This is a genomic window from Lactobacillus sp. IBH004, from assembly GCF_026185255.2.
GTDB lineage: Bacteria > Bacillota > Bacilli > Lactobacillales > Lactobacillaceae > Lactobacillus > Lactobacillus melliventris.
In genome coordinates this window covers 115,343-230,685 of the sequence record NZ_CP110217.2, presented here as the reverse complement: position 1 = coordinate 230,685, position 115,343 = coordinate 115,343, and the positions used below count along the sequence as shown (strand labels likewise).

Annotated in this window: 107 protein-coding genes, 3 tRNA genes, 3 rRNA genes, 1 riboswitch and 1 other annotated feature (2 of these 115 running past the window's edge); of the genes, 50 read left to right on the top strand and 63 right to left on the bottom strand. The window is 36.8% G+C overall.

The window, feature by feature from the left end; all coding sequences use genetic code 11:
* Together LDX54_RS01100 and LDX54_RS01095 are read right to left on the bottom strand one after the other, a co-directional pair.
* On the bottom strand, positions 1 to 298 hold the 5' end (the start) of the coding sequence (locus LDX54_RS01100; protein WP_265667127.1) for a PTS transporter subunit EIIC. 1,331 nt of this gene lie to the left of the window's left edge; 298 of the gene's 1,629 nt are visible here — the first part of the coding sequence; the start codon lies at positions 296 to 298; its stop codon lies beyond the left edge, outside the window.
* A 30-nt stretch (positions 299 to 328) separates the two neighbouring features.
* Entirely contained in the window at positions 329 to 1,114 is a 786-nt protein-coding gene (locus tag LDX54_RS01095; RefSeq protein ID WP_265667128.1) for a carbohydrate deacetylase, read from the bottom strand.
* Positions 1,115 to 1,254: 140 nt separating this feature from the next.
* Here LDX54_RS01095 and LDX54_RS01090 point away from each other — a divergent pair, with 140 nt between their 5' ends.
* Positions 1,255 to 1,968, top strand: a complete 714-nt coding sequence (locus LDX54_RS01090; RefSeq protein ID WP_198202258.1) for a MurR/RpiR family transcriptional regulator — start codon at positions 1,255 to 1,257, stop codon at positions 1,966 to 1,968.
* Between the two features lie 363 nt (positions 1,969 to 2,331).
* On the opposite strand, the gene LDX54_RS01085 is transcribed toward LDX54_RS01090, so the two are convergent.
* Complete coding sequence (locus LDX54_RS01085) at positions 2,332 to 4,863, bottom strand: M1 family metallopeptidase (protein ID WP_265667129.1); 2,532 nt, start codon at positions 4,861 to 4,863, stop codon at positions 2,332 to 2,334.
* Positions 4,864 to 5,100: 237 nt separating this feature from the next.
* Here LDX54_RS01085 and LDX54_RS01080 point away from each other — a divergent pair, with 237 nt between their 5' ends.
* On the top strand, positions 5,101 to 5,460 hold the full coding sequence (locus tag LDX54_RS01080) for an aggregation promoting factor surface protein (protein WP_265667632.1): 360 nt from the start codon (positions 5,101 to 5,103) through the stop codon (positions 5,458 to 5,460).
* 81 nt (positions 5,461 to 5,541) lie between these two features.
* Here the strand turns inward: LDX54_RS01080 and LDX54_RS01075 are convergent, their stop codons facing one another.
* From LDX54_RS01075 to LDX54_RS01025, 11 genes are all read right to left on the bottom strand, one after another.
* On the bottom strand, positions 5,542 to 6,195 hold the full coding sequence (locus tag LDX54_RS01075) for a nitroreductase family protein (RefSeq protein WP_265667130.1): 654 nt from the start codon (positions 6,193 to 6,195) through the stop codon (positions 5,542 to 5,544).
* 2 nt (positions 6,196 to 6,197) lie between these two features.
* The gene (locus LDX54_RS01070; RefSeq protein ID WP_265667131.1) at positions 6,198 to 7,085 is read right to left on the bottom strand and encodes an SDR family NAD(P)-dependent oxidoreductase; all 888 of its coding nucleotides are present in this window, start codon (positions 7,083 to 7,085) and stop codon (positions 6,198 to 6,200) included.
* A gap of 143 nt (positions 7,086 to 7,228) precedes the next feature.
* Complete coding sequence (locus LDX54_RS01065) at positions 7,229 to 7,513, bottom strand: TetR-like C-terminal domain-containing protein (protein WP_281214430.1); 285 nt, start codon at positions 7,511 to 7,513, stop codon at positions 7,229 to 7,231.
* 351 nt (positions 7,514 to 7,864) lie between these two features.
* Positions 7,865 to 8,395 (bottom strand): hypothetical protein, encoded by a 531-nt coding sequence (locus LDX54_RS01060; protein WP_265667133.1) that lies wholly within the window; start codon positions 8,393 to 8,395, stop codon positions 7,865 to 7,867.
* Positions 8,396 to 8,575: 180 nt separating this feature from the next.
* Positions 8,576 to 8,839 (bottom strand): hypothetical protein, encoded by a 264-nt coding sequence (locus LDX54_RS01055; protein ID WP_046324173.1) that lies wholly within the window; start codon positions 8,837 to 8,839, stop codon positions 8,576 to 8,578.
* A gap of 176 nt (positions 8,840 to 9,015) precedes the next feature.
* Positions 9,016 to 9,834, bottom strand: a complete 819-nt coding sequence (locus tag LDX54_RS01050; protein WP_265667134.1) for an alpha/beta hydrolase — start codon at positions 9,832 to 9,834, stop codon at positions 9,016 to 9,018.
* On the bottom strand, positions 9,821 to 10,591 hold the full coding sequence (locus tag LDX54_RS01045; RefSeq protein ID WP_265667135.1) for a YibE/F family protein: 771 nt from the start codon (positions 10,589 to 10,591) through the stop codon (positions 9,821 to 9,823). The genes LDX54_RS01050 and LDX54_RS01045 overlap by 14 nt, the downstream gene beginning before the upstream one ends.
* Positions 10,588 to 11,703 carry a YibE/F family protein gene (locus LDX54_RS01040; RefSeq protein WP_199726678.1) on the bottom strand — a complete coding sequence of 372 codons (1,116 nt, stop codon included), beginning with the start codon at positions 11,701 to 11,703 and terminating at the stop codon, positions 10,588 to 10,590. The genes LDX54_RS01045 and LDX54_RS01040 overlap by 4 nt, the downstream gene beginning before the upstream one ends.
* A gap of 133 nt (positions 11,704 to 11,836) precedes the next feature.
* Positions 11,837 to 12,610 carry a transcriptional regulator gene (locus tag LDX54_RS01035; RefSeq protein ID WP_265667136.1) on the bottom strand — a complete coding sequence of 258 codons (774 nt, stop codon included), beginning with the start codon at positions 12,608 to 12,610 and terminating at the stop codon, positions 11,837 to 11,839.
* Positions 12,611 to 12,635: 25 nt separating this feature from the next.
* On the bottom strand, positions 12,636 to 13,721 hold the full coding sequence (locus LDX54_RS01030) for a D-alanine--D-alanine ligase family protein (protein ID WP_187156884.1): 1,086 nt from the start codon (positions 13,719 to 13,721) through the stop codon (positions 12,636 to 12,638).
* Positions 13,722 to 13,888: 167 nt separating this feature from the next.
* The gene (locus LDX54_RS01025; protein WP_265667137.1) at positions 13,889 to 14,911 is read right to left on the bottom strand and encodes a helveticin J family class III bacteriocin; all 1,023 of its coding nucleotides are present in this window, start codon (positions 14,909 to 14,911) and stop codon (positions 13,889 to 13,891) included.
* 126 nt (positions 14,912 to 15,037) lie between these two features.
* Here LDX54_RS01025 and LDX54_RS01020 point away from each other — a divergent pair, with 126 nt between their 5' ends.
* Positions 15,038 to 16,042: a CAP domain-containing protein gene (locus tag LDX54_RS01020; RefSeq protein ID WP_265667138.1), complete on the top strand. Its 1,005-nt coding sequence runs from the start codon at positions 15,038 to 15,040 to the stop codon at positions 16,040 to 16,042.
* A gap of 61 nt (positions 16,043 to 16,103) precedes the next feature.
* On the opposite strand, the gene LDX54_RS01015 is transcribed toward LDX54_RS01020, so the two are convergent.
* The 6 genes from LDX54_RS01015 to LDX54_RS00990 form a co-directional block, all read right to left on the bottom strand.
* Positions 16,104 to 16,577 carry a nucleoside 2-deoxyribosyltransferase gene (locus tag LDX54_RS01015; RefSeq protein WP_265667139.1) on the bottom strand — a complete coding sequence of 158 codons (474 nt, stop codon included), beginning with the start codon at positions 16,575 to 16,577 and terminating at the stop codon, positions 16,104 to 16,106.
* 49 nt (positions 16,578 to 16,626) lie between these two features.
* The gene (locus LDX54_RS01010) at positions 16,627 to 17,457 is read right to left on the bottom strand and encodes a hypothetical protein (RefSeq protein WP_265667140.1); all 831 of its coding nucleotides are present in this window, start codon (positions 17,455 to 17,457) and stop codon (positions 16,627 to 16,629) included.
* Positions 17,458 to 17,468: 11 nt separating this feature from the next.
* Positions 17,469 to 18,152: a TetR/AcrR family transcriptional regulator gene (locus LDX54_RS01005; protein ID WP_122037172.1), complete on the bottom strand. Its 684-nt coding sequence runs from the start codon at positions 18,150 to 18,152 to the stop codon at positions 17,469 to 17,471.
* Positions 18,153 to 18,292: 140 nt separating this feature from the next.
* The gene (locus tag LDX54_RS01000; protein WP_046324161.1) at positions 18,293 to 19,273 is read right to left on the bottom strand and encodes a ribose-phosphate diphosphokinase; all 981 of its coding nucleotides are present in this window, start codon (positions 19,271 to 19,273) and stop codon (positions 18,293 to 18,295) included.
* A gap of 156 nt (positions 19,274 to 19,429) precedes the next feature.
* The gene (locus tag LDX54_RS00995; RefSeq protein ID WP_122037171.1) at positions 19,430 to 20,086 is read right to left on the bottom strand and encodes an alpha/beta hydrolase; all 657 of its coding nucleotides are present in this window, start codon (positions 20,084 to 20,086) and stop codon (positions 19,430 to 19,432) included.
* The gene (locus LDX54_RS00990; protein WP_110445462.1) at positions 20,083 to 20,928 is read right to left on the bottom strand and encodes a glycosyltransferase family A protein; all 846 of its coding nucleotides are present in this window, start codon (positions 20,926 to 20,928) and stop codon (positions 20,083 to 20,085) included. The genes LDX54_RS00995 and LDX54_RS00990 overlap by 4 nt, the downstream gene beginning before the upstream one ends.
* Before the next feature lie 174 nt (positions 20,929 to 21,102).
* Here LDX54_RS00990 and LDX54_RS00985 point away from each other — a divergent pair, with 174 nt between their 5' ends.
* Complete coding sequence (locus LDX54_RS00985) at positions 21,103 to 22,032, top strand: DUF1002 domain-containing protein (RefSeq protein WP_258327303.1); 930 nt, start codon at positions 21,103 to 21,105, stop codon at positions 22,030 to 22,032.
* Between the two features lie 4 nt (positions 22,033 to 22,036).
* Here the strand turns inward: LDX54_RS00985 and LDX54_RS00980 are convergent, their stop codons facing one another.
* Complete coding sequence (locus tag LDX54_RS00980) at positions 22,037 to 22,840, bottom strand: ribonuclease H family protein (protein ID WP_265667141.1); 804 nt, start codon at positions 22,838 to 22,840, stop codon at positions 22,037 to 22,039.
* 69 nt (positions 22,841 to 22,909) lie between these two features.
* Between LDX54_RS00980 and LDX54_RS00975 the strand changes: the two genes are divergently transcribed.
* Both LDX54_RS00975 and cls read left to right on the top strand, forming a co-directional pair.
* Positions 22,910 to 23,842 (top strand): alpha/beta hydrolase, encoded by a 933-nt coding sequence (locus LDX54_RS00975; RefSeq protein WP_046324156.1) that lies wholly within the window; start codon positions 22,910 to 22,912, stop codon positions 23,840 to 23,842.
* A gap of 23 nt (positions 23,843 to 23,865) precedes the next feature.
* Positions 23,866 to 25,323: a cardiolipin synthase gene (cls, locus tag LDX54_RS00970; RefSeq protein WP_187156891.1), complete on the top strand. Its 1,458-nt coding sequence runs from the start codon at positions 23,866 to 23,868 to the stop codon at positions 25,321 to 25,323.
* 51 nt (positions 25,324 to 25,374) lie between these two features.
* Here the strand turns inward: cls and LDX54_RS00965 are convergent, their stop codons facing one another.
* Positions 25,375 to 26,016: a nitroreductase family protein gene (locus LDX54_RS00965; protein WP_187156892.1), complete on the bottom strand. Its 642-nt coding sequence runs from the start codon at positions 26,014 to 26,016 to the stop codon at positions 25,375 to 25,377.
* Positions 26,017 to 26,152: 136 nt separating this feature from the next.
* Between LDX54_RS00965 and LDX54_RS00960 the strand changes: the two genes are divergently transcribed.
* The gene (locus LDX54_RS00960) at positions 26,153 to 26,455 is read left to right on the top strand and encodes a nucleoside triphosphate pyrophosphohydrolase (RefSeq protein WP_187156893.1); all 303 of its coding nucleotides are present in this window, start codon (positions 26,153 to 26,155) and stop codon (positions 26,453 to 26,455) included.
* Between the two features lie 28 nt (positions 26,456 to 26,483).
* On the opposite strand, the gene LDX54_RS00955 is transcribed toward LDX54_RS00960, so the two are convergent.
* A complete protein-coding gene (locus LDX54_RS00955; protein ID WP_046324153.1) occupies positions 26,484 to 26,960 on the bottom strand; it encodes a hypothetical protein in 477 nt (158 codons plus the stop codon).
* Between the two features lie 122 nt (positions 26,961 to 27,082).
* Positions 27,083 to 27,321, top strand: a binding site (T-box leader).
* A gap of 59 nt (positions 27,322 to 27,380) precedes the next feature.
* On the opposite strand from LDX54_RS00955, the gene asnA reads away from it, so the two are divergent.
* The 3 genes from asnA (at position 27,381) to LDX54_RS00940 (ending at position 30,116) form a co-directional block, all read left to right on the top strand.
* Positions 27,381 to 28,394, top strand: coding sequence for an aspartate--ammonia ligase (gene asnA, locus LDX54_RS00950; protein WP_265667145.1), 1,014 nt, complete (start codon positions 27,381 to 27,383; stop codon positions 28,392 to 28,394).
* Positions 28,395 to 28,515: 121 nt separating this feature from the next.
* A complete protein-coding gene (locus LDX54_RS00945) occupies positions 28,516 to 29,220 on the top strand; it encodes an NAD-dependent protein deacylase (protein ID WP_265667146.1) in 705 nt (234 codons plus the stop codon).
* A 116-nt stretch (positions 29,221 to 29,336) separates the two neighbouring features.
* Positions 29,337 to 30,116: a TerC family protein gene (locus LDX54_RS00940; protein WP_265667147.1), complete on the top strand. Its 780-nt coding sequence runs from the start codon at positions 29,337 to 29,339 to the stop codon at positions 30,114 to 30,116.
* On the opposite strand, the gene LDX54_RS00935 is transcribed toward LDX54_RS00940, so the two are convergent.
* Entirely contained in the window at positions 30,111 to 30,470 is a 360-nt protein-coding gene (locus tag LDX54_RS00935) for a DUF488 family protein (protein ID WP_046324150.1), read from the bottom strand. The genes LDX54_RS00940 and LDX54_RS00935 overlap by 6 nt on opposite strands.
* Before the next feature lie 44 nt (positions 30,471 to 30,514).
* Between LDX54_RS00935 and LDX54_RS00930 the strand changes: the two genes are divergently transcribed.
* The 3 genes from LDX54_RS00930 (at position 30,515) to LDX54_RS00920 (ending at position 33,937) form a co-directional block, all read left to right on the top strand.
* Complete coding sequence (locus LDX54_RS00930; protein ID WP_265667148.1) at positions 30,515 to 31,147, top strand: DNA-3-methyladenine glycosylase; 633 nt, start codon at positions 30,515 to 30,517, stop codon at positions 31,145 to 31,147.
* A gap of 415 nt (positions 31,148 to 31,562) precedes the next feature.
* Complete coding sequence (locus tag LDX54_RS00925; RefSeq protein ID WP_265667149.1) at positions 31,563 to 33,188, top strand: ABC transporter substrate-binding protein/permease; 1,626 nt, start codon at positions 31,563 to 31,565, stop codon at positions 33,186 to 33,188.
* Complete coding sequence (locus tag LDX54_RS00920) at positions 33,188 to 33,937, top strand: amino acid ABC transporter ATP-binding protein (protein WP_265667150.1); 750 nt, start codon at positions 33,188 to 33,190, stop codon at positions 33,935 to 33,937. Before LDX54_RS00925 ends, LDX54_RS00920 begins: the two co-directional genes overlap by 1 nt.
* 65 nt (positions 33,938 to 34,002) lie before the next feature.
* Here the strand turns inward: LDX54_RS00920 and LDX54_RS00915 are convergent, their stop codons facing one another.
* Positions 34,003 to 34,905, bottom strand: coding sequence for an alpha/beta hydrolase (locus tag LDX54_RS00915; RefSeq protein ID WP_265667151.1), 903 nt, complete (start codon positions 34,903 to 34,905; stop codon positions 34,003 to 34,005).
* A 215-nt stretch (positions 34,906 to 35,120) separates the two neighbouring features.
* Between LDX54_RS00915 and LDX54_RS00910 the strand changes: the two genes are divergently transcribed.
* On the top strand, positions 35,121 to 35,522 hold the full coding sequence (locus LDX54_RS00910) for a hypothetical protein (RefSeq protein ID WP_122025529.1): 402 nt from the start codon (positions 35,121 to 35,123) through the stop codon (positions 35,520 to 35,522).
* A gap of 69 nt (positions 35,523 to 35,591) precedes the next feature.
* Here the strand turns inward: LDX54_RS00910 and LDX54_RS00905 are convergent, their stop codons facing one another.
* Positions 35,592 to 35,963: a hypothetical protein gene (locus LDX54_RS00905; protein WP_122025528.1), complete on the bottom strand. Its 372-nt coding sequence runs from the start codon at positions 35,961 to 35,963 to the stop codon at positions 35,592 to 35,594.
* A gap of 173 nt (positions 35,964 to 36,136) precedes the next feature.
* On the opposite strand from LDX54_RS00905, the gene LDX54_RS00900 reads away from it, so the two are divergent.
* Together LDX54_RS00900 and LDX54_RS00895 are read left to right on the top strand one after the other, a co-directional pair.
* Positions 36,137 to 37,732 (top strand): sensor histidine kinase, encoded by a 1,596-nt coding sequence (locus tag LDX54_RS00900; protein WP_265667152.1) that lies wholly within the window; start codon positions 36,137 to 36,139, stop codon positions 37,730 to 37,732.
* A gap of 1 nt (position 37,733) precedes the next feature.
* On the top strand, positions 37,734 to 38,420 hold the full coding sequence (locus LDX54_RS00895) for a response regulator (protein ID WP_110445447.1): 687 nt from the start codon (positions 37,734 to 37,736) through the stop codon (positions 38,418 to 38,420).
* 43 nt (positions 38,421 to 38,463) lie between these two features.
* Here the strand turns inward: LDX54_RS00895 and LDX54_RS00890 are convergent, their stop codons facing one another.
* The 3 genes from LDX54_RS00890 to LDX54_RS00880 form a co-directional block, all read right to left on the bottom strand.
* Positions 38,464 to 39,462, bottom strand: a complete 999-nt coding sequence (locus LDX54_RS00890) for an NAD(P)-dependent oxidoreductase (protein ID WP_046324142.1) — start codon at positions 39,460 to 39,462, stop codon at positions 38,464 to 38,466.
* Positions 39,463 to 39,481: 19 nt separating this feature from the next.
* A complete protein-coding gene (locus tag LDX54_RS00885; RefSeq protein ID WP_046324141.1) occupies positions 39,482 to 40,561 on the bottom strand; it encodes an AEC family transporter in 1,080 nt (359 codons plus the stop codon).
* Between the two features lie 320 nt (positions 40,562 to 40,881).
* Entirely contained in the window at positions 40,882 to 42,204 is a 1,323-nt protein-coding gene (locus tag LDX54_RS00880; RefSeq protein ID WP_265667633.1) for a replication-associated recombination protein A, read from the bottom strand.
* A 162-nt stretch (positions 42,205 to 42,366) separates the two neighbouring features.
* On the opposite strand from LDX54_RS00880, the gene LDX54_RS00875 reads away from it, so the two are divergent.
* The 3 genes from LDX54_RS00875 to LDX54_RS00865 all read left to right on the top strand — a co-directional run bounded on the left by LDX54_RS00875 (position 42,367) and on the right by LDX54_RS00865 (position 46,663).
* Entirely contained in the window at positions 42,367 to 43,890 is a 1,524-nt protein-coding gene (locus LDX54_RS00875) for an SLAP domain-containing protein (protein ID WP_265667153.1), read from the top strand.
* A gap of 194 nt (positions 43,891 to 44,084) precedes the next feature.
* Positions 44,085 to 45,608 carry an SLAP domain-containing protein gene (locus LDX54_RS00870; protein WP_187156905.1) on the top strand — a complete coding sequence of 508 codons (1,524 nt, stop codon included), beginning with the start codon at positions 44,085 to 44,087 and terminating at the stop codon, positions 45,606 to 45,608.
* A gap of 209 nt (positions 45,609 to 45,817) precedes the next feature.
* Positions 45,818 to 46,663, top strand: coding sequence for a hypothetical protein (locus LDX54_RS00865; protein ID WP_265667154.1), 846 nt, complete (start codon positions 45,818 to 45,820; stop codon positions 46,661 to 46,663).
* A 67-nt stretch (positions 46,664 to 46,730) separates the two neighbouring features.
* Here LDX54_RS00865 and LDX54_RS00860 read toward each other — a convergent pair whose 3' ends face one another.
* Positions 46,731 to 48,569 (bottom strand): BspA family leucine-rich repeat surface protein, encoded by a 1,839-nt coding sequence (locus LDX54_RS00860; RefSeq protein WP_265667155.1) that lies wholly within the window; start codon positions 48,567 to 48,569, stop codon positions 46,731 to 46,733.
* A 178-nt stretch (positions 48,570 to 48,747) separates the two neighbouring features.
* On the opposite strand from LDX54_RS00860, the gene LDX54_RS00855 reads away from it, so the two are divergent.
* Positions 48,748 to 50,271: an SLAP domain-containing protein gene (locus LDX54_RS00855; protein ID WP_265667156.1), complete on the top strand. Its 1,524-nt coding sequence runs from the start codon at positions 48,748 to 48,750 to the stop codon at positions 50,269 to 50,271.
* A gap of 69 nt (positions 50,272 to 50,340) precedes the next feature.
* Here the strand turns inward: LDX54_RS00855 and LDX54_RS00850 are convergent, their stop codons facing one another.
* The 4 genes from LDX54_RS00850 to LDX54_RS00835 all read right to left on the bottom strand — a co-directional run bounded on the left by LDX54_RS00850 (position 50,341) and on the right by LDX54_RS00835 (position 54,061).
* Complete coding sequence (locus LDX54_RS00850) at positions 50,341 to 52,299, bottom strand: BspA family leucine-rich repeat surface protein (protein WP_265667157.1); 1,959 nt, start codon at positions 52,297 to 52,299, stop codon at positions 50,341 to 50,343.
* A 47-nt stretch (positions 52,300 to 52,346) separates the two neighbouring features.
* The gene (locus LDX54_RS00845) at positions 52,347 to 53,264 is read right to left on the bottom strand and encodes an HNH endonuclease (RefSeq protein ID WP_265667158.1); all 918 of its coding nucleotides are present in this window, start codon (positions 53,262 to 53,264) and stop codon (positions 52,347 to 52,349) included.
* 119 nt (positions 53,265 to 53,383) lie between these two features.
* A complete protein-coding gene (locus tag LDX54_RS00840) occupies positions 53,384 to 53,524 on the bottom strand; it encodes a hypothetical protein (protein WP_090094091.1) in 141 nt (46 codons plus the stop codon).
* Between the two features lie 177 nt (positions 53,525 to 53,701).
* Entirely contained in the window at positions 53,702 to 54,061 is a 360-nt protein-coding gene (locus tag LDX54_RS00835; RefSeq protein ID WP_265667161.1) for an iron-sulfur cluster biosynthesis family protein, read from the bottom strand.
* A 188-nt stretch (positions 54,062 to 54,249) separates the two neighbouring features.
* On the opposite strand from LDX54_RS00835, the gene LDX54_RS00830 reads away from it, so the two are divergent.
* From LDX54_RS00830 to htpX, 3 genes are all read left to right on the top strand, one after another.
* A complete protein-coding gene (locus tag LDX54_RS00830; protein WP_046324133.1) occupies positions 54,250 to 55,350 on the top strand; it encodes an SLC13 family permease in 1,101 nt (366 codons plus the stop codon).
* Positions 55,351 to 55,457: 107 nt separating this feature from the next.
* Positions 55,458 to 56,018 carry a LemA family protein gene (locus LDX54_RS00825; RefSeq protein WP_110445437.1) on the top strand — a complete coding sequence of 187 codons (561 nt, stop codon included), beginning with the start codon at positions 55,458 to 55,460 and terminating at the stop codon, positions 56,016 to 56,018.
* 16 nt (positions 56,019 to 56,034) lie between these two features.
* Positions 56,035 to 56,931 (top strand): zinc metalloprotease HtpX, encoded by an 897-nt coding sequence (gene htpX / locus LDX54_RS00820; protein ID WP_265667162.1) that lies wholly within the window; start codon positions 56,035 to 56,037, stop codon positions 56,929 to 56,931.
* A gap of 30 nt (positions 56,932 to 56,961) precedes the next feature.
* Here the strand turns inward: htpX and LDX54_RS00815 are convergent, their stop codons facing one another.
* Entirely contained in the window at positions 56,962 to 57,900 is a 939-nt protein-coding gene (locus tag LDX54_RS00815) for an AraC family transcriptional regulator (protein WP_265667163.1), read from the bottom strand.
* 160 nt (positions 57,901 to 58,060) lie between these two features.
* A riboswitch (TPP riboswitch) is annotated at positions 58,061 to 58,152 on the top strand.
* Between the two features lie 40 nt (positions 58,153 to 58,192).
* Between LDX54_RS00815 and LDX54_RS00810 the strand changes: the two genes are divergently transcribed.
* Both LDX54_RS00810 and LDX54_RS00805 read left to right on the top strand, forming a co-directional pair.
* Positions 58,193 to 59,551, top strand: a complete 1,359-nt coding sequence (locus tag LDX54_RS00810) for an ABC transporter ATP-binding protein (RefSeq protein WP_265667164.1) — start codon at positions 58,193 to 58,195, stop codon at positions 59,549 to 59,551.
* Positions 59,552 to 59,560: 9 nt separating this feature from the next.
* Complete coding sequence (locus tag LDX54_RS00805) at positions 59,561 to 60,214, top strand: energy-coupling factor transporter transmembrane component T (RefSeq protein ID WP_174794760.1); 654 nt, start codon at positions 59,561 to 59,563, stop codon at positions 60,212 to 60,214.
* 41 nt (positions 60,215 to 60,255) lie between these two features.
* Here the strand turns inward: LDX54_RS00805 and LDX54_RS00800 are convergent, their stop codons facing one another.
* The 8 genes from LDX54_RS00800 to yycF all read right to left on the bottom strand — a co-directional run bounded on the left by LDX54_RS00800 (position 60,256) and on the right by yycF (position 69,547).
* Entirely contained in the window at positions 60,256 to 61,671 is a 1,416-nt protein-coding gene (locus LDX54_RS00800; RefSeq protein ID WP_265667165.1) for a sucrose-6-phosphate hydrolase, read from the bottom strand.
* Positions 61,672 to 61,704: 33 nt separating this feature from the next.
* Positions 61,705 to 62,184: a 23S rRNA (pseudouridine(1915)-N(3))-methyltransferase RlmH gene (rlmH, locus tag LDX54_RS00795; protein ID WP_265667166.1), complete on the bottom strand. Its 480-nt coding sequence runs from the start codon at positions 62,182 to 62,184 to the stop codon at positions 61,705 to 61,707.
* A gap of 491 nt (positions 62,185 to 62,675) precedes the next feature.
* Positions 62,676 to 63,881, bottom strand: a complete 1,206-nt coding sequence (locus LDX54_RS00790) for a trypsin-like peptidase domain-containing protein (RefSeq protein ID WP_174794937.1) — start codon at positions 63,879 to 63,881, stop codon at positions 62,676 to 62,678.
* A 67-nt stretch (positions 63,882 to 63,948) separates the two neighbouring features.
* Entirely contained in the window at positions 63,949 to 64,746 is a 798-nt protein-coding gene (locus LDX54_RS00785; protein ID WP_122025503.1) for an MBL fold metallo-hydrolase, read from the bottom strand.
* Between the two features lie 15 nt (positions 64,747 to 64,761).
* Positions 64,762 to 65,589: a two-component system regulatory protein YycI gene (locus tag LDX54_RS00780; RefSeq protein WP_265667168.1), complete on the bottom strand. Its 828-nt coding sequence runs from the start codon at positions 65,587 to 65,589 to the stop codon at positions 64,762 to 64,764.
* A 2-nt stretch (positions 65,590 to 65,591) separates the two neighbouring features.
* A complete protein-coding gene (locus LDX54_RS00775) occupies positions 65,592 to 66,926 on the bottom strand; it encodes a hypothetical protein (protein WP_046324124.1) in 1,335 nt (444 codons plus the stop codon).
* The gene (gene walK, locus LDX54_RS00770; RefSeq protein WP_122037136.1) at positions 66,916 to 68,769 is read right to left on the bottom strand and encodes a cell wall metabolism sensor histidine kinase WalK; all 1,854 of its coding nucleotides are present in this window, start codon (positions 68,767 to 68,769) and stop codon (positions 66,916 to 66,918) included. The genes LDX54_RS00775 and walK overlap by 11 nt, the downstream gene beginning before the upstream one ends.
* 61 nt (positions 68,770 to 68,830) lie before the next feature.
* Positions 68,831 to 69,547 (bottom strand): response regulator YycF, encoded by a 717-nt coding sequence (gene yycF, locus LDX54_RS00765; protein ID WP_046324122.1) that lies wholly within the window; start codon positions 69,545 to 69,547, stop codon positions 68,831 to 68,833.
* A gap of 140 nt (positions 69,548 to 69,687) precedes the next feature.
* On the opposite strand from yycF, the gene LDX54_RS00760 reads away from it, so the two are divergent.
* Positions 69,688 to 69,760: transfer RNA gene (locus LDX54_RS00760), tRNA-Lys, on the top strand.
* Positions 69,761 to 69,981: 221 nt separating this feature from the next.
* Positions 69,982 to 70,057, top strand: a tRNA-Lys gene (locus LDX54_RS00755).
* A 63-nt stretch (positions 70,058 to 70,120) separates the two neighbouring features.
* Here the strand turns inward: LDX54_RS00755 and LDX54_RS00750 are convergent.
* Entirely contained in the window at positions 70,121 to 70,642 is a 522-nt protein-coding gene (locus LDX54_RS00750) for a zeta toxin family protein (protein WP_046324121.1), read from the bottom strand.
* A 128-nt stretch (positions 70,643 to 70,770) separates the two neighbouring features.
* Here LDX54_RS00750 and LDX54_RS00745 point away from each other — a divergent pair, with 128 nt between their 5' ends.
* From LDX54_RS00745 to LDX54_RS00710, 8 genes are all read left to right on the top strand, one after another.
* Complete coding sequence (locus tag LDX54_RS00745) at positions 70,771 to 71,646, top strand: alpha/beta hydrolase (protein WP_265667170.1); 876 nt, start codon at positions 70,771 to 70,773, stop codon at positions 71,644 to 71,646.
* 90 nt (positions 71,647 to 71,736) lie between these two features.
* A complete protein-coding gene (locus LDX54_RS00740; protein WP_265667171.1) occupies positions 71,737 to 72,822 on the top strand; it encodes a DUF4097 family beta strand repeat-containing protein in 1,086 nt (361 codons plus the stop codon).
* A 536-nt stretch (positions 72,823 to 73,358) separates the two neighbouring features.
* Positions 73,359 to 73,685 (top strand): PadR family transcriptional regulator, encoded by a 327-nt coding sequence (locus LDX54_RS00735; protein ID WP_046324117.1) that lies wholly within the window; start codon positions 73,359 to 73,361, stop codon positions 73,683 to 73,685.
* Entirely contained in the window at positions 73,666 to 74,310 is a 645-nt protein-coding gene (locus tag LDX54_RS00730) for a DUF1700 domain-containing protein (protein WP_265667173.1), read from the top strand. The genes LDX54_RS00735 and LDX54_RS00730 overlap by 20 nt, the downstream gene beginning before the upstream one ends.
* 2 nt (positions 74,311 to 74,312) lie before the next feature.
* Positions 74,313 to 75,110 (top strand): DUF4097 family beta strand repeat-containing protein, encoded by a 798-nt coding sequence (locus LDX54_RS00725; protein ID WP_174794747.1) that lies wholly within the window; start codon positions 74,313 to 74,315, stop codon positions 75,108 to 75,110.
* Positions 75,111 to 75,190: 80 nt separating this feature from the next.
* Positions 75,191 to 76,081 carry a DUF4097 family beta strand repeat-containing protein gene (locus LDX54_RS00720; RefSeq protein WP_265667174.1) on the top strand — a complete coding sequence of 297 codons (891 nt, stop codon included), beginning with the start codon at positions 75,191 to 75,193 and terminating at the stop codon, positions 76,079 to 76,081.
* Between the two features lie 203 nt (positions 76,082 to 76,284).
* Positions 76,285 to 77,019 carry a DUF4097 family beta strand repeat-containing protein gene (locus tag LDX54_RS00715; RefSeq protein ID WP_265667175.1) on the top strand — a complete coding sequence of 245 codons (735 nt, stop codon included), beginning with the start codon at positions 76,285 to 76,287 and terminating at the stop codon, positions 77,017 to 77,019.
* 359 nt (positions 77,020 to 77,378) lie between these two features.
* Positions 77,379 to 78,119: a DUF4097 family beta strand repeat-containing protein gene (locus tag LDX54_RS00710; RefSeq protein WP_265667176.1), complete on the top strand. Its 741-nt coding sequence runs from the start codon at positions 77,379 to 77,381 to the stop codon at positions 78,117 to 78,119.
* 55 nt (positions 78,120 to 78,174) lie between these two features.
* Here LDX54_RS00710 and LDX54_RS00705 read toward each other — a convergent pair whose 3' ends face one another.
* Positions 78,175 to 78,894, bottom strand: a complete 720-nt coding sequence (locus tag LDX54_RS00705) for a GntR family transcriptional regulator (protein ID WP_046324112.1) — start codon at positions 78,892 to 78,894, stop codon at positions 78,175 to 78,177.
* A 109-nt stretch (positions 78,895 to 79,003) separates the two neighbouring features.
* Positions 79,004 to 79,711: a deoxyribose-phosphate aldolase gene (gene deoC, locus LDX54_RS00700; RefSeq protein ID WP_198202215.1), complete on the bottom strand. Its 708-nt coding sequence runs from the start codon at positions 79,709 to 79,711 to the stop codon at positions 79,004 to 79,006.
* Between the two features lie 161 nt (positions 79,712 to 79,872).
* Between deoC and LDX54_RS00695 the strand changes: the two genes are divergently transcribed.
* From LDX54_RS00695 to LDX54_RS00655, 9 genes are all read left to right on the top strand, one after another.
* Positions 79,873 to 80,286: a PTS mannose/fructose/sorbose family IIA subunit gene (locus LDX54_RS00695; protein ID WP_187156928.1), complete on the top strand. Its 414-nt coding sequence runs from the start codon at positions 79,873 to 79,875 to the stop codon at positions 80,284 to 80,286.
* A 23-nt stretch (positions 80,287 to 80,309) separates the two neighbouring features.
* A complete protein-coding gene (locus tag LDX54_RS00690; protein WP_110445413.1) occupies positions 80,310 to 80,804 on the top strand; it encodes a PTS sugar transporter subunit IIB in 495 nt (164 codons plus the stop codon).
* Between the two features lie 18 nt (positions 80,805 to 80,822).
* Complete coding sequence (locus LDX54_RS00685; protein WP_265667177.1) at positions 80,823 to 81,668, top strand: PTS sugar transporter subunit IIC; 846 nt, start codon at positions 80,823 to 80,825, stop codon at positions 81,666 to 81,668.
* A 15-nt stretch (positions 81,669 to 81,683) separates the two neighbouring features.
* Entirely contained in the window at positions 81,684 to 82,520 is an 837-nt protein-coding gene (locus tag LDX54_RS00680; protein ID WP_187156930.1) for a PTS system mannose/fructose/sorbose family transporter subunit IID, read from the top strand.
* Between the two features lie 281 nt (positions 82,521 to 82,801).
* Positions 82,802 to 83,566 carry a 1-acyl-sn-glycerol-3-phosphate acyltransferase gene (locus tag LDX54_RS00675; protein WP_187156931.1) on the top strand — a complete coding sequence of 255 codons (765 nt, stop codon included), beginning with the start codon at positions 82,802 to 82,804 and terminating at the stop codon, positions 83,564 to 83,566.
* A gap of 10 nt (positions 83,567 to 83,576) precedes the next feature.
* Positions 83,577 to 84,416 carry a glycosyltransferase gene (locus LDX54_RS00670; protein WP_046324106.1) on the top strand — a complete coding sequence of 280 codons (840 nt, stop codon included), beginning with the start codon at positions 83,577 to 83,579 and terminating at the stop codon, positions 84,414 to 84,416.
* 20 nt (positions 84,417 to 84,436) lie between these two features.
* Positions 84,437 to 85,384 carry a glycosyltransferase family 8 protein gene (locus LDX54_RS00665; protein ID WP_265667179.1) on the top strand — a complete coding sequence of 316 codons (948 nt, stop codon included), beginning with the start codon at positions 84,437 to 84,439 and terminating at the stop codon, positions 85,382 to 85,384.
* Complete coding sequence (locus LDX54_RS00660) at positions 85,381 to 86,268, top strand: lysophospholipid acyltransferase family protein (RefSeq protein WP_265667180.1); 888 nt, start codon at positions 85,381 to 85,383, stop codon at positions 86,266 to 86,268. The genes LDX54_RS00665 and LDX54_RS00660 overlap by 4 nt, the downstream gene beginning before the upstream one ends.
* A gap of 70 nt (positions 86,269 to 86,338) precedes the next feature.
* Positions 86,339 to 86,569 carry a cytochrome b5 domain-containing protein gene (locus LDX54_RS00655; RefSeq protein WP_110445406.1) on the top strand — a complete coding sequence of 77 codons (231 nt, stop codon included), beginning with the start codon at positions 86,339 to 86,341 and terminating at the stop codon, positions 86,567 to 86,569.
* Positions 86,570 to 86,631: 62 nt separating this feature from the next.
* On the opposite strand, the gene LDX54_RS00650 is transcribed toward LDX54_RS00655, so the two are convergent.
* The 4 genes from LDX54_RS00650 to LDX54_RS00635 are packed head-to-tail and all read right to left on the bottom strand — an operon-like array spanning position 86,632 to position 91,787.
* Positions 86,632 to 88,095 carry a glycoside hydrolase family 1 protein gene (locus tag LDX54_RS00650; RefSeq protein WP_265667181.1) on the bottom strand — a complete coding sequence of 488 codons (1,464 nt, stop codon included), beginning with the start codon at positions 88,093 to 88,095 and terminating at the stop codon, positions 86,632 to 86,634.
* Positions 88,085 to 88,999, bottom strand: a complete 915-nt coding sequence (locus tag LDX54_RS00645) for an ROK family protein (RefSeq protein ID WP_265667183.1) — start codon at positions 88,997 to 88,999, stop codon at positions 88,085 to 88,087. Before LDX54_RS00645 ends, LDX54_RS00650 begins: the two co-directional genes overlap by 11 nt.
* A gap of 22 nt (positions 89,000 to 89,021) precedes the next feature.
* The gene (locus LDX54_RS00640) at positions 89,022 to 90,590 is read right to left on the bottom strand and encodes an alpha-rhamnosidase (protein ID WP_265667185.1); all 1,569 of its coding nucleotides are present in this window, start codon (positions 90,588 to 90,590) and stop codon (positions 89,022 to 89,024) included.
* An 18-nt stretch (positions 90,591 to 90,608) separates the two neighbouring features.
* Positions 90,609 to 91,787, bottom strand: coding sequence for an MFS transporter (locus LDX54_RS00635; protein ID WP_265667186.1), 1,179 nt, complete (start codon positions 91,785 to 91,787; stop codon positions 90,609 to 90,611).
* Between the two features lie 147 nt (positions 91,788 to 91,934).
* On the opposite strand from LDX54_RS00635, the gene LDX54_RS00630 reads away from it, so the two are divergent.
* The gene (locus LDX54_RS00630; RefSeq protein WP_265667187.1) at positions 91,935 to 93,062 is read left to right on the top strand and encodes a helix-turn-helix domain-containing protein; all 1,128 of its coding nucleotides are present in this window, start codon (positions 91,935 to 91,937) and stop codon (positions 93,060 to 93,062) included.
* 145 nt (positions 93,063 to 93,207) lie between these two features.
* Positions 93,208 to 93,471: a type II toxin-antitoxin system prevent-host-death family antitoxin gene (locus LDX54_RS00625; protein ID WP_233557691.1), complete on the top strand. Its 264-nt coding sequence runs from the start codon at positions 93,208 to 93,210 to the stop codon at positions 93,469 to 93,471.
* Between the two features lie 226 nt (positions 93,472 to 93,697).
* On the opposite strand, the gene LDX54_RS00620 is transcribed toward LDX54_RS00625, so the two are convergent.
* The 4 genes from LDX54_RS00620 to LDX54_RS00605 form a co-directional block, all read right to left on the bottom strand.
* Complete coding sequence (locus LDX54_RS00620; protein ID WP_265667188.1) at positions 93,698 to 94,723, bottom strand: alpha-L-fucosidase; 1,026 nt, start codon at positions 94,721 to 94,723, stop codon at positions 93,698 to 93,700.
* 9 nt (positions 94,724 to 94,732) lie between these two features.
* Positions 94,733 to 96,709 (bottom strand): beta-galactosidase trimerization domain-containing protein, encoded by a 1,977-nt coding sequence (locus LDX54_RS00615; protein ID WP_265667189.1) that lies wholly within the window; start codon positions 96,707 to 96,709, stop codon positions 94,733 to 94,735.
* Positions 96,702 to 97,913, bottom strand: coding sequence for an MFS transporter (locus LDX54_RS00610; protein WP_265667190.1), 1,212 nt, complete (start codon positions 97,911 to 97,913; stop codon positions 96,702 to 96,704). The genes LDX54_RS00615 and LDX54_RS00610 overlap by 8 nt, the downstream gene beginning before the upstream one ends.
* Before the next feature lie 203 nt (positions 97,914 to 98,116).
* Positions 98,117 to 99,118 carry a LacI family DNA-binding transcriptional regulator gene (locus tag LDX54_RS00605; RefSeq protein ID WP_265667191.1) on the bottom strand — a complete coding sequence of 334 codons (1,002 nt, stop codon included), beginning with the start codon at positions 99,116 to 99,118 and terminating at the stop codon, positions 98,117 to 98,119.
* 467 nt (positions 99,119 to 99,585) lie between these two features.
* Here LDX54_RS00605 and LDX54_RS00600 point away from each other — a divergent pair, with 467 nt between their 5' ends.
* Positions 99,586 to 100,860: an ISL3 family transposase gene (locus LDX54_RS00600; RefSeq protein ID WP_265667192.1), complete on the top strand. Its 1,275-nt coding sequence runs from the start codon at positions 99,586 to 99,588 to the stop codon at positions 100,858 to 100,860.
* 47 nt (positions 100,861 to 100,907) lie between these two features.
* Here the strand turns inward: LDX54_RS00600 and aroD are convergent, their stop codons facing one another.
* From aroD to LDX54_RS00580, 4 genes are read right to left on the bottom strand one after another with little or no spacing between them, the layout of a single operon-like run.
* Positions 100,908 to 101,666, bottom strand: a complete 759-nt coding sequence (gene aroD, locus LDX54_RS00595) for a type I 3-dehydroquinate dehydratase (RefSeq protein ID WP_265667193.1) — start codon at positions 101,664 to 101,666, stop codon at positions 100,908 to 100,910.
* A 15-nt stretch (positions 101,667 to 101,681) separates the two neighbouring features.
* Complete coding sequence (locus LDX54_RS00590) at positions 101,682 to 102,596, bottom strand: shikimate dehydrogenase (protein ID WP_265667194.1); 915 nt, start codon at positions 102,594 to 102,596, stop codon at positions 101,682 to 101,684.
* Positions 102,597 to 102,636: 40 nt separating this feature from the next.
* A complete protein-coding gene (locus LDX54_RS00585) occupies positions 102,637 to 104,406 on the bottom strand; it encodes an FAD-dependent oxidoreductase (RefSeq protein ID WP_265667195.1) in 1,770 nt (589 codons plus the stop codon).
* A 21-nt stretch (positions 104,407 to 104,427) separates the two neighbouring features.
* Entirely contained in the window at positions 104,428 to 105,627 is a 1,200-nt protein-coding gene (locus LDX54_RS00580) for an MFS transporter (protein WP_265667196.1), read from the bottom strand.
* 516 nt (positions 105,628 to 106,143) lie between these two features.
* Here LDX54_RS00580 and LDX54_RS00575 point away from each other — a divergent pair.
* Together LDX54_RS00575 and LDX54_RS00570 are read left to right on the top strand one after the other, a co-directional pair.
* Positions 106,144 to 107,058, top strand: a complete 915-nt coding sequence (locus LDX54_RS00575) for a LysR family transcriptional regulator (protein ID WP_046324094.1) — start codon at positions 106,144 to 106,146, stop codon at positions 107,056 to 107,058.
* A 149-nt stretch (positions 107,059 to 107,207) separates the two neighbouring features.
* Positions 107,208 to 108,047, top strand: a complete 840-nt coding sequence (locus tag LDX54_RS00570) for a triphosphoribosyl-dephospho-CoA synthase (RefSeq protein WP_265667197.1) — start codon at positions 107,208 to 107,210, stop codon at positions 108,045 to 108,047.
* Between the two features lie 42 nt (positions 108,048 to 108,089).
* Here the strand turns inward: LDX54_RS00570 and LDX54_RS00565 are convergent, their stop codons facing one another.
* On the bottom strand, positions 108,090 to 109,970 hold the full coding sequence (locus LDX54_RS00565; protein ID WP_265667634.1) for a flavocytochrome c: 1,881 nt from the start codon (positions 109,968 to 109,970) through the stop codon (positions 108,090 to 108,092).
* 118 nt (positions 109,971 to 110,088) lie between these two features.
* Here LDX54_RS00565 and LDX54_RS00560 point away from each other — a divergent pair, with 118 nt between their 5' ends.
* Positions 110,089 to 111,015, top strand: a complete 927-nt coding sequence (locus LDX54_RS00560) for a LysR family transcriptional regulator (protein WP_265667198.1) — start codon at positions 110,089 to 110,091, stop codon at positions 111,013 to 111,015.
* A gap of 78 nt (positions 111,016 to 111,093) precedes the next feature.
* Here LDX54_RS00560 and LDX54_RS00555 read toward each other — a convergent pair.
* The 4 genes from LDX54_RS00555 to LDX54_RS00540 form a co-directional block, all read right to left on the bottom strand.
* Positions 111,094 to 111,166: transfer RNA gene (locus tag LDX54_RS00555), tRNA-Asn, on the bottom strand.
* Between the two features lie 10 nt (positions 111,167 to 111,176).
* Positions 111,177 to 111,293: ribosomal RNA gene (gene rrf, locus LDX54_RS00550) — 5S ribosomal RNA — on the bottom strand.
* 72 nt (positions 111,294 to 111,365) lie between these two features.
* A 23S ribosomal RNA gene (locus LDX54_RS00545) occupies positions 111,366 to 114,269 on the bottom strand.
* 206 nt (positions 114,270 to 114,475) lie between these two features.
* Positions 114,476 to 115,343: ribosomal RNA gene (locus tag LDX54_RS00540) — 16S ribosomal RNA — on the bottom strand (it continues 690 nt past the right edge of the window).
* Together the 16S, 23S and 5S rRNA genes with 1 tRNA gene alongside form the textbook arrangement of a ribosomal RNA operon.

The window sequence follows — 115,343 nt, the reverse complement described above, 5'->3', positions numbered from 1 at the left end:
TGGCGAACAAAAATATTAAATAAGTAACGATACCTAAAATTGCGGCATCAGTTTTATATTTAGGTTTAGCCAAAGCTGTAGCTATACCTACACAGAAAATACAACTTAATTGCCCGATCATACCGCTTGATAGGATATTGTAAATAAAATTACCAGTATCTTTCAAAATGGTCGGCATTAAGTCTAGCTTCAAAATGGCACAGACTGATAAGATAATACCAGTTACGGCCATAAACATAACGGGTTGAATTATTGCCCGTGAAAAAACATTCGCGGACTTCATAAACTTGCCCTTCATAATTTTGCCTCCTTACATTACATTTTTTATTTAAGATTTGGGATAAGGAATTACTTCTACTTGATTTTCCTGCAACTTCTTTTTAAAAGCCGAATCACAGAGAATTGTTACTTCTTTGATTCGCGGCACATTAAATGAAGAATTGAAGTAAAGTGTTTCATCTACAAATGCAGGGTGGACCATAAACTCAGTTATTTGGTTATCCTGCAGACGGTCAAGAACAGCTTGTATTTCTGTTAAACATTGTTCTTGATCCGCATGATAAGATTTATCCAAACTGCGAATATGCGCGTAATTCATCAGATCATCAAAACCAACAATTCCTCTTTGATAAGACAACTTAACTTGATTTTCAATACCGTAACAATTTCTAACCGGTAACTGATACTTATCAGAAATGCGCTGGGTAAGAGTCAAATTCTCAGAAAAAGAATGAACATGATGGTGACTATCTAAATGAGTTAGCTTTACTCCCTTACTTAACAAGAAATCAACTTGCACGCACCACTCATGGTAAATTTCTTCGGGATCCATTTCACTACGATGCTCTTTATAACCGGCCAAATGGTAAAATTCGCCATTCTCATCAACCAGTGTTTTGGCATCCGTCATGGGTTTACCCGTTGTGATGTTAAGGTGACAGCCAACTCCTAAGTCTTTGTTTTCATTTGCTAACTTGATTGCTTCTAAACACCCTGGCATATTTGCCATAAGAGTTGTAGAAGAAACCATCCCATCTTTATACGCTTTAATAACTCCTCGATTTACGGCCAGTGAATAGCCAAAATCATCGGCATTAATAACAACTTGCTTCATTCACACACACCTTTCAAATTATTTAAAACGCTTTCTTTGAACAAATTTAATATAGTATAATGAAAGAGCAATAACAACAAAACACACGTATTATGGTGTGGTTTTCAAAATGGGAAAATATTTTCAAGGTAGTGTGTTAAATGACTAAAATCTTTCAAATTGACCGTTTGTTCCCTAATAATCATTTGCGTCATCAAGATATTAAAGTGATTGAGTCGATTGTTGACTCAATCATCACCAACGATAGTTTAGACATTCGCTATATAGCTAAGAAAAATTATCTGTCAACTGCTTCAGTCAGCAGATTAGTCAGGCGCGCTGGTTTTGCTAACTTTAAAGAATTTATCTTTTTCCTTTCTTCTCGTTACAAAACTCAGCCGCTAAAGACCTTTGCCAACTTGCCGTTTGTTCACTGTAATTTAAGCACTAAGGTAGTTGCGGATTTCTTTCATAAAATTAAGCTGGAAAAAAGAACCTATTTATTTGGTGAGGGCTTTTGCAAGATTCTAGTAAATTACACTTACCGCAAACTATTACTTAAAAAAATTTATGGTGTAGACCTGGATGGCGTTGAAATTTCAATTGCATCTGACCAATTGCCTCATACTTTGATTACGTTCTCACAATCTGGAGAAAATAAAAATGGTTTGATCAAAATTGCAGGTTGTAAGAAAGATGGCGGCGATATTATTACGATCACTGCTACACCGCACAGCACTTATGCTAACATTGGCGACCTTGCCTTTGTCGTAGATAGTGGCAGCGGTGTGCCTGATCCTGAAAATACCAACCTCAACTATTTTTACGGTAATACTATTAATTTAATTGAAAATATAGTTAACCAGTATTTATAATTAATTACAATAATTAATAAATTTATGCATAATATTTATTTTGGCTTTTAGTACCAGTGGATTTAACTTAGTCTTCTCAAATTAAACTGATTTTTCACAAAGATCAATTATAATTCGACTGGTAAAGAATATATTTTGTATAAAGCCGTAGAAAAAAATGCTCCAATAATTAGATTACCTATCTAACTATTCTGGAGCACTTCACTTACTCTAAATTGGCAGCGCCATATTGCAAAGCTCTTTTTAGAAATTTGCATATTAATACTTAGCATAAAAAAGCTGATAAATTATGTTTCTACACATTGATTTATCAGCTTCTTTTTAATACTTATTAATATGACATTAAAAATTAAACAATTTTAGTTACAAAGTTTCCTTAACAGCTTGATTGACAGCATCCTTTTCAGCATTAATCACGTCAACCTTGGACTCGATATTCTTGGTATCCATTCTGATCTCACGACCAAGACCCGGCTGATCAACCTTTGGCTCAAAGAATTCTTTAAATTCTTGCAGTCTCTTTTCAGTATGGAAAATGTTTGAAGCCACAGTAATATAAGTGGTAAATTCCATATCACCACCGACTGTTTTTTCCAGCCATGACCATTGGTCCCGTAACCAGTCCCAAGCAAATTGTTCGCCTTTTGGATTAGCTAAGACATTCGCAAACCAAGAACGCAAATCTTGTGGCTTAACAACTGCAGCATTCTCAAAATTCTCAATAAGCTTCTTGATTTCAGCGGGATCCTTGGTGTCGGTAATAGCATCAGTAAGATCGTCCTTATAGTTAGGATCAGTTGCAGTTTGATATTCTTTAATTAAACGGTCAACTAAACCTGACTCGTTATAATTCTTAACTTCATTCATTAAAACATATGGTCGAACTGAAGCATCAATTTCGTTTAAGTTTTGCTTATGTTCAGTAAAAATTTGGTGACCATCTTTTATCACAGCAGAATTATCGGCATACAATGCCAAAGCTATTTCTAATGGACGAATTCTCTTATCATCATCTGTATCGGAAGCTTTTGCCTGCCAGCCTAGGTGCTCGACTTGCTTTTGAGTCAATTTATTAACGAATGCCTTTAAATCTTTTTCTGCAGGTGAATTCGGAGTAACAAATTTACGCAATGAACGAACACTGGAAGATAACGCACTAATGACAATATATGACTTAGAATCCGCAAATTTTGGCAGTAACGGGACAATCTCAGCGTATGAAATTTGTTTACTTTCTGCTAAAAGTCCCAAGTCTTGCAGTAATTGTAATTGATCAACCGGCTTCAACTTAGTAAATTCAGCCATAATATCATTCATTAAGGTTTCATCATAATTAACAATGAAGTGCGAACTATTGCCTACGTTTACACGCAAAGCGTGACCGGCAGCACTGCGCAACTCTTGATAATCTCCTAGATCCAGTTCTCTTTCAGACATAATTTGTGGCGCCTCAAAGTTTGCGTTTAAAGGAATAGCCCATTTACGTCCAACATCTTTGCCTTCACCAATGAAGAATTGCTTTTGGCTCAAAATCAAGTGACCAGCTGTATTCACTTTGGCAGAAACTACAGGGTAACCCGGTTGGTCAAGCCAAGTATGCATGATCTTGCCAATATCCAAATCAGTAGCAGTTGAAAGAGCATCCCATAAGTCATCACCCGTAGCGTTACCATATTGGTGCTGTTCAAAGTAATACTTAAGACCCTTACGCAGGGCATCGTCACCTAAAAGTGCCCGTACCATAACCAGCATTCTGGAACCTTTAGCGTAAACAATTGCACTATCAAAAATTGAATCAATATCAGCTGGATGTTCCACATCAACGTGAACGGATTGGACACCATCAGTGGCATCACGTTTTAAAGCTGCTGGTACTTCCGAAATTTGGTAAAGATTATCCCAAACATGCCAGTTTGGCTCTAAAGCATCAACTGAAACATATTCCATCATGTTGGCAAAACTTTCATTGAGCCACAAATCGTCCCACCACTTCATAGTAACTAAATCGCCAAACCATTGGTGCGCCAATTCATGAGTGATAACAGTTGCCACATAAGCTTTTTGGTACGGAGTTGCATTATCAGGATCAAGCAAAATTGCGACTTCACGGTATGTGACTAGTCCCCAGTTTTCCATTGCTCCGGCAGAAAAGTCAGGCAGCGCTAATTGCCAAGAATGAGGTAGTGGATACTTAGTTTGATAAAATTCTTCGTAAAATTCGATTGCCCGCTTAGCAATATCCAAAGCAAAGTCTAATTCCTTAGCTTGATGTGCTTTAGTCGCAAAAACTCCCACTTGAACGCCGTCTTTGGTTTCAGTAATCTTTGATTGCAATTCACCAAAGGCAAAGGCAATCAGGTAGCTGGACATTCTAACGGTTTGAGCGAAATAGTGCACGCCGTCTTCGACTTTAACTTCCGGCATATTGGCAATTGTAGTTTCACCTTCATGCTCATCATACTTAAGTGCTAAAGAAAAAGTAGCTTTGGCTTCTGGCTCATCAACACATGGGAAAGCCTGACGTGCAGCTGTAGTTTCAAATTGAGTACCGATAATTTGTTTTTGCACACCATCAACTTGATAATATGAAGGATAAATTCCCATCATAGAATCGGTCAGCGGTGCCGAATACTTAATCTCAACCGTTACCTTACCAGTTTGACCCAGTTCGATTTCAATTGCTTCTTTTTCGTCATTGACAGTGAACGGTACTTCTTTGCCTTCACTTGTTACTGAAGCAATCTTCATATATTTCTGATTAATTAAAATAGTATTCTCAATTGCTTCACCGGTAATTGTCGAAGTACCATTAATAGTTTTCTGTGCCCGATTAATGTCTATGAACAAGTCATAGTGTTCAGGGTGAAAAGTTTCATAAAAATGTTTAGCAGCCATATTTACCTCCTAAAATAATAGTTACTACCAATTTTAACAGACATAAATAAAAATGACATTAAAACATTCAAGGAAGTAATAATTGGCTTTATTAAGATAAATTTTTTCAAAACTAGTAGAATTATTAAATTTTTCAAAAATTTTGTAAGAGTTGCGTGTTATTTCTGTAACAACAATGACACATTGACTGTGTATTATTATCTATAGAATTAAGACAGTTAATTGTGGGGATTGAAGATATTGAAGAACAGTAAAAGTTTAATACTTAAGTTAATTACAGCACTGGCGTTATCATTTAGTTTCGTCACTGCTTTAGAAACTACTAATAATAATTCATATACGCAAACAGTACAAGCCGCTCGTAAGATGTCAAAAGCAGAACGTGCAGCCAAGAGATGGATTGCAATGCGTGAATCGGGTGGCAATTATTACGCACGTAATGGTGTTTGTTATGGCAAATACCAATTAAACATTGCTTACCTAAAAGGTAATTATTCTAAGAAGAACCAAGAAAGAACCGCTGACAGATATGTTTACGGTCGTTATGGTTCATGGGTTAATGCCAAGAATTTCTGGCTAACACATCACTGGTATTAGAAGATACCTCTTTAATACAAATTTCCCATTAAGAAACGCAGCCTAACTAATTGTTAGGTTGCGTTTTTATATGTGTTTAGTTTAGGCAAAATTATATATCTGTTTAACAGGATATCTAACAGATTTCACTTCGGGCTCTTCATCCTTAGGTCTTTTACCGACTGCAATTGCCATAACGGGTACAAAACGTTTAGGATCAAGTCCAAAAGTTTCAGCTGCCTTCTTGACGTCATAACCACCGATGGGATTACTTTCGTAGCCATGGCTTCTTGCCACTAACATAAATTGCATTGCTGCCAATGCTGAATCGATTGATGAGTCCATTACTAAAGTTTGATAGTCTGCATGTTCATATAGCGGAAGAAATGTACTAAATACTTCATCTAATTTTGCTTTATCAATCTGACCATTATGATATGCTTTTGTCCATAAGTCGCGATAAGACTTATAAGCTTCAGTATCTCCAAATAATAAAACCATGGCAGAACAAGTTTCGACTTGAGGCATATTAAATTTCATAAAATAACTTTTCAGCTTTTCCTTGCCTTCAGGCGTATCAACTATTACAAAATGCCAGGCCTGTAAATTACATGCTGATGGTGCTGTGGCAGTCTCCTCAATCATTTTTTCAAATTCTTCATGTGAAATTTTTACTGTTGGGTCAAATTTTCTTACAGATTGCCGATTAAATACCACGTCTTCAAAATTGTCATTTATAATTTTCTCGTCTTTCATTACTATCCCTCTTCAATTTCATGTGTTTCTTCCATAAATGGAGCTAAGGCTTTTAGATCAGGTCCTTTACCACTAGGTATATTTTTGGCTCTTGCAACAATCGCTGGATTCATACCTGGATGAGTCAGAATATAGAATTTATCATCTTCAAGTGCTTTAAAAATAATCTTTGGTACATTGTCTAAAGGCATGCCAGTAGTAATATCTTTCTTAGCTTGCTTTTGACCTTCCTTAAATATTTCACTAGAGTAATAAGGATCACTTTTATCAGTATATTTTTCAGGACGATGTTCTTCAGTATGATATAAATCTGTTTGCACGAATGCTGGACAAAATACATGTAAACCAACATTTGCTTCTTCGGCCTGTAAATCATATTCAACTGCTTCAGTCATTCCTACAACAGCGAACTTAGTAGCATAATATGCAGGCATTAATGGACTTGTAATAAGCCCAGCCATTGAAGCAACATTTAAAATGTCGCCATGTCCTTTTTGCTTGCGCATAATTGGGATTACTCGTTTTAATGCCCAAACTTGGCTCATCAAATCAGCGTGTAAGATCCATTCCCAGTCACGTGTAGGAAGTTCCCAAATTGGTCCTGGAATTGCAACACCAGCCGAGTTAATTAACAAGTTAATTTCCCCGTACTCGGCCATAGTTTTTTTAACCATAGCATCAATATCTTTTTCTTCGGTTACATCAGTTGGAATACTGATCACTTTTGCACCTGTTTTTTTAATATCATTTTCTGTCTTACACAGTGCTTTCTTATCTATATCAGCAATGGCAAGTTTCATACCTCTTTGAGCGGCCTCTAATGATAACGCTCGTCCAAATCCATGACCTGCACCGGTAATTAATGCTACTTTGTTCTTAAATACTTTCATATGCATTCCTCTCTATTCGTATTTGTTATCAAATAACATTTCTTACATTATCCATATTAAGCGCTTGCATAAGAAATAAAACATACAACATCAATAATTTGTTAGATGTTTAACAAATTCGATAAATTGTTATATGTTTTGTTTCAGTATTTATTTTTATCTTTACTTGCTACCTTTAAAGAATGGACAATAATATTTTTCTGGGTTCTACAAAACTGTTTTTTCATTTCTTTTGGCGACTCTTGTTGCCCATTACCTAGCCAATCAAGAACAATTTCAGTAAAACCACCGGTAAAAAAATTTGCAATAAAATTGCGATCTTCTTTTCTAACTTTTAAGTTTTCCTTGCTTATAATTTCATCAATATATCCGAAAAGAACATTTATTTGTGGTTTTCTAAAAATAGTGTCAAATTGTTTAATATCCAAGTTCTCGTAAAAAGCCTTGCCTAATGAAGGATTTTCATAAAAATATTAGAAAATATTATAAATATCTTTATCCCAATTGTCGTAACCTTGTGATTTATTTAGTAAATCTATAATTTCGGTTTTAACCGTCCATTTAATAAGATCCGGTATATCCTGAAAATGATAGTAAAAAGTAGGCCTGCTTTTATTAGTTAGAGTTAACAATTGTTTTACAGTTATTGCATCCAATGGCTCTTTTTTAAGCAATTTTTTAGCGCTTGAGCAAAATCTTTTTTAGTATTCAGTGAAATTTCTTTATTTTTCATTTTTATTTTCCACGTTATAATCCAAATTAGAAAAACTTTCTAGTAATTACTTATTCTCTTCAACTATTTGCCTAATTTTTGCATACCGTTCATCCCATTTATTAATGAATAAGTTATCGTATTCCTGCTTTAATAAAAAATCGAGCAAGTCTTTTTTATCAGGTCGATCTAAAAACAAATATTTTTGCGGGACAACAATTTCAGGCAAAACGGCTCTTAACTGCTTGAGTGAAATCTTTTTAAGAGCACATGATTTTAAAATTAGAATAATGCAGCCATCATTTTTAGGCATAAAATAGTCATATATTTCTGCATAATCATCTTTTTGAATTTCTTGCCCTATCTGGGCTAACGTAGCAGCATTACTGCGAATCAAAGGTGCACATTTGATAAATAGTTGTATCCCGCCATTACTGCCTGTAGTATAAACAAAGGCTTGAAAACTGTCCTTAAAAAAACTCTTACGGTACTCAATTATTTTTTGTCCCGTTAAAATTTCTTTTACATACTCCTCATGCAGAGAAATTAGTAAAGTAGGTAAAAACGGATCATAAACTTTATCTTTTATTGTACACATTATCAATAATACCTTTCTTTATTACTGGCTTTTTGTTACTTATGCTCATCATAAATATGTTTAGTTAAACAAGCAACTCTATATAGCAAGGAAATTAAAAAAGATAATCTAAGTTATTTTAGGCAAAAAAATTGAGCTGTACCTCAACCATTGAAGTACAGCTCAGTTTTTCTAATCATCTTATGCTCTGTGCCTTAATAAATGAACTTTTGCGGGTTCACCTTTTAACCAAGTAGCAAAGAATGCATAGCCGAAGACCATCAAAGCAACTACAGCCGCCAAAATAATCATATTATTATTGTCCAGCGAAATCGCTTGCTCTTCTTCTAGCAGATTCTTTGACTCATTAACTTGATTGCATAATCCAAAGAATAACATGATTAGACTGCTTAGAGTTAGTAAGCCATTAACTGCCGTTAAAATTTTTATCTTCGTTAGCTTCAAAAAATCATGTCCTTTCTTTCGATTTAAATACCGGTATTATATACCCTCTGGAAATAAATGCAAGGCCTTTGCTTAAAATAATTTAAATTTTTTATTTCTAATATGAGTATTATTATATTTTTATAATTAAAACTTCTAAATCCGAACAAAAAGAAGTACAGCATCTGTACTCCCTTTTATTGCCATTCACTTGTTAACCATTCCTGTGCCAGTTCAAACCAATGGGCAGCGTGCGGATTCTCTTGCCATTCTCTGCCTTTAACTACCATATCTTTTCGTGCTAAAGAAAAGCCGTGACCACCACGATTGAAAATATGAACTTCACACGGCACTTTCTTTTCATGTAATGCTGCTGCATACTCAAACGTATTGGTGACAAGAACTACGGGGTCATCCCAGGCATGGAAAATAAAGGTTGCTGGCGTATTAGTAGTTACACCTAAAGAGCTATCCTTGATAAATTCATCTTGTGGTACTTTATCTTGCTCATCTGCCGGAATGTCAAAACCAATTTTGGTCAGGTTAATTAAAGGATAACCCAAAATAGTTTTATTAGGCAAAACTTCTTCACTCTTAAAGCCAAACTCTTTCTGATACTTTGAAGAATTAGCCATGCTGTTGGCAAAACTAGTTACGTGACCACCAGCGGAAAAGCCAATCGTGACTATTTTGTTGGGATCAATCTGATATTCTGGTGCATGATCGCGAAAGTATTTAACAGTAGTTAAGACATCAAGCCCGGCATCAGGATAAATGTCACCTTCGTCTTGCACGAGATTATATTCCATAACCACGCTGTTAAAACCACAGTTATTGAAAGCCAGCGCTACAGGTTCACTTTCTCTTTGAGACAAATGATCGAAGCTACCTCCGGGAACAACAATTGCCAGGGGGTGTTTTGGTGTTACCAGCTCGCCAATTGACCCCAAAGTGTATGTGTGCACGTTGAACTTGCGCTGGTTAAAATTAGTTAATGTTAAATCATTTACTTTCATTTTTCTCCCCCACTTTTACCATGTTTTTTGCTAAAAAGGTTGTTGCTAATGGTACTGTTAATAATACACCAATTAAAGAATACATTATAATTAAAGCTTCATTAACAAACATTTTTTCATTTAGTACTTCGCCTAAAGTGTAATTCAAACGAATATACCATAAAAATAATGAAAGGAAGCTGCCAAACATCCCAAACAAAATGGTATTCATTGCTGTTCCCAAGACGTCATTACTGATTTTGGCTCCACTAGCTTTCAGATCTTCATACGAAATTGCTGGATTATGCTTTTTGATTTCCAGCAAACCGGAGCTCATTGATACAGCAGCTTCAGCCACTGCGCCAAGTGTGGAAAAGATAGCAACTGCTACTGCAATTAAGGGATAACTTAAGCCCGGCATTTGCGACAAGCCAACCAAAATTTCACCAGCTTCTGGTCCAAGTCCGGCAGCTTGCGCCAGCCATTCAAAACCCAGAATGATTAAGCTGGCTGCTAAACAAACAACTAGAGAAGAATAAAATGAATTTTTAGCAACCTGATAATCATGCGTGCCTAAGAAAATAATAGTTACCAATTTTAAAGGAACAAAAATCAAAATCAAAAGAGGAATGTTGATACCCCAAGAAATCAAGATAGCTACTAAGATTAATAATAAAGTGTTGATCAAAACGCTAAAGAAACTGCGAATGCCAGTTTCTCCACCTACAATCGTCATTAGGATTGCCAATACGATTAGCAAGGCAGTTAGTGTACTCATTCTTCAGTCCCCGCTTTCCGCTTTTTTTCTTCTAAAAACAGCAGGCTGCAGCCAGTGGCAAAGACAACTGTTAAAACTATACCAATCGCTGAAATAATACTCTGCGTGACACCAAGTGAAAGAGTAAAACCAAAGGTGGAACGCAAACTGTTATTATCGCGCAAATAGATAATTGTCATTGGCAATTCTTCAGACATAAAGATTAATACCAAAACATTAATCAGAGGCCCCATGATTTCCTGACCCATAGTACGTCCACTTTTAATCAATTGCTGGGCAGTTAAATCTGCTTTAGTCTGAACTAATTCATAAAGACTGGAAATAATATCAGTGGCTTCATCCATTACAGCCCCTAAAATACCTAGCAAGGTTTGTGCTAAAAAGATGCCGCGAGGATCTTGAGTAGCATAATCTCCCGTTTCGTATTTGATCTCCGATTCACCAGTCAGGCGCATAATCAAGTAGCACAATGCAAAAGAAACAAAAGTACCTAGAATCGTCGCCAACCACGTTGCCAGCATTTTACGGTTAAAGCCTTGAACAACCAATAAACTAAAGAATGAAAAAACAATATCAGCCAAACCAAACAGCAGGACAATATAAGAACCGTTAAGTTTGATATCCAGCATGATAACAATATAAAAAATTATCCAGCTGAGTATCATTGATGCAATTAAGTTAAATGATTTTTTACCGGCAACTGCGACCATCAGCGTTGACATTACAGTCAATGCTAAAACCAAAACCCAGTCTCGTTTGGGATCCTGAATAACTGGTTCACCATGTTTAACATTGACCAACACTCTCTGACCCGCGCGAAATTTCTGCGTAACTAATTGCGAGGGGTAATACATATTAGTAGTTTTATAAGCTTGGCCCTTAAACTTGCCTGACAAGACTTTTAAATGAAGAACCTGCTTTCTGATTTCATCTTTATTACCATAGACATCCGTACTTTTTTCTTCTAAAGTATCCTTAATTTTAGTATCGGTGATTACAGCTACATCATTTTTAGAATAAATATCCGTCGCAAAATAGGTACAAGCTGTTAGAATCAAGCCTATAGCTGCAGTTAATACCGCAAATAAGTAGCGCTTCTTAATTTTTTTCAACCAAATCATTCCAATCGATTTATACTTACTTACTGTAACTTAAAAGCAGCCATTAAACATAAATTTTAAGCTAAGTTTGCAAAATTTAAATATTATAAAAACGGCTTTTAACTAAAAGTCGTTTCTTATATACCTACATATCGAGAAACCGTTGCCACCAATGGGTCTTTTCCGGCTCAACCTGCATGTCTGCTAATGTTCGGTGAGTATTGGCACTGGCACCTTTTTCGGCATTTTCTTTAGCTTTAGCCAAAATTTCCTCATGCATTTGCTCGCTTGACTTTTCTTCGTCTTGTGCCACTTGAGCACGCTTTTCAGCCGCAGTTAGTGGCTTAGTATCAGGCATTTCGTCAACATCAGTTATATCATCATTAGTCACGATTCCTGAAATATCAGGCAAAACGCTAAAATCATCTTCTGAACTAGTAGTTTTAGAAGCAGGCTTTTTCAACTCTTTTTGCTTTTCCAATAACTGTTTATTCTGCTTTTCGATATGATCCAATTGCTTTTGCAGATTACTCAGTGCCGTATTCTGCTGGCCAATTGTTTGTTGTAAAGCATTCAGTAGTTTCACCATCTGAGAAGTAGACATTACTTCCTGCTTTTTGTCATCTTCAGTTTTTTCAGGCTTATCTTTTTTAGCAGTAACCGCAAAAACCTGTTGAGCAGCTTCCTGTAAGGTTAAACCGTTATCCTGGGCCAATTTGTGAAAATCTTCCAGGTCCTGCACATCCTGCTTGCTATATAAACGTGCATTTTGCTTTGTTCTGGCATAATAATCAGGCTTACCAGTAACTTTTTCCACAATTAAAGAATATTTACGTAATGTAGCAACACTAATGTGCAGGTACTTAGCCGTTGCCGAAGGCGCGGTTAATTCTTCAAAATTATGCTTATCTTCACTCATCAGATATACTCCCTAGCACAATTAATTAACCAATTTTATGTAACAGGTTTTTCTTATGGTCAAAACGCTCTTGCGCTTTTCCAATTAAACGGGTAATTAGCTCAGAATACGAAATACCTACTTCTTCAAACAGCTTAGGATACATACTTATATTGGTAAAGCCGGGTAAAGCGTTCACTTCAGTTAAGATGATCTTATTATCACTAGCGCGCAGTGTCGAATCAACCCGAGCCAAGCCACTGCATTCTGTAACTTGATATACTTTTAAAGCATTTGCTCTAACTTTATCTACAATTTCTTGAGGTAATTTTGCCGGAATTTGCAAAGTAGTAGTGGAATCAGCATCATATTTATTTTCATAACTGTAAAAAGTCCCAGCCGCATTGATAATTTGACCTACGCCTGAAACAATTGGCTTGTCATTACCTAAAACAGCAGTTTCAACTTCCGTACCATGAATGGTTTCTTCAATTAAGACCTTATCATCATATCTAAAAGCGTCAGCCAAAGCATCAGCAAATTCTTCTTTATTGGTAACATGATGAACGCCAACTGAAGAGCCTTGGTTTGACGGCTTGACAAAAAGGTCAGAGCCTAGTTTCTCGCTGACTTTATCATAGTCGCGCTTGGCATTAGCATCATCTTCATATTCAAAGCGTTTAATCGCAATCCAGTCAGCAACAGGGACGCCAACACGTTGTGCTAAAATTTTGGTAAATTCCTTGTCCATGGTTACAGCAGAAGCTAACACATCATCGCCAACAAAAGGCTTATTCAGGATTCTGAACAGTCCTTGCAGACAACCGTCCTCACCTAAATTACCATGCACTATTGGAAAGAAAACATCAATTTCCGGTAAATTCTGCAGTTGAATTAAGTTTGAAATATTGGCTACTTCATGTGGATTCTCAATAGTATATTTAGGATCTTTTAAAACTTTAAATGAATCTTCTTCGCTTGCTAAATAGCCATCATTGGTTATCCAAATTGGGTGAACATCAAACTTATTTTGGTCAATCGCATTATAAATATTGTGGCCTGACATGATTGAGACTTCATATTCAGATGAATTTCCACCAAAAATTAAACCAACTTGTGTTTTCTTAGTCATTATTTTTACCTCTTAGCATTATTTCTTAACTTTTTATTATACGGCAAGAAAAACCCGAAGAATTGTAATTTAGACAATTTTTTAGGATTATTTTTATTATAAGCAAAAAGCCTTGTATAAGACAAAATCATAAACAAAAAATTTATACTATATTAAAAAATACCGTTTTATTCCCAGGTTATTTCATAAAGCTTATTTATTTTTGTGGGATGCTTGCCAGGATTAACCGGATCAAAAGACTGATGGTAGGCTACAGTCAAATAGATATCATTACTGCTAACCAGTTGTATGCCTTCTAGCTCAGTATAATAACCGGCTATTTCTAATTGATTTTTCTGAGACAAATCAATTAGCTCCCAATGTGACGGATTGACTGCATTCCAGGGAATTTTAACAATTTTGCGGTTTTGGCCCAGTCTGTCGTCTGCAAACTGACTGGAAATATAGATATCCCGATTATTATCAATGGCAAATCCCTGCAGCGACCCTACTAATCCCATGCGACCAGACAAATCTGGTATTTTAAAGGCAGCTAAACATCTTATTGTAGTAATATCAACATGTTTGGTTAACGTTGCTGCTTGATCAAGAGCATTATTAATATCGTTTAAATAATAAAGTGCAAAATAGCCGGTAAAGTCATTATCCCCATAAGCTATTAAAAAGTAATTTAAATTAGGAGAAACAGCAACTTCCACACGTGCGAATTGATCTCCACTGCAACTGATACCAAAATCAGCTCCTGCATAATTTAAATTGGACAATCGCGGCCGCATTTTGGTATTTGCAGTAACTTTAAAATATCGTGGAATTGCAATACGTGCAATTTGTTTAGACCAGCTAGACCAACCTGAATTCAAATCATTTGGCTTGGTGCCAATAAACCACTGCCCATTTCTTCCGGCATACTCCAAAGTTTGTGTATGACCAGCAGCCGTTCCAGTTAGATGTAAAACCGGTAATTGCTTATTAAAAGAAACATTACTGTTATTTTGACCACGATAAACAAAAGTATCCCCAGCTACATGTTGCAAAGCATAAGCATAGCCATTATTGATAGTAGTTTTCTGAACTACTACTTGCCGTAAGTCCTTATCTACCGGGCCGGTTACCCCATCCCAATCATCTAAGTTACTATTTAAAGTAATACTAATATTTTTTGCCAGTTGCATATTTGCATTATTAATCAAAATACTTTTTCCCTCATAAAAGACCTGTGCAACAAATTATTAAATATCACTATCTTTTTTCAATCTGAATAATACTTAATTTAATTTTGCCTTATAATTTATATTAAAGAAAGGAGCGCTCTTTAAATGATTAAAAAAATTTATACTGCCCTCTTGTGCTTACTTTTCATTTTTCCATTTAGTAACACTAAAGTTTATGCGGCAGAATTCACTCCTGACGAAATAAATAAGATAGCCCATTTACAACAGGAATATGCACAGCTTGATACTACCACTTTTAATTTTAATAATCTTTATTTGAGCAAGCCCCAGTTTAAAAACAGATTTAAACAAGGTGCGCTCGTTCCTGCTTACCTTAATAGTCAATTAGCCTACACCAACTATTATAGACAGCTATTTGGCTTGACCCCTGTTAGAGAAAACTTTCAGGATAATATTGCTGCACAAAAAACTGCAGCTGTGCTGGCCGCACTTAATGCTAACCCTCGGATTAACCAACATAGCCTGCCTTTTGAAAAACGTCCGAAAGTAATTAACAAAAACGTTTGGCAGCTAGCGCGCAATATTTCAAGCAAAGCTAACCTTAATTTCAATACTAGTGATCAAACAGCTGGTGATGTTATTACTGATCTGCTAACCGACCAATATAATTTAACCGGCGCTGACACTGGTCACCGAGCTTGGCTATTGTCAACACGCTTAACTTCAACTGGAGCAGGCGCTGCGTACGGTAAGAATGGCTACCGCTATTCTGTTCAAAAAGTTTTTAATCCTGATGACGTTTTTCGTGCTCCTAGCCAAGAAATGGTAACTTATCCCAGCAGCGGCGTTTTTCCAATCGAGCTTTTGCAAGGTCAAAATATTGCCTGGTCTGTCTATCTTTCAGATCAAAGCTTTAAAGGCAATCCAATAATCACCATTACTGATAAGGATACTGCTCAAACTTATCAGGCTAAGAATGTCCATAATTACAGTCATACTGGCTATGGCAATTTTGAAACTATTATCACTTATTATCCTGGATCAGTTCCGCTGGTTGTTGGTCATGAATATGAAGTAAAAATCACGGGCTTGACCAGTTATACCTTTAAGCTGTTTCAACTCAAAAATCCTTCTGAATCAATTCAATAATAAAAACCTCGAAAAGCTGTTTTTTTCGAGGTTTTAGATATTTTTTGAACTGAGTAAAACTCTAGAGGTAGCGTGCAACAGCAGTCAACAAATCTTTTTCATTATTAACTATAGTTCCATTAAGCTTAATCAAACCCGTAGTGTACAAGTTAACATAATGAAACTGATTTTCAGCAATCTGGGTCAAAGCCTGCAACTTTTCTTGATTATCAGCGCCCTGCTGGCGTGTATCTGTGTACAAGCCAATTATCGGAATCTCTTTTGCATAAGCTACGCCTATTTCACTGGCGACACCATTATCAATGCTAAGTCCATCAAGCACCGCTACCATCAAATCACTATTAAGTAATTTTGCGGTATCTGCCTGGGCGATCATTTTAGAATCGGCATACGCTTGTTTATCATTAATTGACGCGTTTTCTTGGGGCAAATATAAATCAATGGCATCATCTATTTGCCGAATTTTTGCCGCTAATTGCGCGTTATAGTTGATTTCTGCTTGTGAAAACAAAGCATTTGCAAAATAAATTTTCATATGAGCTTCCTTTGGTAAAAATGACCAATTGCTTTTTAAGCCAAGCAAACTAATTGTTTGGCGAGCTAATTTCCCATGGAATCGCACTCAGGATATAAAGAACAACTCCGATAATTACAAAATCCAGGAAAATACTGCTGCTTATTTCTAATACATAACCTAGTACAGCTAAGCTTTCAACGTTAAAAATTACGGGTATAACTGCCAATACGCCCGCAATTAATATTAACCAAAACCCGGCCCACATACCAGACGCGGTAACTTCGTGGGTCAGCATTTTTGAATTCAAAAATAACTTCATATCACTTATTAATGACCGTAAACTAATAATAGCCATTATTAGTATGATTACATTAACGATTAATAAAATAAAAGCCACATTACCCCCAAGTGTAATAGTATTCAAATTAAAAGCATCTATTACGTCATATGGGGCATTATTTTCCTGTTCTTTTAGTTTTTCTTGTACTAACTGGGCATCACTAGATACGCCTTGATCAACGTTTAAATCAATGTCATGCAAAATTTGCTTGGCTAATTTCATATTACTGAATTTAAACCATGGCGTACCCAACGTATAGTCAATAATATGATCGGCAATTGGCTGTGTTTGTTTCGTAGTCAACAAATTAGCGTTGCCATTTTTATTAGCACCAATTATTTCTGCTAAAGCATCAAAGTGCTTGTTGATCTGCCTGACAACTACAGCCTCATTACTATTGCTTCTAATTTGCCCTTTCATGAAAAAGGGATTTAGGAAAGTAGCGGTAATCATGGTTAGCGACACAATCAGAAAGATAATAAAGGACAGAACTTTTTTATAATCCTCGTTCTGCTCTCTATTTATTCTGTGCAAACCATCTCGCGCGCCATTTGCCATATTTTTCCTTTCTAACAGACAATCTCCTTGTCTTCATCAAACATTGTATCTATAGCATGATGAATGGTTTTAACATCGGTAGATTCGATAATCTCATGACCTTCTTTGAGCGCTTTATCAATAGTAGATTTTGAACAATGTAAGAAACTATACATAAATGATTTTGTACCATAATCTGCTATTTCTTCAGGAGAAACGTCATATTCTTTATTATCATAATAAAGACGACTGATGCCTGTTACGACAAAAGCAATTCCCAGCCGTACTTCTTTTGCATCAAAGTCCACGTGGTTAAATAGCTGTTTTTCCTTTAACCAGTCATTAATGGTCTTACTCCAAAAATCTAACGATTCGTTACTCTTAAACACTTCTGTAATGATCCGCTTAAGACCTTCATCATAAATTCCCAACATTTCAATTGCATAAATAAAGGCTTTGGTGCGAGCACATACTTCGTCCTCTTTAGTAGCACTAAATTTTTGCACTTGCTTGTCTAACGTATTGAGAATGTTGCGGACAACATCTGCAATTAAGCCAGATTTATGGGGATAATAAGATTGCAGCAAAGATTTAGAAATCCCCGATTTTTCTGCAATCATTTGAAACGAAACACTATCCATTCCATTTTCTCTAATTAAGTGAAATGTATTACTTAAAATTGTACGTCTTCTTTTATAATTTTTACGTCGTGCCATAATGTTTTCTCAGCTCCTATACATTTTGCCTTAATTATACCAATGATATAGAATAAATAAACAAAAAAGGCACCGGTATATTATATGCTTATAATTTAGATTAAAAAACAAATATTATCAGCAAGCCATTTAATATGTCTTTACTTTAAATCACTTTCACTTAACAAATGCATTGAGCGATCATTATATACATAATTAATTCCTCGCGCCAAAAGCAAATCAACAGAAATACGGACCATTCTGTCCGGATAATGGCTGTGCTTAATTGTATCAGTTACTACAATTTGTTCAATTGGTAATTCATTCAAAACTTCAAGCGCGTTTTGTGAGAGCAGTGCGTGTGTGGCAGCAACATAAACCTTCTTGGCACCAGCTGCTAAAACAGACTTGGTTGAAGAAGAAATACGTGATCCGGTATCAATTAAATCATCAACAATAATGCACTTCTTGTCTTTAACATCACCGATCATATCATGTACATCCGCATCATAACGGGCACGACGCTGGTCCACAATTGCGATAGGAGCATCAAAGCACTGGCCAAAGTTACGGGCAAGTTTAGCACCAGAGTGATCTGGTGAAACAACTACAATGTCATCTTCTTCTTTAGTAGCAATACCATTATCAATAAAATATTGCGCTAATAACGGCATAGCATGCAAATGATCAACCGGAACATTATAAAAGCCTTGAATTTGTGAAGCGTGCAAATCAAGTGCGATTAAGTGATCCATACCAGTAATTTGTAATAAATTAGCTATGAGTTTAGCAGTAATTGGTTCCCGTGAACGAGTTTTGGTATCTGAGCGTGAATAAGCCAGATATGGCACTACTACATTAACCCTATGCGCTGAAGCACGATGCAATGCATCTAAAACAATTTCTAATTCCATAAAGTTTTCATTTACAGGATCTTGAATTGACTGAATGACAAAAACATCACATCCCCTGACACTTTCGCCAATATTAACTTGGATTTCGCCATCGCTAAAATGCTGCACAGCAGTTTCGATTAACGGCTTTTTCAATATTTGCGCAATTTTTTCATTTAAAGCGGGATTTCCGCCGAGCCCAATTAGCTTCATTGGGTGCATTAACTGAAGAAGTTCTTCCTTGTTCATAGCTACCTCGTTTTTTAAAAAATACAATCTTTGCAAGTCTATTATAACCAAAAAAGTCATCAGTGCCTAGAAAAGTAATAATTCAAACAAAAAGCCGAAGATACTTTCGGCTTCTACTATACCAATTTACTATTATTTCTAAAAAAATTTAATGACCTATTGGAAAAAGTCTTCCATTAAGTTTAGTAATTTGAAACTCCTTACGGCGTAACTTTCATGTTTTTGTCTGGGCATGACCAAAAGCTGCCCTTGAGGAATAATCTGGCTATACCAGCGAACATGCTCTACTTTAACCCAGTCTTTTTCACCTACTACACAATAGGTAGGTATCTTAATTGCCTTTAAGCTGTCAACCGACATAAAGCTCTCTGATAATTCTACTTTACTGTCCCGGTTCATGCGTAAGAAGCGCAGAAAGCCTTCAGTCAAATAGTGGTAAGACCTGATGCCATTACCGTTAACAAAAACCCCTGCTATCATCAGCTTTTTAAAGACATCTTGGTCTTGACTAGCCAGCATCATTGCTACTAAGCCGCCTGCATCAAAGCCAAAGCAATAGCAGCCTCTGATATGAACCTGCTTAATAAAAGCCGCAAGGTCTTCGACTTCAGTCTGATAGTGTTCTGCTGCTTCTCCTTGACTCAGACCATGACCTCTCATATCCAGCACATAAACCGTGTAATAAAGAGACAAAGGAGCCACTATCTGGTCAAACATGCCACCATCTAAATGGTGTCCGTGTAATAGAAGAAGCGGCGCGCCCTTACCTAATTTACTGTAATAAAGTTCATTACCATTTACTTTTTCTCTCATCTTTGGTCTCTCTCACTAGCCTCAATCAACTTCTGATTAGAACCATTTTCCTTCTTATGTTCATGCCACAAGCTACGGATGATAATTTTTACAATAATGTAATTCGCTTTAAAATTATCAGGAATCATTTTTGAATTAAAGTGATGAACCATGCTGTCTTTACGTTGCCAGTAATGATATAGAGGCTTGCTATCACAATAAAAGCCCTCTGTTAAAGCTAAGTATTGGACATTAAATATTTGATCTTCCATAAAGGCCAAGTTTTTCTTGAAACTAAGATGATTCTGGCGTACAACCGCCAATTTGTATCCTTTGTTCCAAGTATAACCTTTAACAGGAGTAGCCAAGCAATGGTTATCACATAAAGAGCCAAATGGATTACTGATTAACTGGTAGGTTCTAGCCTTACCTTTCATCCCCCGTACAACTTTTTTAGTGACAGGAACCGAGCCCTGCTTATTTTCGTAATCAAGCCAAAAGCCACAGGAAACCATTGCAGCATCAGGATGATCATGAAAAGCATTTACAAAAAAAGCTGTGTAACCAGAATCTACCCAGTCATCACCATCATGAAAAGTAAAATATGGTGTATCAACGTTTGCAATGCCAACATTACGCGCATCAGACAGGCCACCATTATGCTTATTTATTATTTTAAAGTAACGGAATCGCGCACGATAGCTCTCAGCTATTTTTCTAGTATTATCCGTTGAACCATCATTGACAATTAACAACTTAAAATTCGGATCATCTTGCTGTGCTAAATGATCAAGTGCTCGAGTCAAGTATCTTTCAACATTGTAAACTGGCATGATGACAGTTAATTCAGGTTGCTCAGTCATAGCTCCCTCCTTCACTTTTGTTATTATACCATCTTAAATATTAAAAATAACGTAAAGTAAGTAGTACATAACTATAATTTAAACTTTTGCGTTTATCATTTAGTATAATTAAGGACAGTCAAAAGGAGCTAATTACAAATGAAAAAAGCAAAAACTATTTTAGCTATTATTACAATGTTATTTTTTAGTACCATTTTATGTGGCACTGTTAAGCAAACAGTTAAAGCAGATGATTTGCCCGTAGTTTGCCTGGGAACGTCTTTGACTGAAACGCAAAAAAACGGTACGTTAAAAACACTCAGCGAACCTCTAAAGGGCGCTAGCTATCAAACTATTACGATCACGGGTGCCGACTTAGTCAAATACCTTAACCCATCTGGTGCTAACTTTACTACTAATTCTGGTGTCTGGTCTAGTGCGATGATTGAAAAGACTGCTTCTGGTAACGGTATTAACGTCCACATCCTTGACTATCAAGGGCGCAACAATATTACCACAATCACATCTGATCAATATAAAAATGCCGCCTTAACTGCCGGTATTTCTGACGCTAATATTTACGTTACTAGTGCCGTTCCTATTGATGGCTCCGGTGCTTTAGCCGGTGTCTACGCCGCTTACAGCAAAACCGGAGAAAACTTAAATCAGAGCCAGGTTAATGCAGCTCAAGACGAAATAAACACATTGAGTAAAATTACTAAAGAAAATAAAGATAAAGACGGCTATAGTGATGCACAACTTAATAACGCTGTTGCAGGTGCAAAGCAGGAAATGGGCAAAATCGGTAACAATATTTCAAACAGTCAAATTCATGACATTGTTAACAACCAAATTAACATCAATCATCTTGGCGATGTCATTAACAATAATCAGAAACAGCAAATAATCAACATTTTAATTGAAGTGCGTGATTCTGGTGCTTTAAAAAATCATAAATTTAGGGACCAGGCCGATGCTTTATCAAAAAACATTAAACAGAATGCAAAAGACATTTTCGATAAAATAAATACCCCTGAAAACCGCAATTGGTTTGAACAAATTTGGCACAGCATCACTTCATTTTTCAGTCACCTGTTTGGCGGTTTAATAGTCACTACATTTTAACTAATTACATTTGGTCCATAAATTTATTTAATGTATGGTCAACAAATTCATTACCGCGATTATTGGCGTGGCCTTTAGTCCATTCGAATTTAGTTTGAGAAAATTCACCCAAGAGCTGATCCAACTCCTGCCAGCATTCAAGGTTCGCAATTGGACCCTTAGAGCTTTTGGTCCAGCCACGCTTTTTCCAACCCTTAAGCCAGCCTTTAGTAATGGGATTTAGCACGTATTGAGAATCGAGTACAAACAGTAATGGCTCGTGGTTAAAGTTTAACTCAAGCAATTTCTTGAGAGCTTCAATTAAAGCAGTTAATTCCATTTTATTATTAGTCGCACCAAACTCACCGTTTGAATTATAAACAGACTTTTGTTGGCCATCTTCTTGCCATTCAATTAGATAGGCCCATGCAGCTTTATCCGTTGCACGCACATGGCCGCCTTTAAAGTTACCGGTATTGCGGGTGCCGCCATCCGTATAGATTGTGGCAAAAAAGCTGGACGGATGCGCTTTAGTTGCCTTGTTTAATGCTCTATTCTTTTGGGGAGAAGTTGCCGCGGCAGAAGGCTTCTCCTTGATTTTACGGCTTTCTCTTTGAATCTTGGCAATTGCCTCTTTTAAAGAATCCTCGTCTTTTTGAAAGACCTGTTGAACCTTCTCGTGGTCCCAATCCAAATATTCTGTAGCATCCGTTATCTTGCTAAAAGATTTAAACTCAGCTCCAGAATAGCCATCAACCTGTTTTCGGGCTTCATCCCAAGTGCGATAAACGCCTGGCTTGCGGCCCTTTTTTACTGCATAAAATTTCATATGTTCTCCTTTCACTAATTTGTCTAGTCAATGCTAAAATATATGTAGTTCTATTTTTAAGGTGGTATTATGTTCTTCAATACTAAAAAATACAAGGAAGAAGTGGAAAAAAACCACAAACGTGATCTTGCACAAGAGCCCAGCAGGCTCAGTATGCTTTTTCTCGCTGCTTTGGCAACTTTTGCACCAACTCGTATTTTTTTGCGTTTACATAAAAAAAGAATTGAAGATAACGCCACCATTGAACCAAAAAAAGGTGACTTTGAACAAGTACCGATAATTTATTTTCATGGCTTTCGTGGTGGTGACTATACCACCAAGGTAATGGTTCAGCAGGCTCTGATAGATAAAGGAACTTCGAAGTATCTCAAAGTAACTACTGACTTGCTGGGTAACTTCAAGCTCGAAGGTACCTGGACAGGTGATCGAAATCCCATTGTACAAGTTGTTTTTCGCCAGCGCCTCGTTGGCGTTTATGCAATTGATTACTACTTGCGTTTTACATTACCATTCTTAGCTCAAAGGTACCATTTTTCTCACTATTCGGCAATTGCACACTCTCTTGCCTGTCCCTGCATCGTACGCACAGAAATGCGTAAATCCCGTAAAAAGCAGTTCCCTCATTTGGTCAAATGTGCTTTTATCGCTGGTCCCTTTGACGGGGTAGTTTACTTAGGAGATATTCCCAACGTTAATGCCTTTAACCAAAAGGGTCGTCCAGCTGTAGTTAACTTGCACTACCTGTATCTTTTGCTCAGACGCAAACGATTTAATCCCAATATTTCAGTGCTAAACATTTATGGCAATGTTTTAGACAACACCAACAGCGATAAATTTATTTCCGTGACTTCTGCTAAAAGCATCCGCTACGTTTTAGCACCTTATGCCAAATCTTATCATGAAGTTGAGATTCGCGGTAAAAAGTACGCAGAACACAGCTGGATGCATGATAATCCCTTTGTTATCGACATTATTGATAAATTTATTGGTCTTAAAAAGTAATTTGATTTTTGGAGGAAATAAGTGTGATTCTGCTCCGTGACATAGGACGCATCATCATTATTACTAATACTATCTTAGCCTTTTACATCGTCTTTCACAGAAGACGCTCTGTCTCAACAACCTGGGCCTGGCTGATTATCTTGCTGGTTTTTCCAGTTTTAGGGATGATTATTTACGGCTTTTTCGGTCGGGGAATTTCGCAGGAAAATATTTTCGCTATTAACAAACAACATCATATTGGGTTGCGAAATGTCCAAAAATCTATTACTGCTGCTCCTAAAAAAATCAGTACATCTGATACGTCAAATAAGGCTAAGATGGTTATACACTTTTTTGATCACGATGGTGAGTCACCATTAAGTAAAAATAACCACGTTAAGCTTTATACCGATGGTGAAATCATGTTTCACGACATGATGCGTGACATCAAAAAAGCTAAACAGTCTGTAAATGTTGAATTTTACACCTTTTATAATGATGAAATAGGCAATGATTTTCTCGATTTGCTAATTCAAAAGGCACAAGAAGGCGTATCTGTACGCTTACTATATGATGCCTGGGGTTCAATGGGAGCAACTAAAGCCTGGTTTGACCAACTAAGAAAAGCCGGTGGCGTTGTGCTACCTTTTATTACTTCACGCAACATGATTACGCGGTACCGGATTAACTACCACTTGCACCGCAAAATTGTCGTAGTTGACGGTAAAACATCTTGGACCGGCGGCTTTAATATTGGTGACCAATATCTCAGTCGCAAGAAAAAGTTTGGTTATTGGCGTGACAGTCAGGTGAGAATTGTCGGTTCAGCCTCTCTGCTTTTGCAAGAACGATTTGTCATGGATTGGAATGCTTCCATTCAAAAGGAAAACCAAGTAATCACATTTAATACTGTTCTTTTCCCTAATTTAGATGAAAATGAAATTCATCCCGGCGACGTAGCTACACAGATAATTTCGGATGGGCCCGATCGTTACAATGCTAATATGCGTAATGGTATTATGCGCCTAATGTCTTTAGCTAAAAAGAGACTCTGGATTCAGACACCCTATTTAATTCCTGACGACGCGATGTTTGCGACTTTGCAAACTATTGCTATGTCGGGAATTGATTTGCGAATTATGATTCCGTGCAAACCTGATCACCCTTTTATTTACCGCGCCACACAATGGTATGCCAATGAACTATCTCGTTATGGTATTAAAATTTATATTTATAATAAAGGTTTTATTCATGCTAAAACAATTGTGGTTGACGACACTTTTTCTACGGTTGGTTCAATGAATCAAGACTATCGCTCGTATGATCTTAACTTTGAAGATGTTGCCGTTTTTTATGATAAAAATTTTACCAGTGAAGTCGCACAGTCTTTTGCAGATGATATGAAAGATTCATCATTATTAACACCCGAAGATATAGCCAAACAAAGTCGCTGGCTCAAGATTTTGCAAAGCTTCTCACGGATGCTTTCACCTATTTTATAATTAACAAAAAGCCTTCCGTTGTGGAAGGCTTTTAAAATGCGCTATTATTAATTATTCTGCAAAGTGATAAACACTTTCAACTGGGTAGCGAGTTGTTTTAGCTCTAGTTTCTTCGGTTTCATTGCTCTTGCCAATTACTATTGCCATTACTGGTAAGTAGCGTTTTGGCTCTAAGTTAAAGGTTCTGGCAATTTTAGATTCATCATAACCAGCAATTGGGTTAGTGTCATAACCATGATTGCGAGCAACAAGCATAAACTGCATAGCAGCAAGTGAACAAGATCTAATGGAATCAATTGCACAAGAATAATATGTGCCGTTTTCATAAGATGGCAAAAAGGTTCTTAAGACTTCGTCTAATTTTTCCTTAGTGATGTTGCCTGTCTCATATTCCTTGGTCCAATTTTCACGATACTTTTTATAAGCATAAACATCGGCAAAGACTTGCACGACTGCAGCACAGCTGTCCATCTGGGGATCGTTAAATCTCAGCATGTATTTCTTAACTTTAGCAATAGTTTCCGGGGTGTCTGCTACTTCAAAGTGCCAACCTTGCAAGTTGCAGCCAGAAGGAGCTGTAATTGTTTCTTCAAACATTTCCTTAAATTCTGAACGCGGAATCTTGACACTCTTATCAAAATGGCGCACAGAATGACGATTTTGAACCACATCATTAAAATCGTTATTACGCATTTCGTCACACTTTCTTTATTAAATATATCTCTACTCGTTAATTTTACTACATCTTGTTACCGCTTTCACATATTATTTATAATTATTAGCAGTATAATAATATATAAATTATTACAGCTAAGAAAGGTCTATTAAAATGAAAAAACTAGTCAGAGATAAAATTCCAGAATTTGCTCATTATGCTACTTATCGCAAACTTGCTCCAGCAGAAATTGAACCGGCATTAAAGCAAAAATTAATTGAAGAAACTAACGAAGTTCTTGCCGCTAAAACCGATACTAATTTAATTGAAGAGTTGGGTGACGTTTACGAAGTCATTTTAGCCTATCTCAAATTTAAAAACGTTGACCAGGACACTTTTTTAAATCAGGTCAATAAAAAACGCGCTCTTAAGGGCGGTTTTACTAAATATTTGGAAATGAACTGGGAAGAAAAATAATTAAAAAAAAGACACGCTTTTACGTGACTTAAAAAATATCCTGAATTTCAATATGAATATCATGATGAATGTGATTTTTGAGCGCCTCAACAATTTGCGCAACGCCGTTGGAAAAGCGCAGGTAATATTGTCTGTTCTTTTGGGTTGTCAAAATACAAATTACCTGTTTTTTCTTTGGATTAGGTACTTTAATTAAAGTTACCATTGCAATTTCCGAATATGAAATCGTTCGGCGAAAGTAACCTGAAACTACGGCCCTTTTTGGTGCCAGACCTGTAAAGCCGTCAATTATACCGATCATCAAGAAAATCGCTAAAAATATACTTAAACCCGGGTCTCCCTTTTCAATTAATTGCCAGGTAAAACCGATCCAGATAAAAATCACGGCCCAAATAATTGAAGAGGAGCGATAATGTCCCTTTAAATCAATATTTGCCTGCCAGTACCAACTATAACAGGTGTAGCCTAAAAGTAAGGCATCCAGAATTAGATAAAAAACTATCATATGACTCTCCTCAATTGTATTTTCATCTATTATAACAGACTCGCAGTCTTTAGAGCGGTTAATCAACATTAATGATATTTTACTTGCATTTTTATTAAAATTATGATTGAATTATTATCAAATTAAATGCAGTGAAAAAGACGAGTAAATAGCTTATCTCTTTAAGTGAATCGGTGACAGTGGAAAACCGTTAGACCCTGAGTTATTGAAAAACACTTTTAGCAGCACGCTGAAATTCATGTAAAAGTAGGTTGTGTCGTCTCCAGTACGTTACCACGCTGGTGAAGCATGTTAGTGCTTCATGAGTTGGCCCTTTAGGGCAATTGAGGTGGTACCGCGGAAAAAGCCTTTCGTCCTTGTTTTTATTAAAAACGGGATAAAGGGCTTTTTCTTTTCCTTAATTTATAGGAGGTCAAAACAATGACTTTAATTTTACCAGAAGGTTACCATCCTACTCTCACAATTCGTGATACAGAAGCAGCTATCGTGTTTATTCGAGAAGAATTCCAAAGAGTTCTAGCTAAAAAATTAAATCTGCAGCGAATGTCTGCCCCGCTTTTCGTTGAAAAGCATACAGGGCTTAACGATAACTTGAATGGAGTTGAACGTCCAGTTGCCTTTGATGCTAAGAATTTGCCTGCAGATGATACACTTGAAATCGTGCATTCCCTTGCTAAATGGAAAAGAATGGCACTAAAAAAATACGGCTTTAACATGCACGAAGGACTTTTCACTAACATGAACGCCATTCGCCGCGATGAAGATTTAGACAACTTCCATTCGCTCTACGTGGATCAGTGGGATTGGGAAAAAATCATTGCTAAAGAGGAAAGAACAGAGGAAACCCTGAAAAGCACCGTTACTAAAATTTTTGCAGCAATAAAGGAAATTGAAGCTGGCTGTGCTTTCCGTTATCCTGCTTCTACTTACCATTTGCCAGAAAAGCTTTACTTTATTACTACGCAAGAATTAGAAGACCGCTGGCCAGACATCAGCCCTGAAGAAAGAGAAAACAAAATTGCCGAAGAAGAAAAGGCAGTCTTTATAATGAAAGTCGGCGACAAACTGAAAAGAAGTGGCAAGCCCCACGATGGTCGTGCACCAGATTATGATGACTGGCAACTAAACGGTGACCTGATTTTCTGGTATGAGCCTTTAAAGCAAAAAATTGAAATTTCTTCTATGGGTATCCGTGTTAGTCCTGAAAGCCTGCATGAACAATTAAAGAAGGCTGACTGTCTGGACCGTGAAAAATTGGAGTTTCACCGGATGCTGCTTGATGGAGAATTGCCTTATACCATCGGTGGTGGAATTGGTCAATCCCGCTTATGTATGCTTTTGCTTGGCAAAGCTCACATCGGTGAAGTTCAAGCTAGTGTTTGGCCTCACGATATGATTACTAAATGCAAAGAACATGACATTCAAATTTTATAATTAATAAAAACCATGCTAGCAATTTCTGACAGCATGGTTTTTATTGCAATAACCCTATCTCACAGGCAAAATCTTGTAGTAAACTAACAGTAGAAAATCTAGTTTTAAGAAAGGCAAAATTATGATTGATTCTAACAAGATAACTGAATTAAAAAATGATATTGATCAGGCACGCCACATTACTTTTCTGACTGGTGCCGGCGTTTCAACTCATTCTGGTATTCCTGATTATCGTTCTAAAAACGGTATTTATGATGGCGTTTCTGAAAGTCCGGAAACAATATTGAGTGAAGAAACACTTTATCAGCGACCTGAATTTTTCTACCAGTTTGTAATGGATAATATGTACTTTCCTAACGCCAAGCCAAACGAAATCCACCAGAAAATTGCCGCTATCTGCAATGAAAAAGGCGATTTAATCACCCAAAATGTTGATGGCTTGGACAACAAAGCGGGCAATAAACACGTCACTGAATTTCACGGCTGCCTTTATAATATCTACTGCACTAAATGTCATCAACCAGTTTCATACGCTGAATATGCGAAGTCCTATCGGCATGAAAATTGTGGCGGTATTATCAGACCAGGAATTGTTTTATATGGTGAAGCCATTAATGGTGACAGTTTAGCCAAATCTGTGAACGCCATGCAAAATTCTGACCTTGTAATTATTTCAGGCACCAGTTTCGTCGTGTACCCTTTTGCCCAGCTTTTATCTTACAGGCAGTCTGGAGCTAAAGTTTGGGCAATTAATAAAACAGCCATTCCCGCAGAAGGCATTTCTGCCATCATTGCGGATGCTCTAGATGTTTTTAAGCAGCTTTAAATTTTTAAGCAGGCTCTTTAAGCTATTCGCATTGCTTTTTACCCAAGCACTAATTATTACTTGTTAAATTTCGATACAGTAATTAAAATTTATCTGAAAAAGAAAAGAGCCTTTAAATGACAATTTTTAAAATGTATGCTCCCTTTTTTAGTGGCAGCAACTGGATACACGTGTTAACCAGTGGTAAAGATTGGCTCACCATCTTAACCCTGATTCTGATGGAATGCTTGCTTTCCGTTGACAATGCGGTTGTGTTGGCAGCCCAAACCAAGATTCTGCCTGATAAAAAACAACAGGAAAAGTCATTATTCTATGGCCTTTGGGGTGCATATATTTTTCGCTTTATCGTGATTGGCATTGGTACTTACTTAATCAATTTCTGGGAGATTAAATTAGCGGGTAGTCTCTATCTTTTCTATCTTTCCTTTAAGTTTTTCTACGACCAAAGGCAGCCCCAAAAGGCTGCCACTAGCGCAAAGATTGAAAGTGCAAAAATTACTAAGCATACCCCTAAAAAGGGCAAACATTTTTTGTCACTTTTCTGGCGGACTGTTATTTCAATTGAAGCAATGGATATCGTTTTTTCAATTGATTCAGTGCTAGCTGCCCTAGCCGTTTCCAGTAATCCGGTAGTAGTATTAATTGGCGGCATGATCGGTATCTTGTGCATGCGGGGCGTCGCTGAAATCATCATCAAATTGATGGATATTATTCCTGAATTGCAGCCAATGGCTTATATTTTAATCGGCATCATTGCTCTTAAACTATTGCTGTCTTTGCCACCTCTAAGCTACGAACTACCTGATACGACCTTTGCGCTAATCGTGTTCAGTATCCTAATTTTAACCATTGCTTTTCACTTTTTACGTGTTAAAAAGAGTAAACGCAAATTATAGTCTTTGATCAACGTATTCTTTGAGCACAACTGCCTGGTTGTGCTCTTTGTTTTTAGCGCCATAAAGAAAAAGAACATCTTGTTTTGCAAGCTCAGCTTTAACTTGGGCGATAAAATTGACAGTCACAGGATTGTGGTCCAATTCATTTATGTATTTTTGCCGAAACTCAGAATATTTAGTATCATCATGATTGAACCACTTACGCAATTCGGTGCTGGGACCAATTTCTTTTGCCCATTCATCTAAATTTGCATCTTTTTTACTTTTACCTCGTGGCCACAGACGGTCAACTAGAATGCGGTAGCCGAGCGGTTGCTCATGATCGTAAATGCGTACTAATTTTATCTTTGTCATGCTAATATCCCCTTTTAATTTAAGTTTACTACACGGAAGAAAAAATGAATTACTCAACTTATTTTACTAATAAATCTACCGCCACTATTACTAAAGATTTAATTGGCAGACCCCTCACATACAATGACGGTGAACATATTATGGGTGGCTACATTGTAGAAGCGGAAGCATATTTAGGGGTCAAAGATCGCGCAGCTCATTCATACGGCGGTCATCGCAGCCCAGCTAATGAAGGTCTTTATCGCAAAGGCGGAACCATCTATATTTATGCTCAAAGACAATATTTCTTTTTTGATGTTGCAACGCAAGAATATAATGAGCCGCAAGGAGTTTTAATTAGAGCCATCGAGCCCGTCTGGGGCATAGAGCAGATGATTAAAAATCGCGGGGGTAAAGACGGTGTCCTTTTAACTAATGGCCCCGCGAAAATGATGCAGGCTTTTGGCATTCACGATAAAAAATGGAATTTACATTTCTTAACTGACTCCCCTTTTAAAATTGATTTAGATGACAGTCACAAAAAACTGGCTAAGGAAATTAAAACCAGTGCCAGAATCGGTGTTAGCCAGTCTGAACTAGAATGGGCCAATAAAAAACTGCGTTACTATGTAGCTGGCAACCCGTATGTTTCCAGAATGAAAAAGAAAGCTTACCAAAGTGGCAATGGCTGGCAGTAAGGGCAAGCTTTTTCATGTCTTTTAAAATAGTAAAAGAAAATAAATGAGATAATTATAAAATATTTTTTAAATAAAATTATTGACAAGTTGCTTTTAATAGCCTATTATTTTTCTAAGTTAAATAATTTCCAATGCAATAGAGGTCGCGGTTATTACAAAACTGATCTGAGTGAGCGAACACTGTGAAGTTCAGGATAAGAATTACCGCCGAAATAAGAATATTGTTCGTTTCAATTTTCTTGTTGGGCTGCAAGAGAATATTTTGCAGACTGTCCTGGTTAGTCCCCAGGGAGCGCTATATGATTTGTTTTAAAAATAGATTATGAACCTCGTTGTTTTGATTAACAGCGAGGTTTTTGTTTACGCTTTTATTGTATTGGCTTTATTTGAAACATATTTTGTGGAGGTTTTCAAAATGAAGTCAAGATTTAAGTGGTTGGCTACCCTAGTTGCCTTATTCACTTGTTTGAGCATAGCAGCTAATTTTAGTCTTACTGAAGCTGATGCCAAAAAAGATGAGGGCACATTAAAAGTCGCCATGGAAGCTAATTATCAGCCGTACAATTGGACACAAACAAATAATGCTAACGGTGCTGTACCTATTGAGGGTTCAAAAGAATTCGCCAATGGCTATGATGTTAAAATTGCCAAAATTATTGGGCAAAAATTGCATCGAAAAGTTGAAGTAGTTAAGACCGAATGGGATGGTTTACTGCCTGCTCTAACCAGCGGCAAAGCTGATTTGATTATTGCCGGCATGAGCCCTACAGCTGAGCGTGAAAAAGCCATTAATTTCTCTCAGCCTTATAGAAACAGTACTTTTGTGGTAATTACCAAGATTAATAGCAGATACGCTAACGCTAAGAAACTAACCGACTTTAAGGGTGCAAAATTAACGGCGCAACAAGGCACTTTCCACTATGACCTGATCAAGCAGTTAAAGGGCGCTAAGCGTCAACCGGCTATGCGTGATTTTGCGGCGATGCGGCAAAGTTTAATCTCCGGCACCATTGACGGCTATGTTGCCGAGGACACTGAATCAACTTCCTTTAAGATGGTTGACCCTGATATTAAGTCAATTCCTGTCAGCAAAATGGCTGGTTTCCACGCCACAAAAGATGAGTCTGTCACTGCAATCGGAATCGCTAAGCCCAACAAAGCTCTGCTTAAGAGCGTTAACCAGATATTAGCTACTATTCCTGAAGCAAAAAGAACTAAGCTAATGACTGAAGCTGTTAAGCAGCAACCTAAAACTGATAATAACAAAAAAGGCAAAAAGGCTAAGTCAGAACCGTGGTTAGTATCAATGTGGCGCCAATATGGCGGCATGATTTTAAACGGTATCGGTATGACCCTTCTTCTGGCCTCAGTTGGTACTATTGTAGGTTTCTTTATCGGCCTGGCAGTTGGTATCGTCAGAACCATTCCTACACCAACCACTACCGGTAAAAGATGGCTGCTTAAGTTTGTGAACTGGCTGCTTTCGGTCTACATTGAAGTCTTCCGGGGTACACCAATGATGGTACAAGCTGCTGTGATTTACTATGGTATTGCCCAATTCTGGCACCTGAATATTGACAGAACTGTTGCCGCACTAATCATTGTTTCGATCAACACTGGAGCGTATTTAGCAGAAATCATCCGCGGCGGAATTGTTTCTACACCAGAAGGTCAGTTTGAAGCTGCTAGTGCCTTGGGAATGACCCATAATCAAAGAATGTGGCACATTATTCTGCCACAAGCAATCAAGAACTGTCTACCTTCAATTACTAACGAATTTATCGTTAATATTAAGGATACTTCAGTCCTGAGCATCATCTCCGTATCAGAGTTGTTCTTCGTAGGTTCAACTGTTGCTAGTCAGACATTCAAGTTCTTCCCAACTTACCTGACAATTTCTGCTATCTACCTCATCTTGACCTTTACCATCACGAGAATTTTCAACTTAATTGAAAAACACCTTCAAGGAAGTAAGAATTACAACTTAATGGCAAACCAAGTTCAAGTGGGCACACCAAAAGACATGGAGGCTAAGAACTAATGACTGAAACAAACGAAACTATTTTAAGTTTAAAGCACATCAAGAAAACATTCGGTGAACACCAAGTATTAAAAGATATCTCTTTTGACATTAATAAAGGTGAAATTGCCACCATTATCGGGCCTTCAGGTGGCGGTAAATCAACTACTTTGCGCTGCATCAATTTGCTTGAGGAACCCACTGCTGGTGAAGTTGATTTTCATGGTGAAAATGTCCTGGCACCAAACTATAATCGCAATATTTATCGGGCTAAAGTCGGCATGGTTTTCCAACAATTTGATTTGTTTGAAAACAAGAATGTATTAGCTAATTGCATGGTCGGTCAGGAATTAGTATTGAAGCGTTCAAAAGACGAAGCCCGCCAAATTGCACTGGCCAATCTGAAAAAGGTGGGCATGGAGCAATACGTTAATGCTCGTCCCAGCCAGCTTTCAGGTGGCCAACAACAACGGGTCGCGATTGCCCGTGCTATCTGCATGGATCCAGAAATTCTGTTATTCGATGAGCCTACTAGTGCCTTGGATCCTGAAATGGTCGGAGAAGTTTTAAGCGTCATGAAAAATCTGGCTACTACTGGTTTAACGATGATTATCGTAACCCACGAAATGGCATTTGCGAAGGAGATTTCTGATCAAATGTTTTTCATCAGCGACGGAATAATTACTGAACAAGGTAAACCTGATCAATTATTCAATCATCCGCAAAATGAAAAAACCGTCAAGTTTTTGAGTAATTTTCAGAATAATTAATAAGGTCTAATTGAATATAAAAAACTGGTAAATCTACGTGATGAATAACGTGATTTGCCAGTTTTTTAGTTTGCTTGTGACTCTAAAAGCCTAATAATTTCCTGATTAAATTTAGTTGGCTCCTCCCACTGTGGAAAATGACCAGAATGGCCAAACCAAATCAATTTGCACGGACTAGTAATTCTAGCAGCATATTCTGCAGTCAACTGCGAGGACACATGGTGGTCATGCCTGCCCTCACAGAAGGTGATGGGAACGGCAAAATGCAGAACATTTTCAAAATTAACGTCCATCAGTTCTTCCCAAAAATATTGAATTGATTGCTTCGAGCCCTGCAAGCGATGAATTAAGTCCTTAAAAGAATAATCTTTAGCAGATATAAAAGGCCAAATTAATTTGCGGTAGTTTTTAGCGCCGTAAATTGAGCCGCCATGAGCTACAATCATTTTAGTTAATTTGAGGCTGGCCTTAGTTGGTTCATGTGCAAAATCAAGTTGGTCAAGTTTAGCAGTATTTTTCATTTTTGTTCGTAAAAAAGCTTTTTGTAAAGCAATATTCTTTTTCATATTAACGACTTGACCTATTCCGATATATTGTGCAACCAGGTCCGGATACATTTGAATAAAGTAGAGTCCTAAAACCGTCCCCCAAGAATGACCCATGATAATCAATTTATCTTGTTTTAACCGTTTTAATAAATAAAGCACAAACTGATGAATATCTGCCAAGATGGTATTAATGGACAAGTTTTCTTCAGGTGAAAATTTGTAATACGATAGTCCACTGCCCCTTTGTTCCAGATTGACAAAGATAAAATGATCTTCTAGTTCGCTATTAAATTTTTTAGTCAAGGGGATGCAGGCATCGCCCGGTCCACCATGCAAATATAAAATGATTGGTTTCCGGCCTTGCTTTGAACTAATTGAAAAATATAGTTTAGCGCCGTTAATTTCTACGTTTTCTATCACTGATGTACTCATTTTTTGGCCTATATTCATATAATCGATTGCTATTATGCATACATTGCTACTATATTTAAGTATATTATTAATGCCGCTATTTTGTAAATTCCAAATTAAGTTTGACAAAAATCAGGTTCTATTATTATATGTAGATAAATAGTCAACAAGCATTACGCTAGTAGAAAACCTTCTACTTTTACCTCATCATCGGAGAAAAACTCATGAAGAAAAATGGTTACAAAATTACTACCTACATTTTTGGATTCTTATTTATTATCACTTTAGGCTTTTTGCTCTATGATACTAGAAACCCGCCCACTGTATTTGGGGGTTTTACTAATAATGCAATGCCACTAAATCCTTCCAATCCTCATGTGGAAATTTCGTTTGGTTTGGACCCCGAATATGCTATAAATGTCGACGGACATCAATTTGAAAGAGGCACATACAAACGCATAAGTGACAGTGTGTTTAGCTTAAAAGCAAATAATGGTAAAGAGAATGGTGTCGCTTTTTTATCAAATAAAGGTTCATACTTGTTTCACTCTAAACTAAAGAAAAAGCTGATTAGTATTGAAAAGTTTTCGAATAAGCCAGAAATAAAGCCAGGGACTATCAAATAGTCTAACGTACTTTATGCTAGAAAAAATACCAAGCAGTATAGTTGCCTGGTACTCAAATCTTATTAAATTTTATTCATTTTTACCTTCAGCTTTATAAAATTTAACCCGATTAATTAAATAGTCAAGTAAAATTACACAGATTAAATTTAACACAATAATTAAGAGTATCAGTAACGGATGGTCTTCTTGCTCATCTGTCATATTCAATAAATATAAAGTTTCAAAACTAATAGGTACGCCTTGTAATGCCAAACAGTAAATTAAATCATTTTCGACTTGATCAATAAATGTATCTTCTTTTACTTCAAAGCAAACTGTAGCAATTATTGTTATGATGAATGCACTAATTGACCATATTAAGTTATAATTCGGCTTATTGGAGAAAAAAGCTTCCATTTCAATTATACACAACCACAGTAAAGCAGCTCTTGCTAATTTCATTTTCATCTCATTTAATAGCCTTTCTTTCTTATTTTTTTAAATATTATATCATGTTTTAAAGTTTAAGTAAAATGTAATTCTATTAAAAATATTAGTCTAATAATAATTAGGAGTGTTTAGCTGTATGAAAGAGATATTAAGTTATCCAATATCAAAATATTAAAGGCAGATATATGTTTAAAAAAACACGTTTTACGCTGCAAACAAAAACTATTTTTCTGGTTTTCTTTACCACCCTTGTTTTTATTCTAACTGCTGGAACCATCACCTCATACAAAGTAGCGCAAAATCAAAAACAAATCATCAAAGAAGAAATTAATAGTGTGTCTAAAATTGTCGCCAATAATGAGCAGGTACAAATTGCTTTAAGAAAAAAAGTCAAACCCACAACATATAACCCGATTCAAAAATATGCCGAACAAGTTAAAAAAGAAACTAAAGTAGACTTTATTGTGGTACTTGACAATAATTACGTCCGCTATTCCCATCCTTCTGAGAATCATATAGGCAAAAAATTCAGTTCGCCTTCTGATGCTCAAAAATCAAGCTCTGGTAAGGCGCATTATTCTCACCGTCGGGGTGTTTTGGGAACTGGCTACCGGATTTTCCGCCCGATTTTTGCACACAAGCAGCAAATCGGAATAGTTTGTGTTGGTCTCACTGACAAATCAATTAATAAAGTTATTCGAGTCGCCCAAAGATCAGTTGTAATTGGCTCTCTAGTTTCATTAATAATTGGCATACTGCTGGCTTTATTAATATCAAGACGCATTAAAAAAACGCTGTTTGATATGGAACCAAACGAAATTGCATTTAAGCTCACAGAATTATATGCTATTAATGACAGTATTGATGAAGCGCTTATTGTTGTAAATAATCACAAAATTTTAATTACTGCTAATTACTTGGCTAAAAAATCTTTCCCTTCCTTAATGGTGGGAAAAGCCCTGGATAAAAATCTAATTGATTTATTATTTGCAGACAACCAACAATTACCTAAAACAAATGAGCTTGTCTTAATCAATGCTAAAGAATATATTGTTTCAGTTAGTCAACTGGTATACCATAAGCAGATTTTTGGCCAAGTAGCTCTACTGCAGGATCAGTCCAAATACCAGAAGTTATCTGAACAGCTTGCCGGCAGCCAACAATATATTCAGTCACTAAGGGCACAATCACACGAATTTTTAAATAAATTGCAGGCAATCTACGGCATGATTGAATTAAAGCAGTATGATCAAGTTAATTCATTCATTGCAAAAATAAACCAAAATTACCAGCAAGAATTTGGTCAACTGAATAAACAGCTCGAATCCCCTGCGCTTGTTGGCTTTTTAACTGGAAAAATGAACCAGGCGCAAGAGCAAAGAGTCAACTTGGAAATTACGCCTGACTCTAACTTGCCGCAAAAGATTGTAACTGAGCAATTAAATTTAGACCTGATTAAAATACTGGGCAACCTCATTGACAATTCGCTTGCAGCAATTAAAGATAGCGGCAAAATCACCTTGGCAATTAATTTCGATAATGAAAGTTCAGTCTTAATTATTGAAGTTGCTGATACTGGTACTGGCATTGCGAGCGCAGTTAAAAAGCATTTATTTAAACAGAAGTATTCAACTAAGGGCAAGGATCACGGCTATGGACTTATTCTGGTGCAGCAAATCATTAAATCCTATAGTGGCCATCTTGAAGTTTCATCTTGTAAACCTCATGGTAGCAATTTTTATATAGAATTGCCTTTGCAGGAAAAAAACGAAAAGGAATAAAATGTTAACAATTTTAATAGTTGAAGATGACCCGATGGTCAGCTCGATTAACAAACAATATTTAATGAGAATTATTAAGCCGGAAAACCTGACTGTTTATCAAACTGCTACTGCCAAAAAGGCACTAGCAATTACTAAAAAAATCAACCCTGATCTGATTCTGCTTGATGTTTACCTTCCTAAAACTTCTGGTACCGAATTACTGGAACAATTTATTCAGCATAATCTCCATCCCAATGTCATTATGCTTTCTGCCGCCAAAGACAGTACCAACATCAATATGGCTTTAAAATATGGTGTTTTGGACTACTTGCTCAAACCTTTTTCTTTTAAACGTTTTAAAGAGGCAATTGAACATTTTTTAAAATATAACGAAGTATTGCAAAAAAACAACACGGTGTCACAAGGTGAACTTGATCATATTTTTATTACCCAAGATATGAATAACTTAAATGATGAGACTGGGTTGCCTAAAGGGCTTTCAGATTTTTCCTTAACCAAAATTAAAACTGCTATTTCCCAACTTGCTGGTGAATTTTCCAATCAAGATGTAGCACGACAGTCGAAGTTATCACGCATTACTACTAAAAAATATTTGGACTATCTGGAAAGAACCGGCAAACTTTCCACTAAAGTGCACTATTTAAAGGTTGGTCGACCAATTAAAATATACAAATTGAATAAATAAAAAAACAAGCTATTGTCGTAGCTTGTTTTTTATTAGATAAACTTTAGTCAAGTTTCACATCATTATCAGTATGACCAGTCTCTAATACCTGGTGGAAGTTCTCATAACTGACGTTGATCATGTCTGTTAAAGCAGGACTGGTATATGAACCAATATGAGGTGTTAATAAAACCTTAGGATACAATTCTGTTAATTGTCTGGTTAAATCATTAGTGATATTGCCATTATAATTATGGCCTAAAACTTCTGCTTCATCAGGCAGAACATCGCTTGCAAAGCCGGCAATTTGACCATCTTTAATTGCCTTAATCACAGCAGGGTAATCAGCCAGTTGCGATCTAGCAGTATTGACCAGAACCGCATTGTTCTTCATTTTACCTAGAAAAGCTTCATCTATCAAATTATCATTTTGCCCTGGGAAATATGGTACGTGAATTGAAACAATGTCTGATTGAGCTAGTAATTCGTCTTGACTTACAAACTTTACGTATTGTTTGGCAAAATCACTCGGATAAGGATCATAGCCCAAAACATTGGTCCCCATGCCATGATACAGTTGTGCTTCCGTAGCTCCAATTCTACCAGTACCAATGATACCTACTGTACTTGAATGAACTTCACCTGAAAAAGTGGCAGTCGAAACTGAAAAGTTTCCCTTATTAGTCAAGGTGGTAGCTAAGGCGGTATGTCTAAAGAGCATCATTCCTAAAGTCATAGCTAATTCAGCCACTGCGTATGGTGAATAAGCCGGAACGCGGGCAACTTTCATATCATATTTTTTAGCGGCCTTGAGATCAATATGGTTATATCCCACTGTTCTCGTGAAAACATATTTAATGCCCCACTCATTGAATTTAGCTAAGTTGGTTGCATCACCTACACAGTTGGCTCTGAGTAAAACTGCATCTGCTCCCTTAGCCGTTTCAACATTATCATGAGTTAACATGTCGGATTCCAGCTGCAATTCATAATTATATTTATTTAATTTTTTAAAATAATCAACTTCATTTTCGCGAACGCCATAGGCTACTATTTTAAACATTTTAAAATTTCCCTCCTAATTAATGAAATATACCAATTTGACTGAGAACGCCCAGAAAAGCGATCCATATTGGCATGGCAATAACCGCCATAATTGTTGAAATAAATGATGCATCAGAAGATAACACCGGCTCACGGTCAAAACTGATTGCATAAGATGATGCAACAGCTGCAGTTGGTGTAGCCATCATGATGATAATTGTTCCTAATGCAATGTAGCTAACAGGTAAAATATTAGTTACAGATAAAATAACTAGGAGCAGTAAGTTCAATAATGGCACTAATATAACCTTGTTAAAACTGTAGTACCATGAAGTCTTGTTGGCAGCAGCTTCTTTGAATGAAGTTGAACCTAAAGTAGAACCGATTGATAACCAAGCAAGAGGTGAAGCCAGATTTGCTAAATATTGCATTGGTTTATATAGCCAAATTGCGGTTTGGTCAATACGGTAAAACGCAACGTGAACTATTGGGGCATTGGCATTAATTACACCGTTAACTGCTTGTTTAACAGCTACTTGAGGCACGTAATTTTGGCACAACCATAAAATCAGACCCAAGAATGTAGCAATTACGACTGGGTTAACAAACATCTTCTTTAAGTTGCTGGCCTTCATCTTGAGTCCGGACATCTTGATATACGCATATGAATATAAAAAGATTCGGTAACCAATGTTAAAGATAGAGCTGTACATGATACCCTTAGGACCGAAAACAGCCCCTACAATTGGAATACCAAAGAAAGTAGTTGAACCAAATGTGGTTAATACTGCCAAAACATCCCTTTTATCTTTAGGGTATTTAACATATGAAAGTGGGGTCAAGAATATCAAAATGATATAAATTACAATTCCCCAGATTAAAACATTCATCCCTTGTGATAAAGTTTCATTACTAATTGGTTGCATGAATGAGTTAAAAGCCAATGCTGGTAACGCAACTGTCAAAACTATTTTGGACAATATTTTACCAAACTTTTCGGTGAAAATACCGCGTTTACGCAGGTAAAAGCCCAATAGAATAATGAAAATTGTTGACGTTATTGAACTGACAATCGCAACATTCGAAAAAGTTACTTTGATTGCTTGCGCAATATTCATTTTATTTCCTCCTATTAGTTATTCTTTTCACATTGATAATACTACTTATTTGTGAAACTAATAACTTTATCAAACTAAAGTAACCTTTTGTAACTTATGTAAATTTAAAAGCCGTGACTTGCTCATCTAATGTTAATCCCAAAATTAGGACAAATTCGAATTCATAGCAAACAGGCAAACCATTCAAATTGTGGTTTGCCTTCTTTAGTTGATGCTCGAATAGCGGTGTCACATTATAATCTAACTAATCAATTTTAGCGTCGTTTCATATTCTTTTGGCAATTAAACTAATGAAACCAGACTTTAGAAAAAGTTTCAGGCTAATTATCGTGTTCTTTATGCCATTCTTTAATTTGCTCCAGCCTTTTTTTAAAGCGGTCTTCATGACCTTGCGAGGTCGGCAAATAATATTCGTGCCCCTCTAAACTCGGTGGCATAGTTTTCATTGTTGTTAACTTGTCTTTAGCATAATGCGCCAGCTGGTAACCTTTGCCATAACCCAAATCTTTCATCAACTTAGTGGGCGCGTTACGGATCTGCAGCGGCACTGGTTCATCAATTGTCTTCTTAACGTCTTCTTCAGCGGCTAATCTAGCCTTATAAACCGCGTTTGATTTCGGCGCAAGTGACAGATAAATCACAGCTTCCGTCAAATGTACATCACATTCCGGCATTCCAATAAATTGGCAAGCCTGAAAGACGTTGACCGCTACGTTCAGCGCATTAGTATCTGCCAAACCAATGTCTTCACTGGCAAAGCGTACTAGTCTGCGTGCAATATAAAGCGGATCTTCTCCCCCTTCAAGCATCCGTGACAACCAATAGATTGCCGCGTCTACATCGCTATTACGCATTGATTTATGTAAAGCAGAAATAATATTGTAGTGTTCTTCCCCGTCTTTATCATACAAGACTGACTTTTGCGTGATTAATTGTCCCAAATTGTCCATGGTCACAGCGATTGTATTACCATTTTTGTTGCCGTTTAAAACTGCCATTTCCAGCGTGTTTAAAGCTGTTCTGGCGTCACCGTTAGCAAATTTGGCAATGGCTTTAATCTCCTGCTCACTGATTTTAACGGTTAGCTTGCCAAAACCGTTAGGGTTGTGCAAAGCATTTTGCAATAGCTTGATAATATCTTTGACTTCAAGCGGTTTTAAGACAAAAACCTTGCAGCGTGAAAGCAGCGCCGAGTTAACTTCAAAGGAAGGATTTTCGGTCGTGGCACCAATTAACGTGATACTGCCGCGTTCAACGTAAGGCAAAAAAGCATCTTGTTGTGCTTTATTAAAACGATGGATTTCATCTACAAATACCAGTGTTTTTTGCCCTACTTCGTGTTCAGCTTCAGCCTGCTTCATAATTTTGCGGATTTTAGTAATGCTGCTGTCAACCGCACTAAAGTTGTAAAAGCTCGCTTGACTCTGCCGGGCAATTATTTCAGCCAAAGTCGTTTTACCGACTCCCGGTGGTCCCCAAAAAATCATTGAGGAAACCTGATCATTATCAATGATTTCCCGCAATATTTTTCCCGGTCCCAGTAGCTGCTCTTGTCCTACAAACTGAGCTAGGTTTTGGGGGCGTACACGGTTAGCCAAAGGTTCATTTTGTCCATTATTTGCAAATAAGGATTCTTGCTTCATCATGTCATCTTCTTTTTATTTACTTTCAGACACTTACTAACCTAATTATACAAGCATTTGTTAGCAAGCAAAAATAATCGAACGCTTGTTTGAGATAAATTTATTAACTAGTTTGCAGTACAATGATATAAGTAAAGAAAATAGATATTATGAGGTGAAGATATGAAATTTTTCAAGAAAATTGGTATTGGCTTAGCCGCAACAGTGTTGACAATTAGTCCGCTGCTGCCAAGTCTAAATCATATTCAAACAGTGCAAGCTGCGCCAAAAGCACAAAAACTAGCTAAAAACAGAATTACTTTAGTCAATGACGCACCCGTATATAATCAATATGGTCAAAGACTTAAAGCAAGAAAAAACGGGAATTATTCTGTAATTGAACCAGACGTTAATGGTTTCTGCTATGTTTCTTCTTTTGATGTCGACTCCTTAGATTATTACGGCACAATAATGATTAATGGGCAAAAATACTATAAAATTGGTCAAGGAGAATATATTAATGACGGTGATGTTAATAACGTTAACGGTAAAAGCTCTAAGACCGATAAGCTGGTTTTGAATCATAGGTCTGCGATCTATACTAAAACAGGTAAACTAAAAGGCAAGACTCTACCAGTTAAATCAGTCGTTAACTATCAGGGCCAGGTTAAGCAAACCCAATCTAATCAAAAATATTATTTTGCAAAATTTAACGTTTCTGAGCAAAAGGCAACTTTTTATTACTTGCCGACAGCAACAGTTAATGGTAAAGACTGTTATGCAATAGGGAAAAATCGTTATATTAGAGCAAATAACGTTGATAGTATAGATGGGTATCCCCTTATGTACAATGGCGTGACCTATGCTACTGTTCTTAAAAAGACGACAACTCAAACTTTAACCAATGATTCTACTAAGCACGTTCTCAAAAAGGGTCAAAAAATTAAAGTTGATTTAGCGGTTCAACCTTGGGCAGAAGACTTTGAAGGCTATATTTATCGCCTGCACGATTATCCTAACGAATATGTTGGTCAAGGTTACATTAAATTAAGAAACTATTTGCCAACATCAAGTTACGATGAGCTTACATTCACCTATGTAAAGCCTAATACGACGACAAATACTAAATTCTATAATTTTGACGGCACTGCAACAGGCATCAGTTACAGGAATCGTAATCAAAGCCCCTTGACCGTTGATGGTCTTTATTACTTATGGGTACCTAGTGAAAAGAAAGCAGAATTGTTTTACCACTTTTTAACCTACAGAACAGACAGAAGCTATTTCGTTAATAACGACGGCACTGATCTTAAAAAACCAGAGCTTGACAAAAACAATAAACTAATTGAATCGACAGAAGATAAGATTCGCTATACTAACAGTTTTGTCAAAGCTAGTGATGTTACTTTTGCCGGTGGAATTAAACTTACCCCTCTCAATACTGCCAAAGACGCTGAAAGCGAGCAGAAAGTAGCAACAGATAAGGATAAGCAAGAATTGCAAAGAAAATTTGAGGAAAATAAGAATAACAAGAATGTTAAGTGTGAGCAACAAAGTGCAGTAAGTAATTATAATAATGCTTTGATGATTGCTTCTTCTGTTTTACAATTTCCAAAAGCAACAATTGCACAAGTAAAACAGGCAATTTGGCTACTTGACACAACCAAAATTCAATTAAGTACTTTAAACTTTGCCGAATGGAGTTAAATTAAAAAATAGAGTTAGTCCACTTTTATGGTGGATTAGCTCTATTTTTATTGCTTAATTTGAAAATTAGTTTACCCTTGCCAAAATATTGTAAACCAGACAAAAGTTCTAACAATTTATATAATAAAACAATTTTAAGCAGCAGTTTAGGGTACAATGATATTAACATAAGTAATTTTTTGCGAGGTCATAAAATGAAATTTTTCAAGAAAGTTGGCATTGGCTTAACAGCCCTGGCTCTATCCACCACTCTATTTTTGCCATATACCGCTAACCCCCAAACAGTAGAAGCAGCTCAGAAAACCAAAGGAAAAGTCACGCTGCTTGAGAGCGATTATGTTTACAACCCGTCAGGCCATAAAATAAAATTGAAGCAAAATCGGGGTACACATAGCTATAACATTCCTAACGGCTTTAGCTCTGATCCCAAGGGCTATTTGACTACAGAAATGATAGTTTATGATGATGACAGTAGAACCAGCTATCCCTACTATGGCACTAAAAAAATTAACGGACAAAAATTTTACCACTTGGGGCATAACTATTACATTAATAGTGCTAATGTTTTAAAAGTCAATGGGCGCAATATCACACAAGGTAAATTGACTATCAAACACGATGCACTGATTTACAACAAGACTGGCAAAACAACGGGAAAGAAACTAAGAACTAATACAGTAGTTAAGTACCAAGGAAAAGCTAAGACTGCTACTAAAACACCCAAATATTTTTACTATCTTAAGGATGTCGCAAGGTACTTCCAGCCCAAATACGTACCTGCCCACAAAATAAAAGGAAAATATTTTTACTCCTTAGGACATAACAGTTACATTAAAGCAGCCAACGTCGGCTACATTAATGGCCACATTGCTCGCTACAACGGCACTGTAAATGCCACAGTCACTAAAAAAACTTATACTACAACAATAAATTTTTCTGCCGCAAAGCGGAAACTCAAAAAAGGACAAAAGATTAAACTTGATTTAACTGTTATTCCTTATGAAAGTGATGGCTTCGAGGGTTATATATACAGATTACATGATTACCCGGATGAATATGTTGATGAGGACAATGTTAAGCTGAAAAGGAATCTGCCTATCATTGATTATCGCGACTTAGTTTATACTTACGTTACGCCAGTGACAGACAACAGCGTTGAACTTTATGACACAGCTGGCAAGACAATTGGTAAACGTATTATAAAGCCGCAATACAGTAATCTTTCAGTTGATGGCTTAATGTACCTCTGGGTACCTGAGGAAAATAAGGCGGAACTGTTTTATCATTGTTTAAATTACAGTGACGCCAGTGTGATTGATGCCAACCAACCAAACCCGGTGCCAAATTCAGAGCCAACTTATCCTGCAAAAAAGCAAGCACTAATCTATGGCAATAACTTTATTAAGGTTAACGCTGTGAAATACGTCAGTGGATTAAGGCTAAAAGCCCTGAATACGATTGAGCAAGCTGAAAATGGGCAAAAGATTGCGACAGGAGCTGACAAACAGGAGCTGCTCACACTTTTTAATGAAGGAAAAAATCTAGCAAAAAATAGTGCTTATGATGATCTTATGTCTAACTATGATTGTGCCTTAAGAAACGCTTCTGCTATGTTAAGGTCTGATAAGGCAACTGTCACGCAGGTAGATGAAGCTGTCTGGTATGTTAAAACCGCTAAAGAGCAGCTGACAACTATGTCTACTCCTCCCGGTGATTAAATGGCTACGGGTCAGAGCAATATTAGTTTTACTAAAATAGTCCAAGCAAATATAATAGACAATATGTAGAGCATGGCAAAAATGAGACTATCAGTTTAATGCTGGTTCATTAGCTACTAATTATTAAAAAACAGCTATCAACTGATAAAAAGTTGTGACAAGCCTAGCGATAAAGGATATTGAAATCAAATTTAAAGGAGTAAATCAAAGTGAAATTACATAAAAATATTATTGTTGCAGCTGTTGCGGGTATTACCGTTTTAGCGCCAATTATTAGTCAAACTTCAGCTGTTTTAGCAGATGTGGCTGCAACTAACGAAACAAATACAAATACTAATACCAACACTAATACAAATAATCCAGACACAAGTGCAACAGATAAAACTGAAACTCCTGTAGCTGAACCAATTTCGCAACCTATCCAAGATACCCACGTATTAATATCAGAAATATCTTGCCCTGTAGCTGAACCAATTTCGCAACCTATCCAAGATAATGATCCCGAACCAAAGACCAATATCCACAAAACTAAGAAAACTTGGTCAAAACGCCACCAAAAAGCAAATAATTATTTCAATAAGAACGTCAAGAAGGGGCAGAAGCTAACGAATAAGACTAAAAAATTAGCCCTTTACAAGAAGATCTTGAAGCATTTTAAAAATTATAAGACTAAGTATGCCAAGACTTTCAAGAAATATCTTAATGCAGAAATTAAATGGTTAAACAGACAGATTAAATTGGAAAATGTTCCTACTACTAAACCATCGGGTGATTTGAAGCCACAACCTGTACAAAAGCCAAAGAAAGCAAAAGCACCTACAAATGATCATGGTGGGTGGTTTGACACTATTATTTATAAGATTTATTTGCAAGATTATAAATATTATAAGAAATATCCTACACTTTATAAAAAAGATGTAAAAAATGATATTAAAGCTTTGAAGAAACGAGGCTACAAGTTTAACGCTGACTTATCTGATAAGGGTTATAAGAAGCATAATAAAAAACTAGAAGACCATGACAATCTTCTTATGGATGAAGGCAAATTAAAATAATCTTCAGTGTCCTCACTAATAGAACAAAAGACTAATTCGCAGTTAAAGCGAACTAGTCTTTTTTATATTATTTAAGCTTGAACCCTTTAGGCAGCTGGGGCTTTTTGCCATTATACATAACATAAGTTTCTTTAGGACTCTTTTTAGCCGAATGGTTATACAGTTTTAGCAATTGCTTTTCAGTATACTTCTTGCCCCGAGGCTTGGCAATTGTGCCTTTGCCAACAGCTTGAATATGTTTAAATCCTTGACCTACTCCTGAACTCTTACGTAAGCGGTAATGCCCAAGCTTGACAACAAAGCCTTTGGGATTGCCAGCATTTTTCAAAACCTGACTATTATGGATATTAAAATGACTTAAATCAACTCCAGCGAGCTTCTGATCATTAGTAAACATTTCCGTTGAATCGTACATTTTTGGTAACCGCCAGCCACGCAAATCAACAAAAACAAGATTATCACAGTCCATAAACATTTGGCTGACCCTGGTAACCTGGCGTGTATCCCAAGTATGCAGGTCAAGCTGCTCAAGACTTTTTGCACCCTTAAACATCCTAAGCATATCAGTAACTTGGGCAGTATTAAAGTGCCTCAAGTCAATGTCTTTTAGACTGCTGTCGCCACTGAACATTGAATTCATCCAGCGTACGTTCTTGGTGTTCCAACCCGTTAAATTGAGTTTAACCAAAGAACTGTCTCCAGAAAACAGCGAGATCATATTAGTAACGTTGCTGGTATCAAAACTACTTAAATCTAAACTAGTAACAGCCGGATTGCATGCGAACATTTCTCTCATATCTTTAACTTTACTCGTATCAAAGTGACTGAAATTTAGCTGATCCAAGTGAGCGAATTTTGCAAACATCCCCGACATATCTGTAACATTACCAGTATTAAAGCCACTTAAGTCAAGTTTAGTTAAGTTAGAACACCCTTGAAACATATTTTTCATACTGGTAACGTTTTTGGTGTCCCAATTAGCCAAGTTTAAGTGAGTAACTTTACTACCCGAAAACATTTCTGCCATATTTGTCACTTGACTGGTAGCAAAACTACTCAGATCAAGACTTGACAAATTTTGGGTACTGGAAAACATATCGGACATATTATTAACTTTTCTGGTATCAAAGTGCTTAAGATTTAGTTCAGGAACTTTTATTCCAGCAAACATACCAGCCATGTTAGTGACATTACTAGTATCAAAATTAGCCAGATTAAGTTCTGCCACATCGCTATCCGCAAACATCTCTGCCATATTGGTCACTCGGCTGGTAGCAAAACTACTCAGATTAAGACGTCGCATCGGACTGTTTCTAAACATACCACTCATATTAGTGACTTTGCTGGTATTAAAACTGCTCAAATCTACTTCTGTTAAGGCTGTGTTGTCAAACATTCGTTCCATGCTAGTCACTTGGCTGGTATCAAAGTGACTAACATCAGCTTTAGTTAGTGCTTTGTCATTAGTAAAAAGCAAAGCCATATTTGTCACTTGACTAGTATCAACTTTGTCGAGACCTGTAATATCCTCCAAATACTCAAGACCGGCAAACTTTTCTGCCGAATTCGGAGCCATTTGAACCGGCGTTTCAAACACAATATGCTCAATATTGCCAGACCATTTAAACTGCTTTAAAAATGGTGTGCTTGATAATTGACTGCTCTTTTGCGGGCCACTAATCCGCAGGGTTCTGCTAATAACGTCGAATTTCCACGTACAGCTGCCATCAGTGCCAGTCCAAAGACCGGCATCAGATGGCAAACCTGTCGCACTAATTGGGACAACAGTAGGAGTTGCTGCTGCAGCTACATTTAAGTTAGTTTGCACCGTTACGACTAAACCTAATGCCATTGTTGCAATACCTATCCCAGTTTTTTTCAATTTGACTAAATTGGGTAATTTCATCTTGACGCCTCTTTTCTCTTATTCTAATTATAAGGGTATTTTACTTAAAACTAATTAATAATTTAAAACTTAAGTTAAACTTTGCCAGACTGTTATTCTTTTACTGTAAGACATGTATTGCTGCACCTATATTAGGTTATAATAAATTTAGTAGGAAAGATTAGTAAGGAGGTAAATCATGAAACTTACCAAAAAAATCTGTTTGGCGATCACGGCTTTGACACTGGTCGTAACTCCGCTTTTAGCAAATTACGATCAAATACAGACAGTAGTGGCTGCTAAAAGCAATAAAAAGACCGCAAAGGGTAAAATTACTTTAATCTATGGTGCCCATCTTTATAATAAATATGGCCATAAAATTAAAAACAAGAATAACGATCTGCCATATGCGGAAGATGATGCCAGCGGCTATAAGTATATCTATAGCTTTAATGCAGATGTTATGAAATACTATGGCACTAAAAGAATTAAGGGCCAAAAATTCTATAATATTGGTAAAGGTTGCTACATTAATGCCGCAGATGTCAAGGAAGTTAACGGTAAAAACAGTAAAAAGGGCAAATTAGTTTTATTACAAAAATCAGCTGTTTATACTAAAGCCGGTAACAAGAGTGGCCACACTTTACCTAAGCGAGCTATCATTAAATATCAAGGCAAAGTTAAACAAGTTAAAGCAAAACCGAAATACTATTATAGTAAATACTTTAACTCAGATAACAATGAGCATATTTTCTATCTGCCACTCACAAAAATTAAAGGGAAAAATTATTATGCCATTGGTAAAAATCGCTATGTCAAAGCCTATAATGTGGCAAGTTTAGATGGTTATCCTCTAACTTACAATGGGGTTACAACGGCCACCGTTCTCAAAAAGACAGCCACTCAGACTTTAAACGAAAAGAAAACCAAACATATTTTAAAAAAGGGGCAGAAAATAAAAGTTGATTTAGCCGTTACACCTTGGGCAGAAGACTTTGAAGGCTATATTTTCCGCCTGCATAATCATCATAATGAATACATAGATGAAAACTGTATCAACCTGAGAAATTACTTACCAACGACCGATTACTCTGATTTAACCTATAGTTTTGTTACTGCAAAGACTACTGCAAACGTTAAACTCTATGATGCCACAGGAAAACCTGTTGGGATTAGTTTTAACACTGCAAAGCAGTCTAACTTTAATGTTGACGGCTTGTTCTATATTTGGAATGCGGCTACAAACAAAGCTGAGTTGTATTACCACCTTCTGAGTAACAATTTAGATAGAAAAGCCCTTATCAATAATGATGGCACACAATTAAAGGCCCCGGCGACTGACAAAAAATATGGTCCGATCATTCTCACCACTAGTGAAAAAATAATAGCAGCTAACAGTTTCGTCAAAGCAAGTGATGTGAAATTTAGCAGGGGCATAAAACTTTCTCCTGTAAACACTTCTTTAGCAGCTGAGCAGAAACAAAAAGTAGCAACCGACAGCGATAAAGTGAAGCTCCAGAAAGACTTTGTTTCTGGACAGCAAACTATTAACGAGAGTGTCCATTATGATGGACTTATGCAGAGCTATGACTATGCTTTAGCTAATGCTGCTGTTGTCTTACGGTCGAGCAAAGCGACGCTGGCACAAGTAGATCAGGCAATCTGGCTGTTAAAAACCACTAAAAAACAGATAAAAACTTTAAACTTCCCTGAATTCGCCTAAAGCTTACTAGAAAGACAAACAAAAAAGGATTAGTTCTGAAATGAGCTAATCCTTTTATTTTACTAAAAATCAAAAATGAAATGATTTTGGTAACTGTGGTTTTTTACCGTTATACATGACATAGGTTTCTTTAGGGCTCTTTTTGGCAGAGTGATTATACAGCTTAAATAATTGCTTTGCAGTATATTTTTTGCCTTTAGGATTTCTAATTGTTCCTTTGCCTACAGCTTGAATGTGCTTAAATCCTTGACCTACACCTGAACTTTTACGCAAACGGTAATGGCCCAGCTTCACAGCAAATCCTTTAGGATTGCCTGCCTGATTTAAAATCCTGCTGTTATGAATATTAAAATTAGTCAGATCAACCCCTGCTAATTTCTTGTCCTGCATAAACATATCAGTCGCATCAATCAGTTTAGGCATGTGCCAGCCATGTAAATTAACTTTAGTCAGATTAGGACATTGAGCAAACATCTCACTTACTTCAGTTAATTTACGGGTGTTCCAATTATGTAAATCAACAGTTTTGAGACTCCGATCATTTTTAAACATCTCATAAGCTTCAGTGAGACTATTAGTTTTAAGATGACTTAAATTAATATTGACCAGCTGCGGGTCGTTTTTAAACATGCGACTCATACTCCTGACCCGTTTGGTATTCCAGCCTTTCAAATTAACCGTCTTTAAGTTGTCATCATCACTAAACATTTCAGACAAATTTTTATTGGACTTAGTATTAAAATGGCTTAAATCTAAGCTGGTAATTTTTTTCATACCAGAAAACATATAGCTGGTGCTAGTGACCTTGCTGGTATCAAAATTACTAATATCAAAATCAATTAAATTTTCAGCACCCTCAAACATGCCAAACATATCAGTTACCTTGCTGGTATTAAAGTGCTTAATATCCAAGCTGACCATATTTTTTAATCGTGCAAACATAGTACTCATATCAGTAACATTGGCAGTATCCCAGCCCGTTAAATTAAGTTGTTTTAATGCTGTATCGTTTGAAAACATACCTGACATATTAGTTACTTTACTAGTATCAAAATTACTCAAATCCAAACTGGTCAAATTGGAATCTCCAAAAAACATAGCTTTCATATTTTGAACATTACTAGTATTAAAATTGCTCAAGTTTAGAGTTGTTATGTCCATACTATGAGAAAACATATTGCTCATGTCCGTTACGTTTTTGGTATTAAAGCCTGAGCAGTCGAGCTGTTTAACTAGGCAATTATTGAACATTCCGCTCATATTTTGTACTTTACTGGTATCAAAGCTATCTACATTAATCGTTTCTGCCTTGGTACCGGAAAACATATTTGCCATATCGGTTACTTTGCTAGTATTAAAGTTTTTTAAATCCAGCTTTTTAAAATTGGCCGCCGCAAACATGCTGTTCATAGTGGTTACATTTGCGGTATTCAATTTACTCAAATCTATTGCTGTAGCAGTGGCATTATCCATACCTAATTTAAAGAACATGTTACTCATATCTGTAACTTTACCGGTATCAAACTTACTAATATCTAAGCTATTAAGGTTCATATCACCGGCAAATAAACCAGACATATCGGTTACCTCACTGGTATCAGCGTTCTCTAAACCCTTAATATCAGACAAATATCTCAAATTAGCAAATTTTTCTTTTGAATTTGCAGGTAATTTAAACGGACTTTCAAAAACGATATGCTCAATACTTCCAGCCCATTTAAATTTTTTAATAAAAGGTGTGCTTGACAATTGTGCTCCTTTAGCACCACTAATAGTCAGCGTATTAGTAAGGACATCATATTGCCAAGTGCAGCTGCCATCCATTCCAGTCCAAAAACCTAGCTGATTATTGCTAGTGCTGGTTGCAGCCGGTGTTGTTTTTGCAGTTTGATCTTTAGCAGCAGGTGCTGCAGAAGCTGCCACAACATTCTGCACCAGATTAGTTCCACTCATCATGCCCAAGACTGCAGCAGCCATACTGATGCCTAGTTTTGTTAAAATATTTTGCTTGAATTTAGTTGACTTCATTTTCTGACCTCCTTTTGCTCTTAATTTCATTGTAAGCCTTTTAAAAACTAAATAATATCTTCTTTTGCGTTTACTTGCGCCAGCTTCCAGCCAGTCATAAAGTGCTGCTCGCGTAAAGAGCGCAAGTCAGTATAATCGCTTTCCAAGCTATCAATTGCATCCTGCAATTTTTTGTTTTGTTTACGCATCTGATTTAATTCTGGATCATTAACCACACCCTTAAGATGCATTTTAGCCGCTAATTCGCGGCGTCTTTCTTCAAATTCACCCTTCAAAGTAGCAAGAGCATTTTCATATTTGACCAGTTTGTGGTTAACTTCAGGAATTTCATTATTTAAGCTGACAAACAATTTATAGGGCATGTTGGACTTAATACGATTGCATTCCGTGCAGGATAAAATCAGGTTGTCAAAATCATTATTATGTGACAGTGAAACCGGATCTTTGTGATCAACGCTGCGGCCGCGTCTGCCGCAATATTGGCAGCGGTAATGGTACTTGGCCCGAATACGCTCGCGGTCAATATAATCAACTTCATTGAGCTTAAAATCAACATTTAAGCCTAATTTACTTAAGTTTTCGGCAAAAGTAAATTCGCTGCTGGGCACAAAGTCAGTTTGACCTGTCTCGCTGTCAATTACCGCTTGATTAAAATCATGTGTTGCTAGTTGTTGCTGGGCTAATTCATTGCCGTCATAATCCTGAATAAAGGCTTCATAACGTTTGCGCACGTCATTTTTGGCAATTAAAAACGTAGGATTATCTGAGTCTTCATCTTTTCCGATAAAAGTAAACAGTAGGCATTGCGCAAAGACTTTCACTGCAATATTAGCAAAATTCTCCGGTGCTTCTCCTCTTTGGATACACAGATCGCAAATACTAGTTAATTTAGGGTTAATCAAGCCCGTTTGTTTAAAATGTTTGGCATTGATGCGCAAACCGCACGCACTGCATTGAAACTTCACTTTTAAGCGTTCTCCTTAGAGCAAAATGTATGTATCATTAATCTAATTCTACTCAATTTAAGATAATAAAAAAAGGTGGACGTAATGTCATCCACCTTTTAGTCTTATTTAAAAACAAACTATTTATTTTCGTCTGCTTTGGCCTTGTTCAAGAAAGCAACAACTGCTGCCACGTGCGCAACACGTTTCTTGCCGTTTTTCTTGTTCTTAGGTCTTTGGTTTGGTTCACAACCGGTGTTGTAATTCTCACCTTTACGCATAGTACTATACTTCCTTTCAGATTTTCGAAAATCTCATATAGTTTACCACTTAAGCTATAATGAAGCAAGATTTGCTCGTACTAGATCATTTTACTGTGATTTTTAATATCAAAAAACGGTTCCTTTGGAACCGCTTAAAATCTAATATTATTTATTAAATATTATCAGTTTATCACACTAATTATTTTCACTAACGGTCATAGCAGCATCAATCACGCCACTGTCGTCAGCTAAGCTGATTGCTGCATTCTTTTCATCAACTACCAAGTTATTGCCTAAATATTGCATTTCTGCAGGACTGGTGTATAAGTCAAAGCCCGCATTATTTTCAACTTTAATTGAAAAGTCTGGATCTTGCTTATCCAAGACCACAAATTGAAAACGGGTTCCGGCAGTACAACTGCCAGCAATATTAGAGTATTTATTAGAGCCGTCGTTTAACGATAATAAAACAACTTGCCCCTCTTTTACACTCTTTTTAATTTTATCAGCAGCACCTGATTTAACGTTCATTTTAACTGTTTCGGAATTACTCATTTTAATATTTCCTCCTAATCCTTAGCAATTTTCTCAAGTATAGGATATATTAAGTTATAGTGTCAAAAATTATGTTTATAGTAAAAGTATCCCTTAATCTAAAAAATTATTATTGCTAATAAGGGAAAAAAAGGTCAAAATGTATATAGCGATTACAGATGATTATAACTTGTGAAAGGGGACATTTTATGACCGTCTTGAAAAAGGTTTTTAGCGATAAAATCCTGCAAATTACTTTTGTAATAACGATTATCAGTCTTTTTTTTGCTAGACCGCGGTTTGAAGACATTAACTTACATACGATCTTTTCAGTCGCCGCGATGCTAATCATTATTCAAATATACGCCTACTTACACGTCCTTGATGTGCTCGCGTATAAACTGACCAGTATTGCTGATAATATGCAAAAACTAAATATTTTATTTACGGCTTTAGCAATTATCGCGGGGATGTTTTTGGGCAATGACATAACAGCGCTTACATTGATTCCCCTATACTTGAATATTGCTAAGAGATGTGATTTACCCCAGATTTTACCCGTTACTTTAATCGGTATGGGCGCAAACATTGGGGCTGCCTTTACCCCTTGGGGTAACCCTCATAACATCTTTTTAGTTAGTAAATATTCTGTTAACGCTGTCCAATTTTTTTCATGGTCTTTGCCCTATTTAATAATGGCACTTGTTATTACGCTGATTATTTTTCACTTTATCCCCCGCAAAAAAATTCCGCGGCAGGATGTTAAACAGATTAATATCAGCTTAAGACCAACAATCATTACTACAGCAGTGTTCGCGCTATTCTTCTTGGGCGTATTTAAAGTTATTAATGTGGTAATTCCGCTGATTGTTGCAATTATCCTGGCGTTATTAATAAACCCCAGAATCTTGCTTAAGGTTGATTTCGCTCTGCTATTAACTTTCACCTGTTTCTTTATTTTCATTAGTGATATTCAACAAATTCCGATGATTGTCAGCATTATCCATACAATGATCAATTCAGAAACTTCAACTTACTTCACATCAATTATTTCAAGTCAAATTATCAGTAATGTTCCTGCAACCATTTTAGTTGGTAAATTTACCCCTTATGCTAAAGCATTGTTTTTAGGTTCCAATATAGGTGGCTTTGGTTCACCGATTGGTTCAATGGCAAATATGCTGGTGCTCAAAACTTTTACCCAAAATGCGACAGTATCAAGAGGGGAATTTTTCAAAAAATGGACTGTAATGCAGTTCATAGGTTTGCTGGTCTTGACAGTTGTAGGCTGGGGACTTTTATTAATTTAATAATCAATTTAGTAAAGCTTTGCTAACGAAAGGTAGTATAAGCTCCTTTTTTATACTCAAAAGTCTCTTAATCAGTTATAATTAAGAGATATATAAGGAGGAAGACTATGAACAGTTTAACTTGGATAATTGTAATTATTATTATTTTATTAATTGCAATCTATATTGCGGTATACAATGGCTTACAAAAAGCCAAGGTTTACACCGATGAGTCCTGGAGCCAAATTGACGTCCAATTAAAGCGGCGTAATGACTTGATTCCTAATTTAGTCGAAACCACCAAAGGATATGCCAAACACGAAAAAGAAACACTGGAAAACGTTGTGCAGCTGCGTAATCAGTTAACTAACATTCCCAGCGATGACCATGCACAAACCTTAAAAGTTTCTAACCAGATTTCTGATGCGCTTAAGTCCATCTTTGCATTATCAGAAAATTATCCTGACCTTAAAGCCAATCAAAACTTCTTGAAATTGCAAGAGGAATTGACTAATACTGAAAATAAAATTGCCTATTCAAGGCAGCTTTATAATTCATCTGCTGCTTTATACGATCAAAAACTTTTAACCTTCCCTTCCAATATTGTTGCTCACATTCATGGTTTTAAGAAAGTTGACTACTTGCAAACCAGTGAATCTGAAAAAGAAGTACCTAAAGTTAAGTTTTAAATACTAGGTCAGTTTTATGTTATTTCAACAAATTGCCCGCAATAAGCGCAAAACTGTGGGTATTATGGGATTGTTTGTTATTATCTTGGCACTTGTAGGTGCAGGATTAGGCTACCTTTTTAGCAACAGACCAATTTTAGGTTTAGTTATTGCCGTGATTTTTAGTATAATTTACATGCTAATTGTCTTGCCCAATCCAGCAAACATGGTTATGAGCCTCAATCATGCCCAAGAAGTTCATGAGCAGGATAATCCTGAATTATGGCACGTTGTGCAAGATATGGCACTAGTTGGTCGTGTACCCATGCCGCGAGTATTTATTATCGATGATCCCAGTCCTAATGCGTTTGCGACAGGAAGGAATCCGAACCATTCAGCAGTTGCAGTTACTCAAGGTTTACTCGATATGATGAACCGGGAGGAACTGGAAGGAGTTTTGGGCCATGAGATTTCTCATATCAGAAACTACGATATTTTAGTTTCTACTATCGCTGCCGTGCTAGTCGGTGTCATTTCTTATCTTTCTGGGATCGCCAGCCGCTATATCTGGTGGATTGATGATGATCGCGATAGTGATCATGATAGTGGTGGCACCATCGTTGTCATTTTTAAGGTAATAGCAATAGCGTTTGTCTTAATTTTGGGGCCTATTTGTGCCAGTTTAGCGCAAATGGCATTGTCACGTAACCGTGAATACCTTGCCGATGCTTCTTCAGTAGAGTTAACGCGCAATCCGCAAGGGCTAATTTCGGCGCTTGAAAAAATTGACGGCTCTGCACCAATGAAAAAAGCTGATCCCAGCAGTGCGGGAATGTATATTGAAGATCCTATGCGTAAAAAACGCAGTTTTACCCATTTGTTTGACAGTCATCCACCAACAGCGGACAGAATTAAACGTTTAGAAAAAATGTAAAAAAACAACCTTCTTGTTTAAGGTTGTTTTTTATTTCAAATTAATATTTGCCTGCCTGAATAGTTCTGCACGCATTTGCACCGGTGTTTCATGGTAATATTCACTGAACTTCTTATAAAAGAAGGATTTGCCGCTATAACCGACACGGGTAATTATCTCTTTGACGGAAATATCTGGACGAGCAAGTAAACTTCGTGCTTCCAGCATGCGCCTTTCATCGACATGTTCCACAAAACTTTTGCCTGTTTTTTGTTTAACCAAACTTGAAAAATAATTAGGATTAAAACCAAAATGCTTGGCTGCATCATTAAGCGTAATGTTAGTAAAATGGGCATCAATATATTTTTCCAGATCCGTTTTTGCAAACTGATGACTTGTTGCTGGAGTGGAAGTTAAATTTTGCTTTCTAACTGCAGAAACGAAAAGCAAGGTAAGTTCTGCCATGATAGCGTTACGGGTAAACAAGTCATAATTAAGATATTCATTAATTATCTTTTTAAGTAGATGGGCAGACTCTGACATTAGCGTTCCGTTTAACCCTAATAATCTTTTTTGCTCAAAAGTAGTATTGATTTTTTTAAGCAATTTTTTCTCATAATTGTTCATTACAGTTAGATTGTCGAAAAAGTTCCGGACATCTATATTGGGGTCAAATTCGAGTTTAACTAAAATATCTTTACTACCAGGTTTTAATATTTCATAATTGCTCTTTTTCTGTAAAAAAATGATATTGCCATCATTGAGTATAAAATTCTGACTATTGATCCTCACTTTAGTTGAACCTTTTGCCTCATACAGAATAGTTAGCCCTGTTGTTTGGTAGCGATGAATTCCCGTATTACGATTTTCTAAAAAGGCTATAAACAAATCAAAGTTGCTGTTACCTGGTTTTATTTTCACTTCATTAGTATCAGACCTAGCCGCATCTATGATACTGGCTAAATATTGTTCCAATTTAACTGCTGCCATTACTTTCACCTCTTATACAGTTTAGGGATTATATAGTTTTATTATATAGCAAATTTTCATCTTACTAATATAATTTTGTTATTTTACCTTTATCATTGCTACATGAGTAACGGAAACTCCTTGTGCATCTAGACAACTAATTTTCTTTTCTGTATAATAAAATTTAACATCGGGGTGCCTGTAAAGGCTGAGATTAAACCCGCAGAACCTGCTATGGATAATGCCAGCGAAGGGAAAACGAAAGATTTTACATCGTCAGGCTATTATCCTGACGATTTTTTTGGTAACTAAATTGATTAAATTAAATAACCTAACATTTTCATATGACAAACAAAACCAAATTTTAACAAATATTAACTTAAATATTCCTACAAAGCAGTTTTCATTGTTAGTTGGACCAACTGGCTGTGGTAAATCTACCTTATTGAAAATAATAGCAAAGTTATATCCTGAATTTGCAGGACAACTAAGCGGCACTGTTACTCTGGGCGGCTTAAAGGCTGCTATGATGTTTCAAAATGCCAGTGAGCAATTTACTATGGCAACTCCTCGAGAAGAAATTATTTTTGCACTGGAAAACCTCTGCCTTAATAAGGCCCAGTATCTAAAACAGTTAAATGAAGCCGTTCAGTTTACCCAAATTGATTATTTACTTGATCAAAAAATTAACACATTATCTGGTGGTGAACAACAAAGAGTAGCATTGGCTGTTCTCATAGCGATGAATGTTGACCTGTTTTTACTTGATGAGCCTTTCGCCAGCTGTGATCCCGCTGCCCGCAAGTTTTTAATCGCTAAACTAGCACATCTGCGCGATCAAGGAAAAACAATCATTTTAAGTGATCATGTACTAGCTGGTTATGAAGGAATTTGCGACAATCTTTTTCAATTTCAGGGTAAACGCCTGGTGCAGCTTTCTCAAGCAGAACAGGAAAAATTGTTGCGAAAAAATACGGATTCTAATTCCTATACTTTTGTCTTACCGCAGCAGACTGAGGAGTCGTGCTTTACCCTGCAAAACGTTCAGATTAGACAAAATCGTTTACTTCTAAAGCAGGAACAGTTAAATATTGTTTCTGGTAAAACCACTCTGATTACAGGAGCCAACGGTGTGGGCAAAACATCGCTTTTTAATGCTCTGACTAAAATGATCCCTTATTCAGGCAGCATCACCTACCACAACCGTGAAATTAATAAATTACCTACTCGTAAGTATTTGCTTCATGTAGGCCAAATATTTCAAAATGCAACTGACCAGTTTATCAATGTCTCTGTTGCAGATGAAATTAACCTCAGCAAAAAAAAGCGGACCAATTCTTATTTTACTGATGACAAAATAGCTGCTGCTTTATCCACTCTTGAACTTGATTCACTACTTGATCATGTCGTATATTCATTATCCGGTGGACAACAAAAGAAACTGCAAATCTTGTTAATGTTGATTTCAGATCAGGATGTATTGTTAATTGACGAACCACTTAGCGGCCTGGATGCTGACTCTGCCGTCAAAGTGATGTCTTTATTAAGAGAAAGTCAGAAAGCACGGAAGCAAACGCTTTTAATTATCAGCCATGAGTTAAAGAATTTAGCTGATTGGTGTGACTATCACCTCATTTTTAAAAACCAGCATCTAGCTTACACGAACAAGTGAGGTACTATCATGAATCCTAGTTTTAAATTTATCTTGGCTCTGATTATTTCTGTAGAAATATCACTGAAATCAAGTTTACTAACAAACCTCTTAATCATATTCTTTGCATTGGTCTATTTAATTTGCAAACACATTAAATTAAGCAATTTGCTTTTAACTCTACTAATGCCTTTAATTGCCGCTTTTACAGTTTTTGCGACTTTATACTGGTTCTCGCCACAACCCAACTTACAGAACGCACTAAGCTTATCTAGTCGAATTTACGTTTATACTTTGACTATCTACTGCGTTTCAATAGACACTACTGCTACAGAATTTGCCCGCTCTTTTGAACAAAATTTTCATTTGCCCAGCAAGTTTGCTTATGGAGTTTTAGCTGCTCTTAATATCGTTCCCCGAATGAAAGAGGCCGTTAAGCAAATTCGTACTGCTGGCATGATGCGGGGAGTATATTTGAGTTTTTGGTCACCGGTTCTTTATTTTAAAGCTATCTTAGTTGCTCTGAATTCTGCAGAAAATTTAGCTCAAGGTATGGCATCCCATGGTTACCGCGAAAATGCCAAGCGCTCTGTCATTGCAGCTGTTCCTGTTAAAAAAAGTGACTGGCTGCAGTCAATTGCAATTTTGGTTTTAGTAAATCTAGCATTATTGACGTTAAAATAAAAAAGTGGACATGCTTGTCCACTTTTTTTCTATCCCTTAATTTATTCAGCTAAAGAATAACCTGCAACACTAATATTAACCGGCTCGTCTGCAGTGATAAAAATTGCCGGCTTTTTGGTTGTGTAATAGCGTTCTGAAAATACCAGCTCCCCGTCATTTAAGAAAAACTCAATTGAACTTGTATCAATAAAAACTTGTATTTTTAATTTTGAGTTTGGTCTCAGTTTGCCATAACGTTGTGCGTCGGTTGTCGATTTATCCGCTCTGATCAAAATTACTTCATTATTTTCCTTATTCCAAGATAATGTAACCAGATTTTCCTGTTCATTTTTAAAAATGAAGCTAATCTCATTACCTGACCAATTTTCAGTTTTAGCAGTTAAAAGCAACTCCAAGTGCTGCGGATCAGAAACATTAACTTGCATTGAAGAACTCGTTTGTTTTTCGTCAACTACTTTTTCTTGCCGTAATTGTTTTAACTCATTGACTGGCGTCATATACAGCTGATTATTTTTTAAAGTTAATTCTCGCGGCAAAGTTAACGCCCCACACCAGCCATCAGCCTGCTCGGAAAAGTCTGCATGCCACATATCAAGCCAGCCAAAAACAATGCGCCTATTATCAGGCGTTAACATAGTTTGGGCAGCGTAAAAGTCATGCCCATGGTCAAGTTCTTGAAATGCACCATGTTTAAGCTGATTGTTGCGATAATCCATTTTACCGATAAAATATCCCGTTTGATAGCAGTTAAGATATTCTTTACCCTTTGCCACGATTCCTTGAGGTGAACATAACAAAACGTCCTCTCTGCCCAATGAAAAAAGATCAGGGCATTCCCAGGTGTAGCCTTCAATATCGGCTCCTTGAGAAACGGCTATCGGGCCTAAATAATCCCAATGCAATAAATCAGTCGACTTATAAGTAATTGCACGGCCTAATCCTTTCTTATCCTGACCACCCACAACAATATAATATTCATTTCCATCTTGCCATACTTTAGGGTCACGAAAGTGCTGTGAGTTATCCGTCGGTGGCAATGCAATCACAGGATTACCACTATATTTTGCAAAATGAATGCCATCGTCACTAAAAGCAACATTTTGTGTTTGATAAAAGCGACTATGATCATTGACATCGTAGTAATGATTACCTGTATAAATCAGATACAAGCGACCATCCTTTTCAATTGCGCTACCAGAATAACAGCCATCTTTATCCTCAGGACTATCCGGGGTCAGTGCAACTGGTAATTCTTCCCAGTGAACCAAATCTTGACTGCGATAATGGCCCCAGTGCATAGGGCCTCTTTTAGCTGAATAAGGATAGTACTGGTAAAAAATATGATAGTAGCCTTTATAATATGAAAAGCCATTAGGATCATTCATCCACCCGGAAGATGTTGTTATGTGATAATTTAGCCGATACCGCTTGTTAGTAATTTTAGCCGGAGTTTGCATTTTTGTTTTTTATTGCCTTTCGCATAATCAAATCTACTTATGATACGGACTGCCACTATTAATCATAAAGCCGCGATAAATTTGTTCAATCAAAACGACCCGCATTAACTGGTGCGGCAAAGTCATTTTGCCAAAGCTCATTAAATCATCTGCTCTTTTATCTACTTCCGAACTGGTACCTAAACTGCCACCGATAATAAAAGTAAGATCAGAATGTCCGTAGGTTGTAAGGTCCTTAATCTCGTGCGCAAACTCTTCACTGGTTCGCTGCTTGCCATTAATTGCGGTCACAAAAACGTATTCTTTATCTTTTATTTTGCTCAAGATTCTTTGTCCTTCTATTTTTTTGACATTTTCCTGTTCTGCCGCACTAAATTTTTCAGGAGCTTTTTCATCCGGAACTTCAATTAACCGTACTTTAGCAAAACGGCTCAGCCTTTTTTGATATTCAGCAATAGCATCCTTAAAATACTTTTCTTTTAACTTACCCACACAAACAATTTTGATATTCATAACTGCTATTTTATCCCCCAATTCCCAAAGTTTCCACTTACCTTTTCCACAACTGTGTAAAGTTAAAAACTACATTTTGTGGTCTTTACCTTTAGTAAGCGAATAAATTGTGTTTTGCCTATTTTTTTAAATTTATCAAATTAAATTTACCCACAGTGAGATTAATTATAGGTAATTTTCACAAACTTTTTGCTCTCAAATACTGCTGTTAAGCCCTGAACAACTGTTTGAGCTAATTAATTTTCACTATTATTTACACACAATTCACAGGTTTTCCACAATTTGTCCCAACTACTTTTTCGCATTTTATGCACAATCCACAAAGTTATCCACAGTTATCAACAAGATTTTTATCTTTGTGTTTTACTTGACAGCTTTTAATTCCGAACTTTAATTTGTTTCCCAATAACAATATTAAGAAAAAAGCTATACTTATGTTTCAAACCGCATAGTATAGCCTTTTTTTTACTTAATTCTGGAATATTTTTGATTTAGTCTGACTGCAATTTTACTCGTAAATTGATTTCTTTTCCGTTACGATTAACGGTCAAATTGACGTTATCTCCGACTTTGTGATTATACAAAATGCTGTGTAACGAAGCGACATCTGAAACAGCTTTGTTGTCAACCTTAATAATTACATCGCCTGCTTTAACTCCTGCTATAGCAGCCGCACTGTGCTTAGTAACTGAATCTACATAAATACCATTTTTAAGATTAGATTTGATGTTAAGGTGGTTTCTGTAACTGGAAGGAATGCCTTGTAAAGCAATTACTTTAACTCCCAGTTGTGGACGCACAATCTTACCTTTCTTAACCAATTGATTAACGATAGTTACTACTTCATTGGAAGGAATAGCAAAACCCATTCCTTCAACTGATGTACCATCGCTTGATTGCGAAAGCTTCATTGAGTTGATCCCAATAACCTGCCCTGCAGAATTAACTAATGCACCACCTGAGTTACCAGGGTTAATTGCTGCATCCGTTTGAATAACCGTTTGCTGATTAGCAGATGAAGTAGTGATGCTACGTGCCGGAGCCGAAATTATCCCTTGCGTAACCGTAGAAGCATATTCACTGCCCAGAGGAGAGCCAACCGCAATTACTGTTTGTCCTGCCTGTAAGCTCTTAGAATCACCAAATTCAGCTGTTTGAGTGACATAGCTGCTATCAATTGAAAGTACAGCTAAGTCTGTTGTAGCATCCGTACCAATGATACGGGCATTGACTGTTTTACCATTAGACAGCATAACCTGAACTTTATCACTACCAGAAACAACGTGGTTGTTGGTAACAATATAGCCCTTATTACCGGACTTAGTGTAAATTACGCCTGAACCTTCGCTGTATGTCTGCAGCTTTCCTTTGCCCTTATTATCATTATCGTAATCGCCGAAAAAATCGAAAAGGGAATTGCTGCTGTTTGTCTGCCTTTTCATATTAATAACTGAAACCACAGCACCTTTAACGTCATTATAAGCTGGGGTCATTGTCCCGCTGGTTTTAGCACTGTTTCTAGAGGTTTTAGCACTGCTGGAACTAATACTAGTCTGTGCATTATTATTCATATTAGCATTGTTTATTTGATCTAAGGCCACATATGAGGCCCCACCACCTATAAGTCCGGCTACAACACCAACAATAGCAGTCTTCAAAATGCCATGTTGCTGACGACCAGAGTTTTGATTATTCATCATTTAGTCTCCTTTATACATCTTTTTTACTATACTAACAAAATTTGAAAAAAGGTAAAAAATTTCCTTAAATTTGTACTAAATTAGTCGGCTGGACCGGGTCGGTCAAAACAATTTTAACATCACTGGGCAAATTAGCATCTCCGTCAACCATTATTTTTTTAGCAGCATTGTAGGCTAACTTTGCCGTATTATTATGCTGACTCCTGTGTGCCAAAAAAATATGTTCTGTTTTGCTTGTTACCACATCCAGCAGAGCCTGCCCTGCATCATCGTTTGATAAGTGTCCAACATCCGATAATATGCGTTGTTTTAAGCCCCAGGAATACGGGCCATTACGAAGCATCATGTCGTCATAATTAAATTCCATTAGATAAGCATCTGCGTCTGCAATTACACTTTTTACCTTACGGGAAACATAACCGGTATCTGTCAAAAAGGCCATTCGTTTACCGCCGCTTGTAAAAACATAATATTGTGGCTGAGCCGCATCGTGACTGGTCGCAAATGCAGTAACATCCAAATCACCAAATGTTTTTGTTTGCCCCGGTTCAATAACATTAATTTGTTCAACCGGTATCTGCCCAATTTTTTGCGTTTCAGTTAAATATTCCCAGGTACCACTATTGGCAAAAGCAGCAATTTGAGGGTAGCGTCGCATCAAAACCCCCAATCCTTTACTATGATCTGAATGGTCATGGCTTAAAAAAACCATGTCAATATCTTTAATATCAACGCCAACTTCACTTAGCAACATCTTGATTTTTTTGCCTGACAAGCCGGCATCCATCAAAATCTTATGCTGCCCAGTTTCAATCAAGCTGGTATTGCCAGTCGAACCGCTGGCCAAAACGGAAACCTGCACCGCATTTTTTCCTTCCTAATTTTTTTGTACATTAACATTATATGAGCTGCCCTGCAAGATTTGTGCCGTATATGCATTAACTCTTTTAACAGTAATATTCTTAGTAGTCTTATTTTCTACCTGAATTAACCAAGTTGGTAATAAAATAGTGCTTCCGCGAACATCTGTTAATTTAGAATAACCCAGGCTGACCTGCATTACACGTGAATTGTTGACAATTTCCCTATCAGTATACATCGCTTTGACAGCATGCCAGGCACTGATAATTAATTGTGGTTCACGTACTGCATTAATAGGCCCCATATAAGAAATAGTATAGTTAACAATTTGATTATCGCGCACATTAATTGTTAACTGGGCATCACTGTCATAAATACGGCCATAATCAGTATTTTGGACATAACAATAGGTATTATCGCCCGACATACTAGGTTCGAATTTAAATTCTTTACCGTAAGGAACATTTTTAGGATCATTTTTAAAATCCTCTAGTTGTTGTAAATTTTTTTTACGATTCCCACTAAGCAAAATCAGGGATTTTGGTGTACCAGTTAAAGAATTATCACTCTTGGAATAATGAGTAGTAACTTGCGTTAAACTGCTGCTTTTACGAGAAAGATAGTCGCGATTCTTAACAGCTAAGTAATAACCAGATTGTTGCTTATGCGAAATATGGAGGGGAATATCAATGCCGTCAGCACGCATCTCGGCCCGGATACTTGTTGCAGTTGAACCGGATGTATCACTTAAGCTAATAGGAGAACGCCAAATTTCTATTCCTAAATAAATATCAATTAACAAGAAAATAATGAAAAATAACCATTCTATTCTTTTACGGTCCATTTTTATTTCCCTTCTTCCATTATTGCCTGTTTATATTTATTTAAACTCAGAAAATCAACTTTTTCCCATTCAGCTAAACTCTTCCATTGATTATAAGCTTTCACATAATAACCTGGTACTAGATTAACCAAGTGGTCATGTGAATTATCCTTTTCCACACCAAAAGCCACTATTATGCGTTGAATTTCTTCTTTTCTCATGCCAGCATTAACTAATCTTTGCATTACCGTTATACTTGATGGCAGGGTTTTTGTTTGTCCATCAAAAGGTATCGGAATTTGTAAATCCGTATTGTTAAAGTCAACTTTAACTGCATCTCCAGTAAATGATGTCATCACTTGAGGACTGCTGTTATCCCAAAAAACGGGTATCCCTTCAACATAATTAGCATAGCTAATGGAATCATCCGTTGTATCAAAATAACGTAAATCTTGTTCACTCAAGCCAAGCTTATGAACAAAACTGACACTTTCCAGCAGTTGATCGTTCAGCGTTTTGTCTTTGCGCTTTTCATAACGAGTATAGTGAAAATCATGCCGGTCGGTTTTAGCCTTTGGCACTCTTAAGTTAGTATAGTAGTTAAGCGAATACGTAACCCAGCCTTTTTTATTAGAGCGTGTAGTTACATTTGTCGTACCGAGAAGGCGAGAAACAAAGTAAGAATCGGTTTGCGTATTTGTCAGATAGCTGTATATGCGCCAGTGGTCTTGTCTGGTAAAAAATACCTCATAGCAATTTTTGAGACGCACAAACTCAACGGGGATCTTGCCCCGAGCGTTACTGGCATAACTACGCAGCTTATTAAAGTCACCCTTAATTAAATTAATGCGGTAAATGGTATAAGTCTTATCATTACCTAAATAAAGGAAATCATTACTATTTGTGATGAAGATACGACGAAACTTAGGATCGCCTTTTTTAACGTTTTTCTTAGTGAACAAATTAATGCTGACTTCTTTTGGAAAGCTTAACTGGACACACTCCGAATTATGCAACATTTCCTCATATTGTTTTTTATCCGTGCTAATTTTCTTAATATTACGGTACTTTACCCCTTTTATTTCTTTGACAAATTCCAGAGGTAAATTCTTTTTAGCATCATACAAGCGGTACAACTGACCATTTTTAAAGCCATAAGAATTAGTAGGAATATAAAGATTGGAAACAATCCGATCGCGGTGGCTTCGTGTTTGTTCTGCAACCCTGCTGGTTTGACTAATACGATTGAAATACTGGTCATTAGTCATAATGAATATCCAGAGTACAATTGACAGACCAAAAACCGCCAAAGTTCCTATTAAAAGCAACGCGTCGCCAAGCTTAAATTTAGACTTCATCCCAATCATCCCCTTCACTCATTGGCTCATATGGCAGAGAAATATAAAAAGTAGAACCCTTTCCTTCACTGCTGTTGGCCCAAATATGACCGTGATGTTCTTCCACTATTTCTTTGGCAATCGCCAAGCCTAATCCTGTACCACCCTGAGCCCGTGAGCGAGCTTTATCAACGCGGTAAAAGCGATCAAAAATTTTAGTTAAATCTTCTCGCGGTATACCCAAGCCCTGATCGGCAATACTCAAAACAATGCGTTTTTGCTCTGAGTGCAGTTTTACTGTGATCACCCCACCATCAGGCGAATATTTAATGGCATTGTTCATAATGTTATCAATTACCTGCGCAAACTTGTCAGTATCAATTTCTACCCATAACGCCTGCGTACCCAACTCACGAGTAATGGTGTACTTTTTATTTTCTTTTTTATCCGTTTTAACAATCATGTCGAAGCGATCCAAGATATGAGCTACAAAATCATTAAAGTTAACCCACTCTAAATCAACTTTGGAAACTCCCCTGTCCATTCTTGACAGACTGAGAAGTTCACTGATCATTCTAATCATGCGCTCAGTTTCTTCTTGCGTTACCTGCAAAAATTTGGGGGCAACATTGGGATCTTTCCATGCTCCTTCATTTAACGTTTCAATATATGCGTGTAAACTAGTAAGCGGCGTACGTAATTCATGGGAAACATTAGAAACGAACTGTTTTTGTGAATTTTCATTCTTCTGTTGTTCAGTAATATCATGCAAAACACAGACACTACCAGAAACAAAGCCCGTAACTCTTTTAATAAGAGAAAAACTGGCGTGCAAAATGACTTCATCCCTTGTTCCCTTACTCAGGGTGATTGCTATGCCTTTCTGATTGGCAATTAAATCTTGTGAAGACTCTTTTAAACCTAAAACCGTAGCGATGGGCTGATTAATGATTTCATCTTCCGTTTGGTTTAAAAAATTGAGCGCCATTTGGTTGACAACATTAACATTACCATGCCGGTCAGTAGCAAGAACACCATCACTCATATGAGACAGAACGCTGTCCAGCCTGCGCTGTTCACTTTCAGATTCTTCTTGAGAGCGCTCAATTCTAACAGACAAGGTATTAAAAGCCTGACCTAACTGCCCTAATTCATCGTTGGAATAGATTTTTACCTGACTTGAATAATCACCATCGGCAATATTAAGCGCCTGGCTTTGCATTTCCTCAATAGGCTTAGTAATCGCATGCGAGACTACTAAAGATAAGATTGCCCCCATTACTGCGGCAATCATAGAAGTGACCAAAAACATCAATGAAATATTGCGCAGGTCATTAAAAACCCCTTGCATTGACGCTCGGACATAAATTGCACCAACAGTGTTGGCGGAGCCGTTACCTGCGTTCAAAGGGGTAACTTGCACCATATAGTCTCCGTTTTCATTGACAACTTTAGTTGCCTGTCTGCCAGTTGAAGTTACCTGCTTAACCAAAGTATTATTGACACGCTGACCAATCCGGTTTTTATCATTTAGGTTTGAAACTGCACGAATGATATCCTTATTGTCTACCACAATAATTTCACTAATCGTACCAATACCATTGCTATAGTCATTGACAATTCTGTTTAAATTACTGTCAGTATGCTTATTGTCTTTTAGTAATTGCGTTGACAACTGGTTAGAAACTATTGGCAAAACCTGAATGGATGATTGAAAATTTTCAATACTGTTTTGTTCCAATTGGCGGGTAAAATAGGCACCAATAACTTCAATAGTAGCGATGATCATCGCCATGAACACAATGGCTAAAGTAGTATTTATCGAAATGGTTAAATGTTTAAACTTATTCTTGAATTTTTTCATAGTTTTACAAAATTAAATAAAAAGAAAGCCGCGCTTGTAAAATACTGCGGGGCTTTCTTTGTTAGTCTTCATTAGGCTGCTTAACGTAATAGCCAACACCGCGACGAGTTACTAAAATCTGCGGCTGAATTGGATTATCTTCAATTTTTTCACGTAAACGGTGCACAGTAACATCAACTGTCCGGACATCACCGAAGTAGTCATAACCCCAAACAGTCTGTAAAAGATGTTCCCTGGTCATTACCTGATCCATATGCTGGGCTAAATAATAAAGCAACTCAAATTCACGGTGAGTCAGCTCAATCTTTTTGCCTTCTTTTTCAACAATATAGGCATCTGGCATAATTACCAAATTGCCAATAGTAATATTTTTCGTTGAACTATCATCGCCAGCACTTTCATCTTTTTTAACAATATTACGCCGACGCAAATTAGCCTTCACCCGTGCCACTAGTTCACGGTTAGAAAAAGGCTTAGTCACATAATCATCTGCACCCATTTCCAGACCCAAAACTTTATCAATTTCAGTATCTTTAGCCGTAACCATAATTATGGGCATATCATGTGTTTGTCTTACTTCACGAGCTACATCCAAACCATCTTTTTTGGGTAACATCAAGTCTAAAATCATTAAGTCAGGATTGTATTCGTCAACTTTTTTGATGGCTTCTTCACCATCATATGCAGTGTCAACGTCAAAACCCTCTTTTGTCAAATTAAATTTAATAATATCAGAAATCGGTTTTTCATCATCAACAACGAGAATTTTCTTTGACATCGAAAAGCCCCCTTTTGTTATCATTATACTGGTTTTTAGTTTATTAGCCAAAAAAGTCATCAAAATTTAATAAAAAAACTTGCATTTCATCGAAAATAATAGCATAATAGTCTCCGTTGGTTATTTGTAATGACGCTTATGGGTGGCTAGCTCAGCTGGCAGAGCAACGGACTCTTAATCCGTGGGTCCAGGGTTCGAACCCCTGGCCACCCATTGATTATTAAAGACAGCAATTACTTGATTGCTGTCTTTTTTTGTTTGTCAAAAATGATATTAAATCTAAATAAAAAGCCTATTTAATTTCTTGTTTCCTATATTTACGACAGTTAGAGGATAAACTTAATAAGTAGAATTCTTCATACTTTTTTACACAAAAGCCTTGTCAAAAAGCAAATTAATTGTTATCATAGTTAACTGTCAACAGAAATGATAACGGGTGGCTAGCTCAGTTGGCAGAGCAACGGACTCTTAATCCGTGGGTCCAGGGTTCGAGCCCCTGGCCACCCACCATAATAAAAATAGCACTGCAAGTAGTCGGTGCTTTTTTTATTGCCTTTTTTAATTAATTAAATTTTAGGTGACGTTCCGGTCACCTTTTTTCATTTTATAATCTGCAATATCTGTCAAAATTGCCTCTGCCGATTCCTTGATCGAGCCTTCTGCCAGTTTACGCTCATTTCCGCCAAGTGTATCCTCTTCAAGCCACCATTTTTGAAGAGTTGCGAGTGGAAAAGGATTGCCCTTTTTATTATTGTTTTTTATTGTTTGTGCAAAAGAAATATCTAAATAATAAACAAAAGCTCCTGCACCGAATTCATGAATTATTTTAGTTAGAGTTGGGCCATAAATCTTTTTGGGCAATATCCCTTCTAATATAATTATGGGATAATACTGCCGGCCCCACATTACCAGTGAGTCTATTAGACTGGCAGTTGGTGCTGCTACTTTTTCCTTAACATGTAAAAGATCAAGGCGCAATACATCTTCATGCAAAAGTAAACATCTTTGGTAGCCAAACTGTTTTTGCAAATAATTAGCTAAAACGGTTTTACCACTGCCTGAGTTTCCTCTGATTAAAATAAAAATTGGTGCCATTAAATCTTTTTCCTTTCAATACGAGTGTCTAAAAAGCTAACGCTATTATTAAGCTTTTATATTTTTAATAATAGAATAATATATATAAGATATAATTAATACATAAATGATCAAAGTAGGCAATATTAATGAAGAAAAAATGGTTAATAGGATTAAGTATTTTAGGTTTACTGTTAATTACAATTGTTCTGTTTCATGCTTTTGAACAAAAAAATTCGCATACGGCTACGGATGAAGTCAGTTCCGCCAATACGGAAAAAGCTCATTTTAAAGCTACGCCTACCATTTATTTGCATGGCTATGGTGCTGGCGTTCATTCAACTGCCGGGATGATCGCTTATGCCGAACGCCATAATGGTGCACACAAAGTTTTAACAGCTAAAATTTCTCCTGCAGGTAAAGTTGAATTACAAGGCAATTGGCCCCGTAAAACTAAAAGACCGCTTATTCAAGTAATTTTGCAAGATAATAAAAACAGCAACTATTATACGACACGTGAGTGGTTTTACAACCTGATATTATGTTTAAAGCAAAAATACCATATTAAGCAATATAATACCGTAGCTCATTCTATGGGAAACATTATGACACTTGCCTACCAGCTAAAATATGGTAAAGATAGTAACTTACCGCGATTAAAAAAGCAAGTTAATCTTGGTGCACCCTTTAATGGCATCATTGGCATAGATGAGGAACCCAATCATAATTACCTGCTCAAAAATGGGCGGCCAAAGTACATGACTCAATCCTACAAATATTTTTTAATGCACCGTCATAGTTTTCCCAATAATGTTTCTATATTAAATATTTTTGGTAATAAAGAAGACGGTACTAATTCAGATGATGATGTCAGCTGTGTTTCAGCGCAATCTTTACGGTACCTGCTAAGAGGCAAAGGCAAGTATCATGAAATCGAAATTAAGGGCGCAAATGGTCAACACAGTAAATTACATGAAAATTACAAAGTAGATCGGATCATTGGGCAATTTTTGTGGTCTAAATAATTTTTTATTTTAAGTAATTTTAATATTTTTATCATAATTTTTAGCGTATAATAAAAGGAAAAGTACGTTTTTAGTAACAGGAGAAAAATGATGAATCCACTATTTGAAAATTTCATCTCAAAGTTAGCTCTTAATTTATCAACTTTGTCCACAGCTGAGCAAAAATACACATTAGATTTTTACCGTGATTTTCTACTTGATGGTGACTTTCAAACAAAAGAAGAAATTAACAGAGAATTAGGAACTCCAGACAGTTTGGCCCAACAAATTAAACATGATTATGTTAGGTTTTTAATAGCAGCCACATCTTCTGCTAATGCTCCGCATGCCAGTGATAATTATTTTAACGGCTTGCGTGTTAAAAAATATCCGCGCAAGGAGCGTACTATTGCTCCTGGAGGCTTTAGTGAAGTAAAACTGGAAGTGTTGGACACTGATGTAGTGATTCGTCAAGGTCAGCAATTTCAAATAGTAGTGGCAGATTATAGTAGTCGGCCAATACAAATAGATTTAGTTAAGCAGACATTAGTAGTTAAAGAGTTTCCCACTGAACAAAAAACTCATGTGCTTATGTTCAACAGACTTACCAATGCCAGTCGCGTAGAAATTACCGTTCCTAATGTAGATTCGCTAACTGAAATTAGTGGACATAACCGCGATGGTGACGTTATGTTACAAAATCTCAGTCTTAATAATATTGTACTTGACTTGCATGATGGAGATTTATACTTAAATAACGTTCAAGTCTCAGACCAACTAACCTTTTCTGGCAGAGACTCTGACTTCTTTGTCACCCAGTCAAAAATTGCTCAGTTAGCAAGCAGAGTTCATGACGGAGATGTCAGTTTTAAACGCAGTATTCTTAAGCAAATTGTCGTCAAAACAGGTGATGGCGATGTAGAAATTAACCAATGTCACGCTAACCTCAACCTAGAAGCAAAAGACGGGGATATTAAGATTGAGCGCAGTCAGCTTACTAACCAAAACATTGTTAAAACTGCAGACGGTGATTTGAGGCTAAGCCATCTTGCTCACGAGATCAGCGTACAATTAAAAACAAGTGATGGGGACATCATTTATCACCATTCCAATATTGGCAACAGCTTTAATAGCCAAAACACACAAAGTGATTCCTTAACAGCAATTTCAAGAGATGGAGATATTATCATCAGTTAGAAATACATCTGTTAAAAAGATATTGTCTAATCAATTTACCATCACATATATTTTTGTATTGCTCTTATTGACAAAAGTTAACGTGTTTCTCCACTTTGATCATAAATTTGAATTCTAGTCAGAACTACTACTGACCCAAAACCTGATAACTTTGTGCTTATCAGGTTTTTTCTATTTTATTCAAGCTATAAAGCTTCCTCTAAAAGCTGCACTACTACAACATTTTAAAATCGAATAACCTCATCCGCTTTAGCTATTAAGTCATCATCATATGTGTGGGTTACATATAATAATGTAACAGGTAAACTTAACAGCTTACCACATGGATAAGTCATCAACAGGATAAATTATAGAGCCAAATTAATAACCGCCAAAGTATGCCAGCACAGAGACGGTTATTTTTTGTTCTAACTTTTTAAGAAAGGTCAATTGTTCATTTTTCGGTATATTTATAAAAAGTTACGGTTTAGTACTTGCTAATTTCTGCGGCCTAAATTAAAATATTATATAACATATAATATTAGGGGAGGCAAAGCATGGCAATCCAAATACCAACTCGTTTGCTAGATGGTGCGGTTTTAGCTTTTCTAAAACAAGATGATCTGTATGGCTACGCTTTGACACAAAATGTGCAAAAGATTTTCTCTATCTCCGAGTCAACTATTTACCCTGTTTTACGAAGACTAAAAAAGGATAACTGCTTAACAACTTATGATGAGCCTTATCAGGGGCGAAACCGGCGCTACTACCATATTACTGCTGAAGGAATAACGATGCTAAACTCAATTCAAGATGAATGGCTAGATTTTAGTGCAAAAGTTAATCAAGTATTAGGAGGACAAAATGACCAAAGTAATTGCTGATTATATTGCCGAACTTGAACAAAACTTAGTCGATTTACCTGCAAAAGACCGTGAAGATGTCGTTGAATTTTACCGTGAATTTTTATTAGATGGCGACTTCGTCAGACGTTCTACAATTGAGGCGGAATTAGGAACTCCTAAACAGCTGGCAATCAATATTTTAGCTGATTATTCAACTAAAGATGATTCAGCACCTGCCAAAACAGAAACTCCTAAGTCAAACTTAAAGGCCAGCTGGTATATATTATTGGGTATTTGTGCTGCACCAATCGGCATCCCGCTTATTTTGGTAATTTTATTCGTAATTTTCTTTTTACTGGCAATTTTCTTTGGCTTACTTTTTGCTTTAATAAGATTTTTGTTTAACTTTTTTGTTGGTGGTGGTTTAAACTTCCTGAAGTCACTATCTCTCCTATTCACCAGTGATTGGCCAACAGGCTACGTTTACTTAGGTAAATCGTTAATTTGTATCGGCGTCATCCTACTGTTAATGCCGTTTATTATCAAACTGGGCAAAATTTTGATTGCCAAGTGTACCCAAATTATTAGAAACTTAGGTAAAAACCTGCTTAAGAAAAATTACTTTCAGACGAGTTCTGACAAAAATACAGATAAGGAAAAATAAAAATGAAAAAGTTTTATAAAATTGGTGGTGTGATACTGCTTATCGGGCTGATTCTACTACTCGTATTTAGATTAAATGATAACCCGTCACATGATTATAATGGTAAACGCACTCATTATAATGAAAGCAAGACTTTTTACGTGAATAAGTTCGACAGTATTAAGTTAGCCTGTTACAGACCCGATATCCGAATTTCACTTAAGGATATTAACAAGTTCAAAGTGGTAGTTAGAGGTGGGCACGGAGCAGACATCAAAAAAATAAAAACCAATGTCGCTAACAATCAGCTCACTATTTCGGATCAGCCAGAACATCATTATAACGATGGTTATTATGCAGTCGACATTTATATTCCTGCTAAAAACGCAGTGAAAAAGATAACTGGTTTTTGTGAAGAAGGCGATTTTTATATCAACAGTTTAAATGTTCCCCACATCAATTTGACAATAGAAGATGGCGACGTTTTGCTTAATAAGCTTACTGCAAAAAACCTTGACCTAAATTCAAATGACGGTGACCTCAAAGTAAATCAATCGACTTTTTCACGTAGTTCACTAAAACTAAATGATGGCGATGTTAAAATTAGCGACTCTCAAATACTAAATAATAGCTCAGTTATATTGAATGACGGCGACTTTTTAATGTCAAACGCCCCTAAAATCAACTATGTATTGACAAACCATTCGGATGATAAAATCATGTTTAAAGGTTCTTACCATTCCAACCATTTTGCAAAAAAAGTTAAAAATAAACCTGTACTAAAAGTTACCAGTATGGATGGCGATATTCTAATTAATTAGTGGGCAAGTAATTTACATAGATGCTTTCTTGGTAAGTAGCACCTATTCAAAAAAACGTAGCCCAAACAAGGAGGAGAGCAATGAAAAAGTTTTACCAAATTAGCGGGCTGATCGTCATTATTGGCATAATTTTATTTATTTTTGGCCATGCCAAAGGCGGCAATGAAGATATCAATAACATTCATTCGGGCCAGACAACTAATATTGGCAATTTTTTTAATCATAATCAAAGAAGTAGAAAATCCCACCACGTGGTAGCCAAAAAACGTACTTTTAATGTAGGCAAATTTTCTAAGATTAATATTGACGCCGAAGAGCCCAATATCCAAATCACTAAAGGAAACGACTTTCAAGTTACTATCAGCGGTCCTAATATCAAAAAGATTAGTGCTAAAGTTGAAGACGACCAGCTGACCATTTCTGACAATAATGCTTATGAGGACGGGACTTATCAGGTAAATGTTACCGTTCCGGCAGATGACTCTATCACAGAAATATCAGGATCATGTTCTGAAGGTAATATTCATTTGACTAACTTAACTGTTTCTGACCTCAACTTACAGCTTGAAGATGGTAATGTCAGTGCTGAAAACGTGAAAGCTCGCAAAGCCAATTTTGACCTGGTCGACGGTGATTTAAAAGTTAATAATTCAATTTTAATGAATAGTACTTTAAACTTTAATGAAGGTGATTTAACTATTACGAATAGTCAATTTAAAATTAAGGCAACTTTGGGTGATGGTGACGTAAGAGTCAATGATTCCAAATTATTGGCTGACAGCTCCTTTAATTTAAGTGAAGGAGATTTCCAAATGAGCAGACCGCCTAAGATCAGTTACCAGTTGACAACTTCTTCAGAGGATGAACTTATATTGCATGGTAATAACTATCACAAACATTTTGCTAAAAAATTAAAGAGTGCGCCTCTACTCAAAGTTTCTTGTGGTGACGGTGACATTCTCATAAATTAACTTCTATACATCTTGCAGCTGATTAAACTCATAAAGCAAAAGACTTGGATTAATTTTTAAAATTAATCCAAGTCTCTTTAATTGGTTATTTTAGTTGACTAAATCTAATACTTTATTTTTTATTGCTTCACTTAAACTAGCATGATATTATAAGATAAAGCAAAAATTAAATTAGTGTTAAAAAGATAAGGGACAGATTAATCATGAAAATACATATTGGCGGAGACTTTGATCAAGAATTTGAAACTCATGATGAAAAAGTAGAATCACAAGAAATTGATTTAGAAAATTTTAGCAACATAGATGTTGAAATAGCCGCCTCTGGTGTTTCTGTTCAAGTAGGCTCTGATTTTCATATATCAACTTATGACATTAATCCTGATCGGATAAAAATTCGTGTGGTAGAGAAAACCCTTTTTATTCGTGCACGAAAGTCTCATTTTAACAAAAAAGTTTATATTCGCAAAATTAAACCTAAAATAACTATTACCATACCTCAAGCTGCAGAGCTCAATGAAGTCCAGATAATTGACTTTGCTGGCAACATTGATCTAGCTGGATTTAATATGCAGAAACTTGATGTCAGAGCAAATGCTGGTTCCTTAAAATTACAGGACATCACGATCCAAAATAAAGCCGAAATGGTGCTAGACGCTGGTAGTTTATACATCAATCACTGCAAGATGAATTCTAATGCAAATCTGGCTGCTGGAACTATCAGGGTCACAAGCTTGCAAGGGAAAAACCACTTTAACCTAGCCGCTGGTTCATTAAAAATGATAGATGATGAAGAGCATAAGACAGATTACGATTTATTTGCCACTTTAGGATCGATCTACTTTCATGGTAATAGAATGGGCAAGCATTTTTACAAGCATGAAGGCAGTGCCAACCAATTAACTGCTATCAGTTCGGTGGGCTCAATCAAAATTCAATAAATGAGTAGACCATCTAAGGCCAGTTACCAGTTGGCAATTTCTTCTGAGGATGAACTTGTATTCACGGTAATAACCTATCACAAACATTTTGCTAAAAAATTAAGAGGGGTGCGTCTCTACTCAAAGTTCCCTGTGGTGACGGTGACATTCTTATAGATTTAACTTCTATATAATCTGCAGCTAATTACCCGCATAAAGCAAAAAGATTTGGATTGATTTTTAAAATTAATTCAATTCTTTTTAACTGTCTAGATCAAAGTAATAAATACAAAGTTTAATTTTTTATTGCCTAGCTTAAACTAGCATGATATCATAAGGAAAAATTAAATTAGTGTTAAAAGATAAGAGATAGCTTAATTATGGAAATACATATTGACGGAGACTTTGATCAAGAATTTGAAGATGAAAAAGTAGAATCACAAGAAATTGATTTGGAAAATTTTAGCAACATAGATGCAAAAACATATGTTGCTAATGTTACTGTTCAAGTGGGCGCTGATTTTCATATATCAACTCATGACATTAATCCTGAGCGCATGAAAATTAGTGTGGCAGAACAAACTCTTTTTATTCGTGAGCAAAAGCCTCATTATCCTCATAATCATCAGAAAAAAATTTATATTTGCAAAGCCGAATATAAAATGACAATTACCGTTCCCCAGACTGCCGTGCTCAATGAGGTACGAATAAACGACTTTTCCGGTAGACTTAATTTGAGTGGCCTGAATATGCAGAAACTTGATGTCAGAGCAAATGCTGGTTCCTTAAAATTACAGGACGTCACGATTCAAAATGATACTAAAATACGTTTAGATGCGGGTAATTTAGATATCTACCAGTGTAAGATGAATTCTAATGCAAATCTATCTGCTGGATCTGTCAAGATCAAAGGTTTACAAGGAAAAAACCACTTTCAACTAGCTGCCGGATCACTAAAAACTTTAGACGACAGAGATGATCAGACTGATTATGATTTATCTACTACTCTTGGCTCAATCTACTTTCACGGCAGTAGAATGGGCAAGCATTTTTACAAGCATGAAGGCAGTGCCAACCAATTAACTGCTATCAGCTCGGTGGGCTCAATCAAAATTCAATAAAAGAAGTCTTACTTCGACTTGCACAGGCAAAGTAAGACTTTTTTAATGTATCAAATTAGCGCTGAACATCAATTATAAATGAGTTAATATCTCCCCGATATTTAGCAATCGAATATTCAATTGGCCGTTCATCCCTTGTCAGTCCTTGAGTGTGAAAGTAGAACACCGGCTTATTAACTGCAATGTTTAATAAGTTGGCGGTAGTTTCGTCAGCTTCTATTACTTCCAATCGCCTCACTACTCGCGTAACTTTTAAATGATACTTTTCAAGAGTACTATATAAAGATTCCTGGGCAAAATTATAATTAATCAACTCAGGTATCCTCTGTTTAGGCACATAAGTTGTAACTAAAACAATCGGTTGATCATTGGCATAGCGCAGCCGCACTAATTTAAAAACCGGTGCTTTCTCAGGCAGCTGTAGATTTTTGCTTACTTCGGGTGTCGCTTTTTCTTCATCAAAATATAGCAAATTAGTTTTAGGGTAGATACCCTTAGCACTCATTTCTGCGCTATAGCTTTCAATCAAATGGGTAAATTCTTGCTCAATCTTAACTTTTTTAACTAGTGTCCCTCGCTTACGCTTTCGCTCCAGATAACCTTGATTAACTAACAATGAAATTGCTTGCCGCATTGTTGGCCTGCTCACCTGATATTTATCCGCTAATGCAGTTTCCGGTGGAATAATTGTATTTTGCGGGTAAAAACCAGTTTGAATTTTATTCAAAAGATCATTGGCAATTACTTGGTATTTAGGGAGTTCTTTTTCTGCCAATTTATTCCATCACTTTCACATTATTAATTATGTCATTATAAAAATAATATACCATGCAAAAAGCCAGTGTAAAGAGTTAGCTGTTACTTTTTTTACACTGACTTTTTATTTAAATTTCAATTGCGTTGATACCATCTTTTTCAAATCGTTGTTTAAGAGTTTCAATAATCTTTACACCTGAACTGGTACCTATACGTTCGGCCCCAGCTGCAATCATTGCCAGGAAATCATCAGTATTACGGATGCCGCCTGCTGCTTTGACTTTGACATCAGGACCAACATTTTCTTTCATTAGCTTAACATCTTCTACTTTTGCACCAGCGGTGCCAAAGCCAGTTGAAGTTTTGACAAAATCTGGTTTCACCTTTTTAGCAATTAAGGCCAGCTGCTTAATTTCAGCCTTAGTCAAGTAGCAGGTTTCAAAAATGACCTTACATGGTACATGATGGTCACGGCAAAGTTTAACCATTTGAGTCATTTCATCTTCGATATAAGACCAATTATGAGCTCGCACTTGCGTTAAATTAACAACATAATCGATTTCATTAGCACCATTTTGTAATGCATCTTTAGTTTCTGCCAATTTACAAGTTATTGTAGTTTGGCCCAAAGGAAAACTGATCGCAGCCCCAGTATCAATATCCGTCCCCTTTAGTTGCTGGGCACAAAATTCAGATTGAACTTCATTAATTGCTACCATCTTAAAATGATATTTTTTAGCTTCATCGCAAAGCTTTTTCATGTCTTCTTCGGTTGCATCCGCATGTAAGTTAGTATGATCAATTAGTCGCGCAAAATCATCTATTGTATACTTCATTTTTATTCTCCTTTTTGTATTTACATAAATTGATTTTACCCACAGAAAGTGATAATGTCAACCGCTTACTTTTTATTATAAAAATAGTGTTTGACTTATATAAAGCGATTACATATAATTGTGTTGTAAATTAATATGTATTTACAAAAGGGGTGATTTTAGTGAAAATATTATTAACTTCACATGGACATTTAGCACAAGGCATCGCTTCTGGCTTTGAATTTATTGCCGGCAAATCAGACCATATCATGATACTTGCATTAGATGAAAGAGGAATTGGTTCATATCGTGACCGTCTACAAGAGCTGCTTGACGGTGAAACAGAACCAGTCTTAATTCTGGCAGACTTAAAAGGTGGAACTCCATACAATGAGTCCTTTAAGTACTACTTGGCTCATACAGAAAGAATACGAGTGGTCAGTGGACTGAATCTACCAATGCTTTTAGAACTTGTCCCTCAGTTATCTGACAATACAACGCTTGACGAAGCCGTACAGACAGTTCTACAGGCAGGAACCAATGGTATTGCAGTTGCTCAAGACCAGCAAGATGATGATGACGATATTGAATTTTGAAAAATAAGAAAGGTGTAGTAATAATGAGTATTTCAGTAGTAAGAATTGATGATCGGGTAATCCACGGCCAAACTATGACCCGTTGGACAAAAGCACGTCCTGTGGACGGCATTTTAGTTGTCGGTGATAATATAGCCCACGATAAGTTGCGCCGTAAGGTATTAAAAGCTGCTGCTAACGACTTAAAAGTTGGCATTTATACGGTTGCTGAAGCTGGCGAAAAAATCAAAAAGGGGATTGAATCTAAAAAGAAATTTTTCTTAATCAGCGACTCCCCTAAGACTTTTGCCCAAATGGCAGACATGGGCGTTGACTTTGGCAAAGTATTAAATGTTGGCCCGATGAATACCCGTCCTGGAACTAAGGTACTCGGACGGACAGTAGCCATCGATCAAGACGACTATAACGCTTTTGAAGATATTGCCAAGCATGGTATTGATATTCAATTTCAGCTATTACCTGATGATGAGATTAAGCCTTGGTCAACTATGAAAAAGAAATATGATTCTATGTCCTAATTTTTGGAGGCAATAAAAATGAATAATTTATTTTTTCCCGCACTTTTAACAGGAATTTTCTGTTATCTGGGAGCGATTGAAACACCTTGGCTCTTTGGTATGACTGGAGGCTTCTACATTGTTGGTAGACCTTTGGTAGCCGGATTACTAGTCGGTCTTGCCTTTGGTGATATTAAAAATGGTATTTTGTGCGGCTTAGCTGTACAAGCAGTTTTCATCGCTAACCTGTCAACTGGAGGTGCTACTAACAGTGAAATTACTTATGCAGCTTATGGTGGTATCGGCTTAGCAATGGCGACTACTAAAAATCCTGCAATCGCTGTTACCTTAGCCATTCTCATCGGTCAGACATTTGGCTTAATCTTCTACAACGGCAGAATGGCTCTTTATTCTTTCTGGAACACTCGCGCTGAAAACGCCGCTCATAATAATGATGATCGCGGTATCATCCTGAACCATCTAGTTTATCCACAAATCACTACCTTCCTTTTACGTGCTGTACCAGTTTTTCTGGCAATTTATTATGGTAAAGGTTTAGTCAATTGGCTAATCAACAGCATTCCCGCTATTGTAACCCACATTATTCAGGTTTTGGGCGGCGTTTTGCCAGCCTTGGGTATTGCAATGTTAATGAGCATAGTAATCAAAAACAAATCACACTTTATTTTCTTCTTTGTCGGCTTTGTTTTACTAGCTTTTGCCAAATTAAGCATGATTGCAATTGTCTTTATTTCCGCTTTAGTCGCATATCTGTATTACATGGCAACTGGTAAAAGCAGTGCTTCAACTGCTACTAGCTCTGCAAATAATGCAGAACAGGCGGTTGATAATGATGACGAATATGAAGATGAAGACTTATTTTAACGAGAGGTGTTAAAAATGGCTACAAAAGAAAATAATACTGAACCACAAAAGCTACTATCAAAACATGAACTTAATCAAATTTGGTATCGGTGGGGTTTTACACACCTCAGTTCAATGAGCTATGAAAAGTTGCAGGGACATGCCTGGGCATATTCTTACTTACCTTTTGCACGTAAATATTATAAAAATGATCCTGAGAAAAAAAGACGTCTACTTGAACGTCATTCCATGTTTTACAATACTGAACCACAAACAGGTCAAATTATTAATGGGATTGTTGCTTCCCTAGAAGAACAAATTGCTTTAGGTAATGACGTTTCAGAAGAAATGCCAGTTAACATTAAAGCTACTTTAATGGGTCCTTTGGCCGGCATTGGTGATTCAATTATTCAAGGAATTATTGTTCCTATTCTATTATCAATTGCTATGAGTCTAGCCAAGGGTGGCAGTCCTGTCGGACCATTATTTTACATCATTGCCTACGGTATAATCGGACCTACAATTTCCTATATTGCATTTCATAGTGGTTATAAACTGGGAGTTGGTGCAATCGACACTATTGTGGGCGAAAATTCCAAAAAAATTACCGATGCTTTTAACATCTTAGGTGTAATGGTCGTGGGCGCATTAGCCGCAAATACCATTGTCTTAAAAACAGTGGCGAAAATTCCTTTAGGTGGCAAATCGCAACCTTTACAAACGGTTCTAGACGGTATTTTCCCTGGACTATTGCCTTTAGCTATGGTTATTTTAGGCTGGTGGCTTGTTTCCAGTAAACAAATGACAGCTACTAAAGTCATTATCATCATGGTAGTAATTATAACTATTGGTTGTTTGATTGGATTATTTTAACCTCGTATTTGTAAAAGTACATCTATACTCATTTTCAGTTAATTTAAGAGCACATGTCAATTATGTGCTCTTTTTGTGTACATAAAGTTAATTTAATCGACAAGTAATTACCTACTTATAATATTTTGGGTAAGTACTTGCTTAACTATTAATAAATTAAGCAAGTATGTGAAGATAGATTGCCTAGATAAAGTTATGACAACTAACCTATATCGCCCCCTTTTTAATCTCACAAGATTCATGATAGAATTACTTGATGGCATTATCGAAAGAAGGGTTTCATGGGTAAGCAAAAATACTTTTATCATCATTTAACTGATGATTTGGTAGTTAGCCAGAGCCAGGATTATCACTTGCCAAATAGCTATAATATTTTCCCCCATTCTTTAGGTGGAAAAGTCTGGGCAAAAATTGTACGTTCATTAGGGCATTTAATTAGTATAATCTATATTAAGTTGGTTTTAAGGGTAAAGATAGTTGGCAAGGATAAGCTGCAAGCTGCCGCAAATCAAGGCTACTTTATCTATGGCAACCATACCCAAGCCTTTGGTGACGTGGTTTTGCCGCTTAACATTATTCCAACCAAAAATTATTATGCAATTGGGGCACAATCAAATTGGGGCATCCCTGTGTTAGGCAAACTGGTTTTGCCTTATTTTGGGCTTCCTGTGGGTCAGAACTTACAGCAATCTGGTAAACTAATTAAGGCAGTAGCTACCGTTATTAAGGCTAAAAAAGTAGTTGTCATCTATCCTGAAGCTCACGTTTGGCCCTATTACACTAAAATCAGGCCTTTTCCTGCAACCAGTATGCACTTTCCCGTTACACTTGACGTAGCCAGTTTTACTATGACTACAACTTATACTAAGCCCAAATGGGGTAAAAGGCCGCGCATAATTGTGTATCTCGATGGCCCTTTTTACCCAGATTCACACATTGGTAAAAAGCGGGCACAAGAAAAGCTGCACCAGGAAATTTATCAAACAATGCAAAAACGAGCCTTAAAAAGTAATTATGAATATTGTACGTACCAAAAAATAAACTAAGGAGTTCTCAATGAATATTCTTTTTTGCGGTGACCATAACGCCGAGGATGGCATTCTTATCGCTACTCTTTCATTATTGAAAAACAGTGGTGCCCAAGAACTCCATATATACATCCTAACAATGTATACTCAAAGTTATCATAAAAAATTTCAGCCTTTTAGTAAGCAAGCGGCTGATTACCTCAAATCACTCTTAGTAAAGCAAAATCCCCAAAACACTTTAAAATTGATGGACTGTACTGGTTTATTTGTCAGAGAACCTCTCATAGCAAATATGAGTACTCATTTTACTCCCTATGCTATGCTCAGACTTTTTGCGGATGAAATACCGCAGCTGCCAAATAAAATATTATATCTTGATGCTGACGTGATTGTCAGACGCAGCTTAGTCAACTTTTACCAGCAAGATTTAACTGGCACTGAACTTGTTGGTGTCCTTGATTACTGGGGGCGCTTCTTTTTCCACAACTTGCACGAACACAAAGTGTTTGATTACGTTAATTCCGGCGTTTTGCTGCTTAACTTGCCTGAAATCAGGAAAACTAACTTATTTGCCCGCATTCGACATCTTTTACAAACCAGAACAGTTTTAATGCCGGATCAAACTGCGCTTAACCGTTATGCACGAGAAAAGAAAATTGCTCCCAGGCGCTATAATGAACAGTATAAATTGCAGCCAGACACTGTGATCCAGCACTTTACTACCAGTTTTCGCTTTTGGCCCGTCTTTCATACCTTGACGGTTAAGCCATGGGATGTTCAACGTGTACATAAAGTGCTAAAATTGCATGAATATGATGACATTTTGACTAATTATCTTAATGTTAAAAGCAATTTAATAAAAAAATAACGTTTGGAGAAAATAACAACATGACAATTCCAGTTTTTTATGCTATCAGTGATGACTTTACAAAATACGCGGCAGTATCGCTCAATTCTTTGGTTAAAAATTCCTCTACTGATAAAGATTATACAGTTTATTTTTTAAGTCAGGATTTAACTGCACAGCATAAACAGGACCTACAAGAAATAGGTACCAGCAATGTTCACATTAAGTTTTTTAATATTAATGATGAAATAGTTGCCCCTATTCAGAATCGTACCGAAAACTTTTTGCGGGCTGACTTTTTTACCATGTCCATTTTCTACCGCTTGTTTATTCCTGACCTGTTTCCACAATACGATAAGGCTATTTATATCGACAGTGACACAATCGTTAACGATGATATTGGCAGACTGTATGATACTAAGCTAGGTAGTCACCTCTTTGCCGCTTGTACAGACTCATCAATTCAATATGTGACAAAAATGGTTAAGTATATTAAAGAAGTGTTAGTTCTTGATCCGAAAAAATATATCAATTCCGGAATGCTGGTTTTAAACTGCAAAGCCTTTCGCGACGAACACTTTATTGACCATTTTATGAGTTTACTCAAAAAATATCATTTTGACTGTATTGCTCCTGATCAAGACTACTTAAATGAAATTGGCGACAAGAGAATTTTACATTTAGATCCCAAATGGGACGCAATGCCAAATGATAATACTGAGCCCCTAGCTAATCCCAGTTTAATTCACTATAATCTTTTCTTTAAACCGTGGCATTTTCAAAATGTGCAGTATGAAGAATATTTTTGGAACAGTGCCAAAGAAACTAAGTTTTACAATGATTTGTTAGCAGAATTAAATAATTATACTGATAAACAGCGTGATGAAGACCGGCACAAATTGGATCATATGCTAGCCAAAGAAGACAAAACCATTAATGACCCTCATAACTGGGCTAATGTAAAAAAACAAGGACCTGTTAGTTTATGATTATCGGTGACAATCGTGAACAAGTAATTCAAAATATTAAAGAAGCTGTTGCCAAAAGGGATTGGCATGCCAAAGTCGAAATTGGTGACCCTGTATTATCCCTCAAAGAGAGTAAAGAATTAGTCAACAATTTTTGGCATGAACAAAAAACTGTCAAGGGAAAAATAAATGATCGAATTGGTCACTTGCTTTTCAATACTTTGATGCGTATTTTGACATCATCGACCACATTTACCGGACTCGAAAACCTGGCTGATTTACCTCAAGGCGGGGCAATTATTACGGCCAATCATTTTAATCAAATTGACTCCCTGCCAATTAAACATTTAGCTAATAAAGCTCATCATTCATTAACAATTGCCATTGAAGATACTAATTTGAAATTACCGGGAATTTTATGCTATTTAATGAACTATGTGGGCACTATTCCCTTAATAGAAACTCCCAGCTATGTTGGTAACGAGTTCCCGAATCACCTGCATGATGCTTTAGAGCAAAACAACTGGGTTTTAATTTATCCTGAACAGGAAATGTGGTGGAATTACCGCAAACCCCGTGAATTAAAACGGGGCGCGTACTATTTTGCGGCTAAGCAAAATGTCCCAGTCATTTCTACTTTTATTGAAATCCAGACAATCGATAAACTAGAAAAAGATCATCCTAATTTTTATCAAACAAAATATGTAGTCCATGTTTTACCACCAATTTTTCCAGACGTTAAACTGAGTGCCAATGAAAATTCTAAGAAGATGATGGCATGTGATTATCAGCAAAAAGTTGCAGCTTATGAAAAGGCTTACCAGCGTAAGTTGGATCTGACTTTTACCCCCTGGGATATTGCTGGCTGGCGTTTCAACTATCAAAAAAATCAAAATAAAGGTTAGACTTGTGATTTTTTTGCGACTATAATTGAGGTGACAATTAGTAAGTGTATTTGGAAAGGGGATATTTCCAATGGAAAAATTCACAAAAGAGTCTTTAGCAAAATATGATGGCAAAAATGGCAATCCAGCCTATGTTGCTATTAAAGGTGTTGTTTATGATGTAACTGGTAATCCGCACTGGACTGATGGTGAGCACCATGGCAATCTAGCCGGCCGTGATTTAACTGTTGCAATAGGACAATCACCTCACGGTGAAAGTGTCTTGGGTAAGTTGAAAAAAGTCGGTACTTACGAAGATTAATTAACATAAATAGTAAAAAGCAGGCATATGTTTGTATGCCTGCTTTTTTGATGATTAATAATTTAATAATCTATGTCTTTTTCTGATAAATTATTACCGTTACTCTGGATCACCCTCTTGTACCAATAAAATGATTTCTTTTTTAACCTTTTGCATGAACCACTGCCGTCATCATGCAGATCAACATAAATAAGTCCATATCGTTTACTCATTTCTCCTGTTGACGAACTCACTAAATCAATACAGCCCCAAGGAGTATAACCAATTACTTGAGCACCATCATAAATTGCACCACTAATTGCTTCAATATGTTTTTTGAGATAATCGATTCTGTAATCGTCATAAATTTTATTTTGTACAGTTACTTTATCTTTAGCTCCGACACCATTTTCAACGATAAAGAGCGGTTTTTGGTATCGATCATATAGTTTGTCTAAAATCACGCGCAAGCCTATTGGATCTATTTGCCAACCCCATTGAGTAACAGTTAAAAACGGATTTTTAACACTTTGGATTAGATTTCCTGGCACAATTTCTCGCTTGTTAATCTTATCGATAGTATTAGATTGGTAGTAGCTTAAAGAAATAAAATCAACTGTTCCGTCAGCAATTTCTTTAAATTCAGTTTTTGTCCAGTCAATATTTTTCTCTGTCAAACCATAATCCTGTAAAAACCTGTGCGTATAACTAGGATAATACCCTCTTACCTGAACATCTGAGCAAAAGAAATTAAAATCTTGCTCTCTGTGTAAAGTTACCAGCTGATTTTCTGGATTGCAGTCGTAAGAATAATTAGCGGTAGAAAGAATCATGCATCCCATTTTAATTTCTGGAGCCAATCGGTGTGCAAACTTAACTATTCTGGCACTTGCTACAAATTGGTTATGCCATGCTTGAAAAACATTCTTAAAGTTTTTAGATCCAGTACGTGGTATTAGAGCCTGAGAAAGAACTGGAAAATGCAATGCAGAATTAATTTCATTAAAAGTAATAAAATACTTTACCTTATTTGCGTACCTGGACAAAATCACCTGTGCAAACTTAACAAAATAGTCAATCATTTTTTTGTTCGCCCAGCTATTTAACTTCTTAATCAAGTTTAAAGGAATCTCATAATGAGAAAGTGTAATAACTGGCTCAATCTGATATTTTAAACACTCATCTATTAAGTTATCATAAAACTGCAACCCTGCATTATTAGGTTTTTCTTCATCACCATTAGGAAAAACGCGACTCCATGAAATAGAAAAACGATAACATTTAAAGCCCATTTCTTTAAATAAACGAATGTCTTCTTGATATCTGTGATAGTGGTCAATACCAAAATGATTGGGATATTGATAGTTCTTTTCATCTATTTGCCAGTTAAAATCGTTACGATTAACTATTTTTAATCTATTTTTTCCTCCAGGCATTGCATCAACCGTTGAAGGCTTTCTACCATTTTCTAAATATGCACCCTCAATCTGAGATGCTGCAGTAGCACCACCCCAAAGAAAGTTTTTAGGAAAGTTATTATAATTCATTATCTTTATACTCCGTCTGCTGATTCAAAAAATTATATAAACCTCCATATAAGTTAGCGTCGCTCAAAAAAGTGGTAGTTACGATTTCCGGTAGTTCGATGTTATTAGCAATTTTGGGAGATTTTTCAACAGCAGTTAATAATTCTACTTTTATTTGCCTAAGCAAAACTGGCTGATTACTAATGCCCCCGCCAATTGCTACTCTTTGAATATCAATCACGCTATGTATATTTAAGATAGTAGTCGCAATGGCTGCACAATAGTTTTTAAATATAGTCCAAATCACCGGATCCTTGTTATTGATAGCCTCAAAAACTTTTTTACCATCATCAATATTGGATAAATTTTTATATTCTGCACATTTTTCAATCATATTTAAAGCAGAACATAACTTACCAACAATATTATTTTGATCAATAGCTCTTCCTAAAGTAATAAAACTTATTTCTCCAGCTTGATCATGAAAACCGCGCAAAATTTTGCCATTTACTATTATGCCGCCACCAACGCCAGTGCCTAAAATAATTACCGCGCCATTAGTTATATTATGCATACTACCGCGCCATATTTCAGCTAAAGTTGCAGCTCGTCCATCGTTTTCTACTTCAACTGGAACATGATATTTATTTCCTAATATGTGTTTAAAATTAAATTGATCAAGATAGTGTAGCGAGCCCCCATGATATACAATTCCGGTTTTAGAATCAACTTTACCTGGGACACTGACGGCAATTCCTTTAATGTTAACCAAATATTTTTTCACAACCTTATCAAGTGTTTTGACAAAATCAGAAATATTATCGGGTGTACTAGTATAATCTTTTGTTATTAAATTTCCTGACTTATCAAATAAGCCAAATTTAATATTCGTGCCGCCTATATCTATACTAAGATATTTACACATATTACCTTTCCCATCTTTTATCTTACTTATAATACTTCTTTAACAAGTAAATTGGTGTGCAACTCCACGCATGACAATAACTGTTTATTGCTAAATTATTATATGGCGAAAAGTCTAGATCATCTGGCTTAAAGGCTTCCCAAAAAGTATCTGCACCTAAGTCAAGCATGCCACCCCAATATTTCTTAATTAAATTTATAGCCAGCTCATTATTACTTGATTCAAAAAGCGCTGCGACAATATGATGATACATATATGGTGTAGTAATATCTTTAAACGGATAAAACTTTTTCATACTTGCAGCCATAAGTTGCTGGTTTTTTTCATCAGTTAAAATGTGAGCTAATACCATCCAAACTTGACTTGCTACGTTAATTTCTTTATTTTTACCACTAACAAAAAAGCCAGTTTTTTTATCATATAAATTATTAAGAACAGCTTCTACGATATCTTGTAGTTTTCTAGTATAGTCTGTCATATCTTCATTAACAACTTGACCCAAAGAAATGAACTGCTTAAGTGCATAAATCAAAATAGCAGTTGCACAAGTTGATTTATCAAAGTTATTGCCAGAATCAACATATATTGGCCAATCTGATTTTAGCTCAACTAAATTTTGCTTATTTAAATAAAGCAGTGCTTGTGCCAATTCCCGTTTAGCTGGAAGAAATAGATCTTTGACAGTTTCTTTGTCATGGTATTGTTGATAGTAATCAAACAAAGTTGAAATGAAAAATAAACCATAATCATATAAGAAAGTATCATCAGGAATAGGTTCTGAACCTGTAAATAAATTGCTGGTAATTCTGCCACTACTGGTCGGCAAAGCTCCAAATAAATATAAACACCGCTTTACTAAGTTTTGATCATTAAAGGAAGCATAATTTGCTAATGCCTGCAAGCGCAAATCACCCAGCCAGAGCCTTCGATCCCTTTTGGGACCATCTTCAAAAACATCTTGCATACAGTCCTGCAAAGTTTTTGCACTTACTGCAATAATTTTATTTAATTGGTCATCATCTGTTTTAAAAGTTGCTATATTGGCTAGTGAAACTGCACTCTTAGCTTCAAAAGTGGGATTATGGAATACAACTTTCCATTTAGGCGAAGTATCGATTACTTCTAGTTTGATGTACCTGCATGAATATCTTCTATTTAATTTTAAAACTGTAGGGAGTTGGTCAACATGGATATAGTCTTCTTGAAGCCAGGATTTACTGAGTGCACCATCATACGGTTCTGTTATTTTTACAAACTCAATTGGTTGTTCAGCAAAAACCAAGTGTAAAAATAAAGGTGCATCCATTGGCGAACCCACAGAAGAAATTTCGACGCTAAAGTAGCCCACATGATGATTGCCTAAATCTAAAATAATAGAATCTCCTTTGCCCAATTTAATGTGACTAAGATTCTCCAGCTTTTGATTTGAAGCTTCAATAGTTATACCGTCTATGCCCTTGCCTTTAGTAACGGTTACCAGTTTTTGCGGTACTACCGTTTCTGTTAACAAAGGTTTTTGTGCATCTTTAGCTTTATCCAAAAACTTGTTATTTCTGTCAAAATCTATTTTTTTACCTGTTTGAAAATGCATGAAATTATCTCCTTATACTTAATTTGCAGTTTTTACTTTTCTAAAAGATGCTACTAATGTAATTACTGCCAAAGCAATTAATATTATTCCAGCATTAATAATAGCGAACTTGCCAGTTTTACCAATAAAACTACCTGCATATGGCGAAATGAATGAGCCAAAATTAGATCCGACTAAAGCTAAAGATGTATAAAATGGCGCATTTTGTGGTAAAGCAACTTCACTTATACGATTAAAAATATACGGGGTTACATTAGAAGCAGCAAAACCAGTTACAATATTTAACAAATAAATTATGCCCATTACTTTAGTAAAACCAATCATTATGAAACCCAGTCCGACTAAGGCTAAGCCAGCTGGTAATAAATATTGCCTTAAATGTTTGTATAAATAGCCGAAACACATTCCGCCTAATAAGCCAGCTAAATTATGAATACTCCAAGCTGTTGCTGCTTGAGGGGCAGTACCAATTTTGTTTTGAACTAAAAAGGTTGGTAATTTGACTGAAAGAATCATAAAACAAACCATTGCCATAAACATGAGGAACATTAAAGTAATAAGTAGTCCTTTTCCTGTTTGACTTTGATCTGATTTCTTACCATCTGTTTCAGTATTATTTTCTTCGTCTATGTAACCTTCCTTTTCAGGAACAGGTACGAAAATGACAAACAGAATAACAGCTGGAATAAATAACAAATAAACTAAATACGAAGCATGCCAACTAATTTTTAACAATTGTCCAGCAAAATAAGTCATAAGTGACGTACCAACACCAGCAATGGCTGAGCGCCAGCCCATTAGTTTTGCTCGTTCATCACCTTTGAAAAAGGTCCCTATTAGACTAATTGCTAAAGGGTTAGCTAAACCAATACCTATACCCAAAACTGCACGAGAAACTAATACTACCATGTATGAATTAGAAAAAGCAGGAACAATTGAGCTCACAGCTGCTATTACCATACCTAACAGAGCTGTTTGCTTTTGTCCTATTTTTTTAACAATTACGCCACTGACTAGTACAAATACTGTCACAAACATTGAGACAATAGTCGTTAACATTTCTACGTTTGTTAGAGAAACATTACTAAAAGTCTTTGCCATACCTGGTATGGTAGCAGTAATAACACTAGCTGCTTGTTCAACAATATTTAAAAACAATAGTGCAATAATCAACATTATTTTTCTTGTTTTAATCAATATCTTCACCTTCCAATAAATATTAATTCTGATCAATCCTAGTGCACTTAGATTCTGCAATAACTATAGTCAAAATTTCACAGAAATATTTGCTCAATATTAATATTTTTTGTATTATATTATTATTAAAGAAGGCGCTTTCAAAAAATGGATGATTTAAAGTACATATTAAAGCATTTTAGTTCAGCTTTTAAGCTGCCAATACTCTTATTTGATAACAAAAAACATATCATTAAAAAATTTCAAAATAGTTTGACCCCTGTTTTTCCGAGGTCATATTTGAATCACATTAATCCATTAGGTCAAATAAATACTATTTATTTATATGTTACACAAGAGCAAGACAGCTTCAGCGTCATTTATCTAGATAAGCCCCAAAATAATATCATTGTGCTTTGGTCTAGTTCTCACAACTTAAACAACATGAAAACCCCGACCTCTAATTTCACGGAAGTAAATATCGAGTTGTTGATCGAGTATAGTACGATACTTTATTTTAGTATTTATCAGAAGAAGCCTATTATTAACCAGCCAATAAGCATCTTGAAACACGCATATCTTAGTAACAATAAAAACAATAAAATAGTGCAAAATGAAATTAATACTGATCATGGAAACTATTTAAAAGAGCAATCAATGATGAATGCTATTAAACTGGGAAATCCTGCTTTATTTGAAAGACAGTTAAAAACTTTTATTCCGAGCGGTTCACCTGGAAAAATGATTAAAGGTAATGATTTACGAGAAAAGAAGGACCTATTGATAGTATCAATAACTCTTTTTACCAGAGCTGCAATTCAGGGAGGGATGCGCCCCGAAGCCGCATATGACTTAAGTGACTTATGTATCCAAAAAGTAGAGGCTTTAAGTACAATTGGAAATCATTATGAAATAATGCTCGATATAGGTAAACTTTTTATCAAACATATTAGAATTAACCAAGGCTATCCGCACTTTAAGTTAATTTACAGCATTCAAGACTTTGTATACCATCATTTAAACTCCAGAACCAATTTAACGGACCTGGCTTTGCAGTTAAATTACTCCAAAAATTATTTATGTGCGACTTTTAAAAAAGAAACTGGTAAAACCATTGTTCAATACATAAACGAAATAAGGATCACTGAAGCACAAAATCAGATTATTTTTTCAAAAAAGAGCTTATCTGATATTGCTAATTCATTAGGTTTTACCAGTCCAAGCTATTTTTCTAAAACGTTTAAAAAATATGCGCATTTATCCCCTAAACAATACCGTAGTAAATTTCAAGCATAAAAATTCCGAAGTATACTCAAGATATTACCGTATATATTTAGTATTTAAAAAACTTATAGAATCCCATACCTAATAACTAGTTAGTGCCAATACTATAGAGTAATGAGAAATTAAGAAACAATATTTGTTAGAAGAAGTGATAATTATGCTACAAATTCAACATGTTTCAGAATTAAGAAATTACAATAAAGTCCTTAATAAAGTTAAAAAAGATAATCCCGTCTTTCTTACCAAAAATGGCTATGGCAAATTTGCGCTCATAGATATCGAAGAATATGATGAATTTACTACTGCTCTTGAGCTAGTAAATAAGCTGAAAAAGCTGAAAAATCAAAGTACTATAATTTTGATGAAATTAAAGGAAAACTATTTAGCTAACGTTCTCATTAAAATTATCAAGTCCTTCTAAAGAATATCTTGAAAACCTAAAAACATACTTATTGACTAGATTAGGTGAAAAAGTTAAAAAAAGAAGCTTTAGCACGAGAAGATCTCATTCCAAAAATCCAAAGTTACTTTCATTAATTAAACGCATCCATTTAGGACGCACTCCCTTTATTGTATTAAATAACTAAAAAATACGACCTCCGAAACTGACTTAATTTCGGAGGTCATATCATTGTTAAAACATTTTATTAATTTTCAACCAATTTTGCTGCAGCAGCAATATTTTCTTGGGCTGGTAAAGGAATTCTGCCTAAGCCATCAAGTCCAACATTTAAAAGATAATTGATTCCTAAACTATTTAAATGTTTGCGGTATTGGTAAATTGTTGCGGGAGATTTCCAATTTTGATCGCGGTATGAAAAGCCCCAAGAATCATTAACTGTGCCAGCTGTCTCATATAAACCATAAGGAGACGGTTTAAATCCTTCAATTGAATTATAATCAACATTTTGCTCGTTTTCTTCTTTGTCGCTTGGAATTTCATTGTCACCAAGTGAAACATAATCATATTTACCATTACCAAGACGGGAATTGATTAAACAGTTTGGCTGCAGTTTTTTCACCGTGTCGTAGACTTCCTGACTCTGAGCCTCAGTCAAAGTCATTGGTACATCAAACCAGGCTGTAGCTATCTCACCGTAATTACTCATTATTTCCTTAATCTGAGGTATGATTTTGTCATTAAAACACTGAGCAAAGTTCTTGTTTTTCTGTGGAAAATCCCAGCTGTTATCCCAAGTAGTACCAGCTGATTCGATATCATTTGAAAGGTAGCCGCCACCGTTAGGTTCATGCCAGTCTAAGTCTTGTGAATAATAAAGACCAAATTTCAAACCTGCCTTTTGGCAAGCTTCTGCCAATTCTCCGATTACATCCCTGTGAAAAGGTGTCGCGTCATAAACATTGTATGGGTCAACTTGTGAATGATACATTGCAAAACCATCATGATGTTTAGTAGTAACTACCAGGTACTTCATACCACAATTTTTAGCAAATGCGACAATCTTATCAGCGTCAAAATAAATTGGATTAAAAGCTGTTGCAAGTTGGCGGTACTTAACAATAGGTATTTGCAATTTAGACTGAATCCATTCGGCATAATAACTTGAAGATTTTCCTTCATATTCACCAGCAAGAAGAGAATATAATCCCCAATGAATCATCATGCCATATTTAGCATTTTTGAACCATTCAATATTATTATTTTTATTCATATACTTCTCCTAACATTGTATTTTTACAATTTCATAGCCGTCAATTTTGGGAACAGTAAAGCTAATTTTGGTATCATCTTGGTGAAAAGCAATTTCTTGATTTTGCCTTATAAGTTCGACCTTTTTGACTTTTCTGTTTCCTACTAAAACTGTAAAGTTTTGATTTATCAACTGTGTCCGTTCATCAATAGTATATAAATTAACCGCATTTTTCTTTAGAGGATAGTCTAATAGGTGTAACAAAAACTTATTTTTATTTGATGAGTAATGTAACTGTGCTGACAGGCTTGGTTTATCTTCTGGCTTAACAACATACCGATCTGGAAGTAATATGTTCAAAGCATCAGAGATGATTTCCTTTACCCACCGAGGAGCATAGTCACGATAAATCTTGAAAACAGGATGCGAAAAGTAAATGCAGTTTCCTTTCAGAGTAGCTGCTGGTACACCTTTTTTGCCTGTGGAAGGAGCATGTTTATGGCCGTAATAATATTTACCTTCACGGTTAAAGTAAGGTTCACGTGTTTCCAAAATAACTTTTGAGCTAATTGGTTCAACAGCCATTCCCTGCTCATACATAACATGTTCTTCTTGAGGTAAATTATGTCCTATTTGTGAATTAGGATAAATATAATCGCGATCCCAGAAAGAGTATCCTTCCATTAAATTACCAGTCAGAGGGTTTTCATTGTAAACTCCTTGATCCATTGACTGGTATGACAACAACACCTTGCCACCGTTTTTGACATAATTTTGCAGTTTGGCAAAACTTTCTGGTGTAGCTTTAATTTTGTCTGGCAGAATCAGCAATTTATATTGAGAAAAATCTGCTTCTAAGTCTATGATATTAAATTGATATCCCAGTTCGTCGAGGACTCGGTTGGCTCCGATAAGGGATTCGTCTAAAGTCATACCGTTGTCCCATATGCTTTCCGGAGTAACTACAGCAATTTCTGCTAAAGGCTTCGTATTTTCAAGTTCTGGTTCTAGTTGTTCTACAGTCTTATACACATGGCCAATTAATTCATAGGTAGCAGGAGATAATTGACCACTAGGATGTAATTGGTCACCAATTGAACACCCTGCACCAAAAGACAGCATTTGAAAAACTTCATATTCCAAAGCTTCTTTATTTTTAAAGGATTGAAAATCACCCCAGGATGTATGAAACTTTCCAGTCATACCGATAATGTCCTTACCCAAGGTCCTAGCATATCTATCCACTAGAGGAAAATTATCGTAGCCCCAGTTTCCACCAGGAAGACTCTCTATTTCAAGATGTGAGTAGTAACGCAGTGAAGTTTTAATATAAGGTCCAACATGAGAACCATTATAAAAAATAGTAGCATTCTTAACTCGTTTATGAATTAGACTGGTCATTTCACGTTTAAACTCTTTTAGCATTAAATGACAATACCGCACACGTTCACTTTCAATTGTGTGGTCGATACCTAGACGAGCCATTTCTTTTCTGCAATGTTTGCAATCGCATGGCACTAGGAAAAAAATATCAAAGAAGAAACCATCAATGTTCTCTGCTCCAATACTGTCTATCACATCGTTAACATGGTCGAACAAATAATGACGATAATCGCTATTTAAACATAAAACATCATTAAAATTAGGCTTTTCATCACCCATATTAATTCTATTGCCTTCAGGATCTCGGCAGAGCCATTCTGGGTGATTTAACATGCAATATTCATCCCATTGACAGGTAGAATAAATAGGAACTTTTATTCCTACCTCATGACAAGCTTTAATTTGTTCTGCAAGCAAGTTATGATTGACTAATCCTGGATGAATCATTTCAGGATGATTTTTAGAATTATACCAGAGATACCCATGATGATCCCGAGCAAAACAGGTAATAGAGTTGACATGAGCTTTTTTTAAGGTTTGAGCAAACTCATGACTGTCAAATTTTTCACCAACTTTAACATATGGACTAGTGTGAAAATCCAAGTGAACAGTTCTTTTACGCATCTTTATTGTCTCCTTTAGCTTTATTTGCTAACATCAAATTTACAATCAAAAATACCACACCAAAAATAATCCAAATAATTGCTGAAATAATCAGACCCATTTCAGGGCTATAATTATGGAATAAAGCTCCTAAAAATTGGAAGATAAATGGAGCAAACGTTCCACCGATATTAATTCCAAAGATAACTATGGAAGTGCTCAACGTCATTGAACCTTTTGGCGAACTAAGGGCAAACAATTCAGTCATATGAGGATTCATAATGCCCCAGAAAAAGCCGGAAATCATAATGCAAGCGCCAATTAAGTATGAATTGCGTAAAAATAGTGTAGCTCCTAATGCAAGACCAGCAATGGTAGCACTAAACGCGGTAGTATTTTTCTGCCAGACATGATAAATGTATTTATAGAGCAATCCTGAAACAATAGCTGCAATTGGTAATAAGCTTAAGATAAAGCTTCCTGTACTACTATCACCAATATGATTATTAACAATGTAGCTTGGAATTTTAAGACTAATTCCCATATAACTAATTTGCATAATGCCAAACAAAACCGCATAGCCAATTATTTGCCAATTAGTTGTCTGCTTAATCTTTTGCTGATCGACATCTTCGCCCACAGTAACACTATAGTTATCAAAACGCTTAGGTATCCAAACCAGCGTCATTATGAACGGAATAACAGCTAGAGCAAATACCCAGTAAGCAGAATGCCAACCAATTTTTATTAAATAACCAGCTAAAAAGAGTAAAACGGTACTACCAATATTAATAAAAGAATTTCTGTAACCTAAAAGCTCATTAGCTCTTTTCTCTTCATAAATATCAGTGATATATGAAACACTTAATGGAGTAAGAAGAGAGATCCCTACTCCTACCATTATTCTGGAAAATAAAATTAACCAATAATTACCGGTAAATACTGGAATAACACCACAAATTGCAGTGATACCTAATCCCAGCAATGCCAACAGTTTTTTACCAGTAACTTTTTCAATAAACCCAGCAAGCAACGGAATAAAAATTCCAGAGAAGCTCGGAATAGTGACAATCAGCTCTACAGTAGAAGTTGGCATGTTAGCAAAATGCTTTTCCATTAAAGGAATAGTACCACTAATAGCTCCTGAAGTAGATAAAACCAGAGAAATACCCATGATCGCTATCATTAGTTTTTTACTCTGCTGAATAACACTTTTGTCATCCATAAAATTTCTCCTTACTTAAATAAACAAAACTTTTTTAAACCGGTTCATTTTTATAATAAAATATAATGTTCACTAAAGCAGAATAATATATATTACGAAAATGAACCCTAAATGTATCTAAACAATAAAAAGCTTTTAATAATTGAACCGGTTCAATTACACAATAATAATATTACTTTTAGAAATTAATTGCAATCGCTTTCTTAAAAGTTTTTATTTATGACAGAATCTCGCCAAACAATTTTGGCTTTAAAAAACTTGGTTTGGTAGTTTAAGTCAGCCGGATTAGTAATTTTTTGTATAATTATTTTCCCAATTTCTCGGCCGATTTTTGCGACTGGCTGTGCTACAACGGTTAACTGGGGTTTTATTACTGTAGAAATATCATAGTCATCAAAGCCAATAAATGAAATATCCGCAGGAATTCTGAGATTCAACTCATTTATTGCTTGAATCGCACCTATTGTCATATAATAATTTGTAGAATATAGTGCGGTTATTTGGTGATTATTTTTAAGTAAATCTAAAGTAGCATCATAGCTTGAATCTTTAAATGAACTTCCACCTACTATTAACTCGCGATCAAAAATACCGTATTTTTTCATTGCAGCAACATAACCGCGCAATCTTTCAGAGCCAACATACCCTTGTTGGCCACCCGAAATAATGCCAATTTGTCTGTGACCTATTTCATAGAGGGATTTGACAGCTTCAACTGAAGCATGATAATTATCCAGCAGTACCGTATCGCACTCAAACCCAGATATGGGAGTATCAACAGCTACTACTGGGATTTTTTTCTTCCTGAATTCTTTTAATATGGGCACTGCTTGTTCAACATGAAAAAGAACGATGCCATCTACATTTCTTGAGTACAGAAATTTAAGCTTTTCGTTTAGCAATTTTATATTGTTTTTATAATCAGCAATTATTAACTCATAGTTATTTTTTTCCAAAAAGTCCTCTAAAGAAGTGACTATGGATGCAGCAAAAATATCTGTTAAAGCATTTACCACAACACCTATTGCATGACTTTTCTTTGTTTTTAAGCCCTTTGCTAAATAATTTTGCTTGAAACCAAGTTTCTTAATAGCTGCAGCAATTTTATCCATATTTGTTTTTTTTAGAGTATATCCATTCAAATAGCGCGAAACAGTACCTAAAGACACACCTGCTTCTTTCGCAACATCACGAATTGTAGCCAACTGATGATCTCTCCTTACATTTATTTTAAAAGTTTAATGATTTACAATAAAATAGTATTCTTTTGCTCTAAACATTTTATCATTTAAAGTTTGAATATGCTTTCAAATTACTTCTCTTGATAATTGTACTCTTGTACTGTCTCACAAAAAATAGACATTATAATATTACCTAGTTACATATAAAATAAAATAAAAAATCTTATTATATAAACCGTCTTAGTTATTTCAATTTTTACTATTCAAAATAAAATTTGTACACAAAAAGCTAACTTTATCAGAATATAAAGTTAGCTTTTTAATACTATTATTATATTAATTTTAAGGCTCTATAATTTATCCTGTTGATGACTTATCCATGTGGTAAGCTGTTAATAGGTTTTTTATTGCATAAAAAAGGAGGACATCTTCCTCTTGCTTCTTGTAATAAAATATTAACTTCACCCAATATTTTATAGAAGGTTTGAATTATGTCCTCTTTTAATAATTATATTAAATTTGCTCTTGATATTAAAGATCAAAACATTGTTTTTGAAGATTATTTCTTCCGTTTGGCTAACGGCTATAAGCAGAAGGTTTACCAAGCTGTCTTATTGCAGCCCAGTTGTCCCTTTTGTGGCTCACAGGAGCTGCGGCACAATGGCCGTTTGAAAACCGAAATCCGCTATCCTGCTGCCAATGCCAGTCAGCCAGTCATTATTAGACTTTTTAAGCAGAGAGTCTGGTGTCGCACCTGCAATAAACGCTCAATGGCTCAATCTGACCTGGTAGGCAAATACTGCTGTATTTCCCAGCATTCTAAGCTCAAAATTCTCAGTGCTTTAACAGAAGACCGCTCAATGACCAGCATTGCCCGGGAAAACAATGTTTCTGTCAATACGGTGCAAAGAGTGCTGGGCTCTTGCTCGCATCAGTTTAGTAGCAGCTATGATTATTTGCCGGAGCATCTGGCCTTCGACGAGTTTAAAGGCGTTGACCGCACCTTGCATTTTATTTGTCTTGATGCCGACAAACACGAGGTGGTTCAGATTCTCCGAACACGCTATAAAAAAGCAATTATTGCCTACTTCAAAAAGTTTGCGCCAGCGGCTTTGCAAGGCGTCAAAACAGTTTCTCTGGACCTGAATTTTTACTATCAGGACATTGTGCGAGCATGCTTCCCCAACGCTGAGCTTGTGCTTGATCGCTTTCACATGGTACAAATGCTTACGCGTTCCTTCAACTCCCTGCGCGTGCAGGTCATGAAGAAATTCAAAAAGACCAGCAGAGAATACAAACTGCTTAAATCACCGTGGAAACTGTATCTCAAGAAGTACCAGGCACTCGACCAAATTCATCCGCATTACAATTGGCACTACAAAGACAATCTGACGCAAGAGCAGATAGTCAACGAAGGCATCGCCTGCAGCACGGAGCTTACTAATGCCTACAACCTGCTGCAGGCATTTTATGATGCTTTGGCTGCCAAAGATCCGCTGGCAATTAAAGAAGTGATTCATGCTAAAGAAGAAGTTGGCTGGCAAATGCATCAAACCCTGTTAACTTTTAAGCATAACCTGAAAGCAGTAATTAACGGGATAACATTGAATTATTCCAACGGCTGCTTAGAGGGCTTCAATCGCAAGATTAAACAAATTGAGCGCACAGCTTTTGGCTACGCCAACTTCCACAATCTGCTAACCAGGATTAGATTAGCAGAAAACAAGGTAAAAGAAAAAGAACCAAGCAGTTTTTTAGCTGCTTGATTCTATTCATTTAAGCTCTATCAACAGGATTTGACAAAGAGCCAATTTTAATCCACTGCCAAATACTTTTCCGCATTCCGCAAATCTGCAATCGACAGCTGACCTGGTGCAGAAGTTTTGCCAACAGCACCAAAGGACAAACTAGAACCGAAAACTTGACCGGCTACTCTAGTAACTTTACCAATATCGCCCATAGCCATAGTAATCAAGGGATTAGCAATTTCTGCATTCATTTCTGTCGTTGCTGCTAAAAGAGTTAAAACGTCAGTAGCACTATGAGGCATGCAGGCTAATTTAGGGACATCTGCACCAAGTTGCGCCATTTTTCGTAAACGAAATTCAATTACATCTTTAGCTGGCACCTTTTCAAAGTCATGGTTACTCATAATTACCACGACATTGTAGTCATGAGCTAAGTTCACTAAAGACTTTACTCTTTTTTCATCATGAAAAAGTTCTATATCAACTGCATCACCCAGCCTATTAGTAACGACATATTCTATTAAATTTAAATATTCGTCTTCAGCCAGACTGCAGACCCCACCCTCATTTTTAGTGCGAAAGGTGACCAAAATAGGCAGCTCGCCCACTTCCTGCCGCAATTTCTTGGCAGTAGTATTTAGCTTGGCAAAGTCATTAACTCCCGCAGCATAATAATCAATCCGCCATTCCATTAAATCAGGTTTGGCAGACTTAATCTTTTCAGCTGCAGTCAAAATTTCTTCTGTGCTTGTTCCGACATTAGGTACGGCAATTTTGGGCAGCCCTGCACCTAAAACAGTATTTCTAATCCTTACAGTAGCCATTAGTTAATCCCTCAACTAATCGTTGTCGTCTGAAAATATAATCTCACGAATATAATCAGTTGGCATCTCTTTGCCTGTCCACAGCTTAAATGATGCTGCACCTTGATCAATCATCATGCCGATACCATCATAGACATGCTTAACTCCGGCCTCCTGTGCCACTCTCATTAACTTAGTAGTTCTTGGAGAGTAAACCGTGTCAAATACTACCATATCCTGATGGAACCATGATGGATCTGAAACTAATGTCTTATCTTCAAACGGCTTCATTCCGATGCTAGTTGCATCGCAGTAAATATCACTTTCTGCAATTGATTGTTTAAATGCTTCCTGATCAGATAATTCAGTCAGAGAAACCTTGCAATCAGTGTTTTCACGAATAGTTTTAACAGTCTTTTCAGCTTGAGGCCAATTTTTATCTCTAATGTTAAACATTCTAATTTCCTTAGCACCATCTAAAGCTGACTGAACCGCTATCGGTGTTGCAGCACCACCTGCACCAGTTAAGGTCATAATCTTACCTTTAATATCAAAGCCTTCATCTTTAAGTGATTGCACAAAACCGATACCATCAGTGGTGTAGCCTGTCAAAATGCCATGATCGTTCACAATAGTATTAACAGCATCACACATTTTAGCAGCAGGTGATAATTTATCGAGGTATTGAATAACCTCTTTTTTATTAGGCATCGAAACGTTGGAACCACGCATATCTAACGTGCGAATAGCGTCAACTGCACCTTTTAATTTATCGTTGCCAACTTCAAAACAAAGATAGGTGTAATTCAAGCCCAGCTTAGCAAACGCATTATTGTGCATTGTTGGTGACATTGAATGCCGAATAGGATAAGCCATCAACCCAATTAAGTAGGTATGACCATCGAGCCAGCCAGTAATAGGACCATTAACACCAGTAATTTTATTAGTCATCATTTTTCTCCTTTATTAAATTTAAAATAATTATTCTATACTAATTTTTCGAAGCACCAGACACTGCATCAGTTAGATCAGGTGCAGTCTTTTCCAATTTTTGATAATTGGCATTATCAGCAGCCTCTGTTCCGGCCACAAAACCTGAAGCATAAGACCAAGAATTCATCATACTTGGCATTGAATCATGACCATTAGCACCGCCAACAATCTCACCGGCGGCATAGAAATTGTCTAACGCTTTTAAATCTTGGTCTAAAAGTTGCATACGCTGATTAGTTTCATAACCACCAAGGGTAGTACAAAAACGTAATTTCTGCTCAATCACAAAGTAGGTATCGCCTTCATATTTATGCATAAACTGACAAGGGCGACCAAACTCAGGATCATTACCTGAAGTTACATATTTTTCATAGTCAGTTAAAGTCTTCTTGAGGTTTTCATAATCAATGCCAGCTTTTTGAGCCACCGTCTGCAGGTCTCCGCTAACTAAAATCGGACTCTTCTTGCCGTCAAGATCAAAGAAGCCTTGAACTTCATCTTTGCTAAAACCATATTTAAGTAACAGTTCATAAAATCTGTTCCATGTTCTTTCATCCATCACTACAAAAGCAATTTTATCCTTTTGTTCAGCAATGGCATTCCTAAAGTGAGTGTATGGGGCAGATTCATTTACAATTCGTTTACCACTGGTATTAACAAAAATAGCACCCATGTCCGTCGCTTCTTTTGTTGAATAGGTGGTTAATTTGGCAATACCAGGCTCAACTTCTAAACCATGGGGGTAAACTTTATACCAGTCAAGATTGCGGGAAGCCAAATTCATATTTTTAGCAAAAGCGAAATAATCACCAGTAGAAGTCATTGGACCGTAATAAGGGATATTGGTTTTATGTTTAAGGTAATCACGCGCGCCCCAGCCTCCAGCTGCCATAATTAAGGACTTAAAGTTTACGGTAACTGTTTCGTGCTTACCCTCAGCAACTAATGAGACGAGCTGGTTATGTTCATTTTTATTCAGGTGTTCCACCCGAGTTTCCAGTAAAATTTTGCCACCCTTTTTGGTAAAAGCATTTGCCACTTTAGTTATCAATTCATAAGAACTTTCAGTTGGCATTTCAATTTGGCGGTTAACAGAATGCTCAATAGTTTGTGTCTCGGCTTTCTGATAGGTTAGGTCTGCAAATTCAGTAATAAAATCAACTGCTTTACCAATATTTTGCGCCAGTAAATCTGAAAGTAAGGGATAGTTTGTCCCCCGGCATTCTCGGGCAATATCTTGAACCAAGAGCTGCGGAGAATCTTTATTTGCTTCCTCACCAAATAAAGTAGCTGCTAATTTTGAACCGGTACCAACTACGTTTGAGCCATTTAAAATTGTAGCCCCACCGAGATAACCATTTTTTTCAAGTAAAAGAACATTTTTACCCATTGACAACGCCCGAGAGGCAGCCATTAGGCCCGCCATCCCCGAACCAATTACGGCTACATCCACATCATAGGTTACATCTTGATGTGCCTGATCGCTAGGCTGAGAAACAATATTTACACTATTTGCTTTTAAGGCCTTTTTACCAGAGTCAAGCATGGCTTGTGTCATAATCGAAGCACCGGAAATAGCATCAACAGCGAAACTCTGATTATTTAGAATATTCTTTTTTAATTTACCTACAACCTGGTTGAAGATACCCGGGGTTTCGGCAGTTTTGGTTACCTTAATATCCGTAATTTGATTGTCTTCGACTTTGATATCAAAGTCGATCTGACCATTTCTGCCTTCTGCCGTTGCTTTAATTGTTTTTTCTGACATAAATTCACCTTCTGTTTTATATTAATTTTTAATATTGAAATTTTTACTACGACTAATCAGGACAACACATAGAACCACCGAAATTATCGTTATCACTGTAGTTATCCAAAATACCATCAATGTACTTGCAGCATTGGCCTTTAATACAAACGCAGCTATAAGTGGTGCTACAAAGTAAACCAGGGCTGGCGCAAAACTGTAGTATGAAGTAATTTTTCCGTGACTTTGGGGAAAATAAGAAGTCAAAACGGAAAGTGCAACTTGCCAGACTCCCCCTGCAGTAAAGAAACCGACAGCTAAAGAACCTATTTCACCAGCTAGCAGGGACGGTTTTAAGACCATAAACAGCAGGCCAAGGGCAGTAATAGCTGAATATACCATAATTAAATTCAATCTTTTTACCCTAGTTACTAAAGCTGAGGTCACAAACACAGATATTAAGGAAGCAATCGAATACCATGATACAAGCTGATTGGCGTTAGCAGCGGACTCATTTAACACATACTGCCCATAGTAGGGAGCATAAAGAGAAAAAATATAGAATGTAAAACAAATTGTAAAACCTAAACCAATGATCATTAAGCCATCAACAGCTAACTTAGGCTGATTCTGCTCACTAATACCAGTTTCTTGGCTTTTTTCTTCTGCAGGAGCCTCTTTTGCCTCAGCTTGTGGGGCAAAAGCCGTCTTTATTGTAAATACAACATCCAGTAAAATAATAATGACTAATATTAACGCTGTAATCTTAGGGTTTTTAATTATTTTTACGCAAAATGGAAATAACATTTGCATGACTTGCATTGCGGCTTTAACAAACGAGTTCATTGTGGCTGTTTTATCTGGAAAAGCATCTGCAAGTGCAGGATAACCGGCTGTATCGCCAAATGAATTGGTTGCACCGAAAAACATTGCTGCTAACCCCGCTATCCAAATATTGTTTGCAAAAGCAGCACCAAGAAGAAAAATTGCGTCACTAAGCAATGCAATTAACAAGGCCCTTTTACGACCAATCTTATCTGAAATAGCACCAGCAAATAAAATTGTAAAAATTCTACCCAAGCCCACCATTGCAATTACAAGTGAAACTTGGGTCGCACTGGCATTCCAAGAATGGGCCAATATTTCTCTGTATTGACTAATAAATAAGGTAGCTGCTCCCACAACTGCAAAATGGGTATAAACAGAAGCGGCAACGCCACTATAACTTTTCCCTTTTTTCATAGCTTTACCTTTCAAAATTAAGACTGCTGATAATTCAGAAATAAATATATCCTATTAAAACGGATATGAATAATTATTTCTGATTACTGAATTATAAAAAATAACTATAGTTAAAAGTGCTACTACAACAATATTTTTCATTTTCATAATTTCAGATTATTAATTTTTAGGCTCATTTTGAATAGCAAGTTGTCTTTATACCACTAATTAATAGTTTACGCATATAAAAACTGAACCGTTACTTTAACTCAAAACTATTTTTTTGAATTATGTCAATTAATTCTTTTGCAGAGTCAGATAAAGGAAACAAAAATGTAAAGTTTAGCCGTAAATAGTTGCCAATAATAAAAAAGACTCATTAGTTAAAAGCGTCAAAACATAGTAAAATTAACGATAACGTATGAATATTAATTTCAGCAATAACAATATAAATAAATTTTGTAAAGGCTTTATCAAACTAAGTATAGTAATTATTAATATTAATATTGAATATAAAAATAATTTTGAGGTGACATCATGAATCTAAATCAACTTTATTATTTTCGTGAATTGGCAGACCAAAAACAATACACAAAAGCAGCAGACAATTTGTTCATCAGTCAACCTACCCTCTCGATATCGATTAAGCAACTGGAAAATGAGCTCCAATGCAAACTGTTTAACCATAATGGACGTTATGTGCAATTAACTGAATATGGGCGAATTTTTTATGATACTGTAACCAAATCTTTAAATACTTTAGATCGTGGTAAAAAGCAGATTGAGCAGCGTATCAGTCAGGATCAGGGCAATATCCATATTGCCGGTATACCTACAGCAATTGGAACTATATTGCCCCACTTAACTAAGCAATATCAACAAGAAAGTAATATTTCCCCTCACTTCATCTACCACGATAATCCTTCATATCAAATTTGCGAAGGTATTAAAAATGGTTGGTATGATATTGGAATTTCCTCATTTGTACCTGAATTTAGTTATTTTACTTATATTCCCCTTTACACTGAAGAAATTATTGCTATCGTTTCAAAAGAAAACAACCTGGCTAAAATAACAGAAATTACGCCTGCAGAATTACAAGGCGAGTCAATTATTACCTACTCTAAAAAAATTCAGATTGGTAAAGACATAACTAATGCTTTATTGGCGACTGCATCTGATCTAAATATCACAAATAGACTACATGATGAATTAGCAATTGCAGGACAAGTACTGACCAATGACATTGTCGGCATCGTTGCCAAAACTATTTATCTGAGTGGTTTCGATATTCACATTATAAAACTAGATTTACCCAAAAATACTCGTCAGGTTTATTTAGTTTATGATTCCAGCCAAAATTTTTCACCAGGAACTGTTGATTTCATTGACTTTCTTAAAAGTCATAAACCAGATATTCAAAAAATTGTTGATAACATTCCTGTCAACTAAAATATAAAAAGTAAAACTGACATCTATCAGAAATTAATAAATGTATGGTAGCGGGGTCTTGAAATAGGATATACTGATATTATGGCAAAGAGTTATAACATAAAAATTATTAGAATCGTTCAACAAGTTGTCAAAGAATTAATTAACTAATGAATCAAACCTATAATATGACTAATTCAATTACCCAAAACGCTTTACGCTCGCTTTTGTATGAAGTTGTTACTGAACCCAAACCTGGTCTGGTAGATCCTGGGAGCCCAGGCCCACATCCCGACATGGATATTTATACTTTTATTGACAGCTCTATCAGTTTAAAATCGTATTTTGCCACTGCTGTTAAAATTGGCCAGACTTTTCACTCAACTGACTTAACCCAAATGTTTCAGCAATTAAGGCAAAGAGGCATCACTGCTGAAAAAGAAATGTTTACTGCTACCCGTGGTGCTAATACCCATAAAGGAGCAATTTTTGCATTAGGAATTTTTGTTTGTGCCGAAAGTTATAGTATGACAAACAAGACCGAACTGTTTCTTACTATTACCAAGATGTGTAAAGGGCTTGTACAGCGTGATTTAGTTCAAAATAATGAATTACAAACAGCTGGTGAACAAGAATTTGTTAAATATAAGATAGGCGGAGCAAGAGCACAGGCAGAGCAGGGCTATCCCATAGTCAGAGAAGTGGCCCTGCCTTTTTTAAAAAGCAGTACTGGGACTGTTCAAACCAGGCTTCTGGACACATTAATGAAAATAGCTACAGTAGCGGTTGACAGTAACCTAATTAAACGGGCCGGAAATTATGATGTAGTTAAATGGCTCCACCAAGAAGCAACAAAATATTTAGATCTTGGTGGCTATGCTGCTGCAGCTGGGGAAAAGCAATTGCAAAAATTAAGTAAAGAGTGCTTAGTACATAATTACAGCTTAGGCGGTTGTGCAGATTTACTAATTGTCACCATTTTTGTTGCTTTTGAAAGAGGATATATATAAAAAGGAAGGCAAATTGCCTTCCTTTTTACTAGAATCAAAATATTATTTTTCAGATGCACCAGTTACGGCATCATTATGTGCAATTTCACCGCATGCAGTATCGGCAGCGATTCTACCAAAGGTAAAGATATCAGCTAGTGAATTACCACCTAAGCGATTACCAGCATGCAAGCCGCCAGCAACCTCGCCAGCAGCGTAGAGGCCGGCAATAATCTGGCCCTCTTTATTTAATACTTGCGCTTTAGGATTAATCTTTAAGCCACCCATTGTATGGTGAATAGCTGGCTTACGAGGCGTTGCATAAAATGGTGCAACTTCACATTTAAGGTTAAATGCACTTTTACCAAATTCCGGATCATTACCAGCATCAACATATGAATTATACTTTTTAATGGTATTGACCAAAGTAGCAGGATCCATACCGGCTTTTTCGGCTAGTTCTTCAAGAGTATCAGCTTTTAATAATGTACCGGCTTTTACCTGGGCCTCAAGTGATTCCTCAGTTGTGTTATAGGCAGTAGCCTTTATTTTTTCATCTGCTATTAAGTAGAACAAAGTGCCATTAGCAATTGCCGCCTTAGCTAAAGTATCACGCTCTGCAAATTCGTTAACAAAGCGTTCACCCTTTTGGTTAACCATAATAAAGTTTTCAGGCGGAGTTTGGATACCGGTAAATAATTCACCGGTCTTAGGATCAGAAACTGGCATTAATTGAATAAAGCCCATACCAACTAAATCAGCACCTGCTTCTTGGCCTAGAGCTATCCCATCACCAGTAATTGCTGGTGAATTGGTAGTAGCAATGTCATCATCAATGTGCTTCCAGTAAGTGTTGTATTTTTGTACCATTTTAGTATTTGCACCAAAGCCGCCAGAAGTCAAAATTACTTTTTGGGCATGAACAGTAACCTTACTGCCATCGTTTCCTTGGGCTACAACACCTGTAACTTTACCGTCTTCAATAATTAAATGCTGTGCCCTAGTTTCAGTTAAAACCGTAGCGCCATGATCTTTTATCCAATCACCTAAAACGTGAATAAATGCATAGCCCATAGGTTCAACCGGCTTATGACCGCGACGCCATAAAGCACCAACCGGCATAGTGACATCAGAGCGGTCAAATTTTACTCCTAAATCAGTTAGCCATTTAACCGAATCAAGTACGTTATTGACAAGCTCGGTAACTAAAGCATAATTGCCGTGAATTTCATTACCATTTAAGTCAGTTCTTTTGCCACCTAAATAAGTCTGTATCTCATGTAATAATACCGAGTCAAAAAGATAATTTTCTCCAGAATCCACATAAGCCTTAATTTGCTTTTGCAATTCTTTAAAATCATCACGGTATTCTGGATCAATTTCAGCAATCGGCGTAGCAGCTAATTTTTCCAAGCTTTCTTTTTCACCTGGTAAAGCCTTGAACTTATTCTGCCATTCTGGCTCAGCAGCGTTTAAAGGACCACCAGCCCTAGTAGTATTACCACCGATTTGAGGGAATTTTTCCAATACTATTACTTTTTTACCGTTTTGAATTGTTCTGGCGGCTGCCGCAAGACCAGCCCCGCCGGCACCGATCACCACAACATCAGTTTGGTATTCAGCGTCTGAACTATTAGCGGTCTGAGGTTTTGGCCTGTTTAACCATTCTTGTGCGTCTCCACCGGCCTCATTAATTGCCTGAGCCACACCATCGACTACTCCATGGCTGGAAATAGTAGCTCCACTAACCGCATCAACATTTAAAGTTTGGCTAGCAATAATTTGCTTTGGCAAACGTTTAAAAACTTCATCGGCTACTCCTGCAGTTTCACCACTTGAATCTATACCAATTTCTTTGATTTTATCCTCAGAAAGGGTCACTTCCATAGGCATAAAACTGGAGCCATGACCTTTAGCCTTAACTTTGTAAGTACCAGGTTTCATCATTAATATACTTCCTTTCTTTAAATACTTATCAGTTAAATTTTACTAACTTTTTTTAGCAAAATGAAATAGTTTTAAAGTAAAAAGATTATAATAAAATTGTTATGGGAGGTAAAATATGAATGACCCTGAAACAGTTTTACATTTTATTGATGTCCTACTAAAAGAAAGTAATTTTACACGAGCAGCCAGCGAATTATATATTTCACAGCCTTATTTAACGCAACTAATTAAAAGAATAGAGCGGAAACTGGGAACTAAGATAATTGACCGCGAATCAATTCCATTCAAGTTAACAGAAGCCGGCATAATTTATTACAATTATTTAGAAACTAAAATTTCTAATAAACAAAAACTAACTGAGCAGCTAATACCGTACGTATCACCTGATCAAGAAGTAATTAGAATTGGTGTTTTAGAAAGCCTAGGTACATTTTTATTACCTGAATTGCTGCCTAATTTTATGTTTGAAAATCCTCATATAAAAATACAATTAGCAGAAAATTTTCCCAAAGTGAGTGAAACACATCTTTTGCATGAACAAATAGATTGCTATCTCGGTCAAACACCTGAATCACTTAATCAAGGACTGGACTTCTATGTCAATGGTGGTGAAAACTATTTTGTTATTATTTCGCCAAGATCAAAATACTTTAAAAAAGGTCGGTTTATTCACGAGCCGCAGGAATATGACATTAAAGATATTTTGCAAGAACCTTTTGTTGTCAGTTCAACTAATTCTGCTATACGTCACCAAGTCAACGGTGCATTTCAAAAATTTCATATCAAGCCTAATATTATATTAGAAAGCAGCAGTATTATCACTGCCACTAATTTGGCAATAAAAGGTGTAGGATTAACTATTTCCGCTGCCAGCATAATCAAAAGAATGGCACAAACACCCATTAATTTACTTCCCGTTGATCATAACTTGATCCAAATTAAATATTTCATTGCAGTCAAGCATGGACAAGAACTAAAACCAGGATTAAAGAAACTAATTTCAGCTTTCCAAAAACTTAAAATTGAACCTAATATCAAATAGGACACAATAATTAATCCAGGGCATTTAAATTACTAAACGCAAAAAAAGAGGACCTTTCCAGATCCTCTTCTCTCTTCGCTCCGGCTGTCAGACTCGAACTGACGACATCTTGATTAACAGTCAAGCGCTCTACCAACTGAGCTAAGCCGGAATACTAAAAAGCACGGCAGCGTCCTACCCTCGCAGGCAGTCTCCCACCAACTACTCTCGGCGTGAAGAAGCTTAACTGCTGTGTTCGGCATGGTTACAGGTGTTTCCTTCTTGCTCTTGCCACCGTACTTTTTCCTTGTGAGCTTTTACACTCAAAACTAAATATAATCCGCTAAAAAAACCTTGATTGCCTTTAAGCTTTGGTCAAGTCCTCGACTGATTAGTACTGGTCCGCTCCAAGCCTCACGGCTCTTCCACTCCCAGCCTATCTACCTCTTAGTCTTTGAGGTGTCTTACTACTTGCGTATGGGAAATCTCATCTTGAGGGGGCTTCGCACTTAGATGCTTTCAGCGCTTATCCCGGCCATACTTAGCTACCCAGCGATGCCTTTGGCAAGACAACTGGTACACCAGCGGTATGTCCATCCCGGTCCTCTCGTACTAAGGACAGCTCCTCGCAAATTTCCTACGCCCACGACGGATAGGGATCGAACTGTCTCACGACGTTCTGAACCCAGCTCGCGTGCCGCTTTAATGGGCGAACAGCCCAACCCTTGGAATCGACTTCAGCCCCAGGATGCGACGAGCCGACATCGAGGTGCCAAACCTCCCCGTCGATGTGAACTCTTGGGGAGATAAGCCTGTTATCCCCAGGGTAGCTTTTATCCGTTGAGTGATGGCTCTTCCATACGGTACCACCAGATCACTAAGCCCGACTTTCGTCCCTGCTCGAGTTGTCGCTCTCGCAGTCAAGCTCCCTTATACCTTTGCACTCTGTGAATGATTTCCAACCATTCTGAGGGAACCTTTGGGCGCCTCCGTTACACTTTAGGAGGCGACCGCCCCAGTCAAACTGCCCGTCTGACACTGTCCCATGCCTCGCTTAGAGGCTCATGGTTAGAGCAGCCATCAAACAAGGGTAGTATCCCAACATTGCCTCTGATAACACTGGCGTGCTATCTTCTCCGGCTCCTACCTATCCTGTACATGTTTAACAGCTGCCCAATATCAAATTGCAGTAAAGCTCCATGGGGTCTTTCCGTCCTGTCGCGGGTAACCCGCATCTTCACGGGTATTATAATTTCACCGAGTCTCTCGTTGAGACAGTGCCCAAATCATTACACCTTTCGTGCAGGTCGGAACTTACCCGACAAGGAATTTCGCTACCTTAGGATCGATTATAGTTACGGCCGCCGTTTACTGGGGCTTCAGTTCGCTGCTTCGCTTACGCTTACAGCTCTCCTTAACCTTCCAGCACCGGGCAGGTGTCAGCCCCTATACGTCGTCTTACGACTTAGCAGAGACCTGTGTTTTGATAAACAGTTGTTTGGTACTATTCACTGCGGCTGGCTTTACACCAGCACCCCTTCTCCCGAAGTTACGGGGCGATTTTGCCGAGTTCCTTAACGAGAGTTCTCTCGCTCACCTGAGTGTTCTCCACTCGACTACCTGTGTCGGTTTGCGGTACGGGTACCTATCTTCTCACTAGAAGCTTTTCTTGGCAGTGTGACGCTTGAACCTTCGCTACTCTAATTTCGCTCCTCATCACGCCTTGTGCTTATCAGTAACAAGCATTTGACTCATTACCACACTTGACGCTTAAACATGGCTTCCAGCGCCATGCGTTCTTTGCCTCCTGCGTCCCTCCTTCGCTGTTAACGAAGATAAGCAGTACAGGAATCTCTACCTGTTCTCCATCGACTACGCCTTTCGGCCTTGCCTTAGGTCCCGACTTACCCTGGGCGGACGAGCCTGCCCCAGGAAACCTTAGTCTTTCGGCGGATAGGATTCTCACCTATCTTGCGCTACTCATACCGGCATTCTCACTTCTAAACGCTCCATTTATCTTCACAGTTAAACTTCGCCGCATTTAGAACGCTCTCCTACCACGTGCATTACTGCACATCCACAGTTTCGGTACTATGCTTAGCCCCGGTAAATTTTCGGCGCAGCGTCACTCGACTAGTGAGCTATTACGCACTCTTTTAATGATGGCTGCTTCTGAGCCAACATCCTAGTTGTCTACGCAACTCCACATCCTTTTCCACTTAGCATAGATTTGGGGATCTTAACTGGTGATCTGGGCTGTTTCCCTTTCGACTACGGATCTTATCACTCGCAGTCTGACTCCAGTGCCTTGATCGCTGGAATTCGCAGTTTATCTGAATTCAGTAACCCCTGACGGCTCTTCGTCCAAACAGAGCTCTACCTCCATGATCATTTCTAGCACCAGGCTAGCCCTAAAGCTATTTCGGAGAGAACCAGCTATCTCCAAGTTCGTTTGGAATTTCACCGCTACCCACAACTCATCCCCGCAATTTTTAACTTACGTGGGTTCGGTCCTCCAGTGCGCTTTACCGCACCTTCAACCTGGTCATGGGTAGGTCACTTGGTTTCGGGTCTACATCAACTAACTACTGCGCCCTCTTCAGACTCGCTTTCGCTCCGGCTCCGTCTTTTCTGACTTAACCTCGCTAATTAACGTAACTCGCCGGTTCATTCTACAAAAGGCACGCCATTACCCCTTAATGGGCTTTGACTATTTGTAGGCACACGGTTTCAGGTTCTCTTTCACTCCCTCCCGGGGTTCTTTTCACCTTTCCCTCACGGTACTGGTTCACTATCGGTCACAATGTAGTATTTAGCCTTGCGAGATGGTCCTCGCTGCTTCAATCAGGATTCCTCGTGTCCCGACCTACTCAGGATCCTGCTCAGCGCGCTTGGGATTTCGCTTACGGGGCTCTCACCCTCTCTGGCTTACCTTCCCAGGTAATTCTGCTATCCTTTGCGCTGCCTTGTCGCAGTCCTACAACCCCAAATGATAAATCATCTGGTTTGGGCTCTTTCCGCTTCGCTCGCCGCTACTAGGAAATCGATTTTTCTTTCTCTTCCTGCAGCTACTTAGATGTTTCAGTTCACTGCGTCTTGCCCCAGGTGGCTATTGATTCACCACCTGGTAATGCATCTGCATGCATTGGGTTCCCCATTCGGATATCTCCGGATCTTTGCGTACTTACTGCTCCCCGAAGCCTTTCGTGGTTCGTCACGTCCTTCTTCGCCTCATTGTGCCTAGGCATTCACCGTGCGCCCTTCTTTACTTGACCTTACTCAAGATACTCTCTCGGTCGCTCTTTAGCAATCTGTTCTCTTTTGATTGTTTCTCGGTTTTTCTTGGATTATATTCAGTTTTCAATGTACTAACTCGTTTGAGGTACTACCCTCAAAACTAAACAATGTCTTCACTACTCATGTGCTCTTGCCGGACTTCTCTTAGTATTCCTACTCTCCGTCTCGGCTCCCTTTTCCTTAGAAAGGAGGTGATCCAGCCGCAGGTTCTCCTACGGCTACCTTGTTACGACTTCACCTAATCATCTGTCCTGCCTTAGACGGCTGACTCCTTTGCAGGTTATCCCACCGGCTTTGGGCATTACAGACTCTCATGGTGTGACGGGCGGTGTGTACAAGGCCGGGAACGTATTCACCGCGGCGTGCTGATCCGCGATTACTAGCGATTCCAGCTTCATGCACTCGAGTTGCAGAGTGCAATCCGAACTGAGATTAGCTTTCAGAGATTCGCTTGCCTTTGCAGGTTCGCTGCTCGTTGTACTAACCATTGTAGCACGTGTGTAGCCCAGGTCATAAGGGGCATGATGACTTGACGTCGTCCCCACCTTCCTCCGGTTTGTCACCGGCAGTCTCATTAGAGTGCCCAACTTAATGCTGGCAACTAATAATAAGGGTTGCGCTCGTTGCGGGACTTAACCCAACATCTCACGACACGAGCTGACGACAGCCATGCACCACCTGTCTTAGTGTTCCCGAAGGAAACATCCTATCTCTAGGACTGGCACTAGATGTCAAGACCTGGTAAGGTTCTTCGCGTTGCTTCGAATTAAACCACATGCTCCACCGCTTGTGCGCCTCGTCAATTCCTTTGAGTTTTAACCTTGCGGTCGTACTCCCCAGGCGGAGTGCTTAATGCGTTAGCTGCAGCACTGAGAGGCGGAAACCTCCCAACACTTAGCACTCATCGTTTACGGCATGGACTACCAGGGTATCTAATCCTGTTCGCTACCCATGCTTTCGAACCTCAGCGTCAGTTACAGACCAGAGAGCCGCCTTCGCCACTGGTGTTCTTCCATATATCTACGCATTCCACCGCTACACATGGAGTTCCA

What these genes read in the sequence shown, in the direction of transcription:
- aroD (WP_265667193.1), bottom strand. Translation starts at nt 101,666, where the DNA reads ATGGCTACTGTAAGGATTAGAAATACTGTTTTAGGTGCAGGGCTGCCC.
- LDX54_RS01000 (WP_046324161.1), bottom strand. Translation starts at nt 19,273, where the DNA reads ATGAACAAGGAAGAACTTCTTCAGTTAATGCACCCAATGAAGCTAATT.
- LDX54_RS00900 (WP_265667152.1), top strand. Translation starts at nt 36,137, where the DNA reads ATGTTTAAAAAAACACGTTTTACGCTGCAAACAAAAACTATTTTTCTG.
- LDX54_RS00575 (WP_046324094.1), top strand. Translation starts at nt 106,144, where the DNA reads ATGAATCTAAATCAACTTTATTATTTTCGTGAATTGGCAGACCAAAAA.
- LDX54_RS00850 (WP_265667157.1), bottom strand. Translation starts at nt 52,299, where the DNA reads ATGAAGTCAACTAAATTCAAGCAAAATATTTTAACAAAACTAGGCATC.
- LDX54_RS01050 (WP_265667134.1), bottom strand. Translation starts at nt 9,834, where the DNA reads ATGAAAGTAAATGATTTAACATTAACTAATTTTAACCAGCGCAAGTTC.
- LDX54_RS00780 (WP_265667168.1), bottom strand. Translation starts at nt 65,589, where the DNA reads ATGGACCGTAAAAGAATAGAATGGTTATTTTTCATTATTTTCTTGTTA.
- LDX54_RS00965 (WP_187156892.1), bottom strand. Translation starts at nt 26,016, where the DNA reads ATGCGTAATAACGATTTTAATGATGTGGTTCAAAATCGTCATTCTGTG.
- LDX54_RS00645 (WP_265667183.1), bottom strand. Translation starts at nt 88,999, where the DNA reads ATGTGTAAATATCTTAGTATAGATATAGGCGGCACGAATATTAAATTT.
- LDX54_RS01020 (WP_265667138.1), top strand. Translation starts at nt 15,038, where the DNA reads ATGATTAAAAAAATTTATACTGCCCTCTTGTGCTTACTTTTCATTTTT.
- LDX54_RS00800 (WP_265667165.1), bottom strand. Translation starts at nt 61,671, where the DNA reads ATGCAAACTCCGGCTAAAATTACTAACAAGCGGTATCGGCTAAATTAT.
- LDX54_RS00920 (WP_265667150.1), top strand. Translation starts at nt 33,188, where the DNA reads ATGACTGAAACAAACGAAACTATTTTAAGTTTAAAGCACATCAAGAAA.
- LDX54_RS00720 (WP_265667174.1), top strand. Translation starts at nt 75,191, where the DNA reads ATGAAAAAGTTTTACCAAATTAGCGGGCTGATCGTCATTATTGGCATA.
- LDX54_RS00690 (WP_110445413.1), top strand. Translation starts at nt 80,310, where the DNA reads ATGAGTATTTCAGTAGTAAGAATTGATGATCGGGTAATCCACGGCCAA.
- LDX54_RS00885 (WP_046324141.1), bottom strand. Translation starts at nt 40,561, where the DNA reads ATGAATATTGCGCAAGCAATCAAAGTAACTTTTTCGAATGTTGCGATT.
- LDX54_RS00565 (WP_265667634.1), bottom strand. Translation starts at nt 109,970, where the DNA reads ATGAAACCTGGTACTTACAAAGTTAAGGCTAAAGGTCATGGCTCCAGT.
- LDX54_RS00640 (WP_265667185.1), bottom strand. Translation starts at nt 90,590, where the DNA reads ATGCATTTTCAAACAGGTAAAAAAATAGATTTTGACAGAAATAACAAG.
- deoC (WP_198202215.1), bottom strand. Translation starts at nt 79,711, where the DNA reads ATGAAGTATACAATAGATGATTTTGCGCGACTAATTGATCATACTAAC.
- LDX54_RS00940 (WP_265667147.1), top strand. Translation starts at nt 29,337, where the DNA reads ATGACAATTTTTAAAATGTATGCTCCCTTTTTTAGTGGCAGCAACTGG.
- LDX54_RS00680 (WP_187156930.1), top strand. Translation starts at nt 81,684, where the DNA reads ATGGCTACAAAAGAAAATAATACTGAACCACAAAAGCTACTATCAAAA.
- LDX54_RS01085 (WP_265667129.1), bottom strand. Translation starts at nt 4,863, where the DNA reads ATGGCTGCTAAACATTTTTATGAAACTTTTCACCCTGAACACTATGAC.
- htpX (WP_265667162.1), top strand. Translation starts at nt 56,035, where the DNA reads ATGTTATTTCAACAAATTGCCCGCAATAAGCGCAAAACTGTGGGTATT.
- LDX54_RS00710 (WP_265667176.1), top strand. Translation starts at nt 77,379, where the DNA reads ATGGAAATACATATTGACGGAGACTTTGATCAAGAATTTGAAGATGAA.
- LDX54_RS00615 (WP_265667189.1), bottom strand. Translation starts at nt 96,709, where the DNA reads ATGCGTAAAAGAACTGTTCACTTGGATTTTCACACTAGTCCATATGTT.
- LDX54_RS00990 (WP_110445462.1), bottom strand. Translation starts at nt 20,928, where the DNA reads ATGACTGAGCAACCTGAATTAACTGTCATCATGCCAGTTTACAATGTT.
- LDX54_RS00805 (WP_174794760.1), top strand. Translation starts at nt 59,561, where the DNA reads ATGAATCCTAGTTTTAAATTTATCTTGGCTCTGATTATTTCTGTAGAA.
- LDX54_RS00725 (WP_174794747.1), top strand. Translation starts at nt 74,313, where the DNA reads ATGAAAAAGTTTTATAAAATTGGTGGTGTGATACTGCTTATCGGGCTG.
- LDX54_RS00825 (WP_110445437.1), top strand. Translation starts at nt 55,458, where the DNA reads ATGAACAGTTTAACTTGGATAATTGTAATTATTATTATTTTATTAATT.
- LDX54_RS01070 (WP_265667131.1), bottom strand. Translation starts at nt 7,085, where the DNA reads ATGAAAGTATTTAAGAACAAAGTAGCATTAATTACCGGTGCAGGTCAT.
- LDX54_RS00945 (WP_265667146.1), top strand. Translation starts at nt 28,516, where the DNA reads ATGATTGATTCTAACAAGATAACTGAATTAAAAAATGATATTGATCAG.
- LDX54_RS01010 (WP_265667140.1), bottom strand. Translation starts at nt 17,457, where the DNA reads ATGGCAAATGGCGCGCGAGATGGTTTGCACAGAATAAATAGAGAGCAG.
- LDX54_RS01045 (WP_265667135.1), bottom strand. Translation starts at nt 10,591, where the DNA reads ATGAGTACACTAACTGCCTTGCTAATCGTATTGGCAATCCTAATGACG.
- LDX54_RS00960 (WP_187156893.1), top strand. Translation starts at nt 26,153, where the DNA reads ATGAAAAAACTAGTCAGAGATAAAATTCCAGAATTTGCTCATTATGCT.
- LDX54_RS00750 (WP_046324121.1), bottom strand. Translation starts at nt 70,642, where the DNA reads ATGGCACCAATTTTTATTTTAATCAGAGGAAACTCAGGCAGTGGTAAA.
- LDX54_RS01060 (WP_265667133.1), bottom strand. Translation starts at nt 8,395, where the DNA reads ATGTGTACAATAAAAGATAAAGTTTATGATCCGTTTTTACCTACTTTA.
- LDX54_RS00560 (WP_265667198.1), top strand. Translation starts at nt 110,089, where the DNA reads ATGAATGACCCTGAAACAGTTTTACATTTTATTGATGTCCTACTAAAA.
- LDX54_RS00715 (WP_265667175.1), top strand. Translation starts at nt 76,285, where the DNA reads ATGAAAATACATATTGGCGGAGACTTTGATCAAGAATTTGAAACTCAT.
- LDX54_RS00620 (WP_265667188.1), bottom strand. Translation starts at nt 94,723, where the DNA reads ATGAATAAAAATAATAATATTGAATGGTTCAAAAATGCTAAATATGGC.
- LDX54_RS00815 (WP_265667163.1), bottom strand. Translation starts at nt 57,900, where the DNA reads ATGGCAGCAGTTAAATTGGAACAATATTTAGCCAGTATCATAGATGCG.
- LDX54_RS00890 (WP_046324142.1), bottom strand. Translation starts at nt 39,462, where the DNA reads ATGTTTAAAATAGTAGCCTATGGCGTTCGCGAAAATGAAGTTGATTAT.
- LDX54_RS00905 (WP_122025528.1), bottom strand. Translation starts at nt 35,963, where the DNA reads ATGAAATTAGCAAGAGCTGCTTTACTGTGGTTGTGTATAATTGAAATG.
- LDX54_RS00985 (WP_258327303.1), top strand. Translation starts at nt 21,103, where the DNA reads ATGTTATTTTTTAGTACCATTTTATGTGGCACTGTTAAGCAAACAGTT.
- LDX54_RS00600 (WP_265667192.1), top strand. Translation starts at nt 99,586, where the DNA reads ATGTCCTCTTTTAATAATTATATTAAATTTGCTCTTGATATTAAAGAT.
- LDX54_RS01005 (WP_122037172.1), bottom strand. Translation starts at nt 18,152, where the DNA reads ATGGCACGACGTAAAAATTATAAAAGAAGACGTACAATTTTAAGTAAT.
- LDX54_RS01030 (WP_187156884.1), bottom strand. Translation starts at nt 13,721, where the DNA reads ATGACTAAGAAAACACAAGTTGGTTTAATTTTTGGTGGAAATTCATCT.
- LDX54_RS00650 (WP_265667181.1), bottom strand. Translation starts at nt 88,095, where the DNA reads ATGAATTATAATAACTTTCCTAAAAACTTTCTTTGGGGTGGTGCTACT.
- LDX54_RS00975 (WP_046324156.1), top strand. Translation starts at nt 22,910, where the DNA reads ATGTTCTTCAATACTAAAAAATACAAGGAAGAAGTGGAAAAAAACCAC.
- LDX54_RS00935 (WP_046324150.1), bottom strand. Translation starts at nt 30,470, where the DNA reads ATGACAAAGATAAAATTAGTACGCATTTACGATCATGAGCAACCGCTC.
- asnA (WP_265667145.1), top strand. Translation starts at nt 27,381, where the DNA reads ATGACTTTAATTTTACCAGAAGGTTACCATCCTACTCTCACAATTCGT.
- LDX54_RS00930 (WP_265667148.1), top strand. Translation starts at nt 30,515, where the DNA reads ATGAATTACTCAACTTATTTTACTAATAAATCTACCGCCACTATTACT.
- LDX54_RS00625 (WP_233557691.1), top strand. Translation starts at nt 93,208, where the DNA reads ATGCTACAAATTCAACATGTTTCAGAATTAAGAAATTACAATAAAGTC.
- LDX54_RS01035 (WP_265667136.1), bottom strand. Translation starts at nt 12,610, where the DNA reads ATGAGTGAAGATAAGCATAATTTTGAAGAATTAACCGCGCCTTCGGCA.
- LDX54_RS01075 (WP_265667130.1), bottom strand. Translation starts at nt 6,195, where the DNA reads ATGAAAGACGAGAAAATTATAAATGACAATTTTGAAGACGTGGTATTT.
- LDX54_RS00730 (WP_265667173.1), top strand. Translation starts at nt 73,666, where the DNA reads ATGACCAAAGTAATTGCTGATTATATTGCCGAACTTGAACAAAACTTA.
- LDX54_RS00925 (WP_265667149.1), top strand. Translation starts at nt 31,563, where the DNA reads ATGAAGTCAAGATTTAAGTGGTTGGCTACCCTAGTTGCCTTATTCACT.
- LDX54_RS01090 (WP_198202258.1), top strand. Translation starts at nt 1,255, where the DNA reads ATGACTAAAATCTTTCAAATTGACCGTTTGTTCCCTAATAATCATTTG.
- LDX54_RS00840 (WP_090094091.1), bottom strand. Translation starts at nt 53,524, where the DNA reads ATGCGTAAAGGTGAGAATTACAACACCGGTTGTGAACCAAACCAAAGA.
- LDX54_RS00830 (WP_046324133.1), top strand. Translation starts at nt 54,250, where the DNA reads ATGACCGTCTTGAAAAAGGTTTTTAGCGATAAAATCCTGCAAATTACT.
- LDX54_RS00590 (WP_265667194.1), bottom strand. Translation starts at nt 102,596, where the DNA reads ATGACTAATAAAATTACTGGTGTTAATGGTCCTATTACTGGCTGGCTC.
- LDX54_RS00855 (WP_265667156.1), top strand. Translation starts at nt 48,748, where the DNA reads ATGAAACTTACCAAAAAAATCTGTTTGGCGATCACGGCTTTGACACTG.
- LDX54_RS00870 (WP_187156905.1), top strand. Translation starts at nt 44,085, where the DNA reads ATGAAATTTTTCAAGAAAGTTGGCATTGGCTTAACAGCCCTGGCTCTA.
- LDX54_RS00875 (WP_265667153.1), top strand. Translation starts at nt 42,367, where the DNA reads ATGAAATTTTTCAAGAAAATTGGTATTGGCTTAGCCGCAACAGTGTTG.
- LDX54_RS00860 (WP_265667155.1), bottom strand. Translation starts at nt 48,569, where the DNA reads ATGAAATTACCCAATTTAGTCAAATTGAAAAAAACTGGGATAGGTATT.
- LDX54_RS00955 (WP_046324153.1), bottom strand. Translation starts at nt 26,960, where the DNA reads ATGATAGTTTTTTATCTAATTCTGGATGCCTTACTTTTAGGCTACACC.
- LDX54_RS00665 (WP_265667179.1), top strand. Translation starts at nt 84,437, where the DNA reads ATGACAATTCCAGTTTTTTATGCTATCAGTGATGACTTTACAAAATAC.
- LDX54_RS00675 (WP_187156931.1), top strand. Translation starts at nt 82,802, where the DNA reads ATGGGTAAGCAAAAATACTTTTATCATCATTTAACTGATGATTTGGTA.
- LDX54_RS00980 (WP_265667141.1), bottom strand. Translation starts at nt 22,840, where the DNA reads ATGAAATTTTATGCAGTAAAAAAGGGCCGCAAGCCAGGCGTTTATCGC.
- LDX54_RS00610 (WP_265667190.1), bottom strand. Translation starts at nt 97,913, where the DNA reads ATGGATGACAAAAGTGTTATTCAGCAGAGTAAAAAACTAATGATAGCG.
- LDX54_RS00775 (WP_046324124.1), bottom strand. Translation starts at nt 66,926, where the DNA reads ATGAAGTCTAAATTTAAGCTTGGCGACGCGTTGCTTTTAATAGGAACT.
- LDX54_RS00630 (WP_265667187.1), top strand. Translation starts at nt 91,935, where the DNA reads ATGGATGATTTAAAGTACATATTAAAGCATTTTAGTTCAGCTTTTAAG.
- LDX54_RS00790 (WP_174794937.1), bottom strand. Translation starts at nt 63,881, where the DNA reads ATGAATAATCAAAACTCTGGTCGTCAGCAACATGGCATTTTGAAGACT.
- LDX54_RS00745 (WP_265667170.1), top strand. Translation starts at nt 70,771, where the DNA reads ATGAAGAAAAAATGGTTAATAGGATTAAGTATTTTAGGTTTACTGTTA.
- LDX54_RS00740 (WP_265667171.1), top strand. Translation starts at nt 71,737, where the DNA reads ATGAATCCACTATTTGAAAATTTCATCTCAAAGTTAGCTCTTAATTTA.
- LDX54_RS00685 (WP_265667177.1), top strand. Translation starts at nt 80,823, where the DNA reads ATGAATAATTTATTTTTTCCCGCACTTTTAACAGGAATTTTCTGTTAT.
- LDX54_RS00585 (WP_265667195.1), bottom strand. Translation starts at nt 104,406, where the DNA reads ATGTCAGAAAAAACAATTAAAGCAACGGCAGAAGGCAGAAATGGTCAG.
- walK (WP_122037136.1), bottom strand. Translation starts at nt 68,769, where the DNA reads ATGAAAAAATTCAAGAATAAGTTTAAACATTTAACCATTTCGATAAAT.
- LDX54_RS00655 (WP_110445406.1), top strand. Translation starts at nt 86,339, where the DNA reads ATGGAAAAATTCACAAAAGAGTCTTTAGCAAAATATGATGGCAAAAAT.
- LDX54_RS00835 (WP_265667161.1), bottom strand. Translation starts at nt 54,061, where the DNA reads ATGAGTAATTCCGAAACAGTTAAAATGAACGTTAAATCAGGTGCTGCT.
- LDX54_RS00735 (WP_046324117.1), top strand. Translation starts at nt 73,359, where the DNA reads ATGGCAATCCAAATACCAACTCGTTTGCTAGATGGTGCGGTTTTAGCT.
- LDX54_RS00995 (WP_122037171.1), bottom strand. Translation starts at nt 20,086, where the DNA reads ATGAGAGAAAAAGTAAATGGTAATGAACTTTATTACAGTAAATTAGGT.
- LDX54_RS01015 (WP_265667139.1), bottom strand. Translation starts at nt 16,577, where the DNA reads ATGAAAATTTATTTTGCAAATGCTTTGTTTTCACAAGCAGAAATCAAC.
- LDX54_RS00580 (WP_265667196.1), bottom strand. Translation starts at nt 105,627, where the DNA reads ATGAAAAAAGGGAAAAGTTATAGTGGCGTTGCCGCTTCTGTTTATACC.
- LDX54_RS00670 (WP_046324106.1), top strand. Translation starts at nt 83,577, where the DNA reads ATGAATATTCTTTTTTGCGGTGACCATAACGCCGAGGATGGCATTCTT.
- LDX54_RS00660 (WP_265667180.1), top strand. Translation starts at nt 85,381, where the DNA reads ATGATTATCGGTGACAATCGTGAACAAGTAATTCAAAATATTAAAGAA.
- LDX54_RS00880 (WP_265667633.1), bottom strand. Translation starts at nt 42,204, where the DNA reads ATGAAGCAAGAATCCTTATTTGCAAATAATGGACAAAATGAACCTTTG.
- LDX54_RS00570 (WP_265667197.1), top strand. Translation starts at nt 107,208, where the DNA reads ATGAATCAAACCTATAATATGACTAATTCAATTACCCAAAACGCTTTA.
- yycF (WP_046324122.1), bottom strand. Translation starts at nt 69,547, where the DNA reads ATGTCAAAGAAAATTCTCGTTGTTGATGATGAAAAACCGATTTCTGAT.
- LDX54_RS00895 (WP_110445447.1), top strand. Translation starts at nt 37,734, where the DNA reads ATGTTAACAATTTTAATAGTTGAAGATGACCCGATGGTCAGCTCGATT.
- rlmH (WP_265667166.1), bottom strand. Translation starts at nt 62,184, where the DNA reads ATGAATATCAAAATTGTTTGTGTGGGTAAGTTAAAAGAAAAGTATTTT.
- LDX54_RS00910 (WP_122025529.1), top strand. Translation starts at nt 35,121, where the DNA reads ATGAAGAAAAATGGTTACAAAATTACTACCTACATTTTTGGATTCTTA.
- LDX54_RS01095 (WP_265667128.1), bottom strand. Translation starts at nt 1,114, where the DNA reads ATGAAGCAAGTTGTTATTAATGCCGATGATTTTGGCTATTCACTGGCC.